This is a genomic window from Fibrisoma montanum, from assembly GCF_003583365.1.
GTDB classification, from domain to species: Bacteria; Bacteroidota; Bacteroidia; order Cytophagales; family Spirosomataceae; genus Fibrisoma; species Fibrisoma montanum.
This window is the reverse complement of record NZ_QXED01000001.1, coordinates 1,210,909-1,326,251: the sequence shown is the minus strand read 5'-3', so window position 1 is coordinate 1,326,251 and position 115,343 is coordinate 1,210,909. Positions and strand designations below refer to the sequence as shown.

The window sequence follows — 115,343 nt, the reverse complement described above, 5'->3', positions numbered from 1 at the left end:
AGTAGGTCGTTGGTTGGTTCGCTTCGAAGCTTATCGGCCTTTTCAGACAATATGGATGCCAGCCGTCCAAAAAACTGACTACGTTGCCTCATGCAGCTACGCAGGTAGTCGCTCAGCGAAGCCAGGTACGGATAGCGCTTCCCAATCCGCGTGAGCTGACGTTCGTATCGGCGCGACGTGTGTTGGGAGGTGTTCAGGAAAGCCAGCCATTGATCATAATCGGCCAGCAAGGCGGTGATTGATAAAAGTGGAATGGAATTCATTGATGATATCATGATGAGTAGCAGAGTGGGGTAGGAACCGAAATTTAATACCTGCTTTTATCTATAATCAACGGAACTATGACAGGCGGTCTAAATGCCTAATGATAGCCGGAAAGCGGTCCATAAGCCGCATCGATCAGAGGTCGAACGCCGTTTCACCGAGTAAGTAGTCTTTTAACTGACCGATGGTTTGCAGTTTCCACCAGTCGTCGTCCGGAATCCGAATGCTGAACTGGTGCTCAACCCTGACTAATAGATCGGTCACGTCCAACGAGTCAAGACCGAGGTCGCGGGCAAAATTAGCCTGATCAGAGAGCGACGCTATGCTGACGCCCATGCCTGTAAGGATCTCCTGCAGGCGGCTGTTAATTTGCTGAAGTGTCATCGTGAGGAGAGGTTATGTTATCCGGTAAGCTTTAAAAAGTAAGCAATCATTTTAAATGTTTGTTTAAAGTAATTACAAAAAAATTTAAGCTTTCACAGGTTCAAACAGATAGCTGGTGACCATGTCAATAATCAGTTGTTTCTGATCATCAGAAAAGCGGGCAAACTCAGCTTCCGACATTTGCCAGATCTGCATGTGCATCGGCTTGCTGATGAACAGGAACTGAACACTGGCTACGATCATAGTCATCAGGTTCAGAGAATTGACCGGACGGATTTCACCTTTATCAATCGCTTCCTGAACCTGAATTTTGAATAGCGTATGATGCAATTGTTTTACATACCCAATTGCCTTTACTAACCGCTCCGGATTCCGATGTACTTCGTTCATGATAAAGATGACCAGATTAGGGTTCTTCTTCATCAGTTCGAAGTCATGCTCAATCAACTCCACAATCTTGTCGCGGAGGCTGATCGGCTTGTTGAGGATGTGAACCGAACCTTCGAAGAACAAGTGAATCATATCTTCGAAGATGTTCATAAACAACTTCTCTTTACTCCGGAAATAGTAATTAGTCAGTGCAATGTTGATGCCGGCCGCTTCCGCAATGTCACGTGACGTAGCACCATCAAACCCCTTCTCCAGGAATACTTTCTTGGCAGCCTCCTTTATTTTCTCCTCTGTTTTCTGGAAAGGGGGGCAATTCATGTCTCTTTTCATTTGACGAATCAAAAGTATTTGTTCACTGTCTAACACGCAATACTTTTGAATGGTTTTTTTAAACAGTTATTTAAATTAATAAAAAAGGTACTATTAATTATTGGCTAAAGTAAAAATAGATATTTTTTTGAAGGAGAACGGCATTCGCATAAACACAAAAAGCCCGGCGTCGGCCGGGCTTTTTGTTAGAACTCGAAAGGTTAGAATCCTTCTTTCTCTTCCACCTTTTTCTCCTTCTCTTTTTTCTTTTCTTCTTTCGTCAGGGTTTTCTCGCCGGGCTTTGCCTTCGCTTTGGGGGCAGGTTTTGCTTTCGTCTTATACTGATCGAGGTAGCGGTCAACGAAGGTGGTTTTTTCATCGACAGTAGCCGCTACGACTTCGACGGCAGCCTTGTTATTATTCTTTGAGCCCGCCAGCAATTGATCGTTTATGCTTTGCTCCGAGGTGATGATGGCCAGCTGACCAATTGAGCCCGGCCCGTTGCCGGGTTTGTAGTCGTAGAAAACCCATACGTCGGGTGAGGCTTCCAGATACATACTCGCTTCGTCGCCATTAGCCGACTTCCTGATCTCAACAAAGCCGTCCATCTTCGCATTGACGTCCGTTGCGCCGATGTTCGATACGCCTAACTGGCCGGTGCTGTAAAAAGCCCCGAATTTATCCGACCACCGCAGGTTAGCATTGGCCAGTACCAGCGCCGTGTTCAGTTTCGGCGAAGCCTGACTGAGCGGTACGTGCTGGTTCTGGGCTTTGAGTCGATACGCGTCGACTGCCGGCTGGCCAATCAGCGGAGTTAGTTTATCGGAAAGCCGATTCAGGTCATCGTCGGCGGCTTCGTCGTTGTTCTCCTCCTGATTGGTGGCTACAATTTTCTGCGCAATGACCGTATTAATCGGCTCCGGTACCGGGAACGTGAACGCCAGCAAGGTGTTCATCCGGTACTGAATGCTGTCGATGTTCACGCGGGCCGAGCCGGATGCCAGCAGAAACTCGCGCGGGGCGGCATTGAGCAGATTGAGCTTGCCGCTAAACGTCATGATGCCTTTGGCGTCGTTGAAGGTGAAAACGTTGGTATTAACGGCCACCTCCTCATCGCTGGCCGTGCTGTCGGTAGCCGTAGCGGTCGAATCCGTCTCTTCGACTATTGTCGCCGTGGTCGACGTAATCCGGTATACTTTGGCTTTGTCGTCGTAGCGCATCACGCCCGTTGCCGTGAAAATATCGTCGTCGCGCGGGTCTTCCTTGGCCGAGAGGAAAGTAGGATACAGGCCCCCGCTGCCTCCCCGGAAGTGTATTCCGGCCGTCAACTGCTGGCCACCCTCATTCTTAAGGTTTTTATCCACTTTAATCTCCAGCCGTTCGACAACCTTTTCCTTGAACGGTATCCAGTCGCCTACCAGATCCGGTCGTTTCTTGAGCGCCGGTTTGATGGCACCATCCAGCGCAACGTCTTTTTCCGGTGCCTGCATCACAATGCTGCCTTTGAAGAGCATCTGCGGGGCCAATTGCAGGTTGTCGGTTTCTTCCACGTCAGCCCGGGCAACGGTAAAGTACGTAGTCAGCGGTTTCTGCGAGTTTCGGCGACGGCTGGCCTGTTTACTGTTGTCGGCGGTCAGTACAGGCGCTTCTTTCAGGTCGAAGCTGCCCATTTTGATGGTAGCTGTATCTCCTTTGGCCGTTGCGAACAGGTAAGACGCATCGCCGGCAAACTTCGTTCTTGAAATAATCTGGATGTTGCCGTTCTTGAGTTTGTGGTGCAGGCTGATGGTATCGAGTTCAAGCCGGGCGTTTTTGAGCGCCATCATCTCGCCGTTTCGCTTGATGCTCACCAGACCCTTATCCGGATAAATACGGGCATCGGCGGAGGTAATGTACGGAACACCGCTGATGTTCAGTGTGGCTTTGTCAACATCGTAGATAGCCGCTCCACCATTGAACGTAAGCCCTTCCTGATCCTCGGCCGTGGCCGTGAAGGTCGACGTTTTTACATCGCCTTTCATGGCAATGGTTTTGGCGTTCAGATTCCACTGCGCTTTGCTGATGCTGGTTTTGTAAGCGGCAAACGGAAACTCCAGGCTGGACCCCAACGTATCGTCGATGCTCTGCTGCTTTTGCTGATTGATGGCCAGCCCAACAAGGCCCTTAGCCTGGTTGAAATCAACGTCTACGTTACTTCCGAGCAGCATGGGACGGTTCGCATCCTTGTCCGACAGTACTTTGAACTTGGCGTTATCGGCCAGGAAGCCCTCTTTATTGAACTTGATGCTGCTCGAAACAACTTCCGAATCTTTCCGGCGCAGCGTTCCCTGACCAAACAGGCCCGTTGACCGCACCACCAGATTACCTTCCAGATTCGTAGTGGCGTTGTAGAAGTTGAAGCTGTTCTTTTGGGTTATAATGACCATGCTGTCAACCTTTGGCAGCCACTTCAGGCTGTAGTTGGCGAATTGTACCTGTGGGAAATAGGTTTTGCCAACGAGCCCTTCCTTGATTTCACCTTTATCACCCGAAGCCAGCAACGAATCGGTCATGAACAGCATGCCCTGGGCGTCGAGGGTGGTGGTCAGGTGAGTCAGTTTACCCTGCTCGGCCCGCAGGCCGTTTTTATCCATAACCAGGTCACCGGCGAACTTCACGTTTGCCTTGCCGTTGTAGAGCGAATAGCCGGCCGCCGGCGCTTTATGCACAAACCCGAGGGTATTGTCGGGCATGGTTTTTAGCTCCGCTTTAAACGGCGGGAACATACCATCCGAATAGAACGTACCGACAAACGCAATATCCCCGTTGCCGAGGCTGTCGTTGTCGATGGGAGGGGTCTTGAAATAGACCTTTGGGTTGTAGGTCAGGTTGCCCCGGATCGGCTGGTTGAAGTAGACCGTAATCCCCTCGGGTACAACCAGGCGTTGGGTGGTTTTCTTGCCTTTAATACGCCCTGATTTGTTGTCCGCGCTGCCGAAGAAGACCGTTCCCGGCGTTTCGTATTTGATGTCGCCCCCTACTTCACCCGATTTTCCCTGCGCAACGGCCTTCTGCGACTGGAACGTAATGGAGTCAATCTTACTCAGGTTCATCGAGAACTTATCGTAATCGAATTTTAGCCCCGATCCCGAGTAGCGGAAGGTTCCGGCTTTGAACTGGCCATTCAGCGTGAAGGCCCGGTTCTTGCCGATGCGCAGAGTTTTGTCGGAGGGAACGCCGAAGATTTTCAGCGAGTCGGAGATTGTGAACGCATCCACCCCCCGGATGGTCAGGATTCTGTCGTTGAGGTTGATGGTTGCGTTTTTGATGCTGTCGTTCGACGAAAACGTTGACCGTACCTGGAAATTATCGTAGTCGCGCTGCCGTACGTTGGCCAGCACATACAGCACTCCCTTGCGGCTCAGGCGCATCTGACTGGTTTTCAGATCACGGTCAATGTATCCCTCCATCACCATGCGGTTGAGCGCCCCGCGCAGCGCCACCGGATTGATGTTTTTGGCAAACTGGGTGATGTCGTCGTCGAGGAAGGTCTGTTGCTTTTTCGTCGACACAAAGTTGGCAACGATCTGAAGCGGGTGAAAGCCGTAATCGAGCGTTAGGTCGGAGTACCGCTGCGGGTGGAAATAATCGAATGATTCGAAACGTACCGGTACCTCGCGCTTGGCACCGATCTGGTAAAAATCGACTTTCTGCCGGGGCAGGTCCCAGCGGGCTACTTCCGGATTGATGTAGAATTTGTGGTACGTATCGGCAAAGGGTACGTAGGCGTAGTTTGTTCGGTCGATCCGGTTTAGCCACGCAATTCGCTGGGTTTTGTCGTAACGGAACTCCACGGCCGGGTGCGTCACGGAATCACCTTCAATATACCCTGTGAACGCGGCCACGGGTGCGGAAATGGTCGAATCTTTGAAATCAAACCGACGGCTGAGGGCTTTGAGGGCGGGTTTGCCTTTGAACTTGACCGTAACGACGGCCGGCTGCCCACTGGCCGACGAGCCGACCATCTGCGTGCCGGACAGCGCCAGACCGCCCTGATAGTCAACGTCGGTACCTAGGCCGGGGATCTTAGCATCATTCTGCCAGGACATGAAACGAGGGTACGTTGCCGAGCCGCTTTTTTTCTTACAGACGTATTCAAAAACCCCTTTGACCGGCTTTGTCGTTGTGCCATAGGTCAGTGTTACGTCGTCGGCCGAGAGTTTAGGACTCATCGTCGTCATGGCGTAATCGCTGAACGTAACGAAGATGTCCGGGCGCCCTACCGACTCCCACGTGAACTTGCCGCCTTTGCCGACAAATACACCGTCTTTCAGCAGCAGATCGCCACTGGTGTTGGTCAGTACGGCCGAATCGCCGTTGGCAACCATGGCCAGCGATACGTCTTTGACCGAAATGACCGCCCCCGCTACCGTCGGTATCGGCCGACGCTGAGGAATGAAAATAGCGCCTGCGACCCGGGGAGCCCCTGAATCGGCGGCAATCGGATCATCCCAGCCGTCAAAGCGCGACCGCTCCTGAGCCGCTTTAACCAGGGCCAGCGAGTCGGTAGCGGTGGGGGTTCCGGTCGTGCTGGTAGGCAGGGTACCTTCAACGTACCGAAAACTAAACGCCCCTCCCTGGGCGTAGAGCCGGTTGTAGTTGCTGGCGTAGAATTCGCGCCGTTCGAGAAACCGCTGGGTGGTTTGCAGGCTCCGGGCAAACGCTTTCGGATCGCCGGCGTCGAAAAGCTTCTCGGCGATGGTCAGGAGGTTGTCGACTTCAGACGCGGCAACGGCGGGTTGCTGGGTATACAGCGCGTGGTACAGCGATTCGTAGAACGGGGCGAAGTGCGAAGCCGCCGGTAGCCGTTTCTGGTTCAGCTTCCGGCTCAGTACCATCACGCGCTCCTTCTGCTGGGGCGACAGCCGGTTCTCGCTCCAGAGAGCCTGCAAATCCGTGCCGGCCTTAACCCCCACTGAACCACCCGTAGCCATCAGTTTCTGCACATCGGTCATAAACTGCTCGGGCTTGTCCGAAATTCGGACAGCCTGCGCATAAACGCCTGTCACCGAAAGGGCAGTTAGCAGCAGTAGGTAGTAGATACGTTTCATTAGCATAGTTGATGTGACAGAGCCGTGCCAGCCACCTGGCCGCGCTCTAGTATGTTTTCTTAAATACGATCGAAGCCCATTGATTCTTAGTCAGTAGCTGCACTGATTTTAGACCGGCTTCTGTTGCTTTTTGTTCAATATCAGGCGCATCCGTTTCGTAAAAGCCGCTGACCGCCAACCAGCCACCATCCCTGAGCAACGATGCATAAGTCGGAATCTCGGCCAGCAATACGTTCCGGTTGATATTGGCAAGGACGATATCAACGTGGTCGGCGTTGCTTACGTCGGCGATCGTGCCCTCAAACACCCGGATCTGCGGGCACTCGTTCAGCTCCGCATTCTCACGGGTATTTTCGACGGCCCACTCCTCAATGTCGAACGCTACCACTGTTCGGGCTCCCATCTTAGCCGCCAGAATCGCCAGGATGCCGGTGCCGGTGCCCACGTCGAGCACCGATTTGCCCTGATGATCGAGCCCAAGCTGCTGCTCCAGCATCATAGCCGTGGTTTCGTGGTGGCCCGTTCCGAACGACATCTTCGGGTTGATGACAATGTCGTATTGAAAGCGGTCGACCGGTTCATGAAACGACGCCCGAACCCGCACTCGGTCAGCAACTTCGATCGGCTGGTAGCTCTGTTCCCACTCGGCGTTCCAGTTACGTTTTTTTAACGTACTGACTTGGTAGGCTATTGCGGTCTGCGAACCGTATTTCGCGACCAGGTCGTCAACGGCTACGGCATTAAAAGCAGACTCGATGATGTATGCATTCAATCCTTCGTCGGTTTCGACAAACGACTCAAAATTCAGTTCGGCCAGTTCGGCCATCAGGATGTCGGTAAAATCGGGAGAAACCTGTACCTGGAGTTCAATGTAATTCATAAACCAAAGAAACGGAAAAAGGACAAGCCGGGTAGGCCTGTCCTTATCGAAGTGAGTGTAAAACAATGAAAAAAAACTAGTGCTAAGCCATTACGGACGAATCGTTTCGGAACCGACCCGTACGGTTTTGCGACGTACCGCCGATGCGATGAAATAGCCGGTGGCCGGGCGGCCGTTCCGATTGGTGTTTACGACGTTCGTCGGGACGTTGGTGGCCGGGGTGGCAAACAAACCGCCGTTGGTAATCTGGCCACTTACCGACTGAAAAAAGCTGAATGCATCGGGTGTCAGCGACTGGATTTCGACCGTAACGGAATCGCCCATGTCGTAGAAATTTTCCGGATTGATCGATTGGCGGAAGGGCCGGATAAAAACCAGCCCATCGGTATCGGCGCTTCCCTGAAACGAAGCGTTTTCGAGCGTAATGATGTTGCCGGGGCGGTTCTGAAGTTCTCCGTTTCGAAAATACCGAATCCGGTAATAATCAGTCTGGCCGGGCAGATCACGGGCGTAGAATTCGGCCTGATACCCCGTTTCGCTGGATAGGGGGTTCAGCTTCTCTTCCCGAAAAATGATGGAGTCTACAACGGGTACCCGGTTGATGGTCGAGGTGGCGCGGTACTCGTCGTTCTGGTACCGGATCGACAGTTGATACGTCCGGCCGATCTGCCCCAGCGTTCCCGACTGCGTTGACGGCTGCCAGACGTAGAAGCCATCGTTGTCGGGGTCCGTAAACGCAAACGTATTGCCGGCGTTGTCGGTCAGCGTAACGGTTGCACTGGTAGCCGCCGGGGGCGTTCCGTTGTTAAAGTAGTTGGTCGTTTGCGTCAGGCGGATCGTTTGTGGCCCTGGCTGGTCGGTGATGAAACCATCGACCGACAACTGCGCCGGCCCTTCGTCCAGGTTAGCGTCAATCACCGTTTCGCAACCTCCCAGCATAAGAACCAGGGCCGGAAGCAGGAACGGAGAAAGGGGTAGTTTAGCTAGTTTCTTCATGGCGTTTCTGTGGTCTGGCATTAGCCACTAGAATTTAAAATTGTAGGTTACCGATGGGATGAGCGTAGCAAATACAGAATAGCGAACCGCTTCGGTTACGCGCGGGTTGTCTTCGTTCTGGCGGAAATAAACCGAGAATGGATTTTTCCGGGCGTAGACGTTATACACCGAAAACACCCAGTTATCTTCCTTCCGCTTGCTGGGCCGGCGACGCCCCTGCAACGTAGCGGCCAGGTCGAGCCGGTGATAGGGCGGAATGCGGTAGTTGTTGCGGGTATTCCCGAAGTTCTGCGGAACTACGTAGCCCTGGTATTCAAACCGATTGGTCGGAAACGTAGCGGGCGTACCACTGGCGAGCGTAAACGTAGCCGAGAAATTCCAGCGCTTGGCATTGGCCGGGTCGACCAGCAGCACGGACGTAAAGGTATGCCGCTTATCAAAGCGGGTTGGGAACCAGTTGCCGTTGTTGATGCCGTCGACCTGCCGTTCGGTTTTGGCCAGTGTATAACTGATCCAGCCATTGACAACCCCCGTGTTGCGTTTCAGGTAAAACTCCGCCCCGTAGGCCCGTCCGCGGCCACTCAGCAGGTCGCCTTCCAGAAATTTGTTCAGGATCAGGTTAGCGCCGTCGATGTAGTCGATCTGGTTTTGCAGCCATTTGTAGTATACCTCCACCGATGCTTCAAACTCGTTACCCGAGCGGCCAAAATTGCGGAAATAACCCCCGGCAAGCTGATCGGCGATCTGCGGTTTAATGTTGTTGGTAGACGGTGTCCAGATGTCGAGTGGCGTTGAGGCCGTCGTGTTGGAAACGAGGTGAATGTACTGCGCCAGCCGGTTATAGCTCAGTTTAAGCGAGCTGTTGTCGGTCAGTTCGTATTTGGCCGAAAAACGAGGCTCCCAGTTGCCATACGTCTGTATGTTGTTTCCCGATCGGTACTGAACCGTTGTGATAGGAAACCGTCTGGTTCCCAGTGGTACGTCCGTGGTGAAGGCATACGCTTCGCCGGGCCCGATGTAGTTAAAGAGCGAATACCTCAGTCCGTACTGAAGCTGGAGCCGGGCCGAAATCTGCTGGTCATTGCCGATGTACAGGGCGTTTTCGAGCGCGTATTTACTCTCCAGTCCAAATGTCCGGACTGAGCCTGAGCTGGCGGCTGTGGCCGTACCGGGCTGAAAATCGTGCAGAATGGCCTGACCGCCGAACGTAATGGTATTCTTGCCCAGGAACAGCGAAAAGTCCGGTTTCAGACTGTAATCGACAATGCGCGAATTGGTGCGGAAAAAATCGGTGGGTTCTTTACGCTTCAGGTCACTATCGAGCGAATAGTCGTAGTTGCTGTAGTAAGCCGTTGTATTAAGAAACAGCTTATTACTGAATACGTGGTTCCAGCGCACCGAAGCGGTAGTGCTCCCCCAGTTAAAACCAAAGTCTGCACCGAATACGTCGCGGCCGAAGTAGCCGGACAAAAACACCGTATTCTTGTCGTTGATGCGGTAGTTGGCTTTGGCCGTGAGGTCGTAGAAGTAGAATTTGGAGCCGCGCAGATCATTGTTCAGAAACGGTTGCGCCAGAACGTCGGCGTAGGACCGGCGACCGGCCACAATAAACGAGCCTTTGCCTTTGAACAAGGGGCGTTCGTACGAAAGGCGGCTGAATATCAGGCCGATGCCGCCGTTGAGTTCCGGCTTCTTGGCATTGCCTTCCTTGAGCCGCACGTCGAGGATTGACGCGATCCGCCCCCCGTAGTTCGACGGAATACCGCCTTTAATCAGCTTTACGTCCTTTACTGCATCGGGGTTGAAAACCGAGAAAAAGCCGAACAGGTGGGATGAGTTATAGACCGGCGCTTCGTCGAGCAGGACGAGGTTCTGGTCGATGCTGCCTCCCCGCACGTTAAAGCCCGTAGCGCCTTCGCCCACGGTTGATACCCCCGGCAGCAACTGAATACTCCGCACTACGTCGACCTCACCCAGCAAGGCCGGAATACGCTGGAGCGTTTTGGTATCGATGCGGTTCACGCTCATCTCAATATTCTTGACATTGGCTTCGCGTTCGGCCGATACGGTTACCTCCTGAAGGTTCCGGCCCTCCTGGCTTAGCTCAACATCCAGGCGAACGTTCTGACCACTCAGCGTTACGGTTCGGGTCTGCGTTTCATAGCCAACGTAGGAGATTACGATAGTGTAGATGCCGGGAAGAAGCGTTACACCGTAAAACCCGTAGCTGTTTGTCACGGCCCCCGTAGCGGTCTCTTTGACGTAAACAGAAACTCCGATTAGCCCCTCGCCATTGGCTGCGTCTTTGATGTATCCGCTGATGGTTTGCTTATCCTGACTGTTGGTTGGCTGGAGTGCGTTCTGGGAGGTCTGTGCCCGCGCCGAGATTGGCAGAAAAGCGGCAACAAGTAGCCAAAGTAATAGTTTGTAATACATACAGTTATAGTTGGTGAGCACACAGTAGTAAACCAACGGCCCTGCCCTTTGTTGAGCACTGTACAAAAGTAGAGGGGATCAGTCAAGGCTTATCCATAAATTAGATAAACCCACGAAATCAAGTGCTGAATGGTCTTACCGATAGGATAAAACCGATAAGAAAGGGGTAGGCTTTATCGTTTTAATTAATAATTAGTTCATACTCCATGCGGAAACTACTCGTTGCACTCATTTTGCTGACCAGCCCCACCTACGCTCAGTCGTTGTTGTGGGAGGTATCAGGTAATGGCCTGAAACAGCCATCGTATTTATTCGGTACGTATCACATTCTGAAAGACAGTTATCTGAACCAGAAACCGACGGTTCGGGATGTGTACGCCAAATCGCAGGGGGTAGTGGTTGAAACCACCATCGATTCGTCGGCGATGTTCAGTATGGCCATGCGGGCAATCATGCCCGGCAAGAGTCTGGATCGGATGCTGTCGGCAGCTGACTATAAGCTGGTAGCTGATGAGTTTAAGCGGGTAACAGGCGCTGACCTGGCATTATTTAACATGATGAAGCCGGTGATGACGTCGACTATGCTGAGCATGGGCTACGCTGAAAAGGAGTCGGATACATTACGCCGGTTCACGGGTCAGCCCCTCGACCTGTATTTTGCGTCGGAGGGTAAAAAGCTGGGTAAGACGGTCACGGCGCTCGAAACGATGGACCAGCAGATGGCGATGCTGCTCGACCATGATCCGGTGGAGAAACAGGCCGCCGACCTCGTAAAGATGGTGAAGGAAAAAGATTCGATGCGGGGCGACAGCAAGCAGCTCACCGACCTGTATCTGAAAGGCGACCTGAACGCGATGTGGAAGCTGGGCCAGGATTACGAAAAAAAACACGGTGATCTGTCGTATCTGGTAAAAGAGCGCAATGAAAACTGGATGAAGAAGCTTCCGGCGCTGATGGCCCTGCGCCCAACATTCGTGGCCGTCGGAGCGCTGCACCTGCCCGGTCCGGATGGCCTGATTGCGTTGCTGAAAAAGGAAGGCTATACCGTGAAGGCGCTGTAGCCTTTTAGCGTATGGTGAGTGTATAGCCCAGAAAGGGGAGGGCAGAAGAGAACTTTACCATTGCTCCCCGGGGGTAGTGGATGGTACCCAAGCCAAACTTAACGGCGCTCCGGTTCAGTTGCCAGGCGGCCCCGGCCGAAAGAAGCGCTAATTCGGAGTATTCGTCAAGAGCCACCGTTCTTGAGGTTACGTAGCTATTCTGCGTGATAAAAGAAAATTCTTTCCAGAACCGCTTCTGGTAGCTTACGGTCGTAACAACGTTTACCCGCTCAGGAAGATTAACGGCCGGAGCGAAAAAGCTGTCCACCACATAATTGCCTCGGGTGGTTCCTATACTGAACGTCAGGTTATTGTTAAGATCACCGCCCGTTACAAGCAACTGCGGAACAACAAAATAATCGGACCGTAGTACCCGATAACCAATTCTAACGTAGGCTAAACTGATCCCCAGAAATAGCTTTGGCGTTACGGGTAGAACATATTTGGCGCTGACGAACGAAGGTGGGCTATTCGTAGGTAAGAACGAGAATCCACCGCTAAACGTCAGTCTGTCCGTTACGTTGTAGCTAACCGAGTTGATGAAAAACAGCGTATTGTTGTAAAGAAGCGTTCCTTTGGGCTGTATCAATGCGCTTTGTTGCACGAAATAGTTGTGGTAGCTCTGGCGCTCAACCGTATCAGATTGGGCAAACGAAAAATGAGAGTTGCTAAAAAAAATAGCCAAAACAAACAGTGTAACAAGCTTCATAACGCTACAAATAAGATCAACAAAGCTCCATACTTTGCTAAGAAAGCACAAGCGTTTGAGGTCTTATTTGTCCTGGCGTTTGATCACATTGATCAGCTTTTTGGCTTCTTCTTCATCCTTCTCGGGGAACGACACCGGGAGCGACTCCAGAATCTCGGTCATGATATGCGCAATGATTAGCTGCTGATTCATCCGGTCGTCGCTCGGAATTACGTACCAGGGGTTCTGTTTGGTAGCCGTAGCGTTGATGGCGTCTTCATACGCCTGCATGTAGTCGCCCCAGAATTTGCGCTCTTCCAGGTCACTTTTGCTCAGCTTCCACTGCTTTTTGGGATGTTCCAGCCGGCTGATGAGCCGTTGCCCCTGTTCCTGTTTGGCGACGTGGAGGTAAAACTTGATGACCCGGAAACCGTTGCGGTGCAGGTACTCTTCAAAATTCCGGATATCGGTGTACCGCTCTTTCCAAAGTTTAGGTAAATCGGCCAGCAGATCTTTCGGGATTGAACTTTCCTCCAAACGGTCGGGGTGTACCTTCAGGGCCAGCACTTCTTCGTAGTACGTCCGGTTGAAGATGCCGATATAGCCGCGTTCGGGTAGTTCTTTCCAGAATCGCCACAGAAAATCGTGCGCCAGGTCTTCTTTACTGGGTTTCTTGAACTCGCCTACGCGGAACCGCGATGGATTTAACCCTTTGAATACGTGCCGGATACTACTGTCTTTTCCGCCGGCATCCATAGCCTGAAACAGCACAACCAGCCCGTACTCTTCGTCGGCGTGCATGGCGTTCTGAGCCTGATCCATGCGTTCGGAGAGGTCATCGAGCTGGCGGCCCCGATCGGCCTCGTCCGTGTAGAACGGATCCGTATTCGTTGGAGAATCTTTTGAAAACTTCCGCCGACCGTCATACCGGAACTCGGCGCTGTTTATTTTTTTCATAACGTGGGGTGTTGAATCGATTCTGCCTGACCGATGGCTATTGTGCCCGAATAACCTCAATCAGTCTCTGTAGTTCATTAAACCGTTCTTTGTCCCGCTTCGGCTTGCTGATGGGTAACTTTTTAAGTTCGTCAATCAGTATACGACCCACGAGCAGGCGCATGTTCTTTTTGTCGTCGGCCGGAATCACGTACCAGGGGGCATGGTCGGTGGCCGTTTCATTGATGGCATCTTCGTAGGCCTGCTGGTAGTCGTGCCAGAAATTGCGTTCCGTTACGTCGCCTTCGTCGAATTTCCAGTTTTTGTCAATGTCCTCAATCCGGGCAATGAGCCGGTCGGCCTGCTCGTCTTTCGATACGTGCAGAAAGAACTTGACCGTTGGGAAGCCATTCTGGTACAGGTATTTTTCCATGTTCCGGATGGCTTCATACCGCTGTTTCCAGACTTTATCCATATCCTTCGTAACGGCTTCGGGTAACCGTTGGGTTTGGGTTACGATATTGGGGTGTACTTTCGTAACCAGCACTTCCTCGTAGTATGACCGGTTGAAGATACCGATGGTACCGCGCTCCGGCAGTTCCCGCCAGCAACGCCACAGAAAGTCATGTTCGAGTTCCTGTTCGGTAGGGCGCTTGAACGAATGAACCCGCAGCCCCAGCGGGTTTGTGCCCGTAAAGACGTGCTGAATGGTACCGTCTTTTCCGGCCGCGTCCAGCGCCTGGAAGATCGTCAGCAGGCCGTAGCGGTTATCGACGTACAACTGGGTTTGTAACGTATCGATCTCTTCAACCTGTTGCCGAAGTAATTTTTCGTAATCATCACTATTCTGGTACAGGTCATCTACTTTGGTAGGCGCCTTCCTGATGTCGAATGGCCTGGCGTCTGAGCCGTGGCCATCATAGCGGAAGCGGTTGGTGTCGAGGTCTTTCACTGATAGGGGGTGCGTAAACTTTACGCGAAAGAGTTGCGTTATGCTAGTACCTAACAACTACAATCCAGCCCTCATGGTTGCGCCCCCATTCCTGAAAAAGACGGTAGCCCTGGCTACCGCTTTTCTGTCCGTTGCCGTGATGTCGGCATGTGGGCAGCCCGCCCAATCGGCAAATCAAAAGAAAAAAAGCAGTATGACTACAAATCAATCGACAAACGTAGCGAAGGCTACCTTCGGAACGGGTTGCTTCTGGTGTACGGAAGCCATGTTTGAAACGCTCGACGGCGTGATTTCGGCCGTGTCGGGCTATGAAGGTGGCGCTAAAGCCAACCCAACGTACAAAGAAGTTTGCACCGGTACGACCGGTCATGCCGAGTGTGTAGAGGTGACGTATGATCCCTCAAAGGTGACGTATCAGGAATTACTGGAGGCTTTCTTCCGCAGCCACGACCCGACCTCGCTGAACCGGCAGGGCGCCGATGTGGGTACTCAGTATCGATCGGTGATTTTTTACCACAACGACGAGCAGAAGCAACTAGCCGAAACCGCAAAAACTGAATTGAACAAGTCAGGTGCGTACAACAAGCCAATTGTCACGGAAATCAGTCCGGCCACTACGTTCTATGAAGCTGAAGCCTATCACCAGAACTATTTTGCTCAGAATCCGGATCAGGGCTACTGCGCTTTCGTGATTGCGCCAAAGCTGGACAAGTTCAAAAAAGTTTTCAAGGAAAAGTTAAAAGCGGATGTGGCCGCGAGCCACTAACAACAAAAAGCCCCGGCATCTCTGCCGGGGCTTTTTGTTGTTAGCAATGAAATCGCTGGTTTAACACGGGATCATTGAAAAACGGTTGATGAAGCGTTTTCTACGGCTCATGCCCGTTTTCTACGGAGTTAGCTCCGTTCTTTTGCCACTTACTTCATCAGTGCCTATCTTTTCAACTAACCTCATGGTCACAACTTTATAGTAAGCCCATTACAATGGCATCGGGGCGTATTTTCTTTCTGGTTCTAGTAGCAACGTACCGCCTGTTGATGGGCTGCTCGGTAGTGGCGGCCGATGGTAGTTTGCAGTTTAAGCACCTGACTACGGCCGACGGTCTGCCTAATTCAACGGTACTTTGCTTCACGCAGGATAAATACGGTTTCATCTGGATGGGGACCGAAAACGGACTTTGTCGATATGACGGCCGCTCGGTCAAATCATATTACTATAATCGGGATCAGAAAAATTCAATTCCCCATAACCGGGTAACGGCTTTATACACAGACGCTGATGGGAAGGTCTGGATCGGTACGGCTCACGGATTAGCTCAATTCGATTACGAAGCCCAAAATTTCCGGCGATTTCCTATCCCTGAGCGGACTACTGTCACTTCGGTCAGCAATGCTATAGTCCGTCGGGGAAGGCAAGCAGGTGGTAACATATCAGAAACCATTAATTACATCTGCGAAGCCACACCAGGCTTGCTTTGGCTGGCCACCCTGAATGGTGTCTGGTTCTTCGACAAAAAGAAATTAAGCTACACGGCACCTTTGCGCTACCAAAGTCTCATACAGCACCTTAACAGCCGGTGGGTTAATCAAATAAAAACGGACAAAAAGGGCTTTATCTACCTGGCTACCAGCGACGGTGTGAAAATTGTAAACTCCCAAACGAATACCTGGCGGGAGTATCGCCATATCCTGAACAACCCTCAAACCATAAGTGATGGTATTGTCAGTGCACTAGCGCCCGATGATTCCGGTCGAGTATGGGTAGGCATCTATAGTCGTCGGGGGTTTTTAGAGCGCTTGACCGTACAGACAGGGCAGGTCGAACGAATTACTATAGAGCAGTTTGCCGGTAAACAGCGTACGAATACGACTACATTAATCAATGATCTTGTCGTTGACCAAAAAGGATTCGTTTGGGCTGCCACGAGCCATTTTAGCCTGTTGCAGGTAAATCCGGTGACGCTCCAGGCGACGCAGTATCAGCAGGACCCATTTAGTCCATCCAGTTTGAAAGGCCAGAGCATGGAAACGCTCTTTCTGGATAAAGAAGGACAAATCTGGATTGGTACCGGTCTGGCAGGGGTAAACTGGTTTAAGCCCGCCCGGTCGCTGTTTACTGTTTTTCAGGAATCAATAATGGCTCAAAACAGCCTGCCTAATTCCTGGGCACGGGCTGCGGTTGAAGATAGGGAAGGGAACCTCTGGCTCGCTACCGGCAAAGGCGTGGTTGTGCACAAAACGGGGCAGGGTTTCATTCGACGGTACACAGCAACGGGTCTTTCATTACCCGACTACTCCACCCGATCGCTGGCCAGAGATTCGAGTGGTAATATCTGGGTGGGTACCGCCAGTGGACTGCATCGATTTTCGGCAAAAACATATCAACGGCACACCCTGACCGAGCCTAATTCCAATGGCGGTGCCTTTTACTGGTCATTGCTGGTTACCCCAAAAGGTGAAGTGTGGGCGGGAGCGTCGGGCGGATTGCGCCGGTATAATCCGGCACTTGACCGGCTCGAACTACTGACGAACGATTCGTTATATCATCCATACGCAAACTGGTCAGTGCGCTACGTAGCCCACGCGGCCGATGGCGGCTTATGGATCGGTTTTCTCAGGGACGGCTTGTTGTATTGGCATCCGGAAAAAAAACGAATAAAACATTACAGTCATGTACCTGGTAACTCATCTTCCTTAGTCGACAACTACATAACGGCTATCACAACTGACGCAGCGGGTCTTGTTTGGGTAGCTACGCTTAGCGGATTGTGTGCGTTGGATCTGCGCACGCAGCAATTTCAGTCGTACGACCATTTATTCAAGCCTAATGCGTTCGGGGCTTTGCTGGTAGACGCACGAAACCGACTTTGGCTGGGTACGAATGACGGTCTGTTTTGCCTGGAAAGGGACCGCAGAACGGTTTATCGCTTCGATCAGGTAGATGGGCTGCCAACCAATGAAATCAACGATCAGCGACCATATCAACTTAGCGACGGTCGATTCTGTTATGCCACCTTGCAGGGTTTCGCCCTTTTTCAGCCGGAAGTTTTGCTGGCCACCAGTCGCAGCCCGGCCCCAGTTTGCTACCTAACGAATTTTTCAATTTATAATCACCCCGTCACGCTCCGGCAGAACCTGGAAGCGGTTCAACAACTTTCGCTCAAAGCGGAGGAGAACTTCTTTACACTGGAATGGACTGCTCTGCACTACGAAAATCCTGAAAAATGCCAGTATGCGTACCGGTTGGCGGGGCTTGACCGGGATTGGGTATACACCAAAACCCCAGTAGCGCAGTACACGAACGTACCGGGGGGCGATTATGAATTTGAGTTCAGAGCCAGCTTGATACCTGATCGTTGGGATGGCCCAATCCGGCGAATTCATGTCCACGTGGATACGGTTTTCTACAGAACCTGGTGGTTTATTAGTATGATTTTGTTACTGATTGCAGCCACGGTCACGGCTGTTTATCAGTACCGGATGCGGCAGACGTTTCGGGTAGCGCGGTTACAGATGCGGGCAACGCGCCTGGAAAAAGACAACGCACTGGTGCAGTATCAGAATCTGATCAATCAGCTTAATCCACACTTCTTATTTAATAGCCTGGCCGTACTGGATGGGCTGATCACTAAAGACGCGAAGCTGGCAGCCAAGTACCTCAACCGGATGACTAAAGTGTATCGGTACCTGATCGAAAACGACCAGATAGAAACCGTGCAGCTGGAAAAGGAATTGCGGTTCGTTGCCGACTTTATCAACCTTCTGACCACCCGCTATGGCCGGGGTTTACAAGTAGAAGTAGACGTACCGGAGCGGTTGGGTGGTAGTAAAATTGTGCCGGTCACACTCCAGAACCTGATCGAAAACGCCATCAAGCACAACACAACAGACGACGAGTCGCCTTTGCGCATTCGGATTTATACAGAAAACGATTACCTCATTGTTGAGAACAATTTGCAGAAGCGTTCCGTGGTGAAAAATTCAAATCGTAAAGGCCTTAATGATTTAAAAACACTGTACGGATATCTGACCGACCGTCCGCTCACCCTGTTGGAAACCGACACATCCTTTACCGTGCAAGTACCGCTATTAACCGAGTAAACCTCCCAATATGAAAGCGCTTATCATTGAAGACGAAGCTATTATTGCCGATAAACTTAAGCGGGCATTAGAAGACATTGCCCCGCAAATCGACGTTCAGGCGATTTTGCCGAGCCTGAAGGCCGCCCGTCGTTGGTTTATGCAACATGCTGAACCGGATCTGTTGTTTATGGACATTCAGTTGTCGGATGGCATCAGCTTCGAACTATTTCAATACTTCGACCTACAATGCCCAATTATTTTTACGACGGCTTATGACGAGTATGCCATCAAAGCGTTTAAACATAACGCTATCGATTATTTGTTAAAGCCAGTTGACGAAGAGGAGTTAATTCTGGCCCTGAATAAGCTGAAGAAACGTACTGAAAAAGTCCAGTTTTCTACCGAATTGATTCAGGCCATGCTCCAGCGGTCAGGTGAGTCAGCCAAAAAAGCATACCGGGAAAAACTACTTGTTCATCAACGCAATACCTTAGTGTTAATCGATACTGCGGATATAGCCTTGTTTTACCGGAACGAAATCATTTTCATACTACGTAACGATGGGCAAACCTACGTCGCTGATCAGGCTTCCTTAGACGAAGTAGAGGAGTTAGTAGACCCTAGTCAGTTCTTCCGGGCCAACCGCACCCAGATTATCAACCTCAATTCCATTGATAGCTACCGGCAGGACAGCACGGGAAAAATTCACCTTAAACTGAAAACTACGGCGGCCTCAACGGTGGAAATTAGTCGCGACAAAGCACATTCGTTCCGGCGTTGGCTAAATCGTTAAGTAGTGTTAACATCCGTACTAATCTAAAGCGGCTTACTTGGCCAGCATCATACAAGTAGCATACAGTTCATATACTGCCATCCAGGCCATCTCAATTTCGTTGGTCCACCGGTCGCCAAGGCCCGATTTCAACGTCCAGAGTAAAACTTTGCCCATGGCAAAGTAGTGTTCAGGTTTAACCCCGTACTGCTGATGGCGAGTGCCAAGCTGTTCGATCAGGTTCAGCACCTCCGCCTGTCGGTCCAGCCGGGCCACCATGATATTGAGCATTTCGACCAGTTTCTTATACTGCTGTTCAATCGGGGCTTTGAACAGCGACTGCATTGATGGGTACTCCAAAAATAGCTTTGAATAAAACACTTCGCCCAGCAATGCGGGGTCAACATTCCGGTATGAACTCCAGGAAAGTTTAACGATTCTGATTTGATCAGGTGTCAACATTTAAACTCATCGTAAGGTATGGTACAAAACAAGTACGACCCTTATGCATCATCAACTAAATTTTCGCCAAGCGTAGGGTTTTGCTCCTCACTCGTTGAAATAGGAGGATTAAGCCAAACAATTAACTTTCTCCAAGACGCCGTTTAGGGCTTGCGTTCGGTTTAATCTAAGTGGTGCGTCAAGCTTACCCGGCGACGCTCATTTAGCGAACGGTTCGCCCTTTGTTCACTAACAATTGCACGTTACTTTCCGACGTTTCATGTTCTTTTATTTTAAGAAAAGTGGTCCTGACTCGAAATTCGAGCCATAATTATCAAGGCTACTCATACCATGTCTACGTTTGCGCACCTCCTAACGGTTCAGCTCAATCTAGTGCTTTCTGCTCAATTGATTCGTGTGTTTTACGAGTACGTACCGCTCAACTGGCTAAGCATCGGCAGCATCATCGGAATGATGAGTTTACGTTTCTGGCGTTTCAATGAGAGCGTCGGCCAGGAACGTAAACAGCCCGCAACGAACACCCACTACGACGCGCTGCTTCAGCGTTGTGGCCAGCTCGAAACGCAGCTTGCGGAGTTGGAGGTCCAGAAAACCACCCTCACCGAAGCGCTGGAGTTACGAAGTCGGGAGCTAACCACCCAAACGCTTAATCTGTTGCAAAAGAATGCGTTAATGGAAGAGGTTCGGGAAATGATTAGCGACATCCTGAAGGTCTCTGCTACTGCCGCTCAGCCACAGAAGATAAACTACAATCGCCTGATTAAGCTGATCGATTACAGCTTCAGCCTGGATAAAGAATGGGAAGATTTTCGGGTCTATTTTGAGCAGGTCCACCAAAGCTTCTTTGTTCGGTTAAAAGAAATTTGCCCGGACCTGACCCCTGGTGAACTACGGTTATGTGCTTTGGTGAAGCTGAATCTGAACCTGAAAGAGTCGGCCACCATCCTTAAAATTTCACCCGATAGTGTCAAGACGGCCCGCTACCGATTGCGTAAGAAGCTTAACGTTTCCGAAGAGCAGACCCTGACAGATTATCTGCTAACCCTTTAGTTGGCTCATTTAATACTACGTATGGAACACGATATCAAAGCCATCGCCCACAAGTTTATTCATACCCTGCAAAACAGAACCTCAACGGATGAATTAATTCCCTTTTATCATCCTGACATCGAGCAGATTGAGTTTCCAAACGCGATCACGCGGACCACGGCGATCAGAAACTTAGACGACCTGAAAGCGGCATCCGAGAGAGGCCAGCAAGTTATGCAGAAAGAAGAATACAAAGTGACCAGGTCGTACGTGTTTGACAACACGGTCATTATTGAAGCGATCTGGACCGGTACGTTAGCTATCCCGCTCGGCTCAATTCCGATTGGCGGCCAAATGCAAGCCAACTTTGCTCAGTTCTACGACTTCAAGGATGGCCTGATTATTCGCCAACGGAATTACGACTGCTTCCAGCCTTTCTGAACCAGCCTAAATCTACAAGCAATGATTAGCAAAAGCTTTTGCCGAGGAGTGGATTGCTGCCTGGAATAGTCGGGATCTGAACCGCATACTCAGCCATTACACCGACGACTTCGTCATTGAAACGCCTATGGCTGCTCGTTTGAAACCCGAATCGAACGGTATCATTGAAGGTAAACCTGCGGTCCGTGATTATTGGCAGTTAGGGATTAGTCGTATTCCTGATTTGCACTTCCAGCTCATCGATTTGTTAGTCGGCGTCCAGAGCCTGACTGTTTATTACGTCAACACGGCCACCGGCAAACGATCGGTTGAAAACATGTTTTTCACGGCCGAAGGAAAAGTAAGCCGGGCCTTTGTCAATTATAGCCTCTAACACTGTTCTCTAACCTTATCCCAGTGAAGCAAACAACCATGCGTTCGGTGGTGGTCAAGCCAGATGCGCCAGGCCGAATCCACATTGATACCGCCGTTCCTACGCCAGAACCGTCTTCGTCCGAAGCACTGGTGCGGGTAGCTGCTATCTCCTTAAATCGGGGTGATGTCCGCAGTATTCACCATTCGCAAGCTGGCTTCCGACCCGGCTGGGACTTAGCAGGCATTGTTGAACAGGCTGCAGCCGATTGCTCTGGCCCTAAAATCGGAGAAGGTGTAGTTGGATTTGTGCCGTCGGGCGGCTGGGCAGAGCTGGTTGCGGTACCGAGGAATTCATTGGCCGTATTGCCCGATACGGTTTCTTTCTCGCAGGCGGCCACGTTACCCATAGCAGGATTGTCGGCCCTTTATGCACTTGAACGTAACGGGTCTTTGCTGGGTCAAACCGTATTAATAACAGGCGCAACGGGTGGCGTTGGTCTATTCGCCTGCCAACTGGCCAGATTGGCCGGTGTACGAGTCGTCGCCTTGATTCGTCGCCCTGAACAGGCCGAACTCGTGCGACAGGCCGGAGCGCATGAAGTTGTTGTCAGTGCCGATGGAGCCGAAGCTGCGGGGTACGGTCCGTATCATCTCATTGTCGAATCGGTTGGTGGACAGGTGTTAGGCAACGTAATGGGCATGCTGATCTTTGGCGGTGTGTGCGTTACGCTTGGGGCTTCTGAATCGGCCGAAGCCAGCTTCAACATTCGTCTCTTTTTCATGGCCGGAGGAGCGTTACAAGGCTTCTTCATCTTTAACGAAATCCGACGCCACTCAGCAGCCATGGGACTTTCGCGATTACTACAACTTGTGGCGACGGGTCAATTGCAAACGTCGATCTCGATTGAAACGCCATGGACTAACATTGCGGAAGTTACTCAGCAATTGCTCGACCGGCAATTTTCTGGTAAAGCCGTATTGACCATTAATGGCTAACGGTTATGTTTCTCATTGAGCTCACATACATCCGCGACCTGGCCTACATCGATTCCCTGTTGAGGGCGCATAATGCGTTTTTACAACAGCACTACGACGCCGGACATTTTCTTTTTTCGGGCCGGAAAGTACCACGAGAAGGTGGACTGATCGTGGCCAACTTTTCATCATTGCAAGCCGCGCATGAGGCCATTCAACAGGACCCTTTTTATCAGTACGGCGCTGCTGAATATCGATTCATCGAGTTCGCGCCCACGCGAGTGCACCCGGATGCTCAACAGCAATTTGAGCACGTAGTGAACAACAACTAAACAATAAGTCTGATGAACAAGCCCATGTACCTGTCAACCCTGACACCGCTTCGGGGCATTGCCGCCCTACTGGTGATTATCTTCCATTCAGGCCAGATGCTGGCGCCCTTGGCTGATCCTTCTGTCACACACCTGATTGCCAACGGTTAGTTATGGGTCGACTTCTTTTTTGTGTTAAGTGGGTTTGTGCTATCGCATGTTTACAGTTCGGAATTTCAGCAAGTCATCACCTGGCGTCAGTACAAAGCGTACCTGGTGGCTCGATTCGCTCGGGTTTATCCCTTGCATTTTGTAACGCTGGGTCTGTCAGTGGTAATTACGCTGGTCATTCATGCCAAAGCAACGGCTATTTCCCCTGTTTTTGGCGAACTGTTGAATATACGGGCAATACCGGCTTGCCTGCTGTTGATTCAGTCTTTACATCTATACGTAACGGCTCCCCTAAACACCCCATCGTGGTCGCTTAGCACGGAATGGTGGGTGTATGTGCTGTTCCCATTTTTAGTTGGCCCCTTCTTTCGGCTGAGAGGCATTGGCAAAGGAGTCGCCCTTGCGGGGATTGCAGGCCTGTTTCTGTTCTTGATGTACTATGTGGCTCCCCATTATAGCAATCGCTTTCTGGTGAAGCCCGGTGAGTTAGGGCCTCCAACTATTAACATGACGGCAGACTTTGGCTATTTTCGTTGCCTGGCCGGATTTCTGTTAGGCATGCTCACCTACGAATTGTATCGGAGCCGCTGGCTATTGAGTACGTTGCAGTACGACTGGGCTTTTGTCACGGTTTCGACGTTAACGCTGCTGGCTTTGCACCTGAATGTCCATGAGCTACTGATTGTTGCGTTGTTTCCGTTGTTGATTCTAGCGGCAGCCTACAACCACGGTAGAGTCAAACGGGCTTTGGAAACCCGGCCTTTGCAACGCCTGGGCGAATTATCGTTCTCGATGTACATGGTGCACATGTTGTGTATTCACACCGGTTGGCTACTAATCCTTTCGGATGAACCCAGGCTCTTCAAAGGCTTCGATACGTTCTTCGGCCATCAAGCTGTTTACACACTCAGTCAGGCCTGGTTAATCTGTCTGTCAGTGGTCACAGCTACCTTACTACTATCCGTACTAACGTACCGCTACGTTGAGGTTCCAGCGAGAAATTATCTAAATCGGCGCGCCTTGAGCTGCCGATTACAGCCGGCGGAAACCGTCTTGAACTGATCCATGTGCTGTAGTTTAATAGATAGCTGTATGAAGTCAACACTTAGAAAATTTTATATTAACATCCCTGAAGAGGATATACAGGATTTGCGTCGTCGGTTGGCTTATACCCGATTTCCGCCTGGAGTAAATAGCACGAGTTGGGAAGCGGGGACCGACCAAGCCTACTTACAGGATTTGCTAAGCTACTGGGCTACCGAGTACAATTGGCGGCAACGCGAAGAATGGCTGAATACCTTTGACCACTACCTGGCCGAAATAGATGGCGTAAAAATCCACTTCATTCGCTCGGAAGCTAAAAAACCCAATGCTGTTCCGCTCCTTCTGATGCAAGGCTGGCCTAGCAGCTTCGTACAGGTCCTGGACTTTCTCCCGCGTTTATCCAATCCGGCTGATAACAACCCTATTCTTTTCGATGTAATTGCTGTTTCGCTGCCTGGGTATGCGTTTTCAGAACTACCCAGGCAGCACGGAATGGGTTTCGCCCGAATTGCTGACCTGGTGGTCCATTTGATGGTAGAGATTCTGGGATTTAAACAATTTGCGGCCCGAGGATCCGACCAGGGTGCTTTAGTTCAACAGCAGATTGGGCTTAAATACCCCGTACGTCTGATTGGTTTGCATCGAACCGGTATAACTCCCTTTTTAAATCTGTTGCCAGCGGATCTGAGCGAGGAAGAAATAGCCTACCAGAAGCAGGTTGGTGCCTGGGTGCAACGGGAAACGGCCTATGCCAGCTTGCAGAGCCTTCGGCCAGAAACACTCCTGCCCGCGTTGGTGGATTCCCCGGCAGGTTTAGCCAGTTGGATTATTGAAAAGTTCCAGCGGTGGGGCGACGCGGGAACTGATCTGGATATGCATTTTGGCCGGGATAAACTGCTGGATAACCTTAGCCTGCATTGGTTTACTTTTAGTGGAGCAGGCGCAATACGTCTTTATCACGAGAACAGTCGAGATCCGGGCTTGTCGGGTCGTGTAGAAGTGCCTACTGCCATTGCAATGCCTCTTCGAGATGGCATCACTGTGCCAGCGCCCCGAAAGTGGGCGGAACGGTTTTACAATGTGCAACAGTGGACTGTCATGGAAAAAGGCGGGCACTTTCCTGAATGGGAAGTCCCTGACCAACTAGCGGATGACATCCGGACGTTTTTCGCTAAGCTGAGTGCGTAGTCCGTATGTTTCAGGGCTATGTAACCCAGCCCTTTTAGTTTGTTCCTTACAAAGGAAGCAGAGACCCTACTAAAAAACTTAACTATTCATGAAATTAAAGGAAGTCGTACCCTGGGGCCGCTCATTCCATGAATACCAACTCATGTTCAACCTTACCGACCAAGACCTGACCAAAACTATACTGGGCGTTGGCGACGGCCCTGCCAGCGTCAATGCTGAACTGACGAAGCAAGGAGGCCGGATTATCTCGATCGATCCTATTTATAAATTTACTTCGGATGATATCCGCCAACGGTTGGAGAAGACCTATACAAAGGTGGTCGAACAAATGCGGATATCAATGCCGGTAACTACAACTGGACGGCGTTCCAGGATGCCGACGATTTAGGGCAGCACCGAATGGCGTCTATGAACCTTTTCCTGGACGATTATGATACTGGCATGGCCGAGGGGCGCTACCAGTATCAGCAGTTGCCCACACTTTCGTTTGCCGATCAATCATTTGACTTAGCGCTGGTGTCACACCTGCTGGATCTATACAGCGCTCATTTGTCTGAAGACATTCATTTGCAATCTATTCGGGAGTTGCTGCGGGTAGCCAGAGAGGTCCGCATTTTTCCGCTGCTTACGCTAACCGGTGAGCTTTCGCCCTACGTTGCGAAAGTAGAGAAGCAATTCACCGATTGGGGTTACGAGAGTGAGCGTTTAATGGTCCCTTACGAGTTTCAGAAAGGCAGCAACCAAATGTTACGTATCAAATAAATTAGCAGGTGAGCTGTGCGTTTTGTGCAGCCCACCTGCTAGTTTTTGCCTGATTGCCACCGTTCTCACGGAAGTCAGAGTGAAACTGTTTCGACTGGTCAAACGCCTGAAAGTCATTAGATCAGTTTCATTAAGGCAGCATCTTCCTAAGCATTCATTTGTTGTTGGTAATATAAAGCCATCAAGCTATTGCGTTTTCAGCAGACGAATTGTTCGTTGTTCATGATTGTTAAGACGAATTTGATAGAAGTAAATACCTTGTGTGAGGTTTGTACTGGTCAAATTCAGTTTCTGTCGACCAGCCTCCTGGCTACTCGTTTCCTGTTGAACTATGTGTCCTTGTTCATCAACCAGTGTAAACGACACCTGACCTGCCTGTGGTAGAGTATATTCGATAGTGGTGGTTTGCTGGAACGGATTCGGATAGGCTCGGGCGCTAAACTCGATTTCGGGTTGAGTAGCATTGGCCAAAGTCTGGCCAATACTGGCTGTGAAAACGGAACCCGCCTGGGCCATAAAGCCAGGCTGTAGCGTAACTGCCCGTCCGGCAGTATAACGAGTCTTAGCTCTTCGTTCGACAGTGTTATAAGCCGAAATCTGTTCAATAGCCATTCGATTTCTAACAGACCCTGCCGTCTCAGCTTGACGGATTGTTTGCTGACTAGGTATGTCCTGCGCTTGAGCGATCGCTGATATTAAACCTGCTAATACAAGCATAATTAAGTTTTTCATGGGTGATAGATAGCTTAGTGTTTAATCGTTTTCGTTAAATTGGTCACTTGCTGGCGCAAAACAGCCAGTTCTTTCTGCTGGGAAATGATGTATAACGTCAGTTCTTCAATCTTTTCCAACAATTTAGCGTCCATCTGGCCCACATCAACGCCCTGATGCACGACCTCCTCGGCTGATGGTATACCCGGCAAGTGCTTATTGGTCTTTACGTACTGCTCTACTTCTGCTAACGGAGTAAGGTTATACGTTGGCGAAAAAACCTTGTCACTCCATTGGTCGGTATCTTTAATGGCTACTTTGACCTTTTCGGTCAGGATGCCCTCCTGCACATAGAGTTTGTAGCCGGCTGGTGTCTTGTCAAGACTGCCAATGATAACTCCATCCGTGCCCGTTGATTGGGCATACTGCCCGGTCTTTTGCCATAAATCTTGGGTGTCAGCCAGCCGCCCCCGGGTCACTGCGGTACTGCCAAGCACTACGTTGCCTGAGGCATCGACGGTCAGGTACTTGTTAGTCGTTATGGTCGATGCAGAAGCAGCCGTAAGCTGAGTCAGGCGCAGGCCAGACTGACCAGCCACATCGGAGTTGATTTCCAGTTTAGCCTGAGGAACTGATGTACCAATACCTACATTAACTCCCGAGCCCAGCACGATACTGTTGCTTTGCGAAACTTTTGCATTAGCACCAATAGCGGTAGCATTTTCGAGGTTATTCGCAGTAGCGTCAGCCTGAAAGCCCACAAATGTATTAGAGTGACCAGATTGATTAGTGTAACCCGCTTTGCTACCCAGCATCAAGTTGTAGGAGCCTGTCGTATTTGAAAAGCCCGAGTTAGCTCCCAAGCTCACATTGTTAATACCAGTTGAGTTGAAAACACTGGCTTTGCGTCCAACAAATGTATTATCACTACCTGTTGTATTATAGCTTCCCGCCATGATCCCCAGGAATGTATTGCTTTTTCCTGTCAAGTTTTCATCGCCTGCGTTAGTGCCTAGGAACACATTTTCATCCCCTGTTGTGTTTCTAGAGCCCGAAAAAGCGCCTATAAACGTATTATATGAGCCTGAGGTGTTCTCGAAACCGGCATAACTACCTATAAATGTATTCATTGAGCCCGATTTGCTGTGGTAGCCGGTGTTAGCTCCTACAAATGTGTTGTGAATTCCTGTCATTGACGAGCTTCCCGCCAGACCACCTACAATTGTGTTTTCCATGCCTGGACTGGAAGCATTTGCCTGGTTAACCACATAGTTGTTTGAGGTAATCTGGGCAGTAGCTAAAGATGGTAAGGCGATGAGGCCACCAAGAATGTACGCTGAAATAGATTTCATGTTGTTTACGTATTCAACTGATTTTTGATTGGTTAATTTCTGGATCTGCGTAAAGCAAGATCTACTTGCTGGCGCTAATCTGAGCCTTGAGCTGATCGATCTGTTGTTGATGATCTTTTTTCAAATCAATGATGTATAGGGTGAGCTCCTCAATTTTCTCCAGGAGCTTGGCGCTGATTTTGGCTACATCAAGCCCCTCTTTCACTACCTCTTCGGCTGATGGCACACCCGGCAGGTGCTTGTTGGCTTTGACGTACTGCTCCACTTCACTCAACGGCTTGAGTGTGTACGTAGGGGCAAACACATAATCACTCCACTCAGAGGTGTTCTTGATTGCTACCTTGACCTTTTCGGTCAGGATGCCGTCCTGTACATAAAGCTTATAACCAGCGGGCGTTTTGCTGACGCCCTTTCCAATAATGATGGCATCGTCCTGCGTATTTGTCAGATAAGCTCCCTGCCGTTCCCAAAGACTTTCGTTGGCTGCTTCTCGACCGCTATTGCTTGTACTGGCTAGTACGACATTACCTGACCCGTCGACGGTTAAAAACTTGCTCTGGTTCAGGACACTGGCCGGCGATGCACTCGTCAGGTTCTCCAGCCGCAGCCCCGACTGATTGGCCACGCCCGACGTTACGTGCAGGCGAGCTGTGGGTGCTGACGTACCAATACCTATGTTTGTTGCGTTGCCCAGCACAATAGCATTGGAAACGCTTACCTTGGCGTTGTTGCCAATGGCCGTGGCGTTGCTCAGCCCACTGGCTCCGGCATCGGCCCGGAACCCGATAAAGGTGTTGTTGATGCCGGCTACGTTGGCCCGACCAGCTTCAAAGCCAATGGCCAGGTTATTAGAGCCGTTGACGTCCTGCCCATTGCCGGCGTTGGCACCGATGTAGACGTTAAAACCTCCTGTCGAATTACCTCCCCCGGCATTGTCCCCTAAAAAATAATTGCCTGAACCCGTGGTATTAGACAGCCCTGAATTAGTACCAAAGAAGTAATTACTGTTGCCGGTGGTATTGTTTAAACCTGCCTGCACCCCAATAAACGAGTTAAATTGCCCCGTTGTATTGGCCTGTCCAGTCTGATAACCGAAGAAAGTATTAGCCGAGCCATTGTTGTAATAACCAGAGCGATAACCAACAAAGGTGTTCTGACTACCGGTTTGGTTAGTATTTCCAGCCTGATAGCCTACGAAGATATTATTATCACCTCGGTTTGCGAAACCACTCTCATAGCCCAAGAAAGTATTATTTTTACCCAGTTGGTTATAGTAGCCCGCATTTCTTCCTACAAATACATTACTGCTGCCCGTGGTATTGGATATACCGGCTGCCAGACCAAGAAATAAGTTGTCGTTACCGGTAATATTATCGAAACCAGCCCCACCTCCTACGAACACATTTCCAAAACCGGTCGTGTTTCTCTGACCAGCCTTATTACCCAGGAAGGTATTATTACTACCCGTCGTATTTGACAGACCAGCCTGATAACCGACGAATGTGTTATAATCTTTCTTATTGTTCGCACCAGCTTTGTAACCCAGCATGGTATTCTCTTCACCAGTTCCATTCACGTGACCCGCCTGAAAACCAACGAACACGTTTTTGCCAGAACTACTGCCAAGCCCGGCTTCGTAGCCAATAAACGTATTTTCAGACCCTTCTTTGTTATAAATACCCGCCGAAGACCCTACATAAGTATTGTAACCTCCACTTGTATTGTTTAGCCCCGCTCCGGCGCCGGAAAACAGGTTATTTGAGCCGGTGGTGTTGTCCTGACCCGCTTGGTCTCCCAAAAACACATTGTTTCCTCCTGTAATATTGCTGATCCCTGCATGATACCCGACAAAGGCATTGTAACTGGCTTCGCTGGCTGACCTGCCAGCTCCTTGGCCAATATATACATTTTGCTCACCAGTGGTATTACTCAATCCTGCTTCGTAGCCAATGAAAATATTGTCTCGTCCCTCCGTTGTAAACTTGCCTGCGTCTACCCCATAAAAGGTATTGCGGGCACCAGATGTGAGAAAGAAGCCAGCGTTATATCCTGTGATTGTATTCCGATCGGATTTAAGGTTGCCTCCCGCACCGGCCCCGGGTCCCAGGAGCGTATTAAATGTACCAGGAGTTGCCGAGTTAGCGGTGTTAGCTACGTAGTTGCCCTGAGCCAGCAGGCACAATGGAGCTAAGCTCAGCAGGGAGATAAAATAGATGTTCAGTCGCATAAGAAGATGTGTTACTTAGCTGATGATTGATTATTTAGTGTTCTGTTCAAGGCGCTGCAACCGGTTCGATTGATGCTGGTTCTCCCGCTTAAGATCAATGATATACAAAGTGAGTTCTTCGATCTTTTCCAGCAGTTTGGCGTTCATCTTGGCTACGTCCAAACCCGCTTTGACCACCTCCTCGGCTGAAGGCACGCCCGGCAGGTGCTTGTTGACTTTCACATACTGCTCCACCTCACTCAATGGCTTGAGCTGATAAGTAGGCGCGAAGACGTAATCACTCCATTCATTGGTGTTTTTAATGGCTACCTTGAGCTTTTCGGTCAGAATACCTTCCTCAACAATTAGGCGATAGCCACTCGGTACGGCGCTGCCTGGCCGACCTAACACCAACGTCTGGCCAGCCGTGTTGCGCAACTGCTGGCCGTCCAACAACCACAAGCTCTCATTAGCTGGTTGCCGGGCACTCGTATTGCTGCTGGCCAGGATGACGTTGCCCTGCGCATCAACACTCAAAAATTTAGTCTGGCTAGTAAGGCTGGCCGGTGAAGCGCTTGTCAGGTTACCCAGCCGTAATCCGGATTGATTAGCCACCCCACTAACTACATGCAGTCTGGTAGCCGGAGCCGATGTACCGACGCCTACATTGGCGTTATCTCCTAATACGACAGCGTTGGAAATATTCACCCGGGCGTTGTTGCCGATGGCTGTTGCATTGGAAAGGCCACCGGCCCCTGCATCGGCCCGAAAGCCTAAGAAGGTGTTGTTGATACCAGCTACGTTGGCCCGACCAGCTTCAAAGCCGATGGCCAGGTTATTGTCGCCATTGACGCCTGTCCCGTTACCGGCGTTAGCCCCCAGGTAGACGTTAAAGCTACCGCCCGTGTTGCCCCCACCCGCATTGTCGCCTAGGAAAAAGTTGGCAGAACCGGTGGTGTTAGCTAAGCCTGCGTTGGTGCCCATGATGAAGTTAGAGCTACCCGAGGTGTTATTTTGACCGGCCTGTACGCCAATGAAGGTGTTGAAGCCGCCACTGCTGGTACGATTACCCGCCCGAAAACCCACAAAGGTGTTTGCTGAGGCAACTGAGAGCAGTCCAGCCTCCTGACCAATGAAAGTGTTCTGGTTGCCAAAGGCGTTGAGCTGGCCCGTGCGATAGCCTACAAAGGTGTTGCCGGCTCCCTGGGTGTTGCTCTGACCCGCCGAGGCTCCGACAAAGGTGTTAAAGTCGGCTAAATTTTCCTGGCCAGCCAGGTCGCCCACGAATGTAGACGAAGAGCCTTTAGCATTAACACCGGCCAGGGCGCCTAAGTAAGTGTTGAACTTGCCTTCAACGTTGGCCTGACCAGCCTTATAGCCAAAATAGGCGTTGTTGTTACCAGTTACGGTCTTATAGCCAGCTTGGTAGCCTACGAAGGCATTGTTGCTGGTGCCATTACTATACCCAGCCTCATGACCTAAAAACGTATTGTTGCTCCCTTCAACATTAAAATACCCGGCTCGAAAGCCTTGGAATGAATTTTGGCCACCGGTTGAGTTATAGTAGCCGGCCGATGCGCCAATGAATGTGTTGTTGGCTCCAGTGCTTGTTGTAAAACCCGCCGACGACCCAACAAATGTATTTAAGCCGCCTGAGGTTGTATTACTACCCGCTATATAGCCAATGTATACATTACCTATGCTGGTCATATTAGGATTGCCCACCTGAATGCCAACGAGGGTATTCAATGAACCAGGCGCAGAGCTGCCAGGTGTATTAATCCACAGGTTGTTTTGAGCAGATACGTATTGGCTTTGAATGCTCAAAATAAAGATGAGAAGCGGTGTATATATTGTTTTCATGATGATAGAAGTTGAAGCCTCTTTTTTCTTTGTGAGACTAAGTAGGGGGGCAATTCAGCAGTAATCAAAAGTGATTTCGTCAGCCGGTAAAAGTGCGCTATCAACCGTATAGAATTACTCCCTGAGCCGTTGGCGGGAAAAGCAGACTGGCTTTTCGAAACATAAAGCAAAAAAGGCCTCTTATCGGGTGTTCATCTGGGTTTTCAAACGGCATCAGGCTACGCAAGCAGTGGTTCAGTGCGTATCGGGCTTGTCGGTACTCTGTCTTTCCAGATTGGCCTGACATACAGAAATGGGCTTATTAGCCCTTGTTGACTTTTTGTCACCCCTGCCTCCCGGCCCTGTACACCTTTGGTCTACCGGCTTTGTTAGGAGCGCCCCAACCTCGCCCTCTACCTTTGTTGCGTCAATTCGGACAAGAGCATGACCGCGGTCCAGCGATAGAAACAATTAACTGTAAACAACACGACAATGAAAACGATCAACCTGATTCGCACGCTGATCACAGCAAGTGCCCTAACGATCTCTTTGTACACACAAGGAGTAGCCTTCGACAACAAGAAACTGGTCGGCGATAACTACGAAGACGAAATTGGCTATTACGTAAAAGAGACCGCCTTTCCCAAGAACTTTAAAGGCGGTATTGTGATGGTGCGCTTTACCCTGGACGAGCACCATCACATTCAGAACGTACGAGTCTACACGGAGGATGAAGGATTGAAAACGGGTATCATCAAAAGCCTGACGGGTAAAACCGTTAAGCATTTCTTGCCAATATCTTATCAGGAGAGGAATCAGAACTATTACGTGCTACGGCTGCACATCACCTTAAGCTAAGCGACGAAAGTGGGCAGGCGCCTGCTCAAATAACCTTGATTCTTATGGACGCACGCCAGATTTTAATCATCAAACATTCGTGGAGCTACATCCTGCTTCAGTCCGGGCAGATGGAACAAATGAGTGCCTTATTCTATAAAACGTTATTCCTGGACTTCCCTGCTCTAAAGACGCTGTTTCACAATGACCTGGCCGCCCAGACCCGCAAGTTCACGGACATGATGACGTTTCTGGTTGCTCATCTGCAATTCCCGGATGAACTGGAAGGCGAAATGCGGGCCCTGGCTCAGCGTCACGTAGCGTACGGAGTGCACGCCGTCGATTATGATCTGGTAGGTAGTGTGTTACTCAAAACGCTGGCACGTCTACTCAGCGAGCGCTGGACACTTGAACTACAAACTGCTTGGCAAACCCTGTATCAGACCTTGTCCAACGCGATGCAATACAATGCCCGGCAGATTTTATAGCAGACTGGCGGTAACGAAACGGATGGCTTAGGCGCTGAATACTAGTTGCCTGCACAAAATTAACAAGCACATTTTTTCAAACTATAACAACATATTAACTGATGAAACAGACGTATTGTCAAACATCACTACGGCTATTAGCCTTAAGTTTTTCCTTCGCTATTGGCTTAATCGCCTGCGAACAGGCACAAACCGAAACCGAACCATACGTATCGGCGAAGGTAAAAATTGGCAGCAACGCCACACTGGGCAACTTTCTGACCGATGAAGCCGGTAGAACGCTGTATTTTTTCACGAAAGATGTCAATGGTACCAGCGCCTGCACGGATGGTTGCCTGACTAGTTGGCCAATTTTCTTTGAAGAAACACTGACAATAGGTTCAGGTTTGAATGTAAAAGATTTCGGTTCTATCACCCGTGCTGACGGAAAGCTACAGACAACGTATAAGGGTTGGCCGTTATATCGCTTTGCCAAGGATGAAACCCCCGGAGAAACCAAAGGCAACGGAGCCCTGAACAACACATTCTTCGTGGCCAATCCGAACTATTCCGTATTCGGAGCCGACAAAAATGGCGCAAAGTTCTTAGTAGATGCCGCTGGCCGGTCGCTCTACCAGTTCGACAATGATGCCGTACAGGTGAGTAACTGCACGGGCGGCTGCCTGCAGGTATGGCCTCAGTTTTTCGCCCCATATGCAACGGTTCCAACTTTCTTAAGAACCAGCGATTTCGGCGTGATCAACCGCCCCGATGGTAAACAGCAGGTTACGTTTAAACAAAAGCCACTGTATTACTTCATTGATGACGCCGTTCGGGGCGATACTAAAGGCAACGCTGCAAATCAGAAATTTAAACTGGCGGTTACCAACTAATTCAATAAACTCGTTCCACTGAAAATGGGGATGTTGAAGAAGCGGGCATCATCGATACACCGAACGAGCTTGGCATCGGCTTCATCGCTTACTCACCACTGGGACGAGGCTTTGTTTCGGGTGATATCAAAAGCCCGGACGATTTTGCGGAGGACGATTTCAAAAGAGGCATTTCCCGTTTCCAGGGCGAATAGTTTTACAAAAATCTTGACCTGGTCGACGAAATCAAAAACTGGCCGCTGAAAAGAAAGTAACGCCGTCGAAACTGGCCCTCGCCTGGGTGATCGTCAAAGGGCACGTGCCCATTCCCGGGACGAAGCGTGTTAAATACGTTGAGCAGAATACCGCTGCCGCCGACATCAAGCTGAGTGTCGATGACCTGAGCATTATCCCGTTGGGTACATCGACCGGGGCTCGCTATAACGAAGCGGGTATGGCCTGGATCGATAAATAAACCATTCAGAACCAACCGGAAGAATTGGGTGTAGTATACCTGGTTCTTCCGGTTGATGTATACAGGCTACCTATGAAAAAGACAACGAATACTCCTTATGTAATCAATTTCTGAATTGATTACATATTATTACTGCCTAAACCAGAGCATCCGCTGATTAGCGTAATTAACCTGAGCGATGTCGCCGGTAGCTGCTAGGTTATGCTGGGCAGTTTCGTTTATAATTTTTATTCGATCTGCATCAAGAAAGACTTCACCGGGAAAATGAAGTACGGGCAGAATTACAATGATTTTGACTAGGGGGTTATGACGTTCTTTTCGCCCGGCCAGGTAATCTCTACCGATGCAGCCGATCAGGTAGCGATGAACGGCTGGTGGTTAATCGTGCATCCTGATTTTATTCAGCAGCAGTATATCCAGAATAAGCTGATTGATACGGCGAAAGAAGTATTGAGCACTACGTCATTGTCGGTAAGTGAGATTGCCTATCAGCTCGGCTTTGAGTATCCGCAGTCGTTCAGCAAGTTGTTTAAAAACAAGACGAACGTATCACCGCTTGAATTCCGGCAATCGTTCAACTAACCTCAACCGATAGAGGTAGGTGTTTGATAACAGAACTAATCGATACGCATCCAATAGTAAAGGCCATTGTCGGATTTGCCTTCCGCTTCAATCTGCCAGCCCTGAGACTGGTAGAAGCCCAGAGCTTTAACATTCTCTTGTAGACATTTCAACCGGGAAGGACGGCCAAGTTCGGCTAAGCAATGGTTAAGAAGTGCTTTGCCAATGCCCTGATTTCTATAATTTTTATCGATGAACAGGTTATGGATAAAGTTTTCGGGTTCATACCACGAGATAAATCCTACCGATTTGCCGGCCACCAGCGCTACCCGGATAACCTCATTTTGGGTCGCCTGGTCGAAATCATCAAGCTCGTAAGCCGACGTGTCAAACCAGTGGAAGGTCTGTTGGCGCGATTCAAGGTAAATTCGGCGTAACTCTTTGGCGTAAATGCTGTCGTATTTACAAATGCCATCGCTTGAACTCCAGGGACGTAACATAAATTGCTGAATCTGTAATGACAAGCTTACTTCAGTTGGATTTAATTGACGACTAAAGCTAGCCTCGTTCTTGCCCTTCGATTACTGAGTGACCCAGTTGAAAACCAACGTACTAAGGCCTGAGGCAACTTAACTAAAAGGGGTCGTTAACAGGAAGCCTCCTATCAACGGCCCCTTTTAGTTTCACATTATTCAGATGGCTTTCTTCCACCGGAGAGCATTGATGTTTTCCCCAAGCTTGCGGCCTTCTAATAAGCCGATCTCATTGTCTTGCCGGGTATGAATGCCGCCCAGGAAACGAGACAGAGCAGACTCTTCAGCAGTGGCCCAGAATGAGGTAAACGAGCGAGCTTTGAAATCTACATTTCGCTTTGTATCACGAATGCGGCCAACGTGAGTATCATCGGTGAAGGTGAACTTATCACCGTACAATGAACCTAAAACTATCGCTGTTGCAGCCGACTGGGTGGCATGCCCGGAGGTATAACCCGGAAACGGCGGTGCCGGCCAGAACGGTACCCAGTTTGGATCAATGGTCCGCCGAACGAACGTAAAGGGGCGCTCGTTGTTAAACGTGTATTTGCACTTCCAGCAGAGAATGAAGGCGTCGGCAACGGTAATACCCACTCGAGCAAAGGTTTCGGCCGCTGTGGTTAAATTAGCCTTCGATGTGTTCACCACAATCTTTGCCAGATTATATGAGTGGCCGGGGGGCGTGAACGTTTCACTCGGGTCGTCAGCCCACCAAACGGAAATTTCTTTCTCTTCCTGAGTCAATGACTTGTTTTTGGTATAGACCTCCGCGTATTGTTTGTAATACGATGATGCCGGCTCGGTTGATACCTGTAGTGGGGCGGGCAAGTCGATCGTTGAATTAGCCGATAAGAACGTCCGGTTCTTGCCCCAGTATGGCTGTAAAGGAATCTGTTGCCCGTTTTCGGTTGGCTGCCAGGAACCGGCAAAAACAGGGTTTTTATAATCCGACGGAAAGTTTCGATTATAACCTTCGTGTCCGCCATCCGACTTTGACCACTCAACAATTGCTTCGGCCACGCTACGTCCGTAGGCAATCGAGCGTTCATTTACGGCCTGATCACTCTCTTTGTATTGTAGCAGCAATTGATTCTCCAGCGAGTCAATTTTTGCTTTGTTTGCTGCGGATGTATTCGCAAACATCGTCTTCAGAACTACGGCTTCGGCAGCATTGGCGCTGAGTGCCCAGTTGTAGGGCTGGCTGATATTTGCTTTGGGTAAGCTGGACAAACCCTGCAACTGACCGGCAAGCGATTGATGATCTGTTGTTCCGTTGACGATGGCCTCGTACATGGTAAGGCCACTGTAGCCAAGTGCCCGGGCAGCCACTGGTGGCGTAAACCCAGCACTGTTCCGAACCAGGTAAAGACTCATATCGGCCCACTTAACAGCCACCTCGCTACTAAACTGATCGGCCGTTTTAGTTTTGGGACTGACGGGTTCTTCCGACAAATTCGGATGGCAGGCTTGCAGTGACAGGAGGCTCAGCCCAACAAGTGTCAGCGTAGCACGCTTCAGCGTAAATTTTGAGTTGTGTTTCATTGTAATTTGTTGTTTTTGGCGAAAAAGATTTTGATTCTGTAGCACAGCCGGACAAATCTGCCAAGGGGGAAAAGAGCTGTTCTGTCTCGTCTGTGATGACGGTGCAAAGGTAGATACGTGGCTTATGGCGCTCCTAAAGATTGGGGTATACCAAACGTAGACGGATGGTAAGCAATGAGGTGAACAAAAGGTGAACAAAAGCAAAAAAGCCTTTCCTAAGTACCGAAAAGGCTTTTCTGCTTCCGCTGGCAAAGGCTACCGCGATTTCCTAGCCACAGTTTACCTTCCGCACACCTGTTTGGGGGCGATGTTCACAAGTCGTATACCTACTTTGCCTGATAGGACCATGGCTTACTGTCAATCAATCGCTGCCAACATAAAAAAAGGACCCGGTACGTACCGGGTCCTTTTGTATAGATTCAGAAAGAGCGGTTTATAGCTTCACACTAACCCATTCAATTGAATTCTTGACGTTGGGCTTGATCACTTCGTAGGCCACCAGCAGTTGGTTGCCAACCACAATGCCACTGGCGTTGGAGCCGCCCTGGGCGTTGGGCACAAACTGCGTCGTGGGCGTTGCTGAACCGCTCAGCGTCCGGTAAGCAATCGTAGCGGTCGGCTCATTTTCAGAAGCTTTTACTTGCTCCCAAAGCAACACGGACGACTGCGGAGCCTGTACCAGATACGCATTCTTTGCCGTTGGTTCGTCGATCACAAACAGGCGCTTGCCCGCATCCGTAACCAGACGAATGCCGCGTGAATCCTCGGCGCCCGAGAACCAGGCTACCAGCGGCCCGTTGGTACCGATCGCCGACGTTGGACCCGAGTGGGGGCAACCGTTCACTTTCCAGTTGTCCTTGAACAGAATGCGGGGGCTCGAAAATGTCCTGCCGTTGTCGGTAGACACCATCGTAGCGATGTCCCGAACGTTATCGTTGTTTTCGCGGTAGTACATGTGCAGCTGGCCTTTCGGATCGACCAGCAGACTGATCGGGCAGCAATCGCAAACGAAGGGGTCGAGGGTGCGCTCTGCACTGAACGAATCGCCCGACGACGTAACAAACCGGAGGTCCCGTGAGTGAGCCTTACCTTCAATGTCATTCAGGTACGCTACGGCTACTTCCCCGTTTGCCAGCACCGTTGCATCGAAGAAGCCACGTACTACGTTCGGCGATTTATCGCTGTGAACGGAGGCAGGCTGCGTCCAGGATTTACCGCCGTCTTTCGATACAGCATAGACAATTTGCAGATCGCGCGGCCGTCCACCACCGGCATTTGCTTTCGGAGCGGCCGGCTGGTGACCTTCATGATGGGTTGCGCCCGCACCGTGGCCGGCATGTGCATCCTGGTTTGTAGTCGCCTGCGTGGCTGCCTGTTCCGGACCGCGCAGCGCGAAAACCGCCATCATGGTGCCGTTTTTCCTGAAGAGCAGCCGGGGACGCATAAGCCGTGAGTTGCCGATGCCCGCCGATGAATGGATCAGTTGCTTGTCGCCAAAGGTCTTGCCTTTGTCGGGCGAGAGCGCCCAGTAGAAGTACACAACTCCGTTATCGTCTTTCTCGGTCCACGACATGGCCACCTGACCCTGAGGTGTCTGCATCAGGAATGGAACGGCATAGGCCCGCGTGGGGTCGGCAAACTTGTCGGCGGCATGGCCGTTGTGCATAACGGCCGCGAGCAAGCCAAGGCACAACAATAGGTTAAGTCTGTATTTCATAGCGAATTAGGATGAACACTTATTTTTTACGGGTAAAACTGGTTGTTAAAATCGGTACGACACTGTTGTAACGAACTGGCGGGGCGGAATCGGCATAATGCTGTATCGGTCGTGAATCAGGTAATTCAATTCGTTGGTAATGTTCGATACCTTAGCCAGCAGGGATATTTTCCGGTAGGTGTAGCCGGCCGTAAGGTCGATTGTAGTAAAGCCACTCAGCGGAATCAGGCGGTTGAATTCAGGCGTTTGTCCAACGGTGTTGTTCAACCCGCCATTCCGCGCACCGGTATAGAAGGCTGACGCGCCTACCTTCAGGCCACGAAGCTGCGGCAGATCGAACGTATAAAAGATAGTGGCATTGGCAGTGTGAGCGGGGTTATTAATCAGGCGCTCGCCCAGAATCGGCGCTCCTTTTACCGTCGACGTTTGCGTATATCGCATGTAGTTATACCCGTACCCCGCAATGAAGAACAGGTTTCGGGACAAATTGCCATTGAGGTCAATTTCCAGCCCGTCGCTGGTCGTCTCGCCGGTAAACTCTTTTACGTTAGCGTCCGTATTGGGTGAACCATCGAGCTTGAACGGTGCCATCTGCGCGAAGTCGCTGTTGACAATGTGATAGACACTGACATTGGCTGAGAGTTTACCGCCCAAAAGCTCATTCTTCGACCCAATCTCATATTGGTCGACAATGGAAGGGCGCAGCAACTGACCGTAAATATCGACGCCTGAGTTAAGTGTGAAATTGTTGGAGTAGCTGGCGAACAGCGAGTTCGTTGACCAGGGCTGATAAATCAGGGCAACCTTCGGCGAAAAAGCCCGGTCGTACTTTGTGGCCGTCGCACTCCTTGATTCGGCATTGGTGCGCAGGTCGAGAAGCTGAGGTTGTACCGCTTTCTGGTACGACCAGCGCAGGCCGGCAAACACTTTGATCTTATCGGTCAGGCTAATCAGATCCTGTGCATACACGCCCATCCGGTACGAAGGCGACGTTGTCCGGGTGATCGCCGTGGCATCCGGGATGTCATTCCGAACCTCAAATTTATTTGGGTCAAGGATGTTAATTCTGTCATAAGTCACAACTGGTTTGCCGCCACTTGTGATGGTGAAGGCATTGCTGACACTGACGATATTGACCAGATCGGTACCCACCAGCGTCTGGTGTTCGATCGGTCCGGTGCTGAACCGACCATTCAGGTTGAGCTGACCCGTGTAGTTTAGTTCGCTGGTTTTAGCCCGGCTCAGTGAGCGGCTCCAGTCACCGTTGGCGGCAATATTGTTGTTCGGAACTCCGGCTCCGTAGGAACTGATATCGGTACGTTGCGCAGACGTAATGAAATTCAGCCGCCAGGTATTGCTGAAAGCATGGTCAACGGTCAACGACGCACTCGTCTGATCCATGTTGTTGTAAGCCCAGCGGGTGTTGATGAAACGTGACCGGGGGATGTTGGTCGGAATAACGGCCTGCTGGTTGGCATTCAACGAACCGACACCGTTATCGGGCGTCAGGTTTGAGCGCAGGTAGTCGCCCTGCAACAAAACGGTTGTTTTCTGGCCGAGCCGGTACAGCAGCGACGGATTGACGTATACCCGATCCGTTTTGACGACATCGCGGTAGCTTTTCGCTTTCTCATACGTACCAACCACCCGAAACGCTAGGTTTTTGGCCAGCGGTCCGTACACATCCACGATGGGTTTAAGCAGGTTGTAACTGCCAACCCGCATAGACACTTCGCCCCCGTAGGTGAACTTCGGTTTTTTAGTGACCATGTTGACAACCAGGCCGCCCGATACGTTACCATACAGCAAAGCGGCACTACCCTTCAGCACTTCAACCGATTCCAGGGTGCTGGCCTCCGGAAAACCGGCTGTATTGGAAATTACTCCGTTTTTGAAAATGCTGCCGGCTGCTCCGGCAATGCTGATGCTATAGCCTCGGGCCGAGAAGGTTTCGGCAACACCACCCCGCTGCTGGGTCAGCGACACTCCACTCACGTTTTTGAGGGCGTCGCCCAGGCGCGATATCTGCTGATTTTCAATAACTACTCTGCTGACAATACCCGTTGTCTGGGGCAGATCGAGCGGGGCAATGTTAGCTTTCCCGAAGGTCACTACCTGCCGGGTACCCGTAACCTCAACCTCATTGAGCTGAGCCGCGTTTTCAGAGAGCGTTACGTCAGCGGTGGTTGTCTGACCCGCAACGACGGTTACCGGTTTCTCCTGGCGCTGCAAACCAACGTAAGTAACGACCAGGGTATACGTACCACTCGGAATGGATTTAAGAACAAACGAACCGTCGTCGGCCGTGATAGTCCCTTTCCGTATTTCTTTAAGCGCTACGTTCACAAAAGCGGCCGGCTTGGCATCCAGGGTAGTGACAACACCCGTTAGAGACCCCGTATCCTGAGCGGTTGCGCTGGTTGTATAAAAGAGAAGGCAAGAACAAAACGTGAACAGACAACTATAGAGGAGCTTCATTTATTTAGATTAAATATAAACAGTGGCAAATATAAGGCTCCGCGGATAAAACTTACAAGCATAAATTAGAAATCAATTAGAGAAACTTTTTGAAGCGCTTAGGCTGCCTATTGAAGATGGGTTGGTTTGCCCATGCGTATTACAAAGCGGCATGGTTGCTGTGACAATAGATTTTTGGTAATCTCTACGATCATCCGTGAAAGAGAAGCTGCCATTGATGAAACGATGCTTAGTACCTAGAGGATAGCCACATAGCACAGAGTAACCGGTTGTTCAGAGCCGCTCATTTGTAGAATATGGAGTACCGAAAAAGCCGCAAGCATGAGTCAGGTATAGTTCGGTTACCTGCAATACACTCATTTATAAAGGGTTATTTGGACGGTGGCATGACATTTGCCCAAAGTTGTTTGTTGGCTGCTACTTAACTGGTAGGTTGCTAACGAACTTCTTTTGTCAGTAATCAATGTGTTATTCTGTTTGATACAACTATGCTGCAGGAGCAACGAATTGAAAAAGCTGTACATATGTTTAAAGCAATTGCTCATCCCATGCGTTTACAGATCACGCTTTTGTTGGGGCAGAAGAAGGAGCTAACCGCCACGACCATTCAGGAATATCTGGACGCTGATCAGTCGCTGACATCCCACCACCTGGTTTTTATGAAGAACAAAGGGCTGCTAACCACCCGGCGGCAGCATAAGAACGTCTATTATTCGTTGGTAGAGCCGGGTCTGGCCAATGGCATCGCTGTATTGCTGGATGTGGTTGGCTCAACGATCTAAGGGTAGGTAACAGTATTGAGTAAATACAACTGATAGTGGTTCACAGTCCAACCAGCAAAATAATCAATTCATTCCTTTGCTTTTAAAACCTATATTTAAGATAGAGTATTGGGTAACTATTTGTCATTGAGAAGCTTATATATGGTATGATGATCATTGGCAAGTAATAAACCAAAACATATTATCATACCGATTACTCAAACCATACACAATCCGTTTGGACGCATCTGACTAATGTTGTTTACTTTGCTTAAAGTTCAACTAAATCAGAAAGAGACACATGAAAAAATTCTTCGCTTCTTTAGTAATTGCTTCTTTACTATTGACTTGTACCCAGTCTTTTGCTCAGCTTGATGTTGATAAAGGATCTAAGTTTCTGAATGCAGGTATTGGGCTTGGCGGCTGGGGTGGTATTGGCTATGCTGGTGGTTTGGGACTTGGCGCATCTTTCGAAGTAGGTGTTGCCAAAAATATCACAGTCGGTGCTGTTGGTGCTTTCCGGAGCTACAGCGGTTTTGGATCATACTACAGCATCGGTGGCCGTGGCTCGTACCACTTCAATGAAATATTAAGTATATCAGATGATAAGGTCGACCTATACGCTGGCCTTGGCCTCATTTACAGTGGATGGAGTTGGAATGATACTTATGTGGGCTTCCGAAATTCATACGGTGGTATAGGCTTGGGTGGACACGTTGGTGCCCGTTACTTTTTTAAGCCAGCGTTGGGCGCGTTTGCCGAAGCAGGTTTCGGAGTAGCTCCGCTGCAACTGGGTTTGTCATTCAAGTTCTAATCCAGATGACTATAAGCAAAAGAGCCCCTGCCATGTTAGCAGGGGCTCTTTTGCTTTAAGAAAAGCTTACTCCCTAGCTGGTTCCTGCAGGCTCGTTACGCCCATGTTCCAGAGGATGAACGAGTATATATCAGCCATCGTTTCCAGGTTCTTCTTCGTATTGCTGGCCCCGTGACCGGAGTTGGTATCAATGCGAATCAATACCGGATTAGCCCCTTTGTAAGTTTGTTGCAGCGTAGCTGCGTACTTGAACGAATGTGCCGGTACAACCCGGTCGTCGTGATCGGCGGTGGTAATCAGCGTGGCTGGATAGTTAACGCCCTCCCGGATATTGTGGATGGGCGAATACGCGTACAGCGCTTTAAACTCCTCCGGGTTTTCGCTGCTGCCGTAGTCGGCAATCCAGTTCCAGCCAATGGTAAACTTATGGAAACGCAGCATGTCCATTACGCCCACCTGCGGAATGGCAACGCGGAACAGGTCGGGGCGCTGGTTCATAACCGCCCCCACCAGCAGGCCACCGTTGGAGCCACCCCGAATGGCTAGTTTCTGGGGTGAGGTATACTTCTGAGCAATCAGGTACTCGGCCGCCGTAATGAAATCATCAAAAACATTCTGTTTTTTAAGCTTCATACCCTGTTCGTGCCAGGTTTCGCCGTATTCGCCCCCTCCGCGCAGGTTGGCCTGGGCGTAGATGCCACCCTGTTCCAGAAACGGAACCAGCAGTGCATTGAACGATGGGGGCAGGCTGATGTTGAAGCCGCCGTAGCCGTACAGCAGCGTTGGGTTGTTGCCGTCCAGTTTCAGGCCTTTGCGGTACGTCACGAACATAGGAATTTTCGTACCGTCTTTGCTGAGATAAAAAACCTGTTTCGTCTCATAATCAGCAGGCTTGAAGTTCACTTCAGGAGCGCGGAAAACGGTGCTTTTTCGGGTGGTTATGTCGTAGCGATAGATCGTGGGCGGGAACGTAAACGATGAGAAATTATAGAATACGTAGCTGTCGTCCTTCTCGCCCCCAAAGCCGCTGACGGACCCAATAGCCGGCATGTCGATCTCGTTTTCGAGCGTCCCGTTGTAGGCATACACGTACACGCGCGAGGTTACGTCTTTGGCGTATTCGACAAACAGCTTGCCACCGGCCGCATTAACACCACCTTCGGCAATGGGTTCCGGTTTTTCCGGAATGAGGGTTGCAAACGTTTTCCGTTTTGAATCGTACGCAACCACCTTACTGTTGGGTGCTTTTTCGTTTGTCGAGATGATTAGCCGGTCGCTGTCGTTGTCGACTACGCTGTAGCTGTAATCCGTAATCTCGGTCACAACCGACACAAACGCAGGCTTGGGCGAACGGGTATCCAGCGCGTAGAGGGCGTTGCCGTCCTTACCCTGACCGCGGTCACTGATCGTCAGAATGGCAAATCGTTCGTCGTCGGTTGTGCTGACGAGGTGAAACCGCTGCGGGTTTTTCGGGTCTTCGTACACCAGCCGGTCGGCCGACTGGGACGTGTTCAACGTGTGAAAAAAGACCTGGTGGTTTTCATTTCTGGCCGCCAGCGCGCTGCCTTCCGGTTTTGGATAGCGGCTGTAATAGAAGCCGTTACCCTGCCAGGCTGCATTCGAGATTTTTACCCAATCAATGGTTTCGGGCAGGTATTGCTTGGTTGCCAGGTCCATGATACGAAACTTCTGCCAGTCTGATCCGCCTTCGGAGAAGCCCACTACGGCATATTTCCCATCTTTCGACAGTTTGAACTCTACCAACCGGGTCGTACCGTCGGGGGAAAGCGTGTTCGGGTCGATCACCACCTCGGGCGTACCGGCCAGACCTTTCTGGCGGTACAACACGGACTGATTCTGGAGCCCGTTGTTCTTGTAAAAATAAAACCAGTCGCCTTTGCGGACCGGGGCTGAATACTTAGGGTAGTTGTACACGTCTTCCAGCCGCTGCTGCAACTGCGCCCGGTACGGAATTTTAGACAGGTAGTCGAACGTGACCTTGTTCTGTGCCTTGACCCACTGAGTTGTTTCGGCCGAGCGGTCGTCTTCCAGCCATCGGTAGGGGTCAGTTACCCGTGTGCCGTGGTACGTATCAACCTGATCGACGCGCCGGGTCTGGGGGTAAGTCAGTGGTACAGACGGGTTAGCGCCCGACGTCTGAGCGAAGGCAGCAAATGAACTTGACATGAGTAGTAATCCAATCTGAATATGAAGTCGCATAGGTTCCATCTTTAAAAAAACCGTATAATTAGATAAAGTTCAGGGTTTTGGCGGGGTAGTGCAATGGCTTTGCCGAAAAGGGACGAATAATTAGGATGGGTCATTCTAATTTGTTGAAATTTTTATAACTAGATAACTCATTGACAAGTATCTCATCTGATTGGCTCACGTCCGAATGATCCAGTATCGGTATCTGATCATCCGCTGCCTGATTGGCTTGTTGGGGGCGCTGGCGCTACCCGGATGGTCGCAGACTGGCCCGACGCTACGTGTCGATCATATCGGCGTGAACGATGGGTTGACCCAGGGATCGGTGTATTACATGCTCAAGGACAGCCGGAGCTTCCTCTGGTTTGGTACGCAGGATGGCCTCAACCGCTACGACGGCCATCGTTTCCGAACCTTCCGGCCGTCGTCGAGTGAACCCGGCCACATTCAGGGCGTCAATATTTTTGGTATCATCGAAGACCCCGACGGTAATCTTTGGGTTGGTACCGAAGCCGGCCTGAATCGGTACGACCGGCAGCGCGACCGATTTACCTGTTATTACGCCACGCAACCGGTGAAGCCGGGCGAACAGGTGCGTAGCCGGAAACCGGTGCTGAGCCGGACACTACCGTTTTATGTTGATAAAACCGAGCTGCTTTACCTCAATGATGCCGAGGGACTGGTTCGGCTTAATTATCACACCGGTCAGAAAACGATACTTAATCCATCGCTTCATCCAACCAAAGAATATGACCTGCAAAGCTCTACCGTCCGGACGCCAACCGGCGACGTCTGGCTGCATGCGCCCAAGGGCCTGATGCGGTATAACCTGCGCGACCGGACCTTACACCACTATTTCAGCGGGCAGCCTGACGACCAGACCGGACCGGCAAGAGCCGTTTTTTCGTTTTACGTCGATACCGATAACATCGTCTGGATTGGCTCCAGTTCGGGCCTGATCCGATTCGATTACCGGCGCAATACGTACCAGACGTACGAGACAATGGGCAGTATGGCCCTGAGCCCTATCTATAGTATCGCGGCCGATCAGCGTGGGCGGCTTTGGCTCGGAACCCAGCGCGACGGGGTGCTATACTTCAATAAACGCCTGCAAACGTTCGGGCAGGTCAATACATTCACCAACGATTTCAGGCGGTTGAACGATTTTGAAGTAAGCAAAGTATACGTTGATAATCTGGGCGTAATCTGGGCGAATGCCGACCCCGATGGGCTGGCTCGTATCGTACCGGATGCGTTTGTGTTCGGCGGCTTTAGCAAACGCCAGACGACCGCCGAACTGCCCGACGATCAGCGCCTGAGTCATTATTCAATCCGGGGTTTTCTGGAAGAGCGGCCCGGCCGATTATGGGTGGCAACCGAAGATGGTATTAACGTACTGGATCTGGCTACAAACCGGGTTGTCAGGCGTTATCTGATCAACGGCATTCAGGAAATTGAACGACGTAGTAAGCTGCCCATGCACAATCTGGTCAAGTGTTTGTACCGCGATTCGCAGCAGCGCATCTGGGTTGGCTCCTTAGGCGGGGTGCTGCTGTTCCGCCCCGAAACCGAAACGTTCGAGCCAGTGCTGTTCTCGTCTTCCTCCAGCCTCGTTACTTCCAACTACGTCCGCAACCTAGTCAATGTAAACGACAGCACCCTGGTAGCCGCGACCGAAGATGGCCTGTACGCTCTGAACACCCGTCAGCGTACGTGGTCCGTATTGCCGGTGTTGCCCGGGGTGAACATATTCAGTTTGTGGTTTGATACACGAACCCAACGGCTTTGGGTCGGTACGTATCTGAAGGGGTTTGTGTGCTACCAGCTGCCATCGGCTGATCGGCCCAGCGCATGGCGTCGGGTGTATGCCGGCCTGAACGGATGCACGGTGCTGCACATCCGGCAGGATGCTCATCAACCTAAACTGTGGTTAGCTACCGATCGGGGCGTCGCTACGTTTGATACGGTTACGGCCCGCACCGCTTTGTACACTGTTCAGCAGGGGCTGGCCAACGCGTTCGTTTACGGTACCCTTTCCGATAGCGGGCGAAACGTATGGATGAGTACCAACCGGGGCATATCGCGGTTCGATCCATCGACCAGGACGTTCAAGAACTTTACGCTCAGCGACGGGCTGCAGGGGTACGAATTCAACGGGAATGCCTTTTGCCGGACGGTTAACGGCGAGTTTTTCTTTGGGGGTGTCAATGGCTTCAACCGGTTCCATCCGGATCAGTATCGGGCCAGTTCATTTAACCCCAGAGTGCATATCTATAACCTTCGCATAAACGAAGAGCCCTTCGAAACGGAACACTACGTCGACGAAACGAGCGAAATCGACCTGAGCTATGATCAGAACACGGTCTCGCTCGAATTTGCCGCACTCGATTATTTCAGCAATGGATACAACACGTACCAGTATCAGCTTACCGGCTACGATGCCCAATGGGTGTCGGCTGGTGAACGCAACTACGTCCGGTACGCAAACCTGCCCCCCGACCGCTACGTTTTTCAGGTCAAAGCTGCCGGTCGGGATGGCCACTGGGGTAGTCAGGTTCGTCAACTGATTATTCACATCCGGCCTCCGTTCTGGCAAACGTTGTCGTTCATGCTGCTCGTGGTGCTGACCATTGGCCTGCTGGTTTTCGCCTGGATTCGTCGGCGCGAAAACGCCATCCGGCACCAGCAGGCTGACCGGCTCCGGCTTGCCTACGACATTCAGGAACAGGTCAAAAAGGATATCGCCCGTGATCTGCATGACGAAATCGGCACTCGATTAGCTACCCTGAAGCTCTACACGACCCGGCTGGCTCAGTTCGTCGATGAAACCGCCGAAGTGCGTTCGCTCAAGGAAAATATATTTGGGCTGATCGGCGATACGATTAGTGATGTTCGGAATCTCCTCCGAAAACTGAACCCACAAACGCTGGAGCAGTATGGCTACGTAGCGGCCGTAGAAGAGTTGTTCAATCGCATCAATGCAACCAGCACGGGCACGCTCAATGCATACCTGGAGCTGACCAATGCGCCGGGCGCCGATACCCCCGAGGCCGATGGCCAGGCCGACAGTCTGTTGGGCAACCGTTTGCCTGCCGGCATGGAAGTGATGTTGTACCGGATTACGCAGGAGCTGGTGAACAATTCTCTCAAACATGCCAACGCCAGCCGGATCGACTTGTCCATTCAAGGGTTTCCGGATCGCTTGGTGCTGATCTATTCTGACAACGGGCAGGGTTTTGATTACACGAAGTCCCGGCAGGCAGGCTCCGGACTCGGCATCGGCAACATCGAATCGCGGGTGGCTATTCTGAATGGTCGGGCCGACTGGCAGACACAGCCCGGCCGCGGTATCCGCATCACCATCGAAATTCCGATTAACCGCACCTACCGACGTCCGCCCAACAAATCCGAGCCGTTGTCTCAGCCGCAGTGAGCCGATAGCAGCCCGACACGGGGAATTAGCCCAGCCGGGTCATTCAGGAGCATTTTCTCAAAAAGCCGAACCGTCGCGGCTGCATCGCCCTGCGCCCGGTGGCGGTCATTGAGCGGAATATCGAGGGATTGGCACAGATTTCCCAGACTGTAGGAGGGCAGGCCCGGAAACAGCTTCCGGCTTAGCCGTACGGTGCAGAGTGTTCGCCGGAAGTAGTCGCATCCCAGCCAGTTCAGCTCTTTCCGGATGAAATTGAAATCAAAGCCGACGTTGTGAGCCACGAAGATCGCATCCTCAGTAATACTCATGACCTCATTGGCAACGTCGTCAAAGGTCGGTTCGTACTGAACCATCTCGTCGGTTATGCCCGTCAGGCGGCTGATGAACGGAGGAATCGGCTGGCCGGGGTTCAGGAGGGAATGAAAGGTGTCGACAATCTGTCGGCCATCATGTCGGAAGATGGCAATCTCGGTCAGGCGGGTAGGGCCTTTTACGCCCCCGGTGGTTTCGACGTCAACGATACAATACACGCCTTAAAGATACGAAAAATATACGCTCGCCGTTGAGTGGAGCAGTACGTCTGCTCCACCTTTTCAACAGCCTGTTAGCGGGAAGCCTGAAGCGGCCGCAGTTCCATCGGCCGACGGGCGACGACCCCCTGCCGGATGAGTCGCAGGGTATAATCAAGGATGTAGTCGCGATTCAGCAACAGGTCCTCGTACGTCCGCTTGACCATAAAATCCGGCTCTACCGTAAAACCATTGGCGCGGTCGGCATCAACATCATGCACCAGTTTTTTCAACGGAATCCGGACCTGAATGCGGGAGTTGGGCAGGGTTACCATCTTAAAATGACCGGCAAAATCACCCCAGTAAGCGCTTCCGCTGGCTTCGCCGATGTATGTGCCCATGTTGGCATCGAGCGTCTTGGCCATGACGGATGTCGTAGCCGAAAACGAAGCGCCATTGACCAGAAAATACAGGTTTCCTTTGAACTGCTGTTTATGTGGCTTATACCGGTGCCGTGACGACCGGCTGGCGAACCCACCGCTTCCATCGGGCTTGTAACGTAAACTAAAATTCAGCGCCGAGAACGGGTTCCAGCGAGTTACCAGTTCGGCACGGGCGGCTTTCTTCATTTGCTCCCGCTGCATGATCGTGAACGAACCGGGCATCCAGTACCGGAGCAACTGGGCTGAGTTCAGCACGAGCCCCCCGCCATTGCCCTGCATATCGACGATCAGGTTCTGTACGTTCTGCCCACGGATTTGCTCAAACGCCTGTTTCAGCCGCCGGTTAAATGACCACTGGAACGGATCCGTTTTTTTGAGTCCCATGAACGATGAAATGCGCAGTACGGCCGTTTGGGTCAACGTATCAACCATCCGGACCGACAGGTTTGGCCGGGTGTCGATTTCATGGGAGTATCGCCTGCGGAAACGTGACCGGAAGCCATCGAGTGACGGACAACGCACCCGAGTGTAGCGGATGATTGTGTCAGCGGGTAGCCGGTAAGAAATGGAAACTGAATCGGCAGAGCCAAACCACGCTGCGTAATAATCGGCAAATTGCACCATGCTCCACTGCCGCCGGCCAGTCAGGTTGTCGCCGTCTGAGCCGGAGCGATCGTTTTCCATCAACTCCTGATGTAAACTGGCCACCGTTCGCCCATTGATCGTCAGCAGTTCCGTACCCCGCCGAAGCGACGTATCGGAAGACACATTGTGGGTGATAAAGTAATCGTCGCTGGTGCCGACCTGACGGATGTAAAACGGAATGAACCGGGTTGATTTTCCGATGTAATTTTTCCGGTGGTTCAGGTTGGTATGCCCATCCTTGATGGCAGCAACGAGCGGACTGACGTGCCGAAAAAACGTGAGGTAGTCCATCGGAGCCGTCAGGCTGTTGTACAGCGAGTCATACAATTGCTCCATGCGCGGTTTGGGGGTGTAGTACCCAACACCAGGATGAAGAAGGTCGAGCTTGCGCTTAAGGTAGTTGAAATCTTCGCGGGCTTCCTTAGGGGTAATCGTTTGTGCAGTTGACGTATGGGCCAGCCCAATCCACAGTCCTGCCAGAAACACCAGATGGCCAAATTTCATTGCGTAAAGTCACGGTAAAACACCAGGTCTGTCGACGTGGTCATGTTGAACCGTGAAGTTAAAAAATGGCGAAACAAATTTCAATAGAAATTGTTTACTGGCTCATCAAAATTTTGTCTCTTCCTAATTTGGCAGAGCTAAACGAATTAGTCCGTATAAAAGTAAACCGCTCGGACCCAGCATAAAACACAAAAGCAGACATGGTACGAGCCAGCCATGGTGAATGCCCCGGGTCTGCCCATCCCGCAGGACATAGCTGCCCGCCACCAAATCAAAAGCCAGATAATGAATCCATCCGGCCAGCACAGCCTCTTTCTGGCCGGTGAAAAGCGACTGTACGCCAGCCAGCGTAGAAAACGCCTGAAAGTCCAGTGCCGGACCATTGCCGGTCGATGGAATATTGAAAAGCCAGTAGAGGTACATGCCGGCCAGAATCATTGGAATTGGCAACATTCGGGCCAGGATCTGGGTCATGCGCCATTGAGGGGCTACAATCATCAGTATCCATTGAGGCAGCACCAGCAGGTTGGCGTACTGAAAGGCGGTTTCGGGGGTCATGGCGGGGTGGTTTACCAGTGAAGCTAAACAAAAAATAGGCATAACCCCAAAAAGGTCAGTGCAATGACCTAAAATGCTGGTTTCTCACATTACCGGTAGTTATCCACACCTGATTGTGGATAACTTAAACTCTGGTTGATAGCCAGACCAAACCGATCGGGCTAAGCTTCTGCTTACGTTCCAACTCATCGGTCGCGCCTTAGCGGTTTCAATGGTCCGAGGTTTCCAAACATTCTATTCACATAAAAAAACACGCCATACTCTCAGAGCATGGCGTGTTGCAATAGTATTGAAAACCAGTCTAGCGAACCGCCCGGCGGTCAGGGTTACCGTCCGGATCACCCGTCACCGTACCGTTGTAGTACAAACGGCCGGCGTTGACCAGCAGAATTCCCGCTACGTGAGGAGTAGCCATTGATGTACCGCTAAGGGTAGCGTAGGACCCGTTCTTATACGTAGACTGGATGCTCACGCCCGGCGCCGAGATGTCGATCGGGGGATTGCCGTAGTTCGAAAAGCTGGCAAACCGGTTGTTCGAATCAAACGCCGATACGGTATAGATCCGGGAGCCGTTTACCCGCCCCGGCGATGAGTTGTTCGCGTTCCGCGACTCGTTGCCAGCCGCCAGCGCAAAGTAGATGCCTTTGTTGGACGCATTCACAACCGCATTGTCCAGCGCCGACGAGATGCCGCCACCCAAACTCATGTTGGCTACGTCGCCCGCCCGGCCGTTGGCCGCTACGTAGTCGACGCCCGCAATAACCCCAGCGTTAGACCCGCTGCCGCTGCCCGATAAAACCTTTATCGGAACCACTGTGGCACCGGCTGCTACCCCCACAACACCCACTGTGTTGTTACGGGCCGCAATTGTACCGGCAACGTGGGTACCGTGGCCATTCAGATCGTCGGGCGTTGGTTCCGTTGAGATGAAGCTTCGGCCGCGCGTCTGGCTAACGTTCAGGTCTGGGTGATCCAGATCAATACCGGTATCAATTACCCAGGCTACGTTTGAACCGGTGTAGTTAACGGCTCCACCGATGCGGGTAATACCCCAGGGAGTTGTCTGGGCCTGCGCCGTTACGCCACCGCCCGGCAGCCGGAGCTGAATCGTCTGATCCGGTTCTACCGATTCGACGAACGGCAGCCTTTGCAGAATCGCCACTTCTTTGGGAGTTAATGAAACGGCAAATCCTTTCAGCGCCGATACGTAGACTTGCTTGGCACGCTGGGCAATGTCGGATCCGGCCAGCCGCCCGATCAGACCACGCATGCCAACAAGCCGGGTTTCATACGCAGCCGACTGTTCGGGGAGCAGGTTAGCCAGCGATGCGTCTTCTTTCAGCGTAACAATGTACAGTTCTTCGTCTGCTGATGCCCGGGCCGATCCATCTCCGCTATACCGCACGAGGTCATTAGGCACCGATGTGTTTGTACTAACAGCCTCAGGTTCATTGATTTGACAGGAGGCCAGCAAAAGGGGCAGGCATAGGCCTACTAAGGCACTTTTTGAGAAGTGTGACATAAAAGTTTAGAAGGTAAAGTTTGCTTTGACTTGTGTGAGGCCTCGTCTGAAAATTAGAAATTAAAATGATTTGTACAAAATAAAATATGAAAAATAGTAAATTTTTACTACCCCTTTTTTATTAACATATTCACAGGTTTCTCAAATATTAACTAAGAATCAGTTACTTATTTAGAAAAAGAATGAACAAAAAAATGTCTATAAAAGCTATTGGTCAACCAACGTCGTAAGCGGGTATCCGAAGCGTTATCCTGGTACGGCTGGTTGATCAGAAACGCCATCGCGCCTGCACTTTCACCTCCGACTTATGGGGCGCATTGATCTGGTCGAGGTCGGAGCCAACCGTTTCCTGATTGGTCAGATCAGTTCTGGCCCAGCGTACCCAGATATCCAGATGCCGGTTCAGGGTGTACTGAGCCAAGACATAGTGCCGGATGCCCCGGTTAAAATAAGCCGGAAAGGAAAATGCATAGAGTACATCGCGCTCGTATACGTACTGACGGCTATCATAACTATCGGTGCCAAACAGGGCAAGGCGGCCACTCAGGCTTAAACGACCCCGCTCGACCGTAATATCCTGTACCAGAGTAAATCCCGTAGACGCTGCCTGTCTCCTGTAGGCAAAACTACCTACCTGCGCTCTTGACCGTAATGTAACACTGTGCCATGGACTATACTCCGCGTTCAGTGCGATGCTCCGGCGCGTAGTGCCGACGACTTCTTTAGGGGAGGTTTTGCTGCCGGGGCGGTTTTTCTGTTTGTGCTCTTCGTGGTATACGGCGTAGAACGTTGTCTGACGGTTTGGGGTATAGGTTGACTGAAGGATGTAATCAAACCCACGCGATGGCTTATCGACGAGGTATTTCAGCCACGGAAAACGATAAATGTCGAGAAAGCCACCAACGGTTAAGCGCCGATACACGCTATACTTGATGCCAGTGTATGCGCCGGATTCGTTGATGGTTCGGCTTCCTTCGCTAAATCCGTTGCCGTAGAAGCTGTGGAAGTTTCGATCGTAATGGCGCAGCACCACCGAAAGATCCAGCCGGCGGGTCAGGCTGGCCAACACGCCGGCCACTCCCCCCATGCCTCCGCTATTGGTCTGCGAGCCGGCACTACGGGCCACCTCGGCAAAAAGATTCAGGTTATGCCAGACGTAACCCCCGTGTAAGCCAACGACAAAGTTTTGCTTGCCGGTAAACTCAAACTGGTTATACGGTAAATCGCGCTTGCGGTACGTCTTGTCGAACATGGTGTGCAGGACCGTCAGACCCAGTTGAATCTGGTGGCGGTTGTGGTACAGCAAATGCCCGCCGAGGTTGGTTTCGAGCAGACTTGCGTGGTCGTCCAGTTCAGACGAAGTACGGTGCAGGCCCGAGGTCAGCAGCGACGTAGCGATCGTACCTTCATCACCTTTTCCGGTGGCTGTGTTGGCATCCCGGCGATTCCGGGCCGTCAGAATCGTCAGGTCGAAGGCTGGGTGCAGGGCATAGGTTGCCGTGGCGCCCCGGAGGTAGCCGTATTCGGTGAGCGAGGTGTAGGGCCGCGCCCCGAGTGTTGGTCGCCGGACGGTCTGAATGGCTTCGGCGCTTTTGCCCAGCACAAATCCGGCCGACAGCACCAGACCCTGCCCGGTCTGCACCTGATAGTCGCCCAGCAGCAGGTTACGCCATCGACCGCGGTTTTGCACCTGCGCATGAAACGATACGTAGTCGGCCCCGTACCGCGCGGCCGATGGTTGCCAGCTCAGTACTTCGCCGGGGTCTTTTTCCAGCGTCAGGCCCAGGCTGAATGCCCGCGGCCGACTATAGCGGTACCGGGCGTACCATTGCCCGGAGCCGCCTACGTACCGGGTTGGCAATTTCCCGTTCTTGTCGGGCGTAGCGTCAGAAAATCCTTTCTGTTCTTCGAGAATCTGCTCGTAGCGGACAATCAGGTAGTTGTCCGTTGGGGTCGGCAAACCGCCCAGTAGCCGGGCATTGTCTGCAACGATCACGAACGGTAACAGGCGCCGGATGGTCGGCAGGTCGAAGTCGGGAATAGACTGAAGTTCATTCACAGACAGTAGATTGCCATTGTCCGCTCGGTACGTAAGCAGGTTATTGAGTTGCCGTTCCGAAAGCAGATACATGGCCGCGAGTTCATCGCGGGTAGCGGTGTTCAGATCGAGCGGATTTGTATGCAGTTGGGCCAGGGCGTCAAAAACTGACTGGTAATCGATGCCCTCCGTTTGAACCGGAAACAGGTCCTGAAGAAACCGGTTTAGGTCGACATCGCGATGGGGGGACTGGGTTTGGGCGCAAACAGGAACAACCAGCAGGCATCCAGCCGCCAGCAGGAGGTAAACAAATCGCAAGATGTTCTGTCAAGTTACGGTAACGCCAAAAGTCCGGGGCGCTTTATCCGGCAGTCTTTACAGAAGCAAAGAAAATAAGAGAGCCGGAGGAAACCCCCGGCTTTATCACCTTTTAATCCCTGGCGTATGTTCTCAGGCAAACCGGCGTTTCAGGATTTCGACCAGTTCGCTTACCTCATCGCTGCTCATATCCCATAAGTACTGCGACGCATAGCGATACGAAATCAGGTCGAGAGCCTGGCCGTAGTTGTTCATTTTGTCCAGTTCCTCGATGGCCTGGTTGTAGGCGCTCGGACTGTTGTTGAACAGGTGGTTGATGAACCGGAACTTCTGATTGAGGGAGATGCTCCGCGCAATGCTTTCAATCGGTGCCCGGTTGAACGACTCGCCAACGGTTGCCTGAGCCGCCGAAGCCGCGGCTTCGCGCAGCCGGTCGTTGAGCGTAGGTGCCGACTCGGTTGTTGCAATAACCGGCGTACTTTCGGTCGAGGTTGGCTGGCTGATGGCACCGGCGGGCATGGGGCTCGGCTGGCTGATGGGCGCAACCGGTTCCGGACCGGCTCCGCCGTTCAGAAACTTTGGGCCACCGCCACCAATAGTGGCTTCTTCGGCTTCGCTGGTTACCGGCACAAATTCGGCCGGTTCCGCGGGCTCCTCTCTCTCAACCGGCGCAGTAGCTATAGGCTCCGTTGGTACCAGCGGTGCCGGGGGAACGGTCGGCTCAATGGCCGTATCAAAAAACGACCGATTCGGCGCGGCCGGAATATCATCAGGAACATGGCTGCGCAGCAGGGCCGCTACGTCCATTGGTACTTTCTCTGAAAACAGGGCTACGAACTTATCATACCGCTCCAGTTCATGGCCGCGCTGGGTGAGCGCTTCGTCCAGATAGTTCAGCGCCTGGTTGACGTACACGAACGGTTTGTCGTTCATCCGCTGGGCGATATGAGCCGGAATGTACTTGTTGATGTGGGTATACCGGGTAATTTGTTTAAGTGCATCGGCGGTAAGGGTAAAGTCCGGCTGGCTGCGCAGTACTTCGTCGAAGTAGTGACGGGGATCAAAAATCATGATGATCGTCCGGCGCGTTGCTTCAGTCAGCAGGGGTTCAAGGTGCTCCCGACGTACCGAAATATGCTGTGAGACCACATTCATGAAATTTTGCAGGGCTTCCTGCACATCCGCATTGGTGTAGTCAAAATAGGGACTGCGAAACTTCTCCGCGTCAGACTTCCACTTGTCGGACAACGTACTGATGACGAACAAATTAATCTGGCTAATGGGCGTTAGTTTCAGAATTTGCTGACCGCTGATCGTTGGGTGGTGCTGAAAAAAATCGGCGGCCACCCGGCGGGCGTACGACTTGCTGTACTCGGTAAGTGCGTTAGCGTTGAACTTGTTCGACATTGGGAAAAGCCTTTATTACCTATCTACTGTCTTAGATGTTTCTGACTATGGATTGTTTATTGGCCACCGCAAATTTTCAGCCACTAATTCATTGCTGAAAACTACGTTTATTCGGTAGTAATCACAAATATTGTCCCACTGTTGTCCTTAATGGCACTTAGTTATCTGGTTTGTATTGCAGCTACCGCCGGTGGCCGGGGTCTACCCGCCCGAACAAACCGCTGCTTCGCCCTCAAAGTTACGGGCTGATACGTTCACCGCTGGCGGCTTAATACCCTGATAGCAGCAAGCTCACGAAGTGTACCAGATGAGTTGTAGCCGATATGATATACTCCACAACACTATTCCGGATTATCCAAGTAAACAGATACTGTTTTATCGTTACTATAAACTTTTGCAGCAATTTCATGACCAATTAGTAACTAAGAAACCGTACTAAAAATTTATTAACCGATATTGCACCCACACGACATGCGCCTTCCAAAGGTTCTTGTTAGTGTGGATGTAATGTCAGAAAGCCTGATATCCATGATGTCAGGCTTTTTAATGGATTTCGTTTCTTAGATTCGGTGCCCGCCAACCGGTTGACGCAGGATAAACGTAGTACCGGAATCAATGTCAAACCGCTCAGTTTTAGATAGGCTAGGTTCCGCCCCGCCCCAACCCGCTCCTAAATTTTACGACTTTACCTACTCTGGCCGTGCCGAATCTTCAGCAGGGTTTTTACTTTTGTAAATAGATGTTTCGTGGATCGTACTTGTTTTCAAGAGCCGCCAGGCCAGGAACTACAGGGCTGTCTACCTCAAAATCACATCCGGAAGGCTTGAATCGGCTCCTGCGACTGGCCGGTCAGTCCTTCTAACACGACACCGTATGTTTATTGAACCTACTCGGCGACGCGACCCACCTCACCTCCGTACCGGCTGGATTGAGGCCATCTGCGGTTCCATGTTTTCCGGTAAAACGGAGGAACTGATCCGGCGGCTTAATCGGGCCAGGATTGCCAAACTGAATGTCCGGATTTTCAAGCCTGCCCTCGATACCCGCTACCATGAAGCCGATATCGTGTCGCACAGTGCGCTTTCTATTGAGTCAATCCCTGTACAGACGGCCGGTCAGATTCTTCAGCTCGCGGGTAATTGCGACGTTGTGGGTATTGATGAAGCCCAGTTCTTTGATAAAGACATCATCGCCGTCTGTAATACCCTGGCTATCCAGGGCCAGCGGGTTATTGTGGCAGGGCTGGATATGGATTTTGCCGGGCAGCCGTTTGGGTGCATGCCCCAGCTGATGGCCATCGCCGAGTACGTAACCAAGGTTCACGCCATCTGTGTTGTTTGTGGCGATATTGCTCAGTATTCCTACCGGCTCGTGCCCTCCCAGGAGCGGGTGCTGTTGGGTGAAACCGATAGTTACGAAGCGCGCTGCCGACGCTGTTTTAACCTCGGCGACCAGGCCGGACGCAAGGAATGGGCCTACGAAGATGTCAATAATGAATGATGACGGATGAACGATAACGGCGCTTTGGTGATAAGCAGACGGGCGGGTTGGTTGGGCGCACTACTATCGTTTATTGTTCATACGGTGTCGCTGGCCCAGATTGGCACCTGGCAGACGCACGTCAGCTACCGCTCCGCTCAGTCGGTGGCGATCGTCGGGGGGAAGGTGTATGCGGCCAGTCTGAATGGGTTCTTTTACTACGATAAAGCGTCTGGTGGGGCCACCACTCTGACCAAGCAAAGCGGCCTGAGCGACGTTGGCATCAGTCGAATCATCTATCTCAACGAGCAGCAACGCTTACTGATTGCTTACCGAAACGGCAACCTCGATTTCCTTAGTTTGTCGGAAACGGGGGAGCCGGGCGACGTAAAAAATGTCAATACCATCGCCGTGGCGCAACAGCTGCCCACTGCCCGGTCAATCAATCACATCAATCGGGTGGGGAATACGGCCTACCTCAGCACAGATTTCGGCGTTGTTGTGCTCGACCTGACCCGCGACGAAATCCGGGATACGTATTTCAGCCGCACGGCCAACGGGCAGCCGGAACCCATCTACCAGACAGCCGCGACAACCGACAGCCTGTATGCGTTGGTTGGCCTGCCGGGAGGTGGTACCAGCGACCTGGGGATGCGGGCGGTCCGGCTGGCTCCTGCGGTTAATCTGGCCGATCCGGCAAACTGGCGTTCCATACCCCGGCCGGGGCCCTTGACGCTATCCATTGTGTCAAACCAGGGGCGTTTATTCGCCACGGCCAGTCAGCAGGGAATTTTTGAACGGCAGGCCGGTCGCTGGACGCTGACCCAGGCGTTGACTGATACGACTATTCTGCAATTTGCCGGCCCGGATGGCTTACTACTGGTAACCGACAACGGAGTCAGACTACTAAATGGGACCACCCTTACAAGTCCGTTGCTGTCGGCCTTTCCGCGCGAAGCCGTAGCCGATGGCGCCAATCGCGTTTGGGTGGCCGATCTGCAGAACGGATTGCTGGACGGACAAAATGGTACGTTTACCCCAATTGGACCGGAGGGACCGTCGCAGGACCAGTTTGCGGGGTTGTATGCCTATCCTCAAACACTGGTGGCGCTTCCATCAGCAACCCAGGTTTTTTCGGCCGAAGCGTTCAGCGTAGCGAACGGTCGCTGGCAGGGGCTTACCATCTCCGGCTTTCCAAGCCGCTTTACTTCCGCAGCTTACATACCGGCCGAACAACGGGTCTACTTTGGCAGCAATGGCCGGGGGCTGTGGAGCCAGGCAGAAGGGGAGCCGCTCACGCCCGTACCGCTTCCCGCCAGTATCGGCAACACGATCAACAGCCTGAGCGCCGACGTAAACGGGGACCTGTGGATTACTACGTCGGCGACGTCAACCCTACGGAATGTGCTGCACGTACGCCGGGCCGATGGCCAGTTTAACTCATTCAACATCGGTAGCCAGCTGATCGAGCAGGTCGTCGTCGCCGACAATGGCTACGTCTGGATGCGGCTGAGTTCGTTCAGTGGTATTCTGGTGTTCGACCCGGCAACCAATCGTACGCGCTTTCTCGACAGCGGACCCGGCACGGGTAATTTGCCAAGCAGCGGAGTTCGGAGCATTGCCAAGGACCGGGATGGGGCCATCTGGGTAGGCACTGATCTGGGCGTTACGGTATTCGATAACCCATCGGCCGTACTGGATGGGCGCGTAGACGCCAACCCGCCCATATTGAATCGTCGCCGGTTACTGGCGAACGAACCCATTACGTCCCTTGTCGTCGATGGAGGGAACCGCAAATGGATTGGTACGCAGAACGGCTTATACCGCGTCTCGCCCGACGGATCCCAACTGCTCGAAACGTTTACCGTGGCCACGAGTCCATTGCCGTCAAACGCCATCCGGGCGCTGGCCATCGAGCCGGTGTCGGGCGGATTGTTTGTGGCAACAGACCAGGGGCTAATTTCATACCGGGGAACGGCTACAGAACCGGCGGAGCAACTGAGCGGCCTCACTATTTTTCCTAATCCAGTACGTCCGGACTTCGGCGGAACCGTGGGCATCAATGGCCTGACCGATAATGCAACGGTCAAAATAGTTGATGCCGGTGGGCAACTGGTCTACGAAACCCGGTCCGAGGGCGGTACGGCTTCCTGGAATCTTCGCGATTATCGCGGTCGTTCGGCACAGACCGGCATTTATCTGGTTATAGTTGTGGGCCGCGATGGGGTAGAGGGCGTTGCCGGGAAACTGGCGGTAGTGCGCTGACTAAACGGATCCGCCATACTTTTAACCCGAGGCCGAGTTCGACTACGTCCTATCAATCTTTCGAATCGAAATAGCTCATGATTGTAAACGCACAGGACCCTGAAGCCCTGCAGGATTATCTGCTTCGGATGGGGTGGCTTAATCCCGATGAACTGATTAGCCGTCTTGAAAAGCCCGGCGAGGGGAACATGAATTACACCCTGCGGGTCATTACCCCGGTCCGGACGCTGATTGTGAAGCAGGCCCGTGCCTACGTTGAAAAATACCCGACCATTCCGGCACCGGCCGGCCGGGCGGTGATTGAAGGACGCTTTTATCAGAAAGCGTCAGAAGTGCCGATGCTGTCGGCTTACATGCCCGAGTTGCTGGGCATGGACGAAGCAAACAACATTCTGGTCCTTGAAGACCTCGGTACGTCGAGCGATTATACGTTTCTGTACCAACCGGGTCGGCAACTGAGCGAGGATGATGCGCTTGCATTGTCGGCGTATCTGTCCGAATTGCACCAGGCGTTTGGAAGCACCGAACCGAACCCGGACTTTGCCAACCGGGCTATGCGGTCGCTCAACCACGAGCATATTTTCAGCTACCCGTTTCTGGAAGACAACGGCTTCGATCTGGACACTATTCAGCCAGGTTTGCAGGCGTTGGCCATGCCTTATAAACAGGATACGGCCTTGAAACACATCGTTCGCACGCTGGGCGAACTTTACCTGGCCGATGGCCCGATTCTGCTCCACGGTGATTATTACCCCGGAAGCTGGCTGCAAACAACCGCAGGGGTAAAGGTGATTGACCCCGAGTTTTGCTTCTATGGCCCGGCTGAGTTTGACCTGGGCGTGATGCAGGCACACCTGATGATGGCCGAACAGCCTGCTTCCATTCAGAATACGGTGCTGGCTACGTACGAGCGGCCCGCCGGTTTTGACGAAGCCCTGCTACGTCGGTTTACCGGGGTTGAAATCATGCGTCGGCTTATTGGCCTGGCGCAGCTTCCGCTGCGCCTATCGCTGGAACAGAAACGGAGCCTGCTCGAAGAAGCCAGGTCGTTGCTGAGCTAACCGCCGGTTTTTCAAAAAAAAGTATTTCAACGAAACGTAGTTACATCAATACCGGTAGCCCACTGGTTTTATTTGTATGACTTTACCCGCAACAACTCCTAAACCCCGGCGTATCTGGCTCGATACCGACATTATGATCGGTATGAAAGACCAGACGCCCCGCGAAGTAGACGACGCCATTGCGCTGATCATGGCGCTGCAGCATCCGGATCAGGTTGAACTGGTTGGAATCAGCACCGTCACTTACGCCAACTACGGCTATGAGGTGACGCAAAAGCTGTTGGCGTGGTACAACAAAACAGGGCGCGATATTCCGGTGTACCGCGGCTCCGATACGGCGAACGACGTTGGCACCGAGAACGACGCCACCCGGGCGCTGGCGGATGCGCTACGTACCGAGACGCTACCAATCCTGGCTATCGGGCCCTTGACAAACGTAGCCACCGTTGTGCAGAACCATCCGGAACTGATTTCGCAGATTGAGGAAGTGATTGTCTGCGCGGGTCGGACGCCTGGTTTGCCTTTCAAGCCAGGACTGGAAAAAATGGCGGTCGGGGACTACAACTTCGAGATGGACCCGGCATCGTTCAGAATCCTCTTCGACGCGGGCGTGAAGATGGTATTATCTGGTTATGAATGCAGCGTGTATCTATTCCTGGGCAAAACGGACATTGAATTTCTGAACAACGCGAATGAGCCGGATAAGTGGGTATATGATCAGCTCCGTCCGTGGCAGCAGTTCAACGAGTTGCTGTTTGGTGTCGATGGGTTCGTTCCCTGGGATACGACGCCCCTTGGGTACCTGACCCATCCGGATTATTTCAAGTATTACCACGACATACCGGTTCAAATCAACGTTCGAGCGAGCGATACGGATGCTAACAGCGAAAAGCCGTATCTGGAAGTTTCGTACGACTTCCACGACACCCCCTGGCGGGCTACCTACGCGTATAAAACGTTACCCGGTTTTGAAGAAATTGTTATAGACGATCTGAGGCAGGCTTCGGCCCGTAACCGATAACAGGCGCTTAACGACCCCGGTCGTCGTTGCTGATTTTCTTGCTTTGCTTGCCGCCCCCGGCCGTCATCTGCCCAAATCGCCACTCGAACGTCAGCCGGGCCGAACGGTTGATAATCGACCAGCGGTTTTCGGCTACGAACGTAGGTGCTTCCTGCCGGTTGATTTGGGTAAATCCGCGGGCGAACGGGTTGTTCACGCCCAGCGTCAGGCTGGCTTTCTTGTCCCAGAACTCCCGTTTGGCCGAAATGCCGTACCACAGCCAGCCCGTCGAATTGCCCTGCAGCGATACCCAGCCTGTGCCGTAGTTACCATTGACCTGCACCGTGTAATTCTTAGGCAGTTTATACGTACTATTCACGTTGAAGCTCCAGATGAACCCGCTGTTGCTTTGTTGCAGCGCCGGACTGTTGAGCGATACGTACCGTCCGTCGATGCCCCCGCTCAGGTTCCAGTCTTTATTCGGCTGCCCCGACAGGTTGATGTTCAGGCCGTACGCTTTTCGCTGGGCGATGTTCCGCGGACTGTTAGTCGAAACCCCGGCCGCATCGACCGTCGACAAGTACTCAATGGCGTTGTCGGTTTGCCGCCAATACAACGCTGAGTTAATGGACAGGCCTTTTTTGTTCGTGACGCTATGCGACAGCTCCGTGGCGTGCATCAATTCCGGGTTCAGGTAGGGGTTACCAACGCTAATGTTTTTCGGGTCAGCCGCGTTGACCCACGGATTCAAAAACCAGATGAGCGGACGCGTGATGCGCTGCGTATAGCTAATCTTGAGCGTTTGCTGCTTGATTTTTTTCGATAGGGTCAGGCTCGGAATCAGGTTCCGGTAGTCAGTCGCGAATCTGGTTTGGGTCGTGATAAAGTCGGCCTGAATGTCCGTGTGTTCGAGTCGGGCACCGGCGTTCACACCCCAGCCACGCTTGGTTTCCATCCGCAGCGACGTGTAGCCGGAGTAGATAATCTGCCTGTAGCCGAAATCATTCGACAGCGCCGGGTTCGGTACGAATGGCCCGCGCCCATCAGCTGACTGGTCCACCCGAAACTCGCTGCCTATGTCGCGCAGGATGGTTTTCGCTCCCATTTCCAGCGTAAACGTGGTCGTGTCTTTTGGGCCTCGTCTGGCAAACGGATGGGTGTAGTCGGCCTGTACGGTGTATTCTTTGTTACGGCTGTAGTTGCTACTGCGCTCGCGGTATAGTAGTAGTTCGCCCGTAATCGAGTAGCGGTCGGTATCGTAGAAGTAATTGTCGGGCATTCGGCTGAACTGCGTCAGGAGTGAGAACTCCCTGTCCGACGAAACGCCGGCTGGCCGTTTGAACGTCTTGGTGTAGCCCAGGTCCAACTGGCCATTGCCATAGGGGTTTCGAAACTGAATAGTATTGCGAAACGCTTGTAGTTCGCGCCCGGACGGATCGGTTAGCCGAACGGTCGACACCGAGTTGTTGGGGAAGTTGCCCCCCCAGACGTTGGCCGCAAAGTTGATTCGGCTCGTGCTGTCGAAGTCGTAGTCAGCGCTCATTTCGCCGTAGCCGCCCAAGCCCCAGTTGTCCATTTGGTTTTGCTGCGTCAGAAAACTGACTGGTACGCCGTTTTGCAGGCTGGTTCGGCGGGCGATGCTCTCATTGATGTTGCGGTAATTGTAAACGTTGGCCGATAGCGAAACACCGAATTTCTTCTTTTTCAGATTCAGGTTCGTACCAACCGAGTTGTTAAAATTACCTGCCGTAGCATTGACCGAGCCATTAAATCCCTGCAGCGCCTTCTTGGTGATGATGTTGATCACACCGGCGGCTCCTTCGGCATCGTATTTGGCACCAGGACTAGTGATGACTTCCACGGATTTGATGGTGTTGGCGGGCATTTGCCGGAGGGCGTCGGCGAGGTTGCGGGCCATCATGGCCGAAGGTTTGCCGTTAATCAGCACTTTCAGGTTGCTGTTGCCCCGCATCGACACATTGCCGTTCAAATCGACCGTCAGCGTGGGTACTTTACGCAGTACGTCGACGGCGGTGCCGCCCGCATTCGAAATGTCTTTCTCTGCATTGTACACCATTCGGTCACCTTTATCTTCAATCAGCGCTTTCTGGCCCGTAACGTTAACCTCACCGAGCGTTTTACCCTCGACGGCTAATTGCAGTGTACCCAAATCAAGGGCGGGCTGCTCTTTGGTAAGCACGACGGGTAAGGTTTTCGACTGGTACCCGACAAACGACAACGTAAGCTGGAAACGGCCCAACGGTACGTTAGGTAAGACAAACGCGCCCGCTCCGTCGGTAGTGGTGCCCGTAATGAGTCTGGTGCCATCCAGCAAGGCGACTGTGGCGTAGGGTACGGCTTTTGTCGACGTCGAGTCAACCAGCGATCCGGTGATTTTACCCGGATTTGACGAAGACTGAGCGTTCGCAAAAACGGCCCAGCTCAACAACATAACGATGAGTAAAAAGCGCATTGAGTAAGGAAGGCTAACGGTTGTAGAAGCAAAAGTAGAGTGCGGTCAGAAGCCCTGACAGGCTTTAAGATAATTTAACAGCCCGCCTGGTTGCTAACGCTCACGTCTAAATGATGACAAACGGGGCGATAAGGTTGCTCAGGGCAGTATTTAATTTGTGTGCATTGGACAGGAATTCAGCCAGTCGGCAACTTAGCGTGCCATTTGATGAATCAGCCACTTTTACCTAATTTTGACCGGTTTTTCAGCCAACGCGTTAGTTATTCGCATGACATCTGGTCGTAGAATAGCTACAACTAACTTAACGCACTCAGCATGAGAGAAATACAGTTCCGCGAAGCCCTGCGGGAGGCCATGACGGAAGAAATGCGCCGGGACCCAAAGGTGTATCTGATGGGCGAAGAGGTAGCCGAATACAACGGCGCTTACAAAGTGAGCCAGGGCATGCTTGATGAATTCGGTCCGGAGCGGGTTATTGACACGCCCATTGCTGAATTAGGCTTTGCCGGTATTGGTGTTGGTTCGGCCATGAACGGCCTGCGCCCTATTATCGAGTTTATGACCTTCAACTTTTCGCTGGTAGCGATTGATCAGGTTATCAACTCGGCCGCCAAAATGATGTCCATGTCGGGCGGTCAATACTCAGTCCCCATCGTGTTTCGCGGGCCGACCGGAAATGCCGGTATGCTGTCGTCGCAGCACTCCCAAAACTTTGAAAACTGGTTCGCGAATACGCCCGGTCTGAAAGTAGTTGTTCCGTCGAACCCCTACGACGCCAAGGGACTGCTGAAATCGTCTATCCGCGACGATGACCCCGTTATTTTCATGGAGTCGGAGTTGATGTACGGCGACAAGGGCCAGGTACCGGAAGAAGAGTACCTGATTCCCATTGGTCAGGCGAACATCGTTCGGGAAGGTAACGACGTAACGATTGTGTCGTTCGGCAAAATTCTGAAGGTAGCAATCCAGGCTGCCGAGGAACTGGCGAAGAACGGCGTATCGGCCGAAGTAATCGATCTGCGCACGGTACGTCCGATTGATTACCCAACGGTGATCAACTCAGTGAAGAAAACAAATCGCTGCGTCATTGTTGAAGAGGCCTGGCCGCTGGCCGCCATATCGTCAGAACTGACGTATAACATTCAGCGCAATGCGTTTGACTACCTGGATGCACCGGTTGTTCGGGTAAACAGCTTTGACCTGCCCCTGCCGTATGCACCGACGCTCATCGAAGCCATTCTGCCGAACGTAAAGAAGACGTTGCAGGCCGTGGATGCCGTGATGTACAAGAAGTAGAAAGCAACCGTACAGAAAATAAAGAAGCCGGGGCAATCGCTCCGGCTTCTTTATTGATGGAAAATGCAAAAACCCGGTCGACAAACGGCCGGGTTTTTGCTGTGTTAATGATACTAGAACTCCTAAGGACGGGTTTTAGTTTAGGCTTTGAAAAATAGAATAATTATTTTTCATAAAATTAAGCAAGTGTGGATAAAGAGGCAAAGCTGACCAAAGAGGCTAGCGGCATTAAAACAACCAGCCGAATTATTTATGAAGTTTCGGTCCAGCACGTTGGGTCGCTTAACGTTTTGCGGCAGCGTGATCCCACAATTATTTTCTTTTCAAACCTGAGAAAAGCCGTTGATGCGATCACGGCCGAACTGGCACTGACTAACTGGCCGGCCAAAGTGAACTACATGGCGGTATACCGGGGGGTGAAGCAACGCGGCTTCTATAGCTGTGATTTTGACGTAGCCGGAACGCGCGTTTTTCGAATCAAAATTGTGCCACGGGTACTAAATCCAGCGTTGCCGCGCCTGGAAATAGACGATAATCCCGTTCACTGACACCAGTGCCGCTGCTAAATAAATTCGCTCCGGGAATCAGTGCGAAAACGATTCCGATGTAAACACCTGGCCAGTTTTCCGGATCGCGGCAATGCCCCCTTCAATGTTGATTACTTTTTCGAACCCACGGGCTTTCAGAATAGAACTGGCTACCATCGATCGATAACCACCGGCGCAGTGGAGGTAAATCGGTTCGTTCCGATTCAGGCCGGCCATAAAATCATTGAGGGTATCAAGCGGCATATTTTCGGCACCCGCTATGTGCTCGCCTGCATATTCGGCTGGTCGCCGAACATCGGCGATCGTCAGGTCCGGGTTGGCCTGTAACCGATGCGCAAACTCGTCGGCCGAAACCGAGTCTATCTGATCAATCTCCCGGCCGGCCTGCTGCCAGCGCTCAATGCCCCCATCGAGGTAGCCAATGCAATTGTCATAGCCGACCCGGGCCAGCCGGAGGATGGTTTCTGTTTCCTGCCCGGCGGGAGCAACAAGGGCGATGGGCTGGCGTAGATCGGGAACCAAAGCGCCTACCCAGGGTGCAAACTGCCCATCCAGGCCAATATTGATCGAATTAGGTATGAATCCGCGGGCAAACTCACCGGCGCTCCGGACGTCGAGTACCAACGCGCTCGTTTCGTTTACGGCAGCCTCAAAAGCGTCCGGCGACAGGGCGTGGCTACCGCGTTGCATTACCCGTTCGAGCGGTTCGTATCCTTCTTTGTTAAGCCGGGCATTTTCGGCAAAATACGCCGGAGCCGTAGTCAGGCCGTCGAGTACCTGATCAATGAACTGCTCTTTCGAGGTGGCCCGAAGCGCGTAGTTGAACCGTTTCTGGTTGCCGAGCTTATCGGTGGTTTCCTTGCTCATGTTCTTACCACAGGCCGAACCCGCGCCATGTGCCGGGTATACAATAACATCGTCGGCCAGGGGCATGATTTTAGTGTGCAGGCTGTCGTATAGCATACCGGCCAGGTCATGTTCGGTCAGATCGCCTTTGATGGCCAGATCAGGGCGGCCAACGTCGCCGATAAACAACGTATCACCGGTGAAGATCGCATGGTCCCGGCCTTGCTCGTCGATGAGCAGATACGTAGTGGACTCCAGCGTATGGCCCGGCGTATGAAGCACCTTAATCGTTACGTTCCCCAGCCGGAAGCGTTCGCCATCGTGGGCATGGTGCACGTTGTAGTGCGTGTTGGCGTTGGGGCCATATACAATCGTCGCCCCCGTTTTTTGAGCCAGGTCCAGGTGGCCCGACACAAAATCGGCATGGAAGTGCGTTTCGAACACGTATTTGATAACGGCCTGACTCTGTTCGGCGCGCCGAATGTAGGGCGTGGTTTCCCGGAGCGGGTCAATGATGGCGGCTTCGCCGTTACTTTCGATGTAATAAGCCCCCTGTGCGAGGCAGCCCGTATACAGTTGTTCAACGATCATGAGGAAGGTAGTTTTAAGGCTGTTATCAATACTGTAAAATTTCCCTCGACAGTATATAAATGGCCACCGCCAGTACGAACCAGCCAAATCCTTTTTTCAGGTGTTCGGGAACAATAAAGCGGGCCAGATACATGCCAACGAAGATGCCTACGATGGATAAACCCGTAAAAGGCAGCAAAAAATTCCAGTTAAGGTCAGTGTGGTGGATGTCGCCCAGCAACCCGACAAACGAATTAACGGCGATAATCAGCACGGACGTAGCCACGGCGCGATGAACGGGAAGCCCCGCCAGCAATACCAGCATCGGCACAATCAGGAAGCCGCCCCCGGCACCAATGGTTCCCGTCAGCGACCCTACGGCCAGTCCATCGAGAGCCAGCGATACGTATCGGGGGCGGCCGTCGGCGGCTTCGCCCCGCTCGGGCTGGTCATTACGGATCATGGCCCGGGCTGCCAGTACCATCACGATGGTAAAAAAATACAGAATGGCGTCGTTTTTAGGCAGTATGAACTCATTCAGGCGAAACAACGGATCGGGAAGGGCGGGTACCAGAAACCGGCGACTCAGGTAAACCGACACGAACGAAGGCAACGCAAAAGCCGCGGTGATCCGAAGATCGACCCGTTTTTTCCAGATGTGGTTTACCGAGCCAACCAGCGACGTTGTGCCTACAACGAACAGAGAGTAGGTTGTAGCCAGAATAGGTGGTATGCCAAAGGCGTAGACAAAGATCGGAACCGTCAGAATGGATCCTCCGCCACCAGCGAGCCCAATGACGAGCCCTACCACCACTGCCAGTGAATAGCCTATAGAGTATTGTGTCTCCATCCAGTACAAAACTACAACGGATGGGGAACATGTTCACCGAGATACCAAAAAGGCCCCAGATGTTAAGTCTGAGGCCTTTTTGGGTAAAAATATTTGCTTGATTTTACGCGTCGCGGGAATTATCAGTTACGAGTTGTAATCAGTCGGATTATTCAGATTGCTGTGCCGGCGGCTGTAAGCGAAGTACACGATAACACCCAGGGTACACCAGATGACGAATGAAATCTTGGTGTCGGTCCGCAGGTTGTACATCAGATACAGGTTGGCGAGAATACCGAGCGTGGCGATAACCGGCAGGGCAGGGGTCCGATACGGACGCTCCAGCTGTGGCTCGCGAACGCGCAGCAGCCAGACCGCCCCGCAGATCATGGCGAAGGCCAGCAGCGTACCTGAACTGCACAGTTCCGACACTTTATCGATCGGAGTCAGCGCTGCAACGGTTGCTACAATCAGGCCAACCAGAATCGTACTTTTCCAGGGCGTTTTAAACGTCGGGTGAATCGACGCGAACAGGTTTCTGGGCAATAAACCATCTTTAGCCATGCCGAGGAAGATCCGCGTCTGGCCCAGCATCATCACCAGCATAACCGAAGTCAGACCGGCGATGGCCGCAATCGTGATGATGTACACCGCCCACGTCAGTCCTTTATCGGCAAAGGCCTGCGCTACCGGCGCTTTTAGGTCAAGGCTGTCGTAGCGGACCATACCCGTCAGTACGAGCGATACCAGGATGTACAGCAGCGTACAGATAATCAGCGACGCGATGATCGCAAACGGTACGTCTTTCTTAGGGTTGATGGCTTCGCCGGCCTGGGTTGATACGGCGTCAAAGCCGATGTAGGCAAAGAACACGATACTGGCGGCCGTTACGATACCACTGAAACCGTAGTGAACCTGATTTCCATTGTCCGTTACCGGCTGCGGAATGAAGGGGGTCCAGTTGGCAACGTCGACATAAAAGGCCCCGACAATGATCACGAAAATCACTGCCGTTACCTTCATCATAACAATCAGGTTGTTGGTGCTGGCGGCTTCCTTAATGCCACGGACCAGGATAAACGTCACTACCAGTACGATCAGGAAAGCCGGTAAATTGACGGCAAAGGCGAAATCGGGTACGGCCTCACCTGCAGCCCGTAATGCTGCCGCTTTTTCGCGGGCCGTAATAGGGTCGTTCATCAGGTAAAGTGGCGGGTTGATGCCGAAGAGGTGCATCAGCTTCTCAAAGTACCCCGACCAGCTTACGGCTACGGTGGTGGCACCCATCATGTACTCCAGAATAAGGTTCCAGCCAATGAGCCAGGCAAAAATTTCGCCTACCGTACCGTATGAGTAAGCGTAGGCCGATCCTTCAACGGGCAAGATCGACGCAAATTCGGCGTAGCACAAGGCTGCGAACGTACAGGCTATGCCGGCCAGAACGAATGAAAGCGCCAAAGCCGGGCCGGCCCAGTCGTGGGCCGCAATGCCAGTCAAAACGAAGATACCGCCCCCAATGACGGCACCAATACCCAGCGACGTAAGACCCCAGCGGGTCAATACGCGTTTGAGCTCACTTTTTTTAACGTCCGATTCATAGGCCGCGAGCGGCTTTTTGCGCCAGATGCTGGTGTCAACTGGTTTGAGTCTGGTTTCCATGCAGGAAAATTTAGTTTGGTTGGGATGCCGATCGGAAAAAGATTCTCAGGTAAAACGCTGGGAAAGATACAAAATTTAATGAGCGAATGAGTGAATTAGTAAAGCAGCGACTATTTTCCAGTAAATACATTCGCGCACTCACTAATTCACTCATTCGCCCATGGTTTAGGACTGCGACGGCCGGATCAGGGGCGTTTTCGGTTTTTTCTCCTTCTTGGCCGTAAATTCTTCGGGCGTCGGAGCGGCCTTGGTCGTGAAGTCGGCCGGAACCGGATCGAGCCGTTTGTCAGTCGTTCCGGTCGGCGCATCGCCTTCTTTCTCCTGGTCGCGGCTCAGGGCGTCAACCACGATCGGCGTAGCCACGAACAGTGACGAATACGTACCAACCACAACCCCGATGAGCATCGCAAACGAGAAGCCCCGGATGGTTTCGCCCCCGAAGATGAACAGCACCAGCAGCACGAGCAGGGTTGAGAAACCGGTTACGGCCGTGCGGCTCAGCGTAGCGTTCAGAGCGTTGTTGATGATCGTCGGGATGCTTTCGTTCTTGCCCCGGTTTTCGTTGAGGTACTCCCGAACGCGGTCAAACACCACGACTGTGTCGTTCATGGAGTAACCCATGATGGTCAGCAGGGCACCCACAAACGCCTGGTCGACGTCGAGTGAGAACGGCAGGATACCGTTGAAAATCGAGAAGATAGCCAGAATTACGAGTACGTCGTGGAACAGGGCCACCACCGCACCGTATCCGAATGCCAGCCGCTTGAACCGGAGCAGAATGTAGGCAAATACGACCGCTACCGCCAGGAGGATTGACCACAGGGCCGAGGTCAGAATGTCGTAGGCGATGGTTGGCCCTACCTTCTGCGAGCTTTCAATCTTTGCCGGGTTGTTCGCAATCGTTGACAGACCTTTGTAGATCGCTGCTTCTGCCTGTTTATCGGCCTCCGGGGTATTTACGTCTACCAGATACGGCGTCGTGATCTTTACCTGACTGGCACCGATACCCGTACCACCGTAGGTCTTTACTTCCGGCGCACTGCCCAGTACGTTCTCCAGCGAGGCACGTACATCGTCGGTACTGATGGCTTTTTCAAAACGCACTACATACGACCGGCCACCTTTGAAGTCTACACCCAGGCCAAAGCCTTTGAAGATGATCGAAACGATACCCAGACCAATAATAACCGACGAAACCGTGTAATACAGCTTCCGGCGTGAGACGAAGTCGAAATTCGAATCGGCAAACAACTTAGCCGCCCAGGTTGAGCTGAACGACAGCGTTTTGCCATTCCGGATGTAGTATTCCAACATCAGGCGGGTGATGAAGATAGCCGCGAACAGCGACGTCAGGATACCAATGATCAGCGTCGTAGCGAAGCCCAGAATCAGACCCGTACCGAAAATGAACAGGATGACACCCGTCAGGAACGTCGTTACGTTCGAGTCGATGATCGACGACAGGGCGTTCTTGAAACCATCGGCGACGGCAACTTTAAATCCTTTACCCAGGGCGAGTTCTTCCTTGATGCGTTCAAAAATCAGAACGTTGGCGTCGACGGCCATACCAATCGACAGTACGATACCGGCAATACCCGGCATAGTCAGCACGGCACCCAGCGAGGCCATGACACCCAGCAGGAAGAATAGGTTGACGAACAGGGCAAGGTCAGCGATGAAACCGGCCCGGTTGTAGTAGAACACCACAAACGCCAGCACCAGCAGGATACCCACTACCGACGACAGTACCCCCGCCTGAACGGCTTCTGAACCGAGCGTTGCGCCCACCACGCTTTCTTCCACGATGTTGGTCGGGGCGGGTAATTTACCAGCTTTCAGGACGTTCGCAAGGTCTTTGGTTTCTTCAACGGTGAAGTTACCCGAGATGCTGGAGCGACCGTTCGGAATTTCGTTCTGTACGTTCGGCGCGGTGTAAACGAGGTTGTCGAGCAGAATGGCAACCGGACGGCCTACGTTAGCCGCTGTCAGGTTACGCCATTTGCGGCCACCCTCGGCGTTCATGTTCATTGTCACCTCCGGCCGGCCACGGTCGTCGTAGTCGTTAGAAGCATCCGTAATCACATCCCCTTCCAGCGGAGCGCGGCCACCCGGCTTCTTCAGGAAATACAGCGGCAGGATTTCTTTACCGTCGTTGGTTTCAATGGCTTTCCGATCCCACGAAAAAGCTACGTCGGCCGGGAACAGCGTCCGTACTTCCGGGTCGTTCAGTACGTCATTGGCGCGGGCCGTATCTTTCAGGTATACGCCAAGCTGATCCTGCGAAATCGGAATGAACAACTGCGTCAGCGCGGTGCTTTGGGCGGCTTGTGCCGTGGTGTCTTTCTTGGTTGAATCGGCCGGTTGATTACGCTGGGCCAACTGCGACTCAAGGCTCGACGTGCCGCTGCCACTGGTGGCGCTCGTTGTAGCCGGGGTTCCAGCCGTTGCCTTCTGAGCTTCTTTACGAGCGGCTTCCTGCTTCACGAGGTAAGCACCCATGCCTTCAATAGCGGGGGCCAGTTCGTTCAGGCGGTACACTTCCACGAACTCAAGCTTGGCCGCGCCCGTCAGCAGGCGACGTACGCGTTCGGGGTTATCGATTCCCGGCAATTCGATCTGAATCCGGCCAGAGCCCGGCAGCCGCTGGATGTTCGGGTTTGCTACCCCAAATTTATCGACACGGGCCTGAATGATCTGGTAAGCCCGGCTGATGGCGTCTTCAACCTCGCTGTTCAGCAGGCGCCGAACTTCGGTGTCCGACGACTGATAGTTAATTTTACCCCGGTTGGCGCTGGTGGCAAACACACTGGCCAGTTTGGTGCCGGGTGCCAGCTCCTTGTAATTGTCGACAAACAGGTCTACGAAGCTGGCGCTGCTCCGCTTCTGGTCTTCAATGGTTTGTTTCAGCGCTTGGTTAAACTTCGGGTCGCGGTTATTACCGGACAGCCCCCGCAGGATGTCGGCCGGGGATACTTCCAGCACGACGTGCATACCCCCCTGAAGGTCAAGACCCAGGCCCAGTTCCCGCTCGGTTACTTCCTGCAGCGTGTTGCCGAGGTACACTTCTTCTTTCCAGAGCGAGTCCAGATAGCGTTGTTTTTTGGCGCGGTCGACCACGCCCTGTTTGTTCGTCGCATACGCTTCGGCGTCGGCCTTAATGCTGCGCGATACGAACGAAAATGACAGATAATAAATGCTCAGCAGAGCAATTACCGCCGTCAGAATGATTATTCCGGTTCGGTTTTGCATACAAGTAGCAAGGATGGTTAGTCCGTGCGGAGAAATAATTGATTAGTGAAAATAAAAGAGATAGAAAGAGACAATCGGCGCCAATAGGGCCGTGTTACGAAACGTTAGGGCGCGTTCGTGGCAATATGATGCCCAAAGACGTGGCGGAAAAACGAGAAATAATAATGCGGTAAGGTGAAGTACCGTAGCAGAGGTACGCTCAGCAGCAGCAGAATAAGCAGCGTAGGCGCAGGAAGCAGAAATGCCGTCTGGTTGAAATCAAACGAAACGGCCGGCGTAACGACAGCCTCGAACGAAGCCGTTGTCAGCTGTGCATCCGATGTATGTGAATCGGGGGTTTTCTGCTGCTGTTCTTTTACCGCTTTCGTCGACACGGCGTGTTGCGCCATCAGGCCACCCTGTCCCCAAACTGCCGTGAAAAGCAGAAATGTGGCCAGAAGCAGGCTCGAAAGACGCTGAATGACACGCGGTTGTTTCATAGAATTGGTAAAAGTAAGACAAATTTCGTACCATTTTCTGAACAATGCAAGTATTTGGTAATCTATAAATTCAGTAGGTTTTTAATTGGGCAAAACAATAGTTCAACAGGTCGTTTTGTGAAGAAACCGTTAACTTTCGCCCATGAATCTGCAGGAATTTATTCAATTAGCGCTGACTGAGGATGTCGGCGATGGTGACCATACATCATTATCAACCATTCCGGCCGATGCGCAGAAACGGGCTCGGCTGCTGGTAAAAGAAGCGGGTATTCTGGCGGGCGTCGACGTAGCGCTGGCCATCTTTGCGGAAGTTGATCCCGCGCTTCAGGTAGACGTACTGCTCACCGATGGGTCGGCCATCACGCCCGGCGACGTGGTACTGACCGTCAGTGGTAATGCGCGGTCGATCCTGAAAGCCGAGCGGCTGGTGCTCAACTGCATGCAGCGAATGAGTGGTATCGCTACGCATACCCGCCAGATGGTGAATCTGCTGGAAGGTACGCGGGCGCAGTTGCTCGACACCCGTAAAACCACGCCGAATTTCCGTATCTGCGAAAAAATTGCGACGAAAATTGGTGGAGCCATCAACCACCGGTTCGGCTTGTTCGACATGATTCTGATCAAGGATAACCACGTGGATTATGCCGGGGGAATCGAAGCGGCCATTCGTAAAGCAAACACGTATCTGAACGAAACCGATCGTTCACTGCGCATCGAGGTCGAGACCCGCAACCGCGCCGAAGTCGAAGAGGTACTTCGCATCGGCCAGTTGGAAGGAACCAAGGTCGACATCATCCTGCTGGATAACTTCAAACCCGAGGGCGTTCGGGATATGGTGCGGCTTATCAACGGCCGGTTTATTACGGAGGCCTCCGGAGGCATTGACGAAACGACGCTCCGTGCCTATGCTGAAACGGGTGTGGACTACATCTCGTCCGGCGCCCTGACCCACCGGGTTCGAAGCCTGGACCTGAGCCTGAAAGCGTATTAGGCCGAAACTCAATGGATGGCTGGAGGGTCATCCATTGAGTGCTGCTCCGCTAACGGGCAAAATAAACTTTCGCAATTTTACCGTTTTCGATTTTGTAGATGGCTACAGCTTTCACCGGCTCGCGGTCTGGGGCAAAGGTCACGCTTTCGTGGTCGATCACTGTATTACCAACGGCAATACGGTTGACCAGTTCACAATGAAGAACCGGGGTTCGCTCGAACATACCGCTGTACTGCTTTCGCATAGCCTCTTTGCCTTTGTACAGAAGCTTGTCGGGGAAGGTGTAGATCTCCACGTCGTCGGCATACGGCTCCAGGAAGGCGTCGATGTTGCGGGCGTTGTAGGCGTTCAGCTGCCGCTGAGCCAGGTCGGTCGGGCTGTCGGGCAGGAGTTGCTCCGGGGTGGTTACGTAGCCACGGTTCACCACCGTTTCAATGCTGGTCAGTGCGTCGATGGTTTCGAGCGGGTTTTGCTTCAGAATAACCACGTTGGCCAGTTTGCCTTCGGCTAAACTCCCCATTTGCTTTTCTTTACCAAAAATTCGGGCGCCGTTGATCGTGGAGGATTTCAACAAATCGGCGTTGGTTAGTCCGGCGGCCTGCATGGCCTTCAGCTCATCGATGAACGACGTACCGTGGAAAGTACCCGGGTTGCCGGCGTCCGTTCCGGCGGCTACGTTGATGCCCGCTTGCCAGACCTTCTTCAGGTTCGCCCGTTTGATCGAGTCGACTCGGGCCGCCCGGTTCTGGTACGACTGGCTGGTTAGGATGCTGGCGTATTCTTTGCGAATTTCCGGCTCCGGCAGGTGTTTAAAGTCAAAAAGGGTGCCCAGGACGTAGGGGTTCGCCCGGCTGAATTCGTAGGTCGTAAGCTTCCGGTTGTCGGTAAAGAAGCCTATGAAGCCACGGTTCACGATCATGGTGGGGCAGTAGCTGACGTTGTTCTTCCGGATCAGATCAATCAGTTCGTCATCCACAATGCCGTCTTCCGGGCTGTGAACCAGAAAATCGGCACCGTATTTTACGCCCAGTTTAGCCGCGAGTAACTCCTGCGTGTGAATGGCCAACTTCAGCCCGTTTTTGTGCGCTTCGTCGATGGCAGCCTGTACAACCGGGATCATCTCTTCGCCGGTTTTCCCCATACCGCGGATAATAAACCAGACTTTGATAAAATCCGGCTTGTAAGGCAACTGCCGACGGACAATGTCGCGGGCTTCCTCCGACGTGTTGGCTTTGATAATGGGCGAATCATCGATTTTATACGCTTCCGGCTGGTACGTTGACACCAGTGGCCCAGTCATCAGTATCTGCGGACTGACGTATCTGCGGTTGAAGCGGTCGCGGTACGGAAAATGATACAGCGGCCCGCCGATATCGATGACGGTGGTGATGCCGCTGGCCAGATACCGACGTAGCAGATCGCCCATGTTGTCGCGCAGCCACTGGCGTTCGGATTCGTAGGGACGGTATTTTGTCAGGTCGACGCCATCGGGCCGGGTGTAGATGCTGCCGGATTGAAACAAATGAATGTGGCTGTCAATCAATCCCGGAATCAACCATTTGCCTTTGGCATCAATGACCGTAGCACCGGCCGGCGCCTTGAGGTTCTTGCCGATTTTCGTAATCGTTTCCTTCTCGATCAGCAGGCTGGTGTTCTCGCGTACCTTACCCGTTTCGACATCAATCAGGTTGCCCCCTACGATCATGACGGGTTGACCGGGTAACGTGGCGGTTCGGCTGGAATCAGTAGGTTGGCCCCGCACCACCAGAGAGGCACTGAGGGTTAGAACGAGTAATAGGTGTTTCATGAATCAGTTTAGGGTTAGTTATCAACATCTTTAACGACCGGCCGCCGGTCGTTCAGCCGCTTTTCATACGGTACGCGAAAGCGGCTGAGGTCAGGTTTGTTACGTCGTTTACGTGTCAGCTCGTACTGATAGATCGTCTGACCCAGTTGGTACAGAAACGGATGGCCTGTCTGTTCGTACTCATAGGTATCGTCGTTCAGAATACCGTCGCTGTTGACGTAGATCGTTGCGGACAGCATGAACTCCACGTTGTTGGTAAAGTCGGCCACATACGAGGCATCCGTCAGAAAGCCATACGCCCAGCCTACTTTGTTGAACACCCGAACGCCATCCGGCATCTGTTTATGTACGCTGTCGCGGAAAAAGAACTTAACGTAGCTGTCGTAATACTGCGCAGCGTCATACTTGGGGAAGTTTGTTTCGCCCGGATACTGGGACAGGTACTGATACAGAAACCGGTAATCGTCGTCAGTTACATTGAACCGCTGACTGGCCGGAACGGAGTTGGGAAACAGGGTCGAGCGCAGAATCTGGTGCAAGGTTTCCAGCGGCAGCTTGTTCCGCGTCGTGAAGTCAAACGGTTCATTAATCAGGCTGTCCCTGACGTAGTAGCCTTTGCCCAGTCGGGCCGTGCGGCTGAAATCGAACGGCACAGCATTATAGGCTGCCGGTTGCGCCAGGATCAGTTTACCATCGTCCTGCATAAACCGGACCGGATTGGTGTGGCGGTTTTCCTCGGCCGTCATCCGCACGAAGCGGTGTGTGATGCGGGTGTCGAGGTAGCCCCGGGCATGAAGCGACTGATTGATAGCCTGCTGGCCGACAAACTCATACATGCGGCTGTACGGATCATTCTCGCTGACCAGAAAGGCTTTTCTGATCAGGTGCGCGAGCGACGGATAGCCGGTCTGAGCCGTGGTGTCGTACCATTCGTTCGTCTGCCTGCTGTAGGCGCTGTCAAACTGCATGGTCGTAAACTTCGTCACCTGCGGATTTTTCAGGTTGTTGAGCTTCTCCAGCGATAACAAAGCCAATGGCAGTTTGACGGTAGACGCCGGATTGAAATACTCCGTGCTGTCGACCCGGAAATAGTAGTTGGTAAAGGTGGGTACGTTGTTCTTATCCCGGTTTATCTGCGTATATATGATCTGCAACCGGTACGTTTCAGGGTGTTGAATAACCCGTTGGAACGTAGCGTTTTGGTTGGCAGCAAAGCGTTTTGTAAGGAATGAATCGGTTCGGGGTTGCCCGAAGCTCGTCAGGAAATATAGCGTGAGAAGGCCAGGCAAGAGGGTCGTAAATCGCTGCATGGCCAACAAAATACGAAATTCGGATAGAAAAGTCCGCTACGTAACAAACGGCCCCGCCGTAGCAGCCCCGTACCGGGGTGATTGTCAAACGGTCATGTGAGATAAAGACCAGTGTTCTGGTTAAACTGTAGGAATACTATCGATTGCGCGTAAAATGGCTATGTCAATCCGGTTTGAGTGGCGGCCCAATGTAACGCATGCCGTGTTTTTCGGCTCGCGCCCGTCGAGCCTCCAAACTCTGGTCTGGTTCTAAGCTGGCCGTGCGAAAATGCTCTTCCATTGTACCGGCGGGTTGGTGCATGATAACCAGACGGGCTGTTCCTTCGCTGGTTTTTACAAACGCATGAGGTACACCCAGCGGAGCCAACAACGAATCGCCCGCTTTTAGACGAAGGATGTCATCGCCTACCTGGAACTTGAATTCACCATCCATGACAAAAAACCACTCATCGCAGTCGGTATGGGCGTGTAGCATCGGGCCAACCTTTTCATGTCGAAGGGTGTCGAAGATAACACAGCGCCCGTCAGTATCCTTACCCGACACCTTCACAGTAAAGGTGGCATCTAGGAACTTAAACGGCTGGTCGTACCGATCTTGACCCGCTCTGACCAAAACCCCTTTTTTAGGTAACTTTTGAGTGGCGTTACGTAGCTCAGCTAATGGTGGTAAGACAAAGGCGAATGAAGAGGCCACTAAAGGCAGTTGGAGAAACAAACGTCGTTGCATAGCGAAGGATCAGTTATTTAGGTAAAGTTTACAAATTTGCTAAGCATTGATAGTCAGCGGTTTATTCTGCGGTAAGTAAATCGCTTGCCTGCCGGAGCGTAGTCTTTTTACGCCACGGCTGCGCTTTCCCATACGTCAGCGACCGCCATAGCCACTCGACCGGGCCGAATTGATAGCGGCTCAGCCACCCGTTTGAAAAGGGAATCTGCAAGGCAAAGAACGCCAGCCCCAGACCAACCGACGCGGCCATGCCGAGTTTGCCGATCTGGCCTAAGCCGTACCCTAAAAAGACAAGTACGCCAAAAGCGCTCCCGCACAGATAGGTGGTCAGCCCCATCCGTCCAACGGCCACCAGCGACCGCAAAAAAACCGCTTTGGTTTGCCAGAACAGCAACGTAACGGCCGCCACATAAAACGCCGACAGGCTTGCCTGATGCACGTCGAAAGCCGTCAAATTAACAACGCTCTGCCACCCCGGAACTGGCGGCCCCAACGTAACACCCCCGGTCAGCAGAACTACTGTGGTGGATATTACGGCCAGCAAGCCAGACGAGACAAGCAAACGTCGGAAGAGTTGTCGATGGGGTGGCGTGTCGGTAAAATAGCGCTTGCGCCCTACGTAGAGGCCCAGTAGAAACAAGCCGAATGTGATGAACAAACGACCTGTGAAAAGCTGGAAAAACAGAGTGCCGATCAATCCCTCCCGCGCATTCATCGCGATAACCTCAGCGAGTGTACCGCTGCTTTTAATCCGATAACCTTCTTCAGCCATCTTGGCGAATACGGCGCCTTCTTTCTGGCTCGCTGCCACCTGAGCGGCTGTTGGTGGAGGGGTATTTAGAGAAGCCAGCCGACCCACCAGCAATGGGGCATTGAGTACCAACAGCGTACCGATGGTCAGGATTACGCCGTTGGGTAGCCGACGCAAAAGAAGCAGAAGAAGGCCGAGGAAGGCATAAATTCGAAGAATGTCACCTGAATAAAACAGACTGTGGATGAAGCCAATAGCAAACAGAATCACTAACCGCCACAGCGTACGACCCACAAACGAGCGACCAGCCCGGGCTGCGCTGTCCATCTGAATGGCAAAACTCAGCCCAAACAGAAAGGAGAAAATAGTAAAGAACTTACCAAAGGTCAGGTACGTGCCAAGGTCACTAACCCACTTGTCCAGGGGCGAAAAGAGAATGTTGTAGTCAGCCGGAGAGGGGCCAGCCAGAAACTGACCACTGCTATGAGCGACGATGATGCCGATGAGCGCGAAGCCGCGCAGGGCATCGATGACCTGAATGCGGTCCATGTGTTTTATCGAAGCAGATTCCATACGGATCAAATGATTTGAGTAAGAATAGCTGCGGGTGCTTTCACGACCAATGGGGTCAGTGTTGAACTGCCAGTTCGGCAAGTCAAAACGTAATTCTTTGCCTGTCAGGTGATTTAGTTCGCGCGTCGGGTTTGTTAGTCCACAATGGTCACTGTTGCGTTGGCTTTTCTTCCGGTCGGCTGATCAGTAAAGGCCAACAGATCACATCTGTCTATTCGTCAAATGGGAGTTGTCATGTTGATAAGAGTTGATAAACGCCAACGCACTTGAGAGTTAAAACTGGAAGTAGATAAACGAGCCGCTGCTTTTCTGGGTCAGGATCACCAGAATCAGTAGGCTCGACCAGACCAGACTCAATCCCCACCAGGGTAGGCGCTGCGATAGGACCAGCAGCGAACTATTTCGCATCAGCCAGTGGCAGATAATGATACCAACCGTGACAATACTGACCGTCAGGATAGCCAGATTTGTGAGCATGGGTGCGCCATCAGGAATAATCCCGAACATCGACAGCAGCAGTAAAGTAGCGCCACCAAACGTTGGAGCCCGGAAAAAGACCCACGTAATGTTTACCAGAAACAGCGTTAGCATCGCTAACCCGAATTGCGCCAATGGGCTGGAAATCGGTATGGCTGGTATAACGGCCGCACGGCTGATTACCTGACCTCCGGTGGTAACCTCCGCCCGAACGAGCTGGCGACGAGCAACTCTGTCTCGCCAGAAACGCTCGATGCAGAGAAACAAACCGTGTAGCGCTCCCCAAACCACGAATGTCCACGAAGCGCCGTGCCAGAGTCCGCCCAACAGCATGGTAATCATGAGATTGATGTACGTTCGGACGGTGCCTTGCCGGTTGCCACCCAGCGGAATATAGAGGTAATCGCGCAGCCACGTGGAGAGGGTAATGTGCCAGCGACGCCAGAAATCCGAAAAGCCAATGGCCGCATACGGATACCGGAAATTGTCGGGCAGTACGATTCCCAAACAAAGCGACACGCCAATAGCACAGGTTGAATACCCCGCAAAATCACAGAAGATTTGCCCCGAAAAGGCGAGCACGCCCATCCAGGCATCGAGCGTTTGTACGGGAAACGGCAAGCCGAAAATCAGGTCGGCGGTATCGGCCAGTAGCCCGTCGGCAATCGTCACCTTCATGAATAAGCCCAGCGAAAGCAAAAACAGTCCCCAGCTCAGTTGCTCTGCCGTGGCCCGGCGGGGCGTTTTGAACTGCGGAATCAGGTCTTCCGGCCGCACGATGGGGCCGGCCACAAGGTGTGGGAAGTACGTAACAAACAAGGCGAAATTCAGAAACGAAGGCTCAGGAGCGAATTTGCGCCGGTACACATCCAGCGTGTACGAGAGCGTAACGAAGGTGTAGAACGAGATGCCAACCGGCAGGATGATGTCGGGCTTCGCAGCCTGGAAGGTAATGCCCACGGCCGACAGCAACGCCGTGAAATTTTCCAGCAGAAACCCGCCGTATTTAAAATACGAGAGCATGCCGAGGTTGAGAATCAGACTGACCGTCAGCAGGAGTTTGCGGTTGCGGGGCCGCTGTTCAATAGCAATGAGCTTCGCCATGTAGAAATCCACGACTGTTGACAGCCATAGCAGCAGAATAAAGGGTGGATTCCAGAGGGCATAGAACAGATAACTGCCCAGCAGCAGGTTTATCTTTTTTACCTTCCACGAAAAAGGCAGGTTGTGGAGCACCAGGATGACTGCAAAAAAGACGATGAAGGTATAGGAATTAAAGACCATGATCAGGGTGCGTTAAAAGGACGAGGAAGATGATTTTGATGACGATGCGGATAAATTTCGTTGCAACGACCAGCCCGTTTTCTGCGCGATGATCGGGATCAATGCCTGCGTGAAGCGTTCGGCGTCTTTAGGCGTCAGGTGAGACCATTCCGGGCAGGTAAAGCGGGTCAGGGCCGGATAATCAGAGAAATAAATGCCCGGCGCCTGGGTGTAGGAGAGCAGTCGGTCCCAGTACTGTGTCCGTGGAAACATCTGTTTTTCAGCCTGATACATTGGCCCATCCGACGGCGTTCGGATAAATAGAACCTGGCCGCCCCGCGCCCGAATCTGATCGACCGACCGCTTCGTCGCCTTCAGAATGTCCAGCAGGGGTGGGCCGGCTATTGCGCCCCGGGGGCTATGCGCCCCAATTTCCAGCCACATTCGTTTTACTTTGTTCTGAATGGCCGTATCCGCGACCATGGCATCGGTCATGCGCGTTTGCCGGTCTAATCCATTAACCGCAAACTCATACGGAAATTTGGGACCACCCCACGTACCGGGCCTTTCCGGAATTGGCAGCTGATTCAGAATCGGATTCAGCGACAGATTCAGCGCATCGAGAAACAGAAAATTCGCTTCCAGAACGCGGTTGATCTGGAAGCTGGCCTGCTGCGAAAGTGACCAGTTGGGATAGGCAGCAACTCGATTGGCGGCTTCCTTTTCGGGAAAAGCACCCGTTGGTGTAAAAAATAAAGGCTCCGTTACGTCGATCAGCAAGGTTCCTTTAAAATTGGGGTCATTGCCCAGATCAGTCAGCACCGGCCGGGGCGACGTACCGACGAGGGAGAGCTGAATCGGTTTTTCCCCGGTGATGCGTTGCCAGGTAGCCAGGTCCAGGTCGAATTTGATCCGGGAGGAGCCAATCAGCACGGGTCGCGCTGGACTGCTCTGGTAGATCTGTTGACGGGTATAAGCCCAAAGGCTTTCGTCGTCGTTGTAGGCCAATACGTAGTGGTTGTGTCGCCAGTAAGCTTCCCAGCTAACTATGAAAGTCAGCACGAGTAGCAGGGTTAGCCAGGTGGATTTGAGGTAGTGCGTTGGGTTCATGTTGATACGGGTTGGGTTTTTGTTTGTAAGAATGATTGAGTCGTCTGGTAAGATTGTCTGGACTAATCCATATCGATCAGAGTTGAGTCGGCCACATTCGAACTAATCGTTAGTGCCTGCCGTAGTCGATACCATAGCTACTCGGTATTATGCCTCATCCCAGTTCCAGAAAGCAGGATGAAGGACCTCGGTAAACATCCATATAAATCTGTAAATCAATGCGTAACGATGTGGCTTTGCTTGAGCGAACGGTAGAGGCAATTGTGTGAACGGCGGTTTATTAAGCCGCTGAGCCAATAGTACCACCAGACATAGAGGAGCCTTAATTCGCCCGGCGGGTTTCCTCATCGGAGGCAGTGCGCCGTTGGCGCTCGCCTTTAAGCTGCTGATTACCGAAACTGTAGGTTAGGTTCAGCAGCACAATCCGGGTGTCAAACGTCAGGCGGGTGCGAGACCAATAATCCGGGGTGTTGGCCGTAGGAATAAACCGGTTGGTATGCAGCAGGTCCTGCCCGCTCAACTTCAGTTTTAGCTTGGTACTGACCGTTTTCTGCACCCCCGCATCCAACGACCCCAGCCAGGGCGACTCCCAGATACCGTTGACGGCGGGTGTGCTGACCCAACCGTTGAGTTCGGCGGTCCAGCCCTTTCCCAGCGTAAAGGCGTTATTGGCATTGAGCCGTCCTGCTATGTTCGCGACCTGCAGGAGCGTTCCTTCATACTCGTACTGGAAGCGGTTGTAATAGCCCAGCCAGTTGGTTTGCAGTTGCCAGCCCTTCATCACCGTTACGGGAATGCCCAGCGTGAAGGTGTACCCCTGCATCCTGCCGAGGTTTTCGAACGTGACGTAGGTTTTGTTACCCTCTACCGGATGAATCGTGAAAAAGATCAGGTTGGTCGTACGGCTGTAGGCCAGCGACGTTAACATATTGTTTTTCAGCGCGTATCTGGCTTCGGCGGAATGCGTAAACTGGGGCTGAAGGTAGGCATTCCCAATGCTGAACGCAAACGGGTCGACATAACCCCGCGCCGGATTTAGGTTCTGGTAGTTGGGCCGGTCGATGCGGTAGCTATACGACACCGTCAGGGTTTGTCCCTTCGCCAGCGGATGGGTCACGAACAGGCTCGGAAACCACTTCAGGTAATTGCGCTCCACGCGCTGGTTCAACGTCAGCGATTGACCAACCGAATGGGTGTGTTCGGCCCGCAGCCCGATTTGTACATCGGTCTTTTTGTGCAGCTTTCCCGACGCACTCACGTAAGCGGCATTGACTTGCTCGGTGTACTGGAACCGGTTCGACTGGCCAGGGTCGGGCTGCAGCTGGCCCTGTTGCCCTTGTGCCAGCGTTCCCAGACTCACGCGCAGGTCGTTATCCGTTTTAACCGACGCGGTTTTCAGGCCTGTTTCGAGTTTCCAGCCACCCTGCAGCGGACGGGTATAATCAGCTTTAGCCGTGCGGATGTCGATGGTGGTCGGTTGCGTAACCAGCAGGCTGCCAGCCGGCGGCTCAGCCTCCTCCCGTTGAACCAGCGTCTCGGTAAAGAGCTGGTTGGCGTACTGCCGGCTGAAGTGGCCGAAATCAACGTCGGCCGTGAGCTGACCACCTTTCTCACCGAACGAGTGCTGCACGTTCAGGTTGCCCACCTGATTCTGACTGTGCGTATCGTACGTTTTCTCGGTATGCGTCTGCAAATAAACCGGTCCGGCTTCTGAACGCTGGAACAGGGCATCGGCGGGGCCACGCTCACGGTGGTCACTCCACAGACCGGTCCAGACCAGGCCGATGGTCGTGCGCTTGGTAGGCGAGAAATCCAGCCCGGCTTTGGCGTTCTGGCCCAGATCGCGAAAACGCAGAAAGGTGGACTGCTGAGCCAGATTGCGTCGGTCGGGCTCATCGGAAGTTGGGTCGGCCTGGTTACGGTCCATCCGGAAATCCCAGTAATTACCGCCCCGGTTCAGGCTGTACGAGCCAAACAGGTTCAGCCGGCTGGCCCGGTGATTCAGTTGCAGGCTACCCCGCTCCCGGTCGAACCGGCCGGAGCCGCCCGCTGCCGAGACGGTACCGTTGGTGCCCACATCGCGGTTCTTTATAAGCCGGATGTTGATGATGCCCGAATTGCTAGCCGCATCGTAACGGGCGCCGGGATTGGTAATCAACTCAACCGTTTCGATGTTGTCGCTTGACATCGACCGCAGCAGGGCAATCACATCCTGCTGTGAGAGGTACGTCTGCCGCCCGTCAATCTGGACGATCACCCCTTCTTTACCACGCAGTTGCAGCCGCTCGTTCTGGTAGTCGACCGTTACGCCGGGGGCTTTCTCCAGCACTTCCAGCGCCGTGCTGCCGCTGCCCACGATGCTCTGCGCCACGTTGACAACCAGCCGGTCGATCTGTTGCTCCACAAACGGTTTCTTGGCCGTAACCTGCACTTCGGCCAGTTTGCCCGGCGCTTCGGCCAGCATCAATGCCGGCACGCTGACGGGCTGGTTCGCTACGGCTATAACGTCCGAATGCGTCTTCTGATAGCCCACGGCCGTAACCCGCACCAGATACTGCCCCGCCCGGACGTTCTCGAAGGCGTATTGCCCCTGGGCGTCGCTGGCGGTTCCTTTGGCGAGCCGGTCCGACGTATCGGCCGAATCGCGTACGTTTAGCAAGGCCACCGTGGCAAAGGGCAGCGGCTTACCCGTGCCGTCATGAACCAAGCCGCTCAAGGTCGTCTGCGCCCGTACCCTCGTGAAAGGCAGGGATATGATGAGCAAGAGAAGTAATGTTGTTTTCATGGTTAAAAAGAGATGGAAGGTTTTGGCTCCGGTCATCGGTTTTGTGTTACCTCGGGCTGGGTAGTGTACAGTGGGAAGCCCAGGTCGTAGAAGAGTTGGTCGTTGCCGTAGCTGGTGTAGGTCTTCTGAATTTTGCCGTCACGTACCTGCGCCAGTTCATAGAAAGGAATTCGGACGGATTTACCCGGGTACCGATTATCCCGCGCCAACCAGACCCCCTTGACATACACCCACGTACCTTGCCGGTCGCCATCCAAGACGCTGACAAACTTCTTGTCTTCAATAATGAGCTGCTGGTCTGCAAACAGCCGCCCGTTGTGTTCCCACTGGGTAAACAGTTCGTCAGCTACCAGGAAGTCGTAAAGGCCAGGGCCGTACGCGCGAAACTTGTTGGCGATTCGTTCATGGGCGGCTTCAAACTGACCTTCCATGATGTCATTCAGAAATCCGGTAACCAGTCGCACACTGGCGGAGTCCAGAATGTTCTCAGCCGTAAGATTAGGATACTTGCTACCGAAGTAAGCCAGTTCGGCTGCGTTGGGCTGTTCTGATGGCGGTAATGCCCGGAAGTCCTGCGCCTGTATTGCAGTCAGGGCACTAAAAAGGAGGGGGAGGATAAGAAGCGGTTTCATATAGGTATGTGGAAATGGTAGTTAATAACTTGCCAGTAAGCTGTCTCGCCGGGGCGGGTCTGTGACCATCACGACACGATCAGTCCACTTCGGTTCAATTCGGAATTGCTGTGTATACCGGGCGTGGCGGTCGCTCAGCTCAATTGTGTAGACGCCAAAGGGCAAAGCCGACAGATCGAACCGACCAGCATACTTCGGTTTCGATACGTAGCCATTATAAAATGTTTCCTGCTTTTCATTCGTGATATGGATTCGTACGGAACCGCTCGGGTAGCCATCAAGGCGCATTATAATGGCAGTTCTCCCGGTGTCAGGATGAATAAAAGCACGCAGACTAACCGGTGATTCAACGAGATAACCCCGCCCAGCGAAGGTCTGGGCGTAGAGCGAGGGCGTTGTCAGGGCGAAACCCAGGACCAGTACAAAACTAGTCAGGCTCCGCAACGGCGGACGTAAGTGAATTGTGTTCATGGTGTGGATAGCTGTACTGCTTAGTCGTTGATTAACAGTGGTTTGGTAACAGCATTACGTTGGCAAACCTATACGGTGCCTATCTAGCCGGGAAACGTTACCGGACGAAGGCACCGGTTTTCTGCGTGAAGCGTAAGAATTGTGAGTTACTGAGCGACTGGCAGCGGCTACGACCGTTTGTTCGCTCCACTCGGAAAAACGACCAATCACTCAAAAGACTGACCATCCGCACTCGGTAGCGCGTACAAACGCGTTCAGCATCAGTATATTTATAAAAATGCCGAACCTATGCGCTGGTGTCTGTTTTTCGGGCTTTTGTTATCTGCTCTGACCGTATGTGGGCAACCACTGCTGTTGTTGCCGGGCAAGTTGCCTCAACAGCAGATGGACATAGGGCCGTACACGATGTTCTATGAAGATCCATCTGGGGATACACTGCCCTTATCGATAATCCGTACGCGACCGTTCCGGCCGTTTGCCCAAAAACGTAACGAACGGGTTTCCTTTAATGACCGGTCAGTAATGGTGACCTGGCTGCGGTTCACCCTTCGTAATTCACATCCAAGCGATACGTTGTTCGCGCTGCATCTAACGGGTGTTCATGGATTTATTACGCTTTATGAAAATGACCACTTGATTGGGCAAACGGGCATCTCATTTAGGCATCAAAACCGGCCCAGCCCGTATGCTCTGCCGCTCACCGTTCCACCTCTGACAGAGCAAATTTATTTTGTACGTGTTCTGGGCTATGTTTGGCATCCAACCCCCATCTCGTCGGAGTTAATAACTGCCTCGGCAGGTATCGCCTGGCATTTTGGCCCTGGGGGTGCTGCGGAGGATATGCTGTTAGCGGGTATGGCATTACTCACCGGATGGCTGCTCCTGATGAGCTTGTATGCCTTCTACTTCTTTCTTATAGCCCGGGACATTGCCTATTTATTCTATGCGCTCTACACAGGGGTAAGTGTGCTTTTTTCGGTATACAGTATGAACTACCGATTTTCATTTTATTTGAACTGGTTGTTTCCACCCCAAGTTTCGGACTTACTTGGGCCGTTTCACGTTGCGTTAATTTCAGCGTTTTACGTTCTATTTATTGCTCATCTACTGGCTATACGAAACGGGTTTCCGCGTATCTGGCGAATCTTACAGATACTGCTGGTAATACTGGTGATTCAGGAGGTTCACTCAATTGCCGAGTGGGTTTACGGGCGGCCTTTGTTCCTTAATAACGCTGTATACATCTACGCGATGGTACCCTCCGGACTGGCAACGGGTATTTTGTTAGTTGCTACTTTTCGAAGTCAATCCGCTATTCGTCCTTACCTGGCAACCGGAATGATCAGCCTGCTGGGCATTTCTTTTATACCAGGTTCGCTTGACCTTTATTTTTACAATGTATCAGCGTTGGTTGATGCTTTTTTTAATTATCCCCAGTTCTGGATATTACTTGGGTTAGCCATTGAGTCTTTCTGCTTCATGCTGGCGCTGGCTTATCGCGGACGACTTATTGAAGTTGAAAACCGTCGAATTCAGGAACGTTATGCATATGACCTGGAAACCCAACTAGCCGAACGTACTCACGAGATAGAAACTCAAAACCGCCTGCTGGAAGCGCAGCATATTAAGAAGTTGGAAGCTGAGTTTGAGCAAAAACTGGCCGAGACAGAAATGACTGCCCTTCGGGCGCAGATGAATCCGCATTTCATCTTCAATTGTCTCAATTCAATCAAGCTTTACACACTAGAAAACGATGCGGACCGAGCCTCCGAGTACCTGACCAAGTTCTCAAGGCTTATCCGTATCGTCCTGGAAAATTCCCGGTCCGAGCGCGTGACATTGCATAATGAGTTAGATATGCTCCGGCTTTACGCCGATATGGAGACCATGCGCTTCAAGCAGAAGCTTTCGTTTTTTGTCGAGGTGGAGCCCGGCGTTGATGCAGACTTTATCGAAATACCGCCCCTGCTGTTGCAGCCGTACGTCGAGAACGCCATCTGGCACGGGCTGATGCACAAGCCCGAAGGCGGTACCGTTCGCGTCCGGGCCAGCCAGCTGCAGGAAAACCTGCTTCAACTAACCATTACCGACGATGGGGTGGGCCGGGCGAGAGCCGCCGAGCTGAAAAGTAAGTCCGCCAATCACCGTAAGTCATTCGGTTTGAAGATGACCTCCGAGCGTATCGCCCTGGTCAATCAGTTGTACCAGACGCACACACAGGTGGAGATTCAGGACCTGGTTGATACGGATGGTCAGCCCGCTGGAACGGAAGTGATTATACAGATACCGATCTAATTGCGAATGAGCGAATCAGGCAGCTACCAAACATTCACTCATGCGCTCATTCACTAACTCGCTCATTATGCTCAAGGCCCTCATCATCGACGACGAACCCGACAACGTCCGGCTGCTGGCGCTGCAACTGGCCCGGCACTGCCCGCAGGTTGAACTGCTGGGCCAGTTTACCGACAGTACCGAGGGACTGCGGGCCATCCAGACCCTGCGGCCAGGCCTGGTATTTCTCGACATCGAGATGCCGATGATGAACGGCTTTCAACTGCTCGAACGGGTCGGTGAGATCAATTTCCACATCGTCTTCGTAACCGCCTACGACCAGTACGCCGTGCGGGCCTTCCGGTTCAGTGCGCTGGATTACCTGCTCAAGCCCATCGATACCGTTGACCTGATTGCCACCGTGCGCCGGGCCGAAACCACCGCCCGCATCAACCCCCAGCAGTTGGAACTCATGCGCCAGTACTACCCCCCGGCTGGATGGCCCCAGGCCGGATGGCCCCCGGGCGCGGCCGGTACACCTCCCCCCACCAGGGGGCGCATTGCCCTACCCCATGCCAGCGGAATGGTCTTTGTCGATACGAAACAGATTGTGTATTGCGAGGCCGACAGCAATTACACTCGCTTTCACCTCGAAGGCGGGGAGCAGTACATAGTCGCCAAAACGCTCGGCGACGTGCAGGAGGTCTTCGAAACCCGCGATTTTCTGCGGGTACACCGGCAGTACATGGTTAATCTGGAACACATTCAGAAGCTGGTGAAGGGAGAAGGCACCTATCTGTTGCTGACCAACGGCGTCAGCATCCCCGTCGCCCGCCAGCAGAAAGACCGGCTAATGGAACGGTTTGGCTGGCTTTGAGTGGGTATAAAACCAGTAAAGCCACGTAACCTGATTGGCTACGTGGCTTTACTGGTTTTTGACTACTTACTGCTTCCCTCCGCCCTGTTGGCTGGCCGTACTCGTACCGGCTTTTTGCTCTGGCATCAGCACGAAGCGCGCAACGTTGGCACCGAAATAGTTGTTGGCAGCTTCCTTCGTGCTTTCGACGGTTACCTTTTTCAGGTGTTCATCCTCTTTCAACACCTCGTCCAGATCGTCGTCATTGTAATACTGGTTCGCCAGGTAGCTGAGCCAGAACTGGTTGTCTTTTAACTGCAACTCCGTTTCGCGCCGGGTCTCGGCTTTGAACTTATTGATATCGCCTTGTGCCGCACCCTTCTGTTTCAGATCGTTAATCAGCTCCTGCGTTTTGGCAACGAGTTTTTCAACGTTCTCGGGCGCACAACCAAAGCCGATGCGGAAGGTATAGCGCGGAACGGGGTACTTGCTGTAGACTGCGCTGGCCCCAACGCCATACACGCCACTTTCTTCCTCGCGCAGTTTCTCGATCAGCTTAATTTCAAGCACTTCGGCCAGGGCGTCGAGTTGCGTTGTGTTGTCGGTCGTCCAGGTAAAGTCACCGCTGTATACCAGCTGCACCGTTGCTTTTGGATCAACGCCCCGGTACACCGTCTTGCTGATCTGCCCGGCCGGAATCCGGATCCCCAGGTCTTTGAATTTTTCGGGTTTGCCGGTGGCGGGCAAACCACCCAGGTATTTCTCGACCAGCGGTTTCAGCGTTTTCTCGTCGAAGTTACCAACGAAAAAGAACGTGAAATCGCCGGCGTTGGCGAAGCGCTCCTTATAAATCGTCAACGCCCGGTCGAGGTCAATCTTGTCCAGATCCGCGGGTTTGAGCGGCATCCGGCGCGGGTTGTAGTTGCCCAGCGTTACGGACACCGTATCCTGAAACACCCGGGCGGGTGTAGGCGTGTTGATCTGGTTCTGCAACGCACTCTTCTGATTTGAGAGAAACCCTTTCACGACGTCGGCATCCTTACGTGGCTGCGTCAGGTAGCTATACAGCAGCTGCATGGCTGTTTCCAGGTCGCGGGGCGATGCACTGCCGCTGACACCCTCGTTCAGTTCGCCAACGTAGGGGAACGCACTGACTGATTTTCCCGCCAGGAACTTACCCAGCTGAATCTGGTTGTATTCGCCGGTTCCGCCGAGGGTCGCCAGGGTAGAGGCAAACCGCGCCGACATAAAGTCTTTGAGGTCATACAGCGACGTACCGCCATAACTGGTGCCTGAGAACAGTATCTGGTCATTCTTAAAGTTGGTTGGTTTGACTACAACTTTCACTCCGTTTTTGAGCGTCCATTCGGTCGCCCCAATGTCTTTCAACGGCTTTTCGCTGACCACGGACGAGGGGACAGGCTCTTTAGCAAGCAGTGGCTTATTCAGCGTTTCGTCTTTATAAGCGGTCAGGCCCTTTCCAGCATTGTCGATGAAGCCGATGATCTGCTCAACGCTGGGTAGTTTGTCTTTGTCTTTCTCCGGAGCCATCACCACCACTGCCCGGTTCTCGTTCCGGATGAACTGGTCAACCAGTGCATTCACTTCAGGCAGCTTGATCGTGCCCTGCTCTTTCTTCAGAAAATCGTAGTAGAACTCGATGCTCGTGTACGGCTCTTTGTCGGTAAAGTGCCGTACGTATTCATTGACGTAATTCGACGAGCGGGTTTTATCGCGCTCTTTGTAGGCCTGCTCTACGCCCGTGAAGAACTCCTGCTTGGCGCGGGCCAGTTCGGTTTCCGTAAAGCCAAACTGTTTGACCCGGGCATTCTCGTCGAGCACGGCCCGAATGGCTCGCTCTACGTTCCCTTCTTTGGCAACGGCTACTGACGTAAAGGCGTCGAGGTTACCCAGAAAATCGCTGTAGTTGCTATAGCCAAACAGGAACGGCGGATCAGCCTGCTGGGTCAACTCCTGAATTCGATTCCCAAGCATGGTGTTGAACAAGCCCCGCTTGATGCTTTCGCGCAGATCGTTCAGTGTACGTTCCTTAATCTCCGGACGCTTGTAGATAACCTGGACGACCGTATTGGGCTGCTCGGGGTCCGTTACAATCACCACTTTGGTATCCTTGTGCGCCGGGATGTCGTACTCCGTGCGGGGTTTCGGATTCGGGACGGCCGGAATCCGGCTGAACTTCTCCCGAATAATGCCTTCTACTTCATTCACGTTGAAATCACCCACGGCAATCACGGCCATCAGATCCGGGCGGTACCAGTCTTTATAGAACTGCTCCAGCACCTCGGGCTTAAAGTTTTTAATAACGTCTTCTTTGCCGATCGGCAGGCGGTTCGCGTATCGGGAGTTGTTCAGAATCAGCGGGAAGTATTTGTCGCGCATCCGTTGGCCGGCACCCCGGCCCAGTCGCCATTCTTCCAGCACAACACCCCGTTCTTTGTCGATCTCTTTCGGGTCGAGGGTAGCGTTGTGTGCCCAGTCTTCCAGAATCTGGAAGGCTTGCCGGAATACGTTGGCCGAATCCGTCGGGACGGGTAACTGATACACCGTTTCGTCAAAACCAGTGTAGGCGTTCAGGTCGGCACCAAAGCGAATACCGGCCGATTGCAGCACATTGACCAGTTCGTTTTTAGGGAAATTTTTGGTGCCGTTGAATTCCATGTGCTCCATGAAGTGAGCCAATCCCTGCTGCTCGTCGGTTTCCAGCACCGAACCGGCCCGGATTACCAGCCGCAACTCGGCCCGGTTTTTCGGCTCAGCGTTCTTTCGGATGTAATAGGTAAGGCCATTGGGCAACTTGCCTACCTTCACAGCGGGGTCTGTTGGAATAGCCTTGCTGAGGTCAATTCCAGCTTTAGCCGGAGCCGACGCGGTTTTCGTGGCCGAAGCCGTTGTGGGTTTTGATTTTGTAGTCGGTTGTGCCAGTACCAGGGTGGCGCTCAGCAACAGACTTGCCGGAAATGCAAAACGTACCATGCGGTCGTTCAAGTACATGAGTATGTCAGTGGAAAATGCAACAAAATAACGAAATATTCAGAAGAAACGTTTACCGAAACCAGACGAGCAGAACGGCTGTCAGGATGGAAGCCAGCACCGATAGTGACCAGAGAATCAGGACCCAGCGGGTCGGTACTTCCCACACGCGGGGATAGGGCCTGATGGTGCCGTGGCCGGTTTCAATGATACCATACGTATGGTGGGTGCAGAAGTCCTCCCAGTCGCGAAAGTCGATGAATTGGGCGAGGGTATCGAGTAGGGGAGGGTGAGGAACAGCCGCCGGCGGGCCCTGCCAGAACCGTTGCAGATCCCGGGCGCTGACGTAGTGGTACGTGTACGCAAAAATCTTGTTGCTGAGCTGAGTAAAGTCGCTGGATTGCCAGTACCGGGCCGGCTCCCAGCCAAGAATCCGTTCCACCTGTCGTTTCAGATCGCTCAGGTGAAGCATTTCCAGCGAGCGGATAACGGTTGGGGTCAGGCCGTGATGACCCGGCGCTGTTTCTGCCGGCACCAACGAAGCCGGTTGATTTACCCGTTGGTCGCTCAGACCTTGATGATGATATGTTTCCGGTACATGATCCACAGAATACCCAGCCAGATCAGAACAAACGTGAGCGCACCGGCCAGCGAGGCATTGTGCGGATTGGTGAAGTAAGGTACAAAAAAGAGCTGGTAGAGCCACTCCTTCGCCCCGATTTCTGAGCCGTCGGGCTGCTGGATATGAATCATGTTCAGAATGCGCGGAATCAACCCCGACAGGAAAAAGACCGTGATGGCGTTGACCCCGAAGGCGACGAAAGGCTGGGCAATCCGCCGGGCCGTTGGGCGCGACGCAGGCTGTGCGTCAACGAGCCAGTAGCAAAGCGCCAGGCCCAGCATGGCCAGACCAGCCGCCAGCAGTACGTACGAGCTGGTCCACAGAGCTTTGTTGATGGGAAACCAGGCATCCCAGATCAGCCCCCCCAGCGTGGTCAGGCAGCCGGCCGCGAACAGCCAGGCTGTTTTTTCTGCATCGGCTACATCGCGTCGGCGGAGCCACGTGCCCACCAGAATCCCGGCCAGGCCCGTACCGATGGCCGGGATGGTGCTCAGGAGTCCTTCGGGGTCCCACACTTTGGTCGATCTGTAGAGGTGGTCGGTTGTCAATATGGTTCGGTCGAGCCAGGCCGCCAGGTTGCTTGTCGGTTCCAGGTTGGCGTAACCGACGCCGGGCACCGGCACAACCGTCATCATCAGCCAGTAGCCAGCCAGCAGGGCGGCCAATAGCCACGTTTGCTGACGGGTAGTTGTTCGCAAATAGATCAGTGAACAGGCCAGATACACCAGGGCGATGCGTTGCAGTACCCCCGGAATCCGGACCGACGTAATATCGAACTTGGGGAAGAAGTTAAGAAACAATCCCAGCATGAACAGTGTCAGACTCCGCTTCAGAATCTTGCCAACCACACCGTTTTGCTCCGTCCCACCCGCCAACGCAAACGTAATGGATACCCCAACGATGAACAGAAAGAAGGGGAAAATCAGGTCGGTGGGCGTCCAGCCGTTCCAGGCTGCGTGCCTGAGTGGGGCGTACACGTATTGCCAGTCGCCTGCGTTGTTGACCAGGATCATGCCGGCTACCGTCAGGCCGCGGAAGGCATCGAGTGAGAACAGGCGTTGGGAACTGGTCAATGTGGCCGTCGAATGGACCGAAGCCGGTGAGGTAGTTGTCTGCATGACCGTTTGCGAATCGAAAGGTAAGTTTACTACGATTCAGGCAAAAGAAAAAGCCAGGCCGACGTTGGCTATCGGCTGCGCCCGGTCTGATTTGCCGTTACGTTCGCTTTAGGCGTGTACGGCCCAACGATCTTCATCACCTCCCGTTGCCGGCTGCGGTGGTTCAGGGCGTACACCCAGTACCGCTCGCCACCGGCTTCAACCCGCACCACAATGTGCCCTTCAAACGCCTTGTACGCCTTTTCAAGACCCGGGCCGATCACGATCTTATTTGCTTCCAGCATGTTCGTCGCGAACAGGTCGCGGTCTTCCGGATAAACCCAGCGGGAGGTCATCCGGCGCAGCGCATCGTGGCCCGGGTGATCCGACGACCAGACCTCCTGAATAATGACCCGGGGCCGCAACGCCCGGAGGTAATCAACGTTCATGGCGTCGGTGTTGGCGTGGTGATTCGTCGTAATAACGTCGACCTGACCTACGTACGGGGCTACTTTGCTTTCGACGTTGTACCAGTCAGGTAAGCCCAGTTCGGCCATCCCGCTGATGTCCGTACAGGTAAAGAATGAAAACGGCCCGTAGGTCAGTTTGAAACCGCAGCTCACCTGATTCTCGCCCGGCATGGCCATGCCGGGCACGGCGGTGCCCGGTCGACGAACGTTTGCCTGTTCGTTGCTGAAATCAGGGAAGATGTGTTTTACGCCCTGGCCGGTCCAGACGTCGCCGTTGCTGTAGAAATTCTGAATCCTGAAGGTGGGATATTTCGTTGGATTTCGCAGCATGGCAATCTGGTCCGTCCGCCCCACGGCAAATACCTCATGTTTGAGCTTGTTCCGCCGAACCTGGTCGTCTACGAACGTCCAGTAGTTTTGCAGCGTGGCAAACTCTTCGGGATACGTACCGGATGCAAAACGCTTTTTCAGCTCGTCTTTGCCAAACGGCAGCGGATACGTAGTGCCCCGGTCCATCAGATGGCGAATGGGCAGTTCGGAGCCGAGACCTGTAATGCCGGTCTTGAAATACCGGCCGCTACTGTCGTAGGGCGCGCCCTGGTACACGTGCCCGTAGTGATCATCGTGGTAATGCGTCACCAAGGCATGGTCAATTTCGGGCGTACGACCGGCGGGCATATACTGACGAATGTAGTCGGCAATCCACTCGTAGGGTCGTTTGGTATAGTCGGGTACAAGGGGCGTGTTCCGCAGCGAAAGCGTGCGGGGATCGGTCGGGTCCTGTTCGCCCGCGTCCTGCAGGAACGTAGTGCCGTCGGGCATTACATAGAAGGCACAGTTGCCCCGGCCGGTATGGATGAAGTGAATCTCAACCTGCCCGTCCTGCCAGGGGTTCAGCGGCTGGCCGATGGTTTGGGCAAAAGCGGATCCGGTAGTAATCAGATAGGCAGCAACCAGCTGAACAACAGTTCTGAGAATCATTTGACGAGTGGTTTATAGCGAACTCTGGATCGAAAGCTAACTCCATCCAAAGTATGTATCACATTGTCAAAACTGGCGAATCCCTATGAACTGAACGTAACGGAATTGTTACGGAAACGTGAACAATCGATTGGTCGCTCCGGTCTTCAACAACTCGTCAGACGAACACCTTCGCCAGCTTTTTCTCCAGGTCCTTTTCCAGCTTCAGCAGGCCTTCGCTGTTGGGCAGGTAAGTCAGCGCCCGGTGGTGACGCAGATCAAACGGAATATCGCCAACGGCCTGCGTGATGGGAATTACCACCTTGCCCAGTGTATGCGCAATGCCGGTTTCGTAGAACACGTTTGGATTCCGGTCGGTGAAGTCAGTAATGACAGCCCGGGAGGTAAAGATCAGATCAAAAACGTCCTGAATCAGGATGCTGTTGTCCCAGATATCATCGGCCCGGCGGCATTCGATACCGAGTCGGCTGCACACATTCCGGATGGCGGTGTACGTACCGGTAAACCGGGATTCAAACGGCATCATTACCGACAGGACGTTGCTTTCCACCGGCTTGTCGGGCACACGGAACACATCGGGAGCAAAGGTAATGACCCGCTCAGGCTCCTGCGTATGCACTGTTGAGACGAACGTATACGTCGGACTGCTCAGTCTGAGTTTTTTATCCTCGATCATCCGCTCAATCTCGATTAGGTTGTTGTTGCTTTCGCTGATGAGCTTCGACAGGACCTGCATAATATTTCCCTCGTAATCGTCGTCTTTGAAGTCCAGACTACGAAGCAGACGCGGGTGCTCTTCAATCAGCTCCTGATTGTCGGTAAGGTATCCAAGTTTAATCCAGTCGGACTTGGTAAAATGGTCACGAACGAATTCATGAAGCGCAAACAAACGTAGTGCCTTCTGCTTACTCTGTCTTATCATGCCGCACGGGAAGTTTACAACAAGGTGCTATAATACAAAAATTGGATAACTCCGCAAAGCTATCCAATTTTTGTATTATAGTGTCAGCCTGTAGTGTTAAAACTTCCAACGAACAAAGGCTTCGATAGCTTCGTATTCGGCAAGGCCCAATCGATTGTAAAGGCCGGCAGTGGCTCGGTTACGTTCTTCGGCCCGCTGCCAGAACTCCCGCGAGTCGGTACCCTGGTACACTACGCCGTCTTTCTGCGACTGGTGTTTGAAAATTCCCAGGCGTTTCCGCATGACCTGATCGGGCGACATCGGTACGGCCATCTCGATTTCGTGAATATCCCATTCAGCCCAGGCACCACGGTAGAGCCATACCCAGCAGTCTTTCATGAAATTCTTGTGCTTCAACCGACGAACGGCCTCCATCACCGCGTCCAGACATACCTTGTGCGTTCCGTGCGGATCCGCGAGGTCACCGGCCGCGTAGATCTGGTGTGGCTTGATCTGCTCAATCAGCTCCATCACGATCCTGACATCCTCTTCGCCAAGCGGCTTTTTCGCTACCGTTCCGGTTTCATAAAACGGCATGTTCAGGAAGTGAGCGTTTTCGACCGGAATGCCGACAAAGCGGCAGGTCGACTTGGCTTCGCCCATTCGGATCAGGCCTTTTACGTACCGAACTTCGGCAGTGTCCATTTCCGAATCTTTTTTGTTGCGGAGCGAGGCAGCCGCGTCCTGGAAAATCCGGGTAGCTTCGGGACTTTTGATGCCGAACTGGTTGTTGAAGTCGACCACATAATCTGCGAAACGTATCGCTTCGTCGTCGGCTACGGCAATGTTGCCCGACGTCTGATAGCCAACGTGTACCTCATGGCCCTGATCGACGAGCCGCTGGAACGTACCGCCCATCGAAATAATGTCGTCGTCGGGGTGCGGGCTGAACAGCAGGCAGCGCTTCTGGGCGGGCAGCGCCCGTTCCGGCCGATTGGTATCGTCGGCGTTGGGTTTACCACCCGGCCAGCCTGTAATGGTATGCTGAAGCTGGTTGAAAATATCGATGTTGATGTCGTACGACTGGCCGTACTGCGCCAGCAGGTCGCTCATCCCGTTGTCGTTGTAGTCGCGGTCGGTCAGTTTCAGAACCGGTTTGCCCAGGGTCAGCGACAGGTGCGTGACCGCCTTTTTGATCATCTTGTTGTCCCACACCACCGAATCCACCAGCCAGGGTGTTTTCATGCGGGTCAGCTCCGACGCAGCCGCTTCGTCGATCACGAACAGTACGTTCGGGTGGGTTTGCAGATACGACGCCGGGTTCAGTTCCGAAACGGTACCTTCCACGGCCCCACGGATCACGGGCGCTTTGCGTTCGCCCCAGGCCAGCAGCACAACCCGGCGGGCGCTCAGGATACTGGCAACCCCCATCGTGATGGCTTTCCGGGGCGTTTTGGCCAGGCCGCCGAAGTCGCCCGACGCAGCCGCCCGTGTCGAGTTGTCGAGCATCATCAGGCGGGTATGCGAGTTGCTGAGTGAACCCGGTTCGTTGAATCCGATGTGGCCGTTTCCGCCGATACCGAGTAGCTGGAAGTCCAGTCCACCATCGGCTTCGATAGCCGCTTCGTATTGCCGGCAAAATTCCGCTACTTTATCCGGACGTACCGTTCCATCGGGAACGTGGTAGTTCCCCTCCTGAATGTCGACGTGATCGAACAGTTGTTCCTTCATGAAGCGCCAGTAGCTCTGCAGCGAGTCGGGCTCCATCGGGTAGTACTCGTCGAGGTTGTAGGATACCACGTTGCGGAAACTCAATCCTTCTTCGCGGTGCATGCGCACCAGTTCGGCGTAAACCGTTTTGGGCGATGAGCCCGTGGCTAAACCCAGGATACAGGGTTTGCCTTCACCTTGTTTCTGACGGATCAGATCGGCAATTTCCTGCGCCACGGCGCGGGATGCCGCTTTCGCATCGGCGTAAATGTGCGTAGGAATTTTTTCGTAGGTGATGGCCGACTGAACCGGCTCACCCGACGAGCGTCCGTTCGGACTGTCGAGTAGCGTGGATTCCGTAATCATAGCGCTGGCGGAGGATGATAAGACAGCGCAAAGGTCAGAAAAAAAACAGGTAGTTTGCTATAGCCAGCGTCGGAGATTGTACGATACCAACTAAAGTTTTTAAAAATTTTTATTATATAAAGTTGGCAAACTACCTGCCCCGTTCTATTGACGCGCCAGCCGATCGGCCGCGGTTGCGGTTTCGAGTGAGTTTAGCCCGTTTTCTTCCGTAATAATCCGGTGCGTTTCAGGGTAATGAATGGCGCTGGCCTGATCGCGGAACATGAGCCGCAGCAGTTCGCCGTAGAGGTGCTGTTTCTCCTCGCCGAAGCCAAACCGCATCTCAATACGCTGGTAGGCCTCAAATTCTTTGTGCCGCCCGCGCATCACCCGGTCTTTGCCGCCGATGTTTTCCGTTACGTTCAGTTGAGCGCCCGGGAACAGATCCATCAGCGCTTTGGTGGTGGCTTCGTCGGCCACACAGCGCATGATCATCCGGGTCGGTACCCATTCGAAGAGCGTTACGTCACCCCGCTCAAATACCAGCCGCATCTCCTGCCGATCCATCCGGCCGGTCTGCGTGAAGCCGTGATAAAAATTGACGAGTTTGATCCCCTCTTCCTCACTGCCGTACTGAACTGTGGCCTGCACCTGATCTTCTATGGCGTTGCTTCCCGGCCGTTTCACCACCTGAGCCGCTACCACCTGCCCATCGCCGAGCCACCCTGCAAACATGTCGAAGAAGTGAACACCGTGCTCAATGAAAATCCCGCCACTTTTGCTGCGGTCCCAGAACCAGTGGTCGGGCATCAGTCCTTCGTCGCCCGCGTAGTTTTCGAAGTAGCCGTGCAGGAACTCCCCCAGCAGCTTTTTCTCGATCAGGTGCTTGATGCGGGCAAACATGGGGTTATAGCGCTGCATCAGGTTAGTGACCATCAGCAGCCCTTTCTGCCGGGCAGTTTCGAGCATCTCGCGGCCCTGCTCGGGATCGAGGGCCAGCGGTTTTTCGCAGATGACGTGTTTGCCGGCGTTCAGGGCCAGCATCGCCTGTTCATAGTGTAGAAACGGGGGCGTGGCAATGTAGACGACATCTACGTCGGGGTGGTTCACCAGTTCCTCGATGGAATCCAGCTGGTCGGCGCCGAAGCGCTGGGCCGTACGCAGGGCTTCCTCCCGTTTTGAGCCGGCAATGGCTACGAGTCGCGTGTTTGGGGTTTGAAGAAACTGTTGAGCGGCAAAGAGGCCGAAGCCGCCCATACCAATGATACCGATGCCAAGTTCCAGGTCGGTGCCAGCGTTTTTGTCCATAGCGTTGCAGGTTCTATTCAGTAGAACAACTGCCTGATAGCCGCTTATGTTAGCCCGAATCCCGGGGGGCGCTTATTAATCGAGCCTGCGCATCCAGTATACCATGGGTTTCGGTGTGGAAACCCGCTCGTTGAGGTCGGGCCAGCTGAACACACTTTGCAGGCCGGGTTCGCGCTGATAGCCGCGCTTGTGCCAGAACGCATCGAGCGGCTGGTAGTCTGCCGGACGTAGCGGGTGATCGTCGGGGCGTTGCACGGCGCAGAAGCAGGTCAGGGTGTATTGACCAAACTGGCGGGCATGGGCTTCGCGTTCATCAAAGAATCGGTGGCCAAGTCCCAGGCCGCGGTAGGGAGGCAGCAGGATACTCTCGCCAAAGTAAAAGACCGTATTGAGCTCATAACCGGCCTGAACGAAAGGCTGCTGTACGTCCGAAGTTTCGTCACGCAGCGGAATGGCCGTTGTGGCTCCAACCATCCGATCGCCGTCGTACACCGCGAACAGAAACGACCGCTCGGCCCGGGCGTAGGTTTCCAGGTAGTCCTTTTCGTAGTCGATGGTGCCTTCGTAGAGATAGGGGAAGTCGCGAAATACGGCGATCCGTAAGGCCGCCAACGTATCGAATACGGCCCGAAAACCAGCGCCGGTAAACCTGGCGAACGTTAAGGAAGAAGGTGGTACGGCCGACAACGTATTACTGTTTACCGAGTACCAGCGACTCCCAAAGCGGCAGGTTATAATACGTCGTGATGCGCGTAATCAAGCCTTCCGACACGTCCAGAAACGAACCAGCCGGCAGTACGTAGGTCTGGCCCGTAGCCGGCGGCAGATCGCCATCCGTTTTCTTGTACTCCCCGTTTACGACAAATTCACAGGCGACCCGCGTACCGGTTGGCTCGGTCATGACGACGATCTCGGTCAACGTCTCGTCGTAGCAGTCGTCCATGTGTTTCAGGAACTGGCTGAAGCGGTCTTTGCCGGTTCGGGTAGCACCCTGGTTGCTGTCGTGGCGAACGTTTGGGTGGACAAGACGGAGCATCGCTGCCCAGTCTTTCTGATTGAAGGCGTTGTAATAAGCAGTAACGGTTTCCTGAGCAGTCATGAACTGAGTTGTGAGTAATGTGCGGCAAAGATAGGAGAAGTTAAAAAGCGCCGTTAGCTTATACTACGCTATTAATAATTACGGGTTGATTCATACCGACGCAGCGGCTTATCCCTCCGCACGCACCTGGCTTAACTGGGTCAGTACCACACCCGCTAAGACAATAACCAACGCCACAATTTGCAAGCCCGTTATCGGTTCGCCAACGGCCAGCCAGCCAATCAGCACAGCAACTACCGGGTTGACGTATGTATGCGTACTGACGATGGCCGGCGGCTGAACGGTGACCAGCCAGGCAAACGCCAGGTAGGCAATAAGCGAACCAAATACAATCAAAAAAGCCAGACCACCCCAGGCCATCAACGGGACTGACTGCGGTTCAAATCGTTGCCACTCGCCATTGATCAGCGCAATTAACCCGGCAAAAGCCCCGGCAGCCAGTAGTTGAATGGTTGTATGCCAAAAGGTATAACGGCCCGGTTGAATTCTTCGTGCGGTAAACAACGTACCGATTACCCAAAGAATCGCAGCTGCCAGCACAAGCGCCGTACCTAGTAACGTATTGGCTGTTTGAATGCCCTTAGGAACAGGCGTAAACTGGGCGAATAAGACGATACCCGAAAAGCCAATCAGTAGCCCGGCAACGATTTTTTTATTAGAGAAATACAGCTTCCAGCGTGGGTAGTCCAACAAAACAAACCAAAGCGGTTCAGTAGCTACAATTACGGCCGCCGAGCCAGATGAAATGTACTGCTCGGCGACAACCACCAGACCCGAGCCACCAACAAGCATTAGTATTCCACTGATGGTCAAGTCCCGAACTTCCTGCGCTTTCGGAAAAGATTGACTTCGGCTATAAGCAAGTACACCCAGCAGTAGGCCAGCTATAACGTAACGAAGCGCCGAGATAATGAATGGCGGGATAGCTTTCAGAGCGAATAGGTTAGCCAGATAGGTTGTTCCCCAAACGAAATAAACAGCTGCAAAAGCCAGCACCAGCCAAAGGCGAGAAGCGGTTGTTGTATTCATTTTATAACCTTTAAAACAAATTTAACAGGTATGAATTCAAAGGTAAAACTATAACTGTCAAAAGTTGTTTTACTAGTTATAAAATTAGCAGGGTTTAAGCGATGGCAAAAGTCACTACAATTACTGAAATGGACTTGACGGGCGGAGCTGCGTGTCTTGATTTTGTGAACACAGCTCTGAACTTTGACGTCCCCGTAGAGCGACTGCATACGTATAACGACCTACTGGTTCTTACCCGCCGGTTATCCCTGCTGGACGATGATACCCTTGCCGCCCTGGAGCGATTGGCCGAAGACAATACCGGGCAGGCAGAGCGCGTGTTGGGTAAGGCTCGCCAGGTAAGGCAGTCAATGCTTACCGTATTTTCAGCGTTGGTAAAAGGAAATTCGGAAGACGTAACGGCTTCCGCCTTGAGAGCCTTTAACGGAGATGTCAACGAGGCCCTGGGCAAACGGGGGTTTTCTTGGCAGGCCGACAAACTAGTAGTCGGTTGGGAGCGTCCCAAGTCAGAGCTCATGCTGGCGGTTTGGATCTATAGCTTGTCTGCCTACGAGTTACTGACTACTAAAGACCAAAAGCTGATTAAACAATGCGGGGCCTGCGCCTGGTACTTCCTGGATGAAACCAAGAATCACCGTCGGAAATGGTGTGACATGCAAACCTGCGGCACCAACGAGAAAGCCCGGCGCTACTACCAGCGAAAGAAACAGGCCAGCCCGTAAAGCTCAGCGGAAACTACGCCCTTATGCAGCAAACCGATCGGCCTGATGAGTATAAGAGACAATTACTTACTTTGCTCATTATCGGTCTGACCTGAGCTGACTATGCATATCCGACTGGCCCTTCGGGCATTAGCTGTAGTACTGTTGTTGAGTAGCATTGGTGCTATTCAGCCGACGTTTGATGCTAAACCAAAGCAACCGAACCGGTTGCCCAACATCATCTTGATTCTGATCGACGATATGGGGTCAGCCGATGTGGGGTGCTACCGACCCAGTAGTGTTGCCAATCAGCTGCCACCAACGCCCAACATTGACCAACTGGCGGCCGAAGGCATCAAATTTACCAACTACTACAGTGCGGCTCCCATCTGCTCGCCATCGCGGGTGGGCCTCACAACGGGCAACGTACCCAGCAAATGGCGAATTACATCCTTTCTGGCCGATCGAAAACACAACCGTACCTGCGAGCAAGCCGATTTTCTGGATACTTCAGCGCCATCAGTAGCGCGTGAACTTAAAACGGCTGGTTACGCCACAGCGCATTTCGGGAAGTGGCACATGGGGGGTGGGCGCGACGTTGACAATGCGCCCGGTATCCGGCAATACGGTTTCGACAAATACGCCAGTACCTGGGAAAGTCCCGATCCCGATCCATTACTTACGTCGACCGACTGGATCTGGGCCAAATCAGACAGTGTAAAACGCTGGAACCGCACCGCGTACTTTGTTGACAAGACCCTTGATTTTCTGAAGCTCAATCCTGGTAAACCCTGCTACATCAACCTCTGGCCCGACGACGTGCATACACCCTGGGTACCTGACGAACTAACGCTCAACGCGTTTCCGAAAGGAACCGAAAAGCCGCGCGAATTCAAGGCCGTCCTGGCCGAACTCGACGTCCAGATCGGCCGGCTGATGGCGGGCCTGAAAGCACTGGGTGTCGACGATAATACGCTCGTTGTGTTCACCAGTGATAACGGCGCCTTGCCTACTTTTCAGGGGAGCCGGTCGGGTCTGTTCCGGGGTAGTAAACTCTCGCTTTACGAAGGCGGTATTCGCATGCCCTTTATCGTTCGCTATCCGGCCCAGACTCCCGGAGGCAAGGTTGATAGCCAGTCGGTGCTTAGCGCGGTTGACCTTTTGCCGACGTTCGTGAGTCTGGCGGGTAAAAAAGGGAGCCCTTCGCCCGGTGATGGAGAGAATAGGGCAGCGGTGTTGCTGGGCAAACCTGGCGTTCGTAAAAAGCCCCTTTTCTGGGAATATGGTCGCAACAACCAATCATTTCGTTACCCGGCGGGGCGCGATAAAAGCCCGAATCTGGCCATACGGGAGGGCAACTGGAAACTGCTGGTCAATGATGATGGCTCTGGTACCGAACTTTATAATCTTGCTATCGATACATCCGAACAAACGGATGTATCCGGTCAGCAACCGAAACTTGTGGGGGCTATGCGGTCCAAGCTACTGGCATGGCGGGCGGGCCTTGCCAGGGAATAGATGGGTTTTGTCTCTACCGAAAGTTAAAACCGGGCCGTCAATCTGGTGCCAGGTTATTCTGTCTCATTGCCAGTTCGCTCTAGAAGTATGTTTAAAATAACGGTCATTCTTCTCTTCGTCCTCGGACTCACCTTTACTGCTCCTGGTCAGGTACCGCTCCCCAATACGCCCCGCATGTATTTTGCAGATTCCTCCCGGCTGGGGCGGCCAATGGCCAAAGACCCGCACGTAGTTCGCTTTGGTGATCGTTACCTGATGTATTATTCCATCCCCGAATACACCGACAAACAAGGCACTAAACACGGCTGGGGTATTGGCGTGGCCCAGAGCCGTAATCTGTTCGATTGGGTTAAAGTTGGCGAAATACCACCCGTGGCCGATTATGAAGCTAAAGGTATCTGTGCACCTGGGGCATTGGTGCGCGATGGTCAGGTACATCTGTTTTACCAAACCTACGGCAACGGCCCCAACGATGCGATTTGCCATGCCGTTTCGTCCGATGGACTCCATTTTGAGCGTAACCCAACAAATCCCATTTTTCGGCCTGCGGTGAGTAACTGGTCGTGTGGGAGAGCCATTGATGCCGAAGTACACCGATTCAAGAACCAGTATTTTCTGTATTTCGCCACCCGTGATCCGGCTTATAAAATTCAGCAGTTAGGCGTGGCGGTTGCTCCATTGACCACCAATTTTAACCGCGAAGACTGGCGACAGGTGGCAGTCGATGGCCCCATTTTAAAGCCCGAACTGCCCTGGGAGGGCGAATGCATCGAAGGGGCGTCGGTAACCGAGCGCGACGGCCAACTGATCATGTTTTACGCCGGGGCTTACAACAACTGGCCGCAGCAGATCGGCATCGCCCGTAGCCAGGATGGGTTACATTGGGAACGTATTCAGCCTGAACCTTTCCTGAAAAATGGCGCACCAGGGGCCTGGAACAGCAGTGAATCCGGCCACCCGCACATCTTCACGAATGAGCGGGGGCATACGTACCTATTCTTTCAGGGCAATAATGATAAAGGCCGAACCTGGTTATTATCAAGCGTACCTGTTTCGTGGAAACAAGGTATTCCGGTCATAAAAACGCCATAAAGATTTCCTGTAAAAGGGACGTTGTCAGGCGGGTAGGGTAGTTCAGTGGGTGGCTGAACTACGGAAGAAGGCCATTTGCCAGTCGTTTAGCCTGCCAGTCCCGCACGGCCGGACCGGTGCCAAACGGCCAGGGCCTGATCTGAGCAATCGGGACCACTTTCACCGCCTGTAACTCGGTTTCGTCCATTACAATCGGGCCTGTTGCCCGAACGTGATACGTGAAAATGACTTCGTTACGCTGGTAGAACGTATAGATGCCCAGAAACTCAACGATCCGGGCGTCCGTCAGGCCAATTTCCTCCCGAATCTCGCGTAGGATGGCATCCGCTGGCTCTTCGTCTTTTTCCAGAAAGCCTGTTACGATGCCAAACCAGTCGGCGGGCCAGCCGACGTTCTGGGTTAAAATCACCGTATCGTTATCGTATTCAACAATGGCCCCCACAACCGGCAGTGGATTGTCGTAAAATATATAACCGCAGGGTTTCGAGCAGATAAGCCGTTCGCGGCCGCTGGCTTCCCCTCTCACGAGCGGGCTGGCGCACTGCGGGCAGTAGTTCATTTGGGGCATGGGCTATTTGTGTTAAAGGATAACATCACTGTTCACGTTTAACACCGTTACGGAGTTGTTTGGTTTGCCGGCCGGCAGGCAGGTAGGATCAGGTTCTGAACCTGATCCTACCTGCCTGCCGGCTTCCATTTTAAAACATGGAACCCGAAACAAAGCAGGTTTTGTATCTTTGCGTCTGAATGGCAAGATTGATGGCAATCGACTACGGACAGAAACGCACGGGCATTGCCGTGACGGATCCGCTGCAACTGATCGCGACGGCGCTGGAAACCGTACCGACCCACCAGTTGCTGGATTACCTGAAGAAATACGTAGCAACCGAGTCGGTTGAGGTCTTCGTGGTGGGCCTGCCAAAGCGGCTGGATGGTACCGATACGGACAACACACCCCGGGTTCGGTCGTTCGTGACGCGGCTGCAAACCGCTCTCCCTGATGTTCCGGTCCACTGGCATGATGAGCGGTTTACGTCGAAAATGGCCATGCAGGCGATGATTGCGAATGGGTCGACCCGAAAGGATCGGCGCGATAAGGGAAACCTCGATAAGGTTAGCGCGGCCATCATCCTGCAATCATACATGGAAAGCAAAAAATAGCGTGCTCGGTTTCGGTTTTGCAAGCAACAGCGCTCAGAAAACTGGAAACCGATAGCCAATACAGAAACATGATACTTCCAATTGTAGCGTATGGCGACCCGGTTCTGCGGAAGCGGGCGAAAGATATAGAACCTGGCAGTCTGGACGTCAAGAAGTTGAGCGAGGATATGTTCGAAACCATGTACCAGGCTTCCGGCGTTGGGCTGGCGGCTCCGCAAATCGGTCAGAGCATCCGAATGTTCGTAGTCGATGGTACCGTTCTGAATGAAGACGAGCCCGACGACGAAAAAGATTCCAGCCTGGAAGGGTTTAAGAAAGTGTTCATTAACCCCGAAATCGTTGAAGAAGCCGGCGACGACTGGGGGTTTGAAGAGGGTTGCCTGAGCATTCCCGGTATTCGGGGCGAGGTGTTCCGCCCTGAGATCGTGGTCATTCACTACTTCGACACCGACTGGAATGAACACGAAGAGGAATACGACGGTATGGCGGCCCGTATCATCCAGCACGAATACGATCACCTCGAAGGCAAACTCTTCACCGACTACCTGCCACCCCTCAAACGGCAGCTTATTAAAAAGAAGCTGTCCGACATCACAAAAGGGAAAACGGATGCGGAATACCGCATGAAGTTTCCAAAATAAAGGAGAGGAGGGAGAAGAGGATGCCTGATTCCTTTCCTCCCTCCTCCGTTTTCGCCCCTTTCTCCTTCCATGAACATCACCCTGCTTCAAGCTAACCTCCACTGGCACAATCCCGTTGCGAACCGGGCGATGCTCGAGGAGCGTATCTTCAGCCTGCCTGAGCCGACGGATCTCATTATACTCCCTGAGATGTTTACGACAGGGTTTACCATGGACGCTCGTGCGGTTGCGGAGCCAATGAATCTCACTACGTTTCGATGGCTGAAGCAGATGGCCGCCCAGACAAAAGCCGTTGTAACGGGCAGCTACGTCGTGCAGGAGGACGGCCGCTATCACAACCGACTCATCTGGATGCAACCCGATGGTACGTTCGATGTCTACGACAAGCGGCACCTGTTCCGAATGGCAGGCGAAGATCAAATCTACACGGCCGGCACCCGTCGTCTGGTGAAGGAATGGAACGGCTGGCGTATTTGTCCGTTGATCTGTTACGACCTCCGTTTTCCGGTCTGGAGCCGAAACGGAGGGCATTCGGGGGTTCAGGATGCAAACGACCCGCCGTTGGATTACGACCTGTTGCTGTACGTAGCCAATTGGCCGTCGGCGCGCCGAAGCGCCTGGAATACGCTGCTACAGGCACGAGCCATTGAGAATCTGAGCTACGTTGTTGGTGTCAATCGGGTAGGGGAGGATGGTAACGGGCTGCCGTATGCCGGCGAATCGGCCGTGATCGATTACCGGGGCGAGGTAATGTTCCGGCAAGCCGATGTCGAGATGGTCCATCAGCAGACGCTTTCGCTGGAGGAGCTGCGGGCTTTTCGGCGCAAATTCCCGGCGTATCTGGATGCCGATGCGTTTGAGATCACAACCCGTTAAGTTAGCCGTAGACGGAAGTAGACTCCCCGCTATCACAAACAGTTTTAAAGCCCCAGCAGTCGCTTCAGCTTTTCGTAAAAACCGGTGTTTCGGAAGGTAAATGTTTTGTGCAGGATGTAGTTGCTGATGAAACTCAGGCCCATACCGGTTGTGTGCGACACAAGTTTGTTGACATTCACTACTTTCACTGAGAACGGAATGACAAAGGTGAAAGCCTGGATGCGATTCACCGAAAACTCGTAGAGCAGTGAAGAGCCAACGACCGTAATGAGGCAGGAAACCACCGAGACCATCGTGAATTTGGCAATTTCACGCCGGGTTTTTGCCGAATTCTTGGCGTTAAAGGCAAAAAGCTTTGTCAGAACAAAGCCAACAAAGAATGAAACGATGTAGCCAATTAGAATAGCCTGCTCATACGAAACCTTGAACCATTCCTGCGAAATTGTACTAACAACAAGCTGCAACGAAGCGCCAATAGCCGCGACAATGAAGTACGCAAAAACATCTTTGCGGTTAAAGAGCGTATCCGTCTTCGTGTCTGAACTAGAAACGTTGGTTTTTGTAGACTGCATAAGTAATCATTTATTCGACTGGCGCATCGACTGTTCATTGATGAACGCTATTCCAGTACTTTCGGTACCTGAAAAAATTGTTGGTCGTGCTGCGGTGCATTGGCAAGTGCCTGCTCGCGGGACAGGTGTTCGCCCACAACGTCCGGCCGCAATACGTTCTGCTCTTCAGAAATATGAATCAAGGGTTCCACACCCGTTGTGTCCACTTCATTCAGCTGTTCCATCCATGTCAGCACATTGTTGAGACTGGTCAGCAGGTCGGCTTCTTCTTCGGCCCGGACCTCCAGACGGGCCAGATGAGCTATCTTCTGTAATGTTTCCTGATCTACTTTCATGGACACTCAGGCCGCAACGGCCGCTCCTTTTTTTAATTCCTGGTCAATAATATGATACGTTTGCTCTTTCAATTGCTGAACATCAGCCTGAGTTAACCCTGTGGTATCGAGAGGGGTATGGACAACAGCCCGCATGGGGTACCGGTGCATCCGAACGGTACGCGCATCCGGCAGGATCAGGTGATTCGTCAGCAAGGTGATCGGAACGATAGGTACCTGCTGCTGAATCGCCATGATAAACGCCCCGTCTTTGAACGGGTGGTGCATCTGCGGAGGATGCTTTGTTTTGATACCACCCTCCGGAAAAATCATGATGCTCCGTCCTGATGCCAGCAGTCGAATCGATTTAGCCAGCGAATACGCCCGGCTGTTGGCCTGCTCCCGGTCAACCTGTACGTGCAGTTTGGCAAACATGTAGCCCAGCAAGGGAATGTGCTTCACGTCACTCTTCCCCACGAACGCGTAATAATTATCCAGCACGACGCCCATCACCGCAATGTCGAGGTACGAAAAATGATTGGCGCAGAACACGTAAATGCCCCTCGGCTCCGGCCGAAACCGGTACTCAACCTGAACCGGAATACCAACACCCGCAAAAAAAAGCTTTCCCCATAGCCGGTTAACCCGATGTGCCAACGGTTTCCAGTCTTCGCGTTGCAGAAACACGAGCTGAAATGGAAACAGAATCAGGTACAGCACTACAATGTAGAAAGCGCACCAGGCCGAATAAAGGAGTCGCATAGTGTCTGAACCGCACGGGCCGCTCTGTCAGACGCCCGTGCGGTCCTGATTAATGTTTAAAATGCCGAACGCCGGTCGTTACCATTGCCAGGCCGTGCTGATTGCAGTAATCAATCGAATCCTGATCGCGAATGGAGCCGCCGGGTTGTACAACGGCTGTAATGCCGGCTTTATCGGCAATCTCTACGCAATCAGGAAACGGGAAAAACGCATCTGATGCCATCACGGCCCCACGTAGGTCAAAGCCAAAAGCCCCGGCTTTTTCAATGGCCTGCTTCAACGCATCCACGCGCGAGGTTTGACCGACACCACTGGCCAGCAACTGCCGGTATACCGTACCGCCCGCTTTAGCCAGGACAATTGTGTTGGATTTGGTGTGCTTACAGACCTTCAGGGCAAATTCAAGCGCACGCACTTCGCTGTCGGTAGGCGCTTTCTCCGTTACAGTTTTGAACTGCGCGGCTGTTTCGGTCTGGTTGTCTTTGTCCTGCTCCAGTACGCCGTTCAGAATGGTTTTGATCATCCGGGTGGGCAGCTCGACCGGTTTGCGCTTCAGCAGAATCCGGTTTTTCTTCGACTTCAACAATTCCAGCGCTTCCGGAGCATAGTCCGGCGCAATCAGAATCTCCATGAACAACTTGTTCAGCTCTTCGGCCGTTGCCAGATCGACGGTGGTATTGGTGATGATAACGCCCCCGAAAGCTGACACCGGATCGCAGGCCAGCGCGTTCAGATACGACTCCTTAGCTGTTGGCGCCGTGGCAATACCGCAGGCATTCGTGTGCTTGATGATCGCAAAGGTGGGTTCGTTATCCGCAAACTCGTCGATCAGACCAACGCAGGCGTCTACATCAACCAGGTTGTTGTACGACAGTTCTTTACCATGGAGTTTATCGAACATGGCGTCCAGGTCGCCATAGAACGTAGCCTGCTGATGGGGGTTTTCGCCGTACCGAAGCGTTTGCTGCGGCAGGGTTTTGTAATTCTCAGACGCGTCGGGGGCTGCTTGCTGCTGACCGTCATTGCCCGCGAAGTAAGCCTGAATGGCGGTGTCGTAGTGTGACGTAACGGCAAAGGCTTCACCGGCGTATTGACGGCGGTCGGCCAGGTCGGTCGCGCCGTTTTTCTCCGTCAGCAATGAAACGACGTTTTCATACTGAGTTCGTGAGGAGACAATCAAGACGTCTTTATGATTCTTGGCAGCTGCCCGGATAAGCGATATGCCGCCGATATCAATCTTCTCGATAATGTCGTCGTCTGATGCACCGGCGCTTACGGTTTCCTCGAACGGATACAGATCCACCACAACCATATCGATCGGCGGAATCCGGTGCCGCTCGGCCTGAGCCAGATCTTCGGGCAATTCCCGGCGGTACAGAATGCCGCCCATAACGGCCGGATGCAGCGTTTTGACCCGCCCGCCAAAGATGGACGGGTAGCCTGTCAGGTCTTCGACGGCCGTGACGGGTATACCTAGCTGCTCGATGAACGTTTGTGTGCCGCCCGTTGAATACAGCCTGACGTTATGCGTATGCAGCAGCCGGACCAGAGGTTCGAGGCCATCTTTGTAATAGACAGAAATCAGCGCGGAGGAAATCGTAAGAGACATCAGAATTGTAAAGTAGTCTGCGTAAGCTGTGGTAATCAGGCGGCAAAGATAGCCATGATTGAACAGATAACAGCGATTACCCATAACGAACAGGTGGTTCCGCGTCGGAAAGACGTATCTTTACGTTTAAATCTGGCGTACAGCCAGCCATTCCGGTACATGAGTGCATTCAAAAAATTAGCCAGCGACACTGCCCTCTACGGGGTCAGTACGATTCTCGGACGGCTACTGAATTATGCGCTGGTTCCTGTTCAGACCTATGCGTTTGGGCAGCCTAAGCAGCTTGCTTCCAACGTTGAGCTTTACGCCTATATCGCCCTGCTGCTGGTACTCTACACGCTCGGTCTGGAAACGGCGTTTTTCCGGTTTGCGGCCCGCCGGCCCGAAACGACCCCGAAGGTGTTCAGCGATACGCTCAGCATGGTGATCGTGATTACGTCGATAGCTACGGTTGTGCTGCTGTGGCTCGCTCCGGATATTGCCCGCTGGCTCGATTACCCCAATCAGACCATGTTTATCCGCTGGTCGGCCCTGATCGTAGCCATCGATGCCATCACGGCTATCCCGTTTGCCCGGCTGCGGGTCGAAAACAAAGCCCGGCAGTTTGTAAAGGCCAAAATGATTAACATCGGTATTGTGGTGGCCCTGAACGTATTCTTCATTATCGTCTGCAAGGATGTGTATGAAGGTGACTATCTACCGCAGCTACGGCCGTTCGTGCAGTACATCTACGACCCTGAGATTGGTCCCGGCTATATTTTCCTGGCTAACCTGCTGGGTAACGCCTGCTATTTCTGGCTGCTGCGGAAAGCCTTCGCCGGGTTTCGGTTTCAGCTTGACTGGCCCGAAATCCGGACCCTGTACCTGTACGCGTACCCGATTATGCTTACCGGCCTGGCTAACGTAGTGAACAACCTGACGGATCGGCTCTTCCTGCGCCATTATCTGCCCGAAGGGTTTTACGCCGGCCTGACCAACGAAGATGCGCTTGGTATTTACGGCCAGTGTTACAAACTGTCGGTTTTTATGGCGCTGGCGATTCAGTCGTTCCGCTTCGCAGCCGACCCGTTCTTCTTCTCAAAAGCTGAAGACAAAAACGCACCCGGTTTATTGGCCCGCGTAACGAAATGGTTCATTATCGTGTGTGTGTTGATCTGGATAGGTGTCAGCCTGAACCTCGACGTACTGGGCTTACTGATTGGACCCAAATACCGGCAGGGGCTCGGTATTGTACCGCTGCTGTTGCTGGGAAACCTGTTCCTGGGCATCTACTTCAACCTGGCGTTCTGGTTCAAGCTGAGCGACAAAACTAAATACGGTACGCTGATCACCGTCATTGGCGCCGTAGTGACCCTGCTGGGCAACATGTTCCTGATCCCGATAATGGGTTATATGGGTTGTGCCGTGGCGTTTCTGGCCTCCAGCGTCGTGATGACGGTTATTTGCTACGTTCTGGGCGAGAAGCATTACCCGGTGCCCTATGATGTTCGGTCGGCGCTGGGCTACATCACCGGGGCCGGTCTGCTGATCTACGCATCGTTGCAGATCGATATTCCTAATCCGTGGATTGCAGTGCCGTTTCACCTGGCGCTCTTTGGGCTGAGCGCAGCCGTTATAGCGGTGATTGAGCGGGATACGATTCGCGAGGGCTGGGCGCGGTTTCGCCGTAGCCGGAAACCGGCGCCCGTCGGTAGCTCGCAATAGTGGATCACTTTTCCATTTCCCGGAGCAGCTTGTTGGCGTAGATGAAGTCGTTCAGCTCCGGTATGGTTGAGTGCACAATGGAGTCACTGTCGCCCTCCCATAGTTTTTTACCCTGGTAGAGAAATATAATCTTCTCGCCGATTTCGAGCATGGAGTTCATGTCGTGGGTAATCACGATGGTTGTAATCTGGTATTCATCCGTAATCTCTTTGATGAGCTGATCGATCTTGATGGAGGTCAGCGGATCGAGACCGGAGTTCGGTTCGTCACAGAACAGGTACTTTGGGTTCAGAACGATGGCCCGGGCAATACCAACCCGTTTCTTCATGCCCCCGCTTATTTCCGACGGCATGCGGTCGCCGGCTCCCTCCAGACCCACGCGTTGCAGACAAACCTGCGCACGTTCGTTTTTTTCGCCCGCGCTCATATCGGTAAGCATGTCGAGCGGGAAACGAACGTTTTCCAGTACCGTTTTGGAGTCGAACAGCGCTGACCCCTGGAACAGAACGCCCATCTCGCGCCGGATAACTTTCTGTTCCTCCTCGTTATCGGCCAGAAAATTCCGGCCGTCGTAAAGCACTTCTCCAGAATCGGGTTTAACCAGGCCGATCATGCACTTCAGCAGTACGCTTTTCCCGGTGCCGCTACCGCCAATGATCAGGCTGGTTTGCCCCGGTCTGAACGAGCCGCTGATATCATACAGCACCTGGCGGTCGCCAAACGTTTTGGATATATTCTTAATCTCCAGCATACGAATAACTTACAATAAAAGCTGGGCCAGCAGAAAATCGGCCGCCAGCACGGCAATACAGCTATTGGTCACGGCGGTTGTTGAGGCATTACCAACTTCCAGCGCCCCACCCCGGGCGTTATACCCCTGGTAAGCCGAAATGGTTGCAATCAGAAACGCAAACACCACCGATTTAATAATGGCAAAGGGTACGCTGAACGTATTAAAACCGGACCGCAGACCAAAAATGTAATCCTGCGGGGTAATAATATCGGCCAGGGTGCCTGCAATGTAGCCACCCCAGATCGACAGAAAACCAGCCAGAATTACCAGCAGGGGAAACATCAACATGGCGGCTATCACCTTCGGCAACACTAGATACGAACTAGAGTTGATGCCGATTACTTCCAGTGCGTCGATCTGCTCGGTAATGCGCATTGTGCCCAGCTGGCCCGCAATGTTCGATCCGACTTTACCGGCCAGCACTATACTGGTAATGGTTGGAGCGAGTTCCAGGATCGTGCTGTCGCGCACAATCACCGAAATAATATACAACGGTACC

At 52.7% G+C, this 115,343-nt stretch carries 93 protein-coding genes and 3 pseudogenes (2 of these 96 only partly in view); 38 read left to right on the top strand and 58 right to left on the bottom strand.

Annotated elements, in window-relative coordinates; genetic code table 11:
- From DYU11_RS05700 to DYU11_RS05670, 7 genes are all read right to left on the bottom strand, one after another.
- Window positions 1-263 carry the 5' portion of a ubiquitin family protein gene (locus DYU11_RS05700; protein ID WP_119666626.1) on the bottom strand. The gene continues 157 nt to the left of window position 1, outside the view, so the window shows 263 of its 420 coding nt (coding positions 1-263); it begins with the start codon at window positions 261-263; its stop codon lies off the left edge, out of view.
- Window positions 264-399: 136 nt separating this feature from the next.
- A complete protein-coding gene (locus DYU11_RS05695) occupies window positions 400-648 on the bottom strand; it encodes an acyl carrier protein (RefSeq protein ID WP_119666625.1) in 249 nt (82 codons plus the stop codon).
- An 84-nt stretch (window positions 649-732) separates the two neighbouring features.
- Window positions 733-1,356 (bottom strand): TetR/AcrR family transcriptional regulator, encoded by a 624-nt coding sequence (locus DYU11_RS05690; RefSeq protein ID WP_229365705.1) that lies wholly within the window; start codon window positions 1,354-1,356, stop codon window positions 733-735.
- Window positions 1,357-1,568: 212 nt separating this feature from the next.
- Entirely contained in the window at window positions 1,569-6,437 is a 4,869-nt protein-coding gene (locus tag DYU11_RS05685; RefSeq protein WP_119666623.1) for a hypothetical protein, read from the bottom strand.
- 46 nt (window positions 6,438-6,483) lie between these two features.
- Entirely contained in the window at window positions 6,484-7,317 is an 834-nt protein-coding gene (prmA, locus tag DYU11_RS05680; RefSeq protein ID WP_119666622.1) for a 50S ribosomal protein L11 methyltransferase, read from the bottom strand.
- A gap of 90 nt (window positions 7,318-7,407) precedes the next feature.
- Window positions 7,408-8,313, bottom strand: a complete 906-nt coding sequence (locus DYU11_RS05675; protein WP_199736672.1) for a DUF4249 domain-containing protein — start codon at window positions 8,311-8,313, stop codon at window positions 7,408-7,410.
- Between the two features lie 27 nt (window positions 8,314-8,340).
- Window positions 8,341-10,749: a TonB-dependent receptor gene (locus DYU11_RS05670; protein WP_119666620.1), complete on the bottom strand. Its 2,409-nt coding sequence runs from the start codon at window positions 10,747-10,749 to the stop codon at window positions 8,341-8,343.
- 206 nt (window positions 10,750-10,955) lie between these two features.
- Between DYU11_RS05670 and DYU11_RS05665 the strand changes: the two genes are divergently transcribed.
- On the top strand, window positions 10,956-11,810 hold the full coding sequence (locus tag DYU11_RS05665) for a TraB/GumN family protein (protein ID WP_119666619.1): 855 nt from the start codon (window positions 10,956-10,958) through the stop codon (window positions 11,808-11,810).
- Window positions 11,811-11,814: 4 nt separating this feature from the next.
- Here the strand turns inward: DYU11_RS05665 and DYU11_RS05660 are convergent, their stop codons facing one another.
- The 3 genes from DYU11_RS05660 to DYU11_RS05650 all read right to left on the bottom strand — a co-directional run bounded on the left by DYU11_RS05660 (window position 11,815) and on the right by DYU11_RS05650 (window position 14,425).
- Complete coding sequence (locus DYU11_RS05660; RefSeq protein ID WP_119666618.1) at window positions 11,815-12,558, bottom strand: hypothetical protein; 744 nt, start codon at window positions 12,556-12,558, stop codon at window positions 11,815-11,817.
- A 63-nt stretch (window positions 12,559-12,621) separates the two neighbouring features.
- Window positions 12,622-13,494 carry a PPK2 family polyphosphate kinase gene (locus DYU11_RS05655; RefSeq protein ID WP_119666617.1) on the bottom strand — a complete coding sequence of 291 codons (873 nt, stop codon included), beginning with the start codon at window positions 13,492-13,494 and terminating at the stop codon, window positions 12,622-12,624.
- 37 nt (window positions 13,495-13,531) lie between these two features.
- Window positions 13,532-14,425, bottom strand: coding sequence for a PPK2 family polyphosphate kinase (locus tag DYU11_RS05650; protein WP_119666616.1), 894 nt, complete (start codon window positions 14,423-14,425; stop codon window positions 13,532-13,534).
- Between the two features lie 193 nt (window positions 14,426-14,618).
- Between DYU11_RS05650 and msrA the strand changes: the two genes are divergently transcribed.
- The 3 genes from msrA to DYU11_RS05635 all read left to right on the top strand — a co-directional run bounded on the left by msrA (window position 14,619) and on the right by DYU11_RS05635 (window position 19,298).
- Window positions 14,619-15,191 carry a peptide-methionine (S)-S-oxide reductase MsrA gene (gene msrA, locus DYU11_RS05645; RefSeq protein WP_119666726.1) on the top strand — a complete coding sequence of 191 codons (573 nt, stop codon included), beginning with the start codon at window positions 14,619-14,621 and terminating at the stop codon, window positions 15,189-15,191.
- 215 nt (window positions 15,192-15,406) lie between these two features.
- On the top strand, window positions 15,407-18,523 hold the full coding sequence (locus DYU11_RS05640) for a two-component regulator propeller domain-containing protein (RefSeq protein ID WP_119666615.1): 3,117 nt from the start codon (window positions 15,407-15,409) through the stop codon (window positions 18,521-18,523).
- A gap of 10 nt (window positions 18,524-18,533) precedes the next feature.
- A complete protein-coding gene (locus DYU11_RS05635; RefSeq protein ID WP_119666614.1) occupies window positions 18,534-19,298 on the top strand; it encodes a LytR/AlgR family response regulator transcription factor in 765 nt (254 codons plus the stop codon).
- A gap of 33 nt (window positions 19,299-19,331) precedes the next feature.
- Here DYU11_RS05635 and DYU11_RS05630 read toward each other — a convergent pair whose 3' ends face one another.
- Complete coding sequence (locus tag DYU11_RS05630) at window positions 19,332-19,739, bottom strand: globin domain-containing protein (protein ID WP_229365704.1); 408 nt, start codon at window positions 19,737-19,739, stop codon at window positions 19,332-19,334.
- A 330-nt stretch (window positions 19,740-20,069) separates the two neighbouring features.
- Here DYU11_RS05630 and DYU11_RS05625 point away from each other — a divergent pair, with 330 nt between their 5' ends.
- The 10 genes and pseudogenes from DYU11_RS05625 (at window position 20,070) to DYU11_RS33445 (ending at window position 26,014) form a co-directional block, all read left to right on the top strand.
- A complete protein-coding gene (locus DYU11_RS05625) occupies window positions 20,070-20,789 on the top strand; it encodes a helix-turn-helix transcriptional regulator (RefSeq protein WP_119666613.1) in 720 nt (239 codons plus the stop codon).
- Window positions 20,790-20,810: 21 nt separating this feature from the next.
- A complete protein-coding gene (locus DYU11_RS05620; protein WP_119666612.1) occupies window positions 20,811-21,209 on the top strand; it encodes a nuclear transport factor 2 family protein in 399 nt (132 codons plus the stop codon).
- A 46-nt stretch (window positions 21,210-21,255) separates the two neighbouring features.
- A pseudogene (locus DYU11_RS05615) lies at window positions 21,256-21,582 on the top strand (nuclear transport factor 2 family protein); the annotation flags it as partial.
- 23 nt (window positions 21,583-21,605) lie between these two features.
- On the top strand, window positions 21,606-22,559 hold the full coding sequence (locus tag DYU11_RS05610; RefSeq protein WP_199736671.1) for a zinc-binding dehydrogenase: 954 nt from the start codon (window positions 21,606-21,608) through the stop codon (window positions 22,557-22,559).
- Between the two features lie 5 nt (window positions 22,560-22,564).
- A complete protein-coding gene (locus DYU11_RS05605; protein ID WP_119666609.1) occupies window positions 22,565-22,870 on the top strand; it encodes a YciI family protein in 306 nt (101 codons plus the stop codon).
- Window positions 22,871-22,882: 12 nt separating this feature from the next.
- A complete protein-coding gene (locus DYU11_RS33165; RefSeq protein ID WP_158600216.1) occupies window positions 22,883-23,020 on the top strand; it encodes a hypothetical protein in 138 nt (45 codons plus the stop codon).
- 15 nt (window positions 23,021-23,035) lie between these two features.
- Window positions 23,036-24,082: pseudogene (locus tag DYU11_RS05600) on the top strand (acyltransferase family protein); the annotation flags it as partial.
- 30 nt (window positions 24,083-24,112) lie between these two features.
- A complete protein-coding gene (locus tag DYU11_RS05595) occupies window positions 24,113-25,252 on the top strand; it encodes an epoxide hydrolase family protein (protein ID WP_158600214.1) in 1,140 nt (379 codons plus the stop codon).
- 88 nt (window positions 25,253-25,340) lie between these two features.
- Window positions 25,341-25,640, top strand: a complete 300-nt coding sequence (locus tag DYU11_RS33450; RefSeq protein WP_199736670.1) for a hypothetical protein — start codon at window positions 25,341-25,343, stop codon at window positions 25,638-25,640.
- Window positions 25,641-25,660: 20 nt separating this feature from the next.
- A complete protein-coding gene (locus tag DYU11_RS33445) occupies window positions 25,661-26,014 on the top strand; it encodes a class I SAM-dependent methyltransferase (protein ID WP_199736669.1) in 354 nt (117 codons plus the stop codon).
- Window positions 26,015-26,200: 186 nt separating this feature from the next.
- Here DYU11_RS33445 and DYU11_RS05585 read toward each other — a convergent pair whose 3' ends face one another.
- The 4 genes from DYU11_RS05585 to DYU11_RS05570 all read right to left on the bottom strand — a co-directional run bounded on the left by DYU11_RS05585 (window position 26,201) and on the right by DYU11_RS05570 (window position 32,146).
- On the bottom strand, window positions 26,201-26,746 hold the full coding sequence (locus tag DYU11_RS05585; RefSeq protein WP_119666606.1) for a 3-coathanger stack domain-containing protein: 546 nt from the start codon (window positions 26,744-26,746) through the stop codon (window positions 26,201-26,203).
- A 14-nt stretch (window positions 26,747-26,760) separates the two neighbouring features.
- Window positions 26,761-28,077, bottom strand: coding sequence for an autotransporter outer membrane beta-barrel domain-containing protein (locus DYU11_RS05580; RefSeq protein WP_147367889.1), 1,317 nt, complete (start codon window positions 28,075-28,077; stop codon window positions 26,761-26,763).
- Between the two features lie 61 nt (window positions 28,078-28,138).
- On the bottom strand, window positions 28,139-30,304 hold the full coding sequence (locus DYU11_RS05575) for an autotransporter outer membrane beta-barrel domain-containing protein (RefSeq protein WP_119666604.1): 2,166 nt from the start codon (window positions 30,302-30,304) through the stop codon (window positions 28,139-28,141).
- A gap of 30 nt (window positions 30,305-30,334) precedes the next feature.
- Window positions 30,335-32,146, bottom strand: a complete 1,812-nt coding sequence (locus DYU11_RS05570) for a beta strand repeat-containing protein (protein WP_229365703.1) — start codon at window positions 32,144-32,146, stop codon at window positions 30,335-30,337.
- A gap of 471 nt (window positions 32,147-32,617) precedes the next feature.
- Here DYU11_RS05570 and DYU11_RS05565 point away from each other — a divergent pair, with 471 nt between their 5' ends.
- From DYU11_RS05565 to DYU11_RS34050, 5 genes and pseudogenes are all read left to right on the top strand, one after another.
- Window positions 32,618-32,983 carry a hypothetical protein gene (locus DYU11_RS05565; protein WP_119666603.1) on the top strand — a complete coding sequence of 122 codons (366 nt, stop codon included), beginning with the start codon at window positions 32,618-32,620 and terminating at the stop codon, window positions 32,981-32,983.
- Between the two features lie 44 nt (window positions 32,984-33,027).
- Window positions 33,028-33,450: a globin domain-containing protein gene (locus DYU11_RS05560; RefSeq protein WP_119666602.1), complete on the top strand. Its 423-nt coding sequence runs from the start codon at window positions 33,028-33,030 to the stop codon at window positions 33,448-33,450.
- Between the two features lie 101 nt (window positions 33,451-33,551).
- On the top strand, window positions 33,552-34,322 hold the full coding sequence (locus DYU11_RS05555; protein WP_119666601.1) for a COG4315 family predicted lipoprotein: 771 nt from the start codon (window positions 33,552-33,554) through the stop codon (window positions 34,320-34,322).
- A 280-nt stretch (window positions 34,323-34,602) separates the two neighbouring features.
- Window positions 34,603-34,776: a hypothetical protein gene (locus DYU11_RS33765; RefSeq protein WP_262697092.1), complete on the top strand. Its 174-nt coding sequence runs from the start codon at window positions 34,603-34,605 to the stop codon at window positions 34,774-34,776.
- 405 nt (window positions 34,777-35,181) lie between these two features.
- A pseudogene (locus DYU11_RS34050) lies at window positions 35,182-35,358 on the top strand (helix-turn-helix domain-containing protein); the annotation flags it as partial.
- A gap of 35 nt (window positions 35,359-35,393) precedes the next feature.
- On the opposite strand, the gene DYU11_RS05540 reads toward DYU11_RS34050, so the two are convergent.
- The 4 genes from DYU11_RS05540 to DYU11_RS05525 form a co-directional block, all read right to left on the bottom strand.
- Window positions 35,394-35,861: a GNAT family N-acetyltransferase gene (locus tag DYU11_RS05540; RefSeq protein ID WP_199736668.1), complete on the bottom strand. Its 468-nt coding sequence runs from the start codon at window positions 35,859-35,861 to the stop codon at window positions 35,394-35,396.
- A 168-nt stretch (window positions 35,862-36,029) separates the two neighbouring features.
- A complete protein-coding gene (locus DYU11_RS05535) occupies window positions 36,030-37,412 on the bottom strand; it encodes a vanadium-dependent haloperoxidase (RefSeq protein ID WP_119666599.1) in 1,383 nt (460 codons plus the stop codon).
- Window positions 37,413-37,845: 433 nt separating this feature from the next.
- Window positions 37,846-39,129, bottom strand: a complete 1,284-nt coding sequence (locus DYU11_RS05530; RefSeq protein ID WP_119666598.1) for a sialidase family protein — start codon at window positions 39,127-39,129, stop codon at window positions 37,846-37,848.
- A gap of 45 nt (window positions 39,130-39,174) precedes the next feature.
- Window positions 39,175-41,607 carry a TonB-dependent receptor gene (locus tag DYU11_RS05525; protein ID WP_119666597.1) on the bottom strand — a complete coding sequence of 811 codons (2,433 nt, stop codon included), beginning with the start codon at window positions 41,605-41,607 and terminating at the stop codon, window positions 39,175-39,177.
- A 488-nt stretch (window positions 41,608-42,095) separates the two neighbouring features.
- Here DYU11_RS05525 and DYU11_RS05520 point away from each other — a divergent pair, with 488 nt between their 5' ends.
- Complete coding sequence (locus DYU11_RS05520; protein WP_119666596.1) at window positions 42,096-42,389, top strand: ArsR/SmtB family transcription factor; 294 nt, start codon at window positions 42,096-42,098, stop codon at window positions 42,387-42,389.
- 280 nt (window positions 42,390-42,669) lie between these two features.
- Window positions 42,670-43,182, top strand: coding sequence for a hypothetical protein (locus DYU11_RS05515; RefSeq protein ID WP_119666595.1), 513 nt, complete (start codon window positions 42,670-42,672; stop codon window positions 43,180-43,182).
- Window positions 43,183-43,248: 66 nt separating this feature from the next.
- Here the strand turns inward: DYU11_RS05515 and DYU11_RS05510 are convergent, their stop codons facing one another.
- Window positions 43,249-45,369, bottom strand: coding sequence for a prolyl oligopeptidase family serine peptidase (locus DYU11_RS05510; protein WP_119666723.1), 2,121 nt, complete (start codon window positions 45,367-45,369; stop codon window positions 43,249-43,251).
- Window positions 45,370-45,562: 193 nt separating this feature from the next.
- Between DYU11_RS05510 and DYU11_RS05505 the strand changes: the two genes are divergently transcribed.
- Complete coding sequence (locus DYU11_RS05505; RefSeq protein WP_229365701.1) at window positions 45,563-48,823, top strand: sensor histidine kinase; 3,261 nt, start codon at window positions 45,563-45,565, stop codon at window positions 48,821-48,823.
- On the opposite strand, the gene DYU11_RS05500 is transcribed toward DYU11_RS05505, so the two are convergent.
- The 6 genes from DYU11_RS05500 to DYU11_RS05475 form a co-directional block, all read right to left on the bottom strand.
- Window positions 48,811-49,353 (bottom strand): 3'-5' exonuclease, encoded by a 543-nt coding sequence (locus DYU11_RS05500; RefSeq protein ID WP_119666593.1) that lies wholly within the window; start codon window positions 49,351-49,353, stop codon window positions 48,811-48,813. The two genes, DYU11_RS05505 and DYU11_RS05500, sit on opposite strands and share 13 nt — an antisense overlap.
- A 74-nt stretch (window positions 49,354-49,427) precedes the next feature.
- Window positions 49,428-50,924, bottom strand: coding sequence for a S41 family peptidase (locus DYU11_RS05495; protein ID WP_119666592.1), 1,497 nt, complete (start codon window positions 50,922-50,924; stop codon window positions 49,428-49,430).
- Between the two features lie 123 nt (window positions 50,925-51,047).
- A complete protein-coding gene (locus DYU11_RS05490) occupies window positions 51,048-51,482 on the bottom strand; it encodes an ABA4-like family protein (protein WP_119666591.1) in 435 nt (144 codons plus the stop codon).
- Window positions 51,483-51,783: 301 nt separating this feature from the next.
- A complete protein-coding gene (locus DYU11_RS05485; protein WP_119666590.1) occupies window positions 51,784-53,004 on the bottom strand; it encodes a S8 family serine peptidase in 1,221 nt (406 codons plus the stop codon).
- Window positions 53,005-53,272: 268 nt separating this feature from the next.
- Window positions 53,273-55,360: a ComEA family DNA-binding protein gene (locus tag DYU11_RS05480; protein WP_119666589.1), complete on the bottom strand. Its 2,088-nt coding sequence runs from the start codon at window positions 55,358-55,360 to the stop codon at window positions 53,273-53,275.
- 132 nt (window positions 55,361-55,492) lie between these two features.
- Window positions 55,493-56,767: a DUF8457 domain-containing protein gene (locus DYU11_RS05475; RefSeq protein ID WP_119666588.1), complete on the bottom strand. Its 1,275-nt coding sequence runs from the start codon at window positions 56,765-56,767 to the stop codon at window positions 55,493-55,495.
- An 873-nt stretch (window positions 56,768-57,640) separates the two neighbouring features.
- On the opposite strand from DYU11_RS05475, the gene DYU11_RS05470 reads away from it, so the two are divergent.
- From DYU11_RS05470 to DYU11_RS05455, 4 genes are all read left to right on the top strand, one after another.
- Window positions 57,641-58,267 (top strand): thymidine kinase, encoded by a 627-nt coding sequence (locus tag DYU11_RS05470; RefSeq protein WP_119666587.1) that lies wholly within the window; start codon window positions 57,641-57,643, stop codon window positions 58,265-58,267.
- 6 nt (window positions 58,268-58,273) lie between these two features.
- Window positions 58,274-60,511 (top strand): type IX secretion system anionic LPS delivery protein PorZ, encoded by a 2,238-nt coding sequence (porZ, locus tag DYU11_RS05465; RefSeq protein WP_119666586.1) that lies wholly within the window; start codon window positions 58,274-58,276, stop codon window positions 60,509-60,511.
- Between the two features lie 77 nt (window positions 60,512-60,588).
- Window positions 60,589-61,572, top strand: coding sequence for a phosphotransferase (locus DYU11_RS05460; RefSeq protein WP_119666585.1), 984 nt, complete (start codon window positions 60,589-60,591; stop codon window positions 61,570-61,572).
- A gap of 76 nt (window positions 61,573-61,648) precedes the next feature.
- Window positions 61,649-62,593, top strand: coding sequence for a nucleoside hydrolase (locus tag DYU11_RS05455; RefSeq protein ID WP_119666584.1), 945 nt, complete (start codon window positions 61,649-61,651; stop codon window positions 62,591-62,593).
- A 7-nt stretch (window positions 62,594-62,600) separates the two neighbouring features.
- Here the strand turns inward: DYU11_RS05455 and DYU11_RS05450 are convergent, their stop codons facing one another.
- Complete coding sequence (locus tag DYU11_RS05450; protein WP_119666583.1) at window positions 62,601-65,045, bottom strand: TonB-dependent receptor; 2,445 nt, start codon at window positions 65,043-65,045, stop codon at window positions 62,601-62,603.
- Window positions 65,046-65,360: 315 nt separating this feature from the next.
- Here DYU11_RS05450 and DYU11_RS05445 point away from each other — a divergent pair, with 315 nt between their 5' ends.
- Window positions 65,361-66,341, top strand: a complete 981-nt coding sequence (locus DYU11_RS05445) for a pyruvate dehydrogenase complex E1 component subunit beta (protein ID WP_119666582.1) — start codon at window positions 65,361-65,363, stop codon at window positions 66,339-66,341.
- 188 nt (window positions 66,342-66,529) lie between these two features.
- On the top strand, window positions 66,530-66,889 hold the full coding sequence (locus DYU11_RS05440; RefSeq protein ID WP_119666581.1) for a hypothetical protein: 360 nt from the start codon (window positions 66,530-66,532) through the stop codon (window positions 66,887-66,889).
- Between the two features lie 36 nt (window positions 66,890-66,925).
- Here the strand turns inward: DYU11_RS05440 and DYU11_RS05435 are convergent, their stop codons facing one another.
- The 5 genes from DYU11_RS05435 to DYU11_RS05415 form a co-directional block, all read right to left on the bottom strand.
- Window positions 66,926-68,326: an MBL fold metallo-hydrolase gene (locus DYU11_RS05435; protein ID WP_119666580.1), complete on the bottom strand. Its 1,401-nt coding sequence runs from the start codon at window positions 68,324-68,326 to the stop codon at window positions 66,926-66,928.
- Window positions 68,327-68,351: 25 nt separating this feature from the next.
- Window positions 68,352-69,155, bottom strand: a complete 804-nt coding sequence (locus DYU11_RS05430) for a sulfite exporter TauE/SafE family protein (protein ID WP_119666579.1) — start codon at window positions 69,153-69,155, stop codon at window positions 68,352-68,354.
- A gap of 126 nt (window positions 69,156-69,281) precedes the next feature.
- Window positions 69,282-70,793 (bottom strand): APC family permease, encoded by a 1,512-nt coding sequence (locus DYU11_RS05425; protein WP_119666578.1) that lies wholly within the window; start codon window positions 70,791-70,793, stop codon window positions 69,282-69,284.
- Between the two features lie 165 nt (window positions 70,794-70,958).
- Window positions 70,959-74,042 carry a protein translocase subunit SecDF gene (gene secDF / locus DYU11_RS05420; RefSeq protein WP_119666577.1) on the bottom strand — a complete coding sequence of 1,028 codons (3,084 nt, stop codon included), beginning with the start codon at window positions 74,040-74,042 and terminating at the stop codon, window positions 70,959-70,961.
- Window positions 74,043-74,146: 104 nt separating this feature from the next.
- Window positions 74,147-74,521, bottom strand: coding sequence for a hypothetical protein (locus DYU11_RS05415; protein ID WP_119666576.1), 375 nt, complete (start codon window positions 74,519-74,521; stop codon window positions 74,147-74,149).
- 142 nt (window positions 74,522-74,663) lie between these two features.
- Between DYU11_RS05415 and nadC the strand changes: the two genes are divergently transcribed.
- Window positions 74,664-75,512 carry a carboxylating nicotinate-nucleotide diphosphorylase gene (gene nadC / locus DYU11_RS05410; RefSeq protein ID WP_119666575.1) on the top strand — a complete coding sequence of 283 codons (849 nt, stop codon included), beginning with the start codon at window positions 74,664-74,666 and terminating at the stop codon, window positions 75,510-75,512.
- Between the two features lie 49 nt (window positions 75,513-75,561).
- Here nadC and DYU11_RS33590 read toward each other — a convergent pair whose 3' ends face one another.
- The 9 genes from DYU11_RS33590 to DYU11_RS05365 all read right to left on the bottom strand — a co-directional run bounded on the left by DYU11_RS33590 (window position 75,562) and on the right by DYU11_RS05365 (window position 87,418).
- On the bottom strand, window positions 75,562-77,319 hold the full coding sequence (locus DYU11_RS33590; RefSeq protein ID WP_119666574.1) for an amidohydrolase family protein: 1,758 nt from the start codon (window positions 77,317-77,319) through the stop codon (window positions 75,562-75,564).
- A 14-nt stretch (window positions 77,320-77,333) separates the two neighbouring features.
- Window positions 77,334-78,629 (bottom strand): serine hydrolase, encoded by a 1,296-nt coding sequence (locus tag DYU11_RS05400; RefSeq protein WP_119666573.1) that lies wholly within the window; start codon window positions 78,627-78,629, stop codon window positions 77,334-77,336.
- A 163-nt stretch (window positions 78,630-78,792) separates the two neighbouring features.
- Entirely contained in the window at window positions 78,793-79,356 is a 564-nt protein-coding gene (locus DYU11_RS05395) for a cupin domain-containing protein (protein WP_119666572.1), read from the bottom strand.
- Between the two features lie 61 nt (window positions 79,357-79,417).
- A complete protein-coding gene (locus DYU11_RS05390) occupies window positions 79,418-80,680 on the bottom strand; it encodes a DUF418 domain-containing protein (RefSeq protein WP_119666571.1) in 1,263 nt (420 codons plus the stop codon).
- Window positions 80,681-80,953: 273 nt separating this feature from the next.
- Window positions 80,954-82,441: an MBOAT family O-acyltransferase gene (locus DYU11_RS05385; RefSeq protein ID WP_119666570.1), complete on the bottom strand. Its 1,488-nt coding sequence runs from the start codon at window positions 82,439-82,441 to the stop codon at window positions 80,954-80,956.
- 12 nt (window positions 82,442-82,453) lie between these two features.
- Window positions 82,454-83,530 (bottom strand): hypothetical protein, encoded by a 1,077-nt coding sequence (locus tag DYU11_RS05380; RefSeq protein WP_119666569.1) that lies wholly within the window; start codon window positions 83,528-83,530, stop codon window positions 82,454-82,456.
- Between the two features lie 322 nt (window positions 83,531-83,852).
- Complete coding sequence (locus tag DYU11_RS05375; protein WP_119666722.1) at window positions 83,853-86,315, bottom strand: outer membrane beta-barrel protein; 2,463 nt, start codon at window positions 86,313-86,315, stop codon at window positions 83,853-83,855.
- A 32-nt stretch (window positions 86,316-86,347) separates the two neighbouring features.
- A complete protein-coding gene (locus tag DYU11_RS05370; protein ID WP_119666568.1) occupies window positions 86,348-86,947 on the bottom strand; it encodes a hypothetical protein in 600 nt (199 codons plus the stop codon).
- 21 nt (window positions 86,948-86,968) lie between these two features.
- Window positions 86,969-87,418 (bottom strand): hypothetical protein, encoded by a 450-nt coding sequence (locus tag DYU11_RS05365; RefSeq protein WP_119666567.1) that lies wholly within the window; start codon window positions 87,416-87,418, stop codon window positions 86,969-86,971.
- Window positions 87,419-87,706: 288 nt separating this feature from the next.
- Between DYU11_RS05365 and DYU11_RS05360 the strand changes: the two genes are divergently transcribed.
- Entirely contained in the window at window positions 87,707-89,713 is a 2,007-nt protein-coding gene (locus DYU11_RS05360; protein WP_119666566.1) for a histidine kinase, read from the top strand.
- A 40-nt stretch (window positions 89,714-89,753) separates the two neighbouring features.
- Window positions 89,754-90,569 carry a LytR/AlgR family response regulator transcription factor gene (locus DYU11_RS05355; RefSeq protein WP_229365700.1) on the top strand — a complete coding sequence of 272 codons (816 nt, stop codon included), beginning with the start codon at window positions 89,754-89,756 and terminating at the stop codon, window positions 90,567-90,569.
- 66 nt (window positions 90,570-90,635) lie between these two features.
- On the opposite strand, the gene DYU11_RS05350 is transcribed toward DYU11_RS05355, so the two are convergent.
- The 10 genes from DYU11_RS05350 to DYU11_RS05305 all read right to left on the bottom strand — a co-directional run bounded on the left by DYU11_RS05350 (window position 90,636) and on the right by DYU11_RS05305 (window position 103,101).
- On the bottom strand, window positions 90,636-93,560 hold the full coding sequence (locus tag DYU11_RS05350; protein ID WP_374755980.1) for a M16 family metallopeptidase: 2,925 nt from the start codon (window positions 93,558-93,560) through the stop codon (window positions 90,636-90,638).
- A 52-nt stretch (window positions 93,561-93,612) separates the two neighbouring features.
- Complete coding sequence (locus DYU11_RS05345) at window positions 93,613-94,074, bottom strand: hypothetical protein (RefSeq protein ID WP_147367888.1); 462 nt, start codon at window positions 94,072-94,074, stop codon at window positions 93,613-93,615.
- A 32-nt stretch (window positions 94,075-94,106) separates the two neighbouring features.
- Window positions 94,107-95,279, bottom strand: a complete 1,173-nt coding sequence (locus DYU11_RS05340) for an acyltransferase family protein (RefSeq protein ID WP_119666563.1) — start codon at window positions 95,277-95,279, stop codon at window positions 94,107-94,109.
- 68 nt (window positions 95,280-95,347) lie between these two features.
- Entirely contained in the window at window positions 95,348-96,709 is a 1,362-nt protein-coding gene (locus DYU11_RS05335) for a ComEC/Rec2 family competence protein (RefSeq protein ID WP_119666562.1), read from the bottom strand.
- Between the two features lie 157 nt (window positions 96,710-96,866).
- A complete protein-coding gene (locus tag DYU11_RS05330) occupies window positions 96,867-97,631 on the bottom strand; it encodes a hypothetical protein (protein ID WP_119666561.1) in 765 nt (254 codons plus the stop codon).
- A gap of 96 nt (window positions 97,632-97,727) precedes the next feature.
- On the bottom strand, window positions 97,728-99,686 hold the full coding sequence (gene nagB / locus DYU11_RS05325) for a glucosamine-6-phosphate deaminase (protein WP_119666560.1): 1,959 nt from the start codon (window positions 99,684-99,686) through the stop codon (window positions 97,728-97,730).
- A gap of 144 nt (window positions 99,687-99,830) precedes the next feature.
- Entirely contained in the window at window positions 99,831-100,973 is a 1,143-nt protein-coding gene (locus DYU11_RS05320) for a Gfo/Idh/MocA family protein (RefSeq protein WP_119666559.1), read from the bottom strand.
- Between the two features lie 75 nt (window positions 100,974-101,048).
- A complete protein-coding gene (locus DYU11_RS05315; protein WP_119666558.1) occupies window positions 101,049-101,660 on the bottom strand; it encodes a GNAT family N-acetyltransferase in 612 nt (203 codons plus the stop codon).
- A 4-nt stretch (window positions 101,661-101,664) separates the two neighbouring features.
- The gene (locus tag DYU11_RS05310; protein WP_119666557.1) at window positions 101,665-102,072 is read right to left on the bottom strand and encodes a ketosteroid isomerase-related protein; all 408 of its coding nucleotides are present in this window, start codon (window positions 102,070-102,072) and stop codon (window positions 101,665-101,667) included.
- 108 nt (window positions 102,073-102,180) lie between these two features.
- On the bottom strand, window positions 102,181-103,101 hold the full coding sequence (locus DYU11_RS05305; RefSeq protein WP_119666556.1) for an EamA family transporter: 921 nt from the start codon (window positions 103,099-103,101) through the stop codon (window positions 102,181-102,183).
- A 101-nt stretch (window positions 103,102-103,202) separates the two neighbouring features.
- Here DYU11_RS05305 and DYU11_RS05300 point away from each other — a divergent pair, with 101 nt between their 5' ends.
- From DYU11_RS05300 to DYU11_RS05290, 3 genes are all read left to right on the top strand, one after another.
- Complete coding sequence (locus tag DYU11_RS05300) at window positions 103,203-103,823, top strand: CGNR zinc finger domain-containing protein (RefSeq protein ID WP_119666555.1); 621 nt, start codon at window positions 103,203-103,205, stop codon at window positions 103,821-103,823.
- A gap of 102 nt (window positions 103,824-103,925) precedes the next feature.
- Window positions 103,926-105,320: a sulfatase-like hydrolase/transferase gene (locus DYU11_RS05295; RefSeq protein ID WP_119666554.1), complete on the top strand. Its 1,395-nt coding sequence runs from the start codon at window positions 103,926-103,928 to the stop codon at window positions 105,318-105,320.
- Between the two features lie 87 nt (window positions 105,321-105,407).
- Window positions 105,408-106,412, top strand: coding sequence for a family 43 glycosylhydrolase (locus DYU11_RS05290; protein WP_229365699.1), 1,005 nt, complete (start codon window positions 105,408-105,410; stop codon window positions 106,410-106,412).
- A 58-nt stretch (window positions 106,413-106,470) separates the two neighbouring features.
- Here the strand turns inward: DYU11_RS05290 and DYU11_RS05285 are convergent, their stop codons facing one another.
- A complete protein-coding gene (locus tag DYU11_RS05285; protein ID WP_119666553.1) occupies window positions 106,471-106,980 on the bottom strand; it encodes an NUDIX domain-containing protein in 510 nt (169 codons plus the stop codon).
- Between the two features lie 179 nt (window positions 106,981-107,159).
- Between DYU11_RS05285 and ruvX the strand changes: the two genes are divergently transcribed.
- From ruvX to DYU11_RS05270, 3 genes are all read left to right on the top strand, one after another.
- Complete coding sequence (ruvX, locus tag DYU11_RS05280; protein ID WP_119666552.1) at window positions 107,160-107,573, top strand: Holliday junction resolvase RuvX; 414 nt, start codon at window positions 107,160-107,162, stop codon at window positions 107,571-107,573.
- Window positions 107,574-107,641: 68 nt separating this feature from the next.
- Window positions 107,642-108,214 carry a peptide deformylase gene (def, locus tag DYU11_RS05275; protein WP_119666551.1) on the top strand — a complete coding sequence of 191 codons (573 nt, stop codon included), beginning with the start codon at window positions 107,642-107,644 and terminating at the stop codon, window positions 108,212-108,214.
- A gap of 69 nt (window positions 108,215-108,283) precedes the next feature.
- The gene (locus tag DYU11_RS05270; RefSeq protein ID WP_119666550.1) at window positions 108,284-109,090 is read left to right on the top strand and encodes an amidohydrolase; all 807 of its coding nucleotides are present in this window, start codon (window positions 108,284-108,286) and stop codon (window positions 109,088-109,090) included.
- Between the two features lie 44 nt (window positions 109,091-109,134).
- On the opposite strand, the gene DYU11_RS05265 is transcribed toward DYU11_RS05270, so the two are convergent.
- Genes DYU11_RS05265 through purH form a run of 4 tightly spaced genes read right to left on the bottom strand, consistent with a single transcriptional unit; the run spans window position 109,135 to window position 112,347 of the window.
- On the bottom strand, window positions 109,135-109,662 hold the full coding sequence (locus DYU11_RS05265; RefSeq protein WP_119666549.1) for a GtrA family protein: 528 nt from the start codon (window positions 109,660-109,662) through the stop codon (window positions 109,135-109,137).
- A gap of 47 nt (window positions 109,663-109,709) precedes the next feature.
- A complete protein-coding gene (gatC, locus tag DYU11_RS05260; protein ID WP_119666548.1) occupies window positions 109,710-109,997 on the bottom strand; it encodes an Asp-tRNA(Asn)/Glu-tRNA(Gln) amidotransferase subunit GatC in 288 nt (95 codons plus the stop codon).
- 6 nt (window positions 109,998-110,003) lie between these two features.
- Complete coding sequence (locus DYU11_RS05255) at window positions 110,004-110,738, bottom strand: lysophospholipid acyltransferase family protein (protein ID WP_119666547.1); 735 nt, start codon at window positions 110,736-110,738, stop codon at window positions 110,004-110,006.
- Window positions 110,739-110,787: 49 nt separating this feature from the next.
- The gene (purH, locus tag DYU11_RS05250) at window positions 110,788-112,347 is read right to left on the bottom strand and encodes a bifunctional phosphoribosylaminoimidazolecarboxamide formyltransferase/IMP cyclohydrolase (protein ID WP_119666546.1); all 1,560 of its coding nucleotides are present in this window, start codon (window positions 112,345-112,347) and stop codon (window positions 110,788-110,790) included.
- Window positions 112,348-112,506: 159 nt separating this feature from the next.
- On the opposite strand from purH, the gene DYU11_RS05245 reads away from it, so the two are divergent.
- The gene (locus DYU11_RS05245) at window positions 112,507-114,051 is read left to right on the top strand and encodes a polysaccharide biosynthesis C-terminal domain-containing protein (protein WP_119666719.1); all 1,545 of its coding nucleotides are present in this window, start codon (window positions 112,507-112,509) and stop codon (window positions 114,049-114,051) included.
- A gap of 4 nt (window positions 114,052-114,055) precedes the next feature.
- On the opposite strand, the gene DYU11_RS05240 is transcribed toward DYU11_RS05245, so the two are convergent.
- Together DYU11_RS05240 and DYU11_RS05235 are read right to left on the bottom strand one after the other, a co-directional pair.
- Window positions 114,056-114,802, bottom strand: coding sequence for an ABC transporter ATP-binding protein (locus tag DYU11_RS05240; protein ID WP_119666545.1), 747 nt, complete (start codon window positions 114,800-114,802; stop codon window positions 114,056-114,058).
- A 9-nt stretch (window positions 114,803-114,811) separates the two neighbouring features.
- Window positions 114,812-115,343 carry the 3' portion of an MlaE family ABC transporter permease gene (locus DYU11_RS05235; RefSeq protein WP_119666544.1) on the bottom strand. It continues 197 nt past the right edge of the window, so 532 of the gene's 729 nt are visible here — the last part of the coding sequence; its start codon lies beyond the right edge, outside the window — the gene reads right to left on this strand; its stop codon occupies window positions 114,812-114,814.

What these genes read in the sequence shown, in the direction of transcription:
- DYU11_RS05340 (WP_119666563.1), bottom strand. Translation starts at nt 95,279, where the DNA reads ATGCAGACAACTACCTCACCGGCTTCGGTCCATTCGACGGCCACATTG.
- DYU11_RS05455 (WP_119666584.1), top strand. Translation starts at nt 61,649, where the DNA reads ATGACTTTACCCGCAACAACTCCTAAACCCCGGCGTATCTGGCTCGAT.
- DYU11_RS05565 (WP_119666603.1), top strand. Translation starts at nt 32,618, where the DNA reads ATGAAAACGATCAACCTGATTCGCACGCTGATCACAGCAAGTGCCCTA.
- DYU11_RS05580 (WP_147367889.1), bottom strand. Translation starts at nt 28,077, where the DNA reads ATGAAATCTATTTCAGCGTACATTCTTGGTGGCCTCATCGCCTTACCA.
- DYU11_RS05400 (WP_119666573.1), bottom strand. Translation starts at nt 78,629, where the DNA reads ATGCAGCGATTTACGACCCTCTTGCCTGGCCTTCTCACGCTATATTTC.
- DYU11_RS05510 (WP_119666723.1), bottom strand. Translation starts at nt 45,369, where the DNA reads ATGTCAAGTTCATTTGCTGCCTTCGCTCAGACGTCGGGCGCTAACCCG.
- DYU11_RS05605 (WP_119666609.1), top strand. Translation starts at nt 22,565, where the DNA reads ATGTTTCTCATTGAGCTCACATACATCCGCGACCTGGCCTACATCGAT.
- DYU11_RS05675 (WP_199736672.1), bottom strand. Translation starts at nt 8,313, where the DNA reads ATGAAGAAACTAGCTAAACTACCCCTTTCTCCGTTCCTGCTTCCGGCC.
- gatC (WP_119666548.1), bottom strand. Translation starts at nt 109,997, where the DNA reads ATGAAAGTAGATCAGGAAACATTACAGAAGATAGCTCATCTGGCCCGT.
- DYU11_RS05475 (WP_119666588.1), bottom strand. Translation starts at nt 56,767, where the DNA reads ATGTCGAACAAGTTCAACGCTAACGCACTTACCGAGTACAGCAAGTCG.
- purH (WP_119666546.1), bottom strand. Translation starts at nt 112,347, where the DNA reads ATGTCTCTTACGATTTCCTCCGCGCTGATTTCTGTCTATTACAAAGAT.
- DYU11_RS05665 (WP_119666619.1), top strand. Translation starts at nt 10,956, where the DNA reads ATGCGGAAACTACTCGTTGCACTCATTTTGCTGACCAGCCCCACCTAC.
- porZ (WP_119666586.1), top strand. Translation starts at nt 58,274, where the DNA reads ATGAACGATAACGGCGCTTTGGTGATAAGCAGACGGGCGGGTTGGTTG.
- DYU11_RS05395 (WP_119666572.1), bottom strand. Translation starts at nt 79,356, where the DNA reads ATGCAACGACGTTTGTTTCTCCAACTGCCTTTAGTGGCCTCTTCATTC.
- DYU11_RS05535 (WP_119666599.1), bottom strand. Translation starts at nt 37,412, where the DNA reads ATGAAACACAACTCAAAATTTACGCTGAAGCGTGCTACGCTGACACTT.
- DYU11_RS05560 (WP_119666602.1), top strand. Translation starts at nt 33,028, where the DNA reads ATGGACGCACGCCAGATTTTAATCATCAAACATTCGTGGAGCTACATC.
- DYU11_RS05335 (WP_119666562.1), bottom strand. Translation starts at nt 96,709, where the DNA reads ATGATTCTCAGAACTGTTGTTCAGCTGGTTGCTGCCTATCTGATTACT.
- DYU11_RS05265 (WP_119666549.1), bottom strand. Translation starts at nt 109,662, where the DNA reads ATGCAGTCTACAAAAACCAACGTTTCTAGTTCAGACACGAAGACGGAT.
- DYU11_RS05350 (WP_374755980.1), bottom strand. Translation starts at nt 93,560, where the DNA reads ATGTACTTGAACGACCGCATGGTACGTTTTGCATTTCCGGCAAGTCTG.
- DYU11_RS05555 (WP_119666601.1), top strand. Translation starts at nt 33,552, where the DNA reads ATGAAACAGACGTATTGTCAAACATCACTACGGCTATTAGCCTTAAGT.
- secDF (WP_119666577.1), bottom strand. Translation starts at nt 74,042, where the DNA reads ATGCAAAACCGAACCGGAATAATCATTCTGACGGCGGTAATTGCTCTG.
- DYU11_RS05640 (WP_119666615.1), top strand. Translation starts at nt 15,407, where the DNA reads ATGGCATCGGGGCGTATTTTCTTTCTGGTTCTAGTAGCAACGTACCGC.
- DYU11_RS05585 (WP_119666606.1), bottom strand. Translation starts at nt 26,746, where the DNA reads ATGAAAAACTTAATTATGCTTGTATTAGCAGGTTTAATATCAGCGATC.
- DYU11_RS05685 (WP_119666623.1), bottom strand. Translation starts at nt 6,437, where the DNA reads ATGAAACGTATCTACTACCTACTGCTGCTAACTGCCCTTTCGGTGACA.
- DYU11_RS05285 (WP_119666553.1), bottom strand. Translation starts at nt 106,980, where the DNA reads ATGCCCCAAATGAACTACTGCCCGCAGTGCGCCAGCCCGCTCGTGAGA.
- DYU11_RS05495 (WP_119666592.1), bottom strand. Translation starts at nt 50,924, where the DNA reads ATGAAATTTGGCCATCTGGTGTTTCTGGCAGGACTGTGGATTGGGCTG.
- DYU11_RS05485 (WP_119666590.1), bottom strand. Translation starts at nt 53,004, where the DNA reads ATGTCACACTTCTCAAAAAGTGCCTTAGTAGGCCTATGCCTGCCCCTT.
- DYU11_RS33445 (WP_199736669.1), top strand. Translation starts at nt 25,661, where the DNA reads ATGAACCTTTTCCTGGACGATTATGATACTGGCATGGCCGAGGGGCGC.
- DYU11_RS05415 (WP_119666576.1), bottom strand. Translation starts at nt 74,521, where the DNA reads ATGAAACAACCGCGTGTCATTCAGCGTCTTTCGAGCCTGCTTCTGGCC.
- DYU11_RS05320 (WP_119666559.1), bottom strand. Translation starts at nt 100,973, where the DNA reads ATGGACAAAAACGCTGGCACCGACCTGGAACTTGGCATCGGTATCATT.
- DYU11_RS05570 (WP_229365703.1), bottom strand. Translation starts at nt 32,146, where the DNA reads ATGAAAACAATATATACACCGCTTCTCATCTTTATTTTGAGCATTCAA.
- DYU11_RS05310 (WP_119666557.1), bottom strand. Translation starts at nt 102,072, where the DNA reads ATGACTGCTCAGGAAACCGTTACTGCTTATTACAACGCCTTCAATCAG.
- DYU11_RS05575 (WP_119666604.1), bottom strand. Translation starts at nt 30,304, where the DNA reads ATGCGACTGAACATCTATTTTATCTCCCTGCTGAGCTTAGCTCCATTG.
- DYU11_RS05450 (WP_119666583.1), bottom strand. Translation starts at nt 65,045, where the DNA reads ATGCGCTTTTTACTCATCGTTATGTTGTTGAGCTGGGCCGTTTTTGCG.
- DYU11_RS05630 (WP_229365704.1), bottom strand. Translation starts at nt 19,739, where the DNA reads ATGTTGACACCTGATCAAATCAGAATCGTTAAACTTTCCTGGAGTTCA.
- DYU11_RS05355 (WP_229365700.1), top strand. Translation starts at nt 89,754, where the DNA reads ATGCGCTCATTCACTAACTCGCTCATTATGCTCAAGGCCCTCATCATC.
- DYU11_RS05430 (WP_119666579.1), bottom strand. Translation starts at nt 69,155, where the DNA reads ATGGAGACACAATACTCTATAGGCTATTCACTGGCAGTGGTGGTAGGG.
- nadC (WP_119666575.1), top strand. Translation starts at nt 74,664, where the DNA reads ATGAATCTGCAGGAATTTATTCAATTAGCGCTGACTGAGGATGTCGGC.
- DYU11_RS33590 (WP_119666574.1), bottom strand. Translation starts at nt 77,319, where the DNA reads ATGAAACACCTATTACTCGTTCTAACCCTCAGTGCCTCTCTGGTGGTG.
- DYU11_RS05490 (WP_119666591.1), bottom strand. Translation starts at nt 51,482, where the DNA reads ATGACCCCCGAAACCGCCTTTCAGTACGCCAACCTGCTGGTGCTGCCT.
- DYU11_RS05460 (WP_119666585.1), top strand. Translation starts at nt 60,589, where the DNA reads ATGATTGTAAACGCACAGGACCCTGAAGCCCTGCAGGATTATCTGCTT.
- DYU11_RS05690 (WP_229365705.1), bottom strand. Translation starts at nt 1,356, where the DNA reads ATGAATTGCCCCCCTTTCCAGAAAACAGAGGAGAAAATAAAGGAGGCT.
- DYU11_RS05625 (WP_119666613.1), top strand. Translation starts at nt 20,070, where the DNA reads ATGTCTACGTTTGCGCACCTCCTAACGGTTCAGCTCAATCTAGTGCTT.
- DYU11_RS05655 (WP_119666617.1), bottom strand. Translation starts at nt 13,494, where the DNA reads ATGAAAAAAATAAACAGCGCCGAGTTCCGGTATGACGGTCGGCGGAAG.
- DYU11_RS05240 (WP_119666545.1), bottom strand. Translation starts at nt 114,802, where the DNA reads ATGCTGGAGATTAAGAATATATCCAAAACGTTTGGCGACCGCCAGGTG.
- DYU11_RS05660 (WP_119666618.1), bottom strand. Translation starts at nt 12,558, where the DNA reads ATGAAGCTTGTTACACTGTTTGTTTTGGCTATTTTTTTTAGCAACTCT.
- DYU11_RS05670 (WP_119666620.1), bottom strand. Translation starts at nt 10,749, where the DNA reads ATGTATTACAAACTATTACTTTGGCTACTTGTTGCCGCTTTTCTGCCA.
- DYU11_RS05515 (WP_119666595.1), top strand. Translation starts at nt 42,670, where the DNA reads ATGAAAAAATTCTTCGCTTCTTTAGTAATTGCTTCTTTACTATTGACT.
- DYU11_RS05530 (WP_119666598.1), bottom strand. Translation starts at nt 39,129, where the DNA reads ATGAAATACAGACTTAACCTATTGTTGTGCCTTGGCTTGCTCGCGGCC.
- DYU11_RS05595 (WP_158600214.1), top strand. Translation starts at nt 24,113, where the DNA reads ATGAAGTCAACACTTAGAAAATTTTATATTAACATCCCTGAAGAGGAT.
- DYU11_RS33165 (WP_158600216.1), top strand. Translation starts at nt 22,883, where the DNA reads ATGAACAAGCCCATGTACCTGTCAACCCTGACACCGCTTCGGGGCATT.
- DYU11_RS05365 (WP_119666567.1), bottom strand. Translation starts at nt 87,418, where the DNA reads ATGAACACAATTCACTTACGTCCGCCGTTGCGGAGCCTGACTAGTTTT.
- DYU11_RS05270 (WP_119666550.1), top strand. Translation starts at nt 108,284, where the DNA reads ATGAACATCACCCTGCTTCAAGCTAACCTCCACTGGCACAATCCCGTT.
- DYU11_RS05290 (WP_229365699.1), top strand. Translation starts at nt 105,408, where the DNA reads ATGTTTAAAATAACGGTCATTCTTCTCTTCGTCCTCGGACTCACCTTT.
- DYU11_RS05695 (WP_119666625.1), bottom strand. Translation starts at nt 648, where the DNA reads ATGACACTTCAGCAAATTAACAGCCGCCTGCAGGAGATCCTTACAGGC.
- DYU11_RS05620 (WP_119666612.1), top strand. Translation starts at nt 20,811, where the DNA reads ATGGAACACGATATCAAAGCCATCGCCCACAAGTTTATTCATACCCTG.
- DYU11_RS05525 (WP_119666597.1), bottom strand. Translation starts at nt 41,607, where the DNA reads ATGAAGCTCCTCTATAGTTGTCTGTTCACGTTTTGTTCTTGCCTTCTC.
- DYU11_RS05300 (WP_119666555.1), top strand. Translation starts at nt 103,203, where the DNA reads ATGGCAAAAGTCACTACAATTACTGAAATGGACTTGACGGGCGGAGCT.
- DYU11_RS05445 (WP_119666582.1), top strand. Translation starts at nt 65,361, where the DNA reads ATGAGAGAAATACAGTTCCGCGAAGCCCTGCGGGAGGCCATGACGGAA.
- DYU11_RS05330 (WP_119666561.1), bottom strand. Translation starts at nt 97,631, where the DNA reads ATGATAAGACAGAGTAAGCAGAAGGCACTACGTTTGTTTGCGCTTCAT.
- DYU11_RS05255 (WP_119666547.1), bottom strand. Translation starts at nt 110,738, where the DNA reads ATGCGACTCCTTTATTCGGCCTGGTGCGCTTTCTACATTGTAGTGCTG.
- DYU11_RS05425 (WP_119666578.1), bottom strand. Translation starts at nt 70,793, where the DNA reads ATGGAAACCAGACTCAAACCAGTTGACACCAGCATCTGGCGCAAAAAG.
- DYU11_RS05390 (WP_119666571.1), bottom strand. Translation starts at nt 80,680, where the DNA reads ATGGAATCTGCTTCGATAAAACACATGGACCGCATTCAGGTCATCGAT.
- DYU11_RS33450 (WP_199736670.1), top strand. Translation starts at nt 25,341, where the DNA reads ATGAAATTAAAGGAAGTCGTACCCTGGGGCCGCTCATTCCATGAATAC.
- ruvX (WP_119666552.1), top strand. Translation starts at nt 107,160, where the DNA reads ATGGCAAGATTGATGGCAATCGACTACGGACAGAAACGCACGGGCATT.
- prmA (WP_119666622.1), bottom strand. Translation starts at nt 7,317, where the DNA reads ATGAATTACATTGAACTCCAGGTACAGGTTTCTCCCGATTTTACCGAC.
- DYU11_RS05370 (WP_119666568.1), bottom strand. Translation starts at nt 86,947, where the DNA reads ATGAAACCGCTTCTTATCCTCCCCCTCCTTTTTAGTGCCCTGACTGCA.
- DYU11_RS05360 (WP_119666566.1), top strand. Translation starts at nt 87,707, where the DNA reads ATGCGCTGGTGTCTGTTTTTCGGGCTTTTGTTATCTGCTCTGACCGTA.
- DYU11_RS05305 (WP_119666556.1), bottom strand. Translation starts at nt 103,101, where the DNA reads ATGAATACAACAACCGCTTCTCGCCTTTGGCTGGTGCTGGCTTTTGCA.
- DYU11_RS05470 (WP_119666587.1), top strand. Translation starts at nt 57,641, where the DNA reads ATGTTTATTGAACCTACTCGGCGACGCGACCCACCTCACCTCCGTACC.
- DYU11_RS05635 (WP_119666614.1), top strand. Translation starts at nt 18,534, where the DNA reads ATGAAAGCGCTTATCATTGAAGACGAAGCTATTATTGCCGATAAACTT.
- DYU11_RS05245 (WP_119666719.1), top strand. Translation starts at nt 112,507, where the DNA reads ATGAGTGCATTCAAAAAATTAGCCAGCGACACTGCCCTCTACGGGGTC.
- nagB (WP_119666560.1), bottom strand. Translation starts at nt 99,686, where the DNA reads ATGATTACGGAATCCACGCTACTCGACAGTCCGAACGGACGCTCGTCG.
- DYU11_RS05375 (WP_119666722.1), bottom strand. Translation starts at nt 86,315, where the DNA reads ATGAAAACAACATTACTTCTCTTGCTCATCATATCCCTGCCTTTCACG.
- msrA (WP_119666726.1), top strand. Translation starts at nt 14,619, where the DNA reads ATGACTACAAATCAATCGACAAACGTAGCGAAGGCTACCTTCGGAACG.
- DYU11_RS05380 (WP_119666569.1), bottom strand. Translation starts at nt 83,530, where the DNA reads ATGAACCCAACGCACTACCTCAAATCCACCTGGCTAACCCTGCTACTC.
- DYU11_RS05520 (WP_119666596.1), top strand. Translation starts at nt 42,096, where the DNA reads ATGCTGCAGGAGCAACGAATTGAAAAAGCTGTACATATGTTTAAAGCA.
- DYU11_RS05295 (WP_119666554.1), top strand. Translation starts at nt 103,926, where the DNA reads ATGCATATCCGACTGGCCCTTCGGGCATTAGCTGTAGTACTGTTGTTG.
- def (WP_119666551.1), top strand. Translation starts at nt 107,642, where the DNA reads ATGATACTTCCAATTGTAGCGTATGGCGACCCGGTTCTGCGGAAGCGG.
- DYU11_RS05435 (WP_119666580.1), bottom strand. Translation starts at nt 68,326, where the DNA reads ATGATCGTTGAACAACTGTATACGGGCTGCCTCGCACAGGGGGCTTAT.
- DYU11_RS05385 (WP_119666570.1), bottom strand. Translation starts at nt 82,441, where the DNA reads ATGGTCTTTAATTCCTATACCTTCATCGTCTTTTTTGCAGTCATCCTG.